Genomic DNA, 82,665 nt, shown 5'->3' on the forward strand with positions numbered 1-82,665 from the left:
CCTGGGTACCGGCATAGCGGCCTTTACGGCCCTGTTTTCTACCGACCAATCCGCGGCCGAAGCCCTCAGCGCCCTGACCACGCCGCCGGCGGTGGCGGCAGCGGCCAGTAATGACAATATCGGGATGGGCGACATTGTATCGGGGGCGGCCGCCATGATTAGCAGCATCTCCGATACGCTCAGCTCCTTCACCTTCTCGGGCATTATGACGCGGCTTTTCACGGCCACCACCGTGCTTATCGTCCGGGAAATAATGACGTTCCTGCAACAGTTCATTCTGGGCTTCCTCTACGTTTCCGGGCCTATCGCCATGACGCTCTCCGTCATTCCGGCCTTCGGTCAGTTGGCCATGAAGTGGCTGCAGAACTTCATCGCCGTCCAGATGTGGGGGCTCACGTTCGTGCTGCTGGATACCATGTACGGCTTTTTTGCCGATACCCAGCGGGTCGCGGGTGGCATCCTGGCCAGCGGCGGGCCGGCCCAATCGGTGGATGACACCAAGTTCATGCTCATGTCAGTGGCCTTCGTGATGCTCTACATCATCGTGCCCTACCTCACGTCCATGTTCATCGGCTCCTCGGCCGTGCAGGGCTTTGCCGGCCAGATGGCCGGTATGGCAATGGGCGCGGCGACGACCGTGGCCGGGGTTGCGGCTCCCGGCGGGGGCGGTCTGGCCTCGGCCGTGGGCCGGGCAATGGGCAACGCTGGCGGCGGTAGTAGCAGTGGCGGCAGCGGTGGCGGCAGCGCAGGCAGCTCCAGTGGCGGCGGAAGTAGCAGCAGCGGAGGTGGCGGCGAAGCAAGTAGTTCCGCCTCCTCGGGCTTGCCCTCCATTACCATGTCGGACGCGCTGAACCCTTCCTACCGGCAGCGGGCCTCGGGCCTCTGGACTACCTAAATCCCCTCTTCTGAAAGGGTCTTTTCTGCTGCTCACTCAAGGGGGCGGTAGGGCAGAAAATGCCCAAACGACCTGATTTCAACCTTCCCGCCTGACTTTCTAACCAGTTATACGATGGATTCCGCCAAAGATTTGAGTACCTCCTTCTCCACCATGCGCAACCTGGCGCTGGGGAGCGTTATAGCCCTGCTGCTGGTCGCCCTGGCCTCGGGCTTCCTGGTGTACCGGGCCTACGAGAACAGCGGTAAGCGCGTGTACGTCGTCTCGCAAACCGGCTCGGTGGCGGCCCTTTCGGCCGGCACGGATGCCCACACCGCCTACGAGGCCCGCAACCTGGTGCGCCAGTTCATGCAAACCATGTTCGGCCACGACCAATACACTTACAAGGCCAACCTGGACGCAGCCCTGCCGCTGATTGAGGGCCGCGGGGGCCGCCGGATTTACGAGGGCTTCACGCGGGGCCAAGTGCTGCAGAACTACGAGCGGTACGCCGCCCGCAACGTCGTGACGGTGGATAGTGTGCTCGTGGACATGAGCAAGCGCCCCTGGGCCGGTCAGGTCTACATCAAGCAGCGCATTTTCATCGGGGGCCAGCAGAAAGAGCCGCTGCCGCTGGCAGCCAAGTTCAACCTGGAAGAAACTAACCGCTCGGATGCCAACCCCTACGGGCTGCTGATTACCAACTTCGACTACATCCCCTACACGCCCACGCTGACGCGGGAAGAAACTGAGTTGCTGCAGTCGCAGGAAGCCGACCGGCAACGTCGCCTACAGGAAGCGCAAAGTGGCTTGGCCCCGGCCCCCGATGAGGCCCCGGCTCCGGCTGCTGCCACTCGCGCGCCGGCTGGCCCGGCTCCTCGCTAACCCCTAAACCTGATGTCAATCATGCCTAATTATATCCTGCCGGCCCTGCTGGGCCTACTTTTTTCCGCTGCCGGGGCCTCAGCCCAAACTGCCCGCCCGCAGCGCCCGCCTTCCTCGGTGGTAGTAGCCAATGAAACCCTGCTGGACGTGGCCGTTTCGGACAGCTCCACTACCTACCTCGTGTTCGGTGGCCCGGTGTCGCTCGTCGATGTGGGCATGGCCAATAACTACCTGGTCAAAATCGAAGCAAATGCCGTGTTCGTGCGCGCCAAACGCAAGAATGCGCCCCCTACGCCCATGCTCATTCGCTACGGCTCGAAGTATTGGATGGGGCGTCTCGTGTTTGTCAACCGGCCGGTTCTGCAACTCTATGACTTTCAGAAGGACGGGGCCCTGGGCATGAGCGGCACCGGCACGGCGGCCGGCTCGGCTCCGGAAAACGAGTTGGCGCTGGATAAGGAAGAGGAGAAGAAAAGCAGGGTCGAGGGCAAGCTCAGCCAGCTGCGCAAAGCCAAGGAAGAGCATCAGGCGGTAGCCGTGGTGGATAATGACCTGGTACTGTCGCTGGCCAACGTGCGCAACGACAAGGATTTCACCTACCTGCGCTTCAAGGTCATTAATAAGACCAACATCGACTACAACGTCGATTTCACCGACTTCCAGTTGGTGGAAAACGCCCAGAGGAAGTTTCTGGCCCGCAAAAAGAACGAAGCGCGCCGGCCGCTGGCTCCTTCGGGCGGGCTGGCCAACCAGATTATCACCGGCCGCACCACCGGCTACCTGACCTACGCCATTCCCCTGTACGCGGCCACGGAACGCGGCTACCTGGAAGTAACCCTGCGCGAACTCAACGGGGCGCGGGTGCTGGTGCTGCCGGTACCCTCGCGGGTGATTAACCGCGCCTCCACCATTTAAGGCCGCCGGCCCCTATCCCTATGGAACCCATCACCTCCCCAAATCAGCCGGCCGTTCGGCCGCCGAACCCCGATAATGAGCAGGAGCAGCGGTCAGCGGCCGCGGTTGAGAAACGTACGCCCACCGAAATTCTGCGCACCAACTGGATGGCTTTTGCCGGCCTGCTGCTGGTGCTCGTGGTCGGGGGCCTTTTCCTATGGCTTAAGTCCGCGAAGGAAGCCGCCCAACAGGAAAAGGAGCCGGTAGCGGCGGCCTCGGCCAATATTGAGCCGGAAATTGCTTCGCCCGAAACCTCGCCGGTTTCGCCCGTCGCCTCGCCTTCGGCCCAAATTGAGGCCCAGCGCCGCGCCGAGATGGACGCCAAATCGGCCCCGGCGACCCCAACCGATGAAGATGTGGTTGATGTGTTTGCCGTCGATACGACCGGGCAGGCGCTGCGTCGGCGGCGGCGCGCTCAGGCTTTCTCGCAGGCGGCAGCCCGTCGCGCCGAGGCCGCCCGCGTGGCCGCGGCCGACGTGGATACTATCGAGACGACTATTCAGGACCCAAGTACCGGCTCTTACCGCTCGGAAACGCTGGTGGTGCCTCGTCGCCGTAACACGGCCAGCGGCGGCGGTGGCCGGCGGCGCACCTCTTCGGCTGCTGCCCATAGCCTGGTGCCGGCGCGGGACGCGGACGGTACCCCGTTTGAAACCGACCCGGACGTGTTGGCGATGCTGGCCAGCTCCCCGCCCGAAACCCGCGCTGCCTACGAGCGCATGACGGGCAAACGCTACCGCGACCCCAACCAGACCGCGCAGCTGCTGGCCAACCGGATGAATGCCCCCGGCATGGATGGCTTCAATACCGTCAAGGTGGGCAACTCCTCGCGCATGATGGCGCAGGGCAACTACCAGCAGCAACAGCAGCTCACTCCCGACGTGTTTTTTAAGTGCGTCATCAACGGGGAGCAGAAAGTTCGCACCGGCTCGGTGGTCATTCTGCGCCTGCTGGAAGATGCCGTGGTCAGCGGCGTAACCTTCCCCCAAAAACATGGTCTTCGCGGCCGTGGCCACGGTGGGCAATAACAACGTGACGCTGGAAGTCAACCGCCTTGGGCCCACGCGAGTCGAGGCTGACATTTACGACTTCAACTACATGCCCGGCATCATGATTGACCCGGTGAAGCGCATTGCCAAAGATGCCTCCATGGCCGGCAGCGACCTGCAGCAGCAGACCACGCAGGAACTCAGTACCGCCATCGACCGCTCGGCCTCGGCCGCTAACTCGGTGGTGGGCGTCGGGGGCCGTGTCGCGGCGACGGTGCTCTCCCGGCCCAAAACGCGCACCAAGCTGCGCGACGTGCTGCTCCCCGATGGCTACCCCATCCTGATTACCACGGCGGCGGCCGGCCAGTTGGGGCCGGAAGCCGCGAGTGGCCGCTGATTCCTTTCCGTTCACCTAAAAGCTTATGACTATGAAAAAGCTCCTTTTGCCCGCTTTGCTGGCCGTTGCGCTGGTTTTCTCCACCAAGGAGGCCTCCGCGCAAGCCGTGGTAAATGACCCGCTGCACATGGGCATTCACATTGGTGACTTCGCCAAACGGCTGGCCCAGTGGACCGAAACCGTCAAGAACTACCAGGTAGTAAAAGATGCCCGGCAGATTGCCGGCGTCACCAAGGATATTACCGGTCAGGTAAAGGACATTACCGACCAGACGCTGCAGCTGCAGCGGCAGGTGCAGGCCGACTTACGGAAGGTACAAAGCATTCAGGATTTGCGCCTCTCTAACCCGCAGGAGCTGTTTGCGCGGGCGCTGTCCATGTCGGGCCGGGGCCAGAGCAACCAGTATATGCCGGTGTTTCAGAAAGCCGAACGCCTGCGGCAGGCCCTGCAGCTTAACAATCCCCAGCAGGACCTGAACACCGTGTACGACGTGTTTTCCCGCTTTGGCGCGGGGGCCACGGCCGGCAACAACCGCATGAGTTCCTCCCAGTATCAGGCCAAGCGCGAAGAAGCCGCCGTTTCGACCTTCGCCTACGAGGAGATGATGCAGAAGAAGAAGATTGCTACTGCCTTCGGCTACTACAAGATTGCCGACGAAATGACGCAGCAAAGCATTGAAATGAATGCCACGCTGAAGAATCCGGGCCGGTACGCCATGACGGAAGGCGAGCGGATGGCCGCCCTCAACTCGTCGAACGACAACATGATTAAGGCCATGCAGCTGCGCCAGGAAGCCGACCGGCTGTTGGCCGAATCCTCGCAGCCCGGTCCCTCGCGCCAGGCGGCGGAGCTGGTGTACGCCGACGTGTTGGTTCAACAGTCACTCATTAAAATGGACCGCGCCCGTCCCCGTCGCTAATCCCGCATGAAAAAGCTCCTGCTTGTGGCGCTTGCAATGGCTGGGGCCGGCACATCGCCGGCCCTGGCTCAACGCCACGTTAAACACATCTCCAGCTGGGGTGCCCACCTCGGGCGCTCTGAAAAGGGCGACTACTACGAGTTGAGCTACAACTCCATGCTCACCGATAAGCTGGCCCTGCGGGCCAGTGGCCTGCGGGATGCCGGCAACCTCCGCACCCAGGGTGAATACTCGACCTATCAGGGCCGGCTGTTCATCGCCCCACAACTGTTCCGCATTGGGGAGTTTGCCTACGTGCATCTGCTCATCGGGGCGGGGGCCGGCTACGAGCGCACCAACGAGAATCGCACGGGCGAGCTGGCTGCCGATGCCAGCGAGCCGCAACGCTTCACCTACGGCCCGCAAGCCGGGGCCGAAGTTGATTTCTTCCTGGGCAACCGCCTTTCCCTCGTGGCTACCGGCACGAAAGGCTACCTGTTCAACAACCCTCTCATCGACCAATTGCCCGGCAACGCGAGTGCCGGCCTGCGGTATCACTTCCGCTAATCACCCTTTCTGACCTATGAAACGACTTGCTTATTTACTGCTGAGCTGCGCGGCCCTGGCCACCAGCTGCTCGAAAGACAACGATGCTACGCCCTCGGGGCCAAAAGAGTATCAGGTAGAATACAAGGTTACCTCCAATGCCCCGGTATCGGATTACCTGAGCTACACCAACGAAAGCGGTGGCAGCACGACGCTCAGCAACACGCCCCTGCCAGCAAACTACAAGTTTAAGCGCACCATGAAGCAGGGCGACAACCTGACCATTCTGGCCAGCATCGACGGCGGCACGGCGGCCTCGGAAATCACCTGCTCCATCCTGCTGGATGGCAAAGAGGTCAAGAAGGAAACCGGCCGGGGAGTCGACGCGCAGGCCGTGCCGGTGTACGTCATCGGAGAATAGTTCTTTCAGTACGTCACCCTTAAAACAAGCGGCCCAACCAGTAACTGGTTGGGCCGCTTGTTTTAGGCCAGCCGGCAGAATTTACCGACTGGCATTTAAAGCATTTTGGCTGGTTCGCTTTACTTGGCCAGCTTCTCCAAAGCAGCTTTGAATTCGGGCGTATCGTACTCGGCCATGCCGTTGTGGCGAGCCGCTACCTGCCCATCCGGGCCGAGAATTACCGTGGACGGAATGGAGTTGGAGTCGAATGGTGGGGCCAAGGGGCCAGCGGGGAAATACACCGGGAAGGTGTAGCCCTGGCGCCTGAGCATCGCCTGCGCCTTGGCTGGGTTTTCATCCAGCGAGAGCATCACGAAAGCTACTTTCTTCGGGTCCATCTTTTTGTAGAGCGCGTGAATGCCGGGCATCTCGGCCACGCAGGGCGGGCACCAGCTGGCCCACAGATTCACGAACACCACCTTGCCTCTCAGGTCGCTCAGATTCGCGGGTTTCCCGTCGAGCGTAGTCAAGGGCAGATTGTGCGGATAAGCGGCGCTGCTGGTAAGCACAACCGGCGCTTTAGCAGGAACCAAGGCAGGTACTTCGGCTTTCCAAAGGCCGGTGGCCAACAAGCCGCGCTGCACGCCGCCCAGCACGATGGGCCGCAAGGGCGTGAACAGAACGAGTGCAAAAAGAGCTGGTGGCAGCCAGGAAATGATGGATTTACGAGTCATGGGAACTGAGTTGAGCGGAGGACAAATCTTATATGAACAAAGTTTCATTTGTTCAGCAATAACATAAACCCGCTATCCGGTCAGGAGCCGGGTAGTGGATACTTCTCAGGAAGGGGAGGAGCGGCAGCAGCAGGGCAGCGCCATGGGACTGGCAGGGACGCGAAAAAACCGGCTACTGGCCTTGAATCGAGCACAGCTAGCCGGAGACAGGCCCAGCTTGCGCTACACGCTTTCCTAAGAAAAACGGATGGGCGGCGCTTTGTTAGGATGGTTGGCCAGTGCCTGCGCGGGGCCAATGCTGGGCCCACGAACAGGAGTGGGCGCGGGCTGGCAAGCCGGGAACAGCAGACCAAAGTAGAGGGCCGCGAAGTCACCGCTCAGGCTCCCATCCAGCGGCAGTAGCTTGGCCTTGGCTTGACGGACAGATTCGACCGGCGGGGTGGCCTGCACCGTTTGCAGCTTCTTCCGGCAAAGAGTACCGCCGCGTTGCTCCTGCTGGTGGCTGCCGGCCGTGGCCGTCCCGTTCGCCCGCGTAGACAGCGGCTGACAATGCAGGTAAATACCGGCATAAAGCAGCAACAGCAAATGAGACAGCAGACGGGACATAGCTAGTGGTAACGACTGCAAAGGTGCGCTCTTTTGCCGGAAAGTGAGCCTTTGGTACCTCTCTCTGCCTACTGGCAGTCCCAGTTGCCTCTAGGGCGTCACATTGAAAAAAGTACCTACCACGGCTGACAAAGCCATGGCCAGCACTCCCCAGAAGGTTACCCGGGCGGCAGCTTTCAATACACTGGAGCCGCCCACGTACGCGGCCAACCCGCCCAGGGCAGCCAGAAACAACAGGGAGGTAATGGAAACCGTCCAGCTCAGATACGCAGCCGGGGCTACCAGGATGACCAGCAGCGGCAGCGCCGCGCCCACGGTAAAAGTAGCGGCCGACGCCAGCGCGGCCTGAATGGGGTTGGCACTCATGGTTTCGGAAATACCCAGTTCCTCCCGGGCGTGGGTGCCCAGCGCGTCATGGGCCATCAGTTGCTCGGCCACCTTCGCGGCCAGGTTCGGGTCCACTCCGCGCTCCACGTAGATGGCGGTGAGTTCTTGGTGCTCCGCGGCGGCATCCGTCTTCAACTCTTCCTGCTCCCGGGCAAGGTCCGCCGCTTCCGTATCGGCCTGCGAGCTGACGGAAACGTATTCGCCCGTCGCCATCGACATGGCTCCCGCCACCAGCCCGGCCACGCCGGCCACCAGCACACTTTCCTGCGTGGCGCTGGCCGCGGCTACCCCCACCACCAGGCTGGCCGTGGAAATAATGCCGTCGTTGGCCCCGAGCACGGCGGCCCGTAGCCAACCAATCCGATGCGTGCGATGCTGCTCCAGGTGTCTCATGAGATAAGGGTAACGGCGTGAGGCCTTCTGTACGCAGGTGCACAAACGGAGGGTATTGCCAACCGCCGCCGGGGTACATGAAGCCGACTCCCAGAAAGGTAGTAGCGCTGCCGGGGCTCACGGCGAAGGGCCGGTGCCGACCGTGAGCATCGTTGGCGCGCAGAACGGTGAACAAGTCGCTAGCCGAAGTCGCCTCCTAGCGGGTGGAAGAACCCGGGCATCTGCTTATTTCCCCGGCCGCCAGCAAGTAATAACCAACTTGTACCACGCAGCGCAAGGAGCGTAAAAACCGGATAGAGAGGCCGAATGGGTACTTATCCAGAGAAGAGCACACACTGAAATGAATTATTTGGGAACCAATAGACGAAGCAAGTTTGTATACATGAACAAATGAACATACATTTGTAGCACCTTATGAAAACGACCACTGCCACCGCTCCTGCTGACCTGAACCTGACCACTGAGAAGATGGAGAAGGTGGCGTTTATCCTCAAGACCACGGCTCATCCGACGCGCATCGCCATCGTGCAGCTGCTCGCCAACCAGGAGAGCCTGTCCGTGACCGAACTCAGCGAGGAATTGAATATCGAGCAGAGCTTAGTGTCCCACCACTTGACCGGCATGAAGCTTAAAGGCATCCTGAGCAGCCACCGTGACGGCAAGAATATCTTTTACGCGCTGAAGATGCGCGAAGTAGTGGACGTGATTCAGTGCCTGGCCGGCTGCACGTTCCTGTAACGAGAGCCGGCTTTTTTTTCACCGAATACATGAACAACCTTTCATAATTACATACGTTCACCCGTTCCCGCATGTTTCACTACCTCGGTTACTTCGCGGCTATCTTCATTGGCCTTTCGCTCGGCATTATGGGCGGGGGCGGCTCCATCCTCACCGTGCCGGTGCTGGTGTACCTGATGGGCGTGAGTCCGGTGCTGAGCACGGCCTACTCGCTGTTCGTGGTGGGCTCTACCTCCGTAGTAGGCGCCTGGGGCTACTTCCGCAAGGGGCTGGTGTCGCTGAAAACGGCCGTGGTCTTTCTGCTGCCCTCACTGCTGGCCGTGTTTGCGGTGCGCAAGCTGCTGATGCCCGCCATCCCGCACAAACTGTTCACGCTGGGCAGCATCGTGTTCACCAAGGACCTGCTGGTGCTGGTATCCTTTGCCGTGCTGATGGTCGTAGCCGCTGTCTCCATGATTCGCAGCAAGCAGGCCGAGGTCGTGCTCGACGAGGAGTTGCACCGGAAGCACGCCTTCAACTATCCGCTCGTGCTGGGAATTGGCCTGGTGGTGGGCACGCTCACGGGCTTTGTGGGCGCGGGTGGCGGCTTCCTGATTATTCCGGCCCTGGTGCTGGGGGCCCGCCTGCCCATGAAGCTGGCGGTGGGCACCTCGCTGGCCATCATTGCCCTGAACTCCCTAATAGGTTTCACCGGCGACCTGAGCGCGGGCACGCCCATTGCCTGGTCGTTTCTGGCGGGCTTCCTGGCCTTCGCCCTCGGCGGCATCGTTTTGGGAACCTACCTGGCCCGCTTCATTCCGGGGGCCAAATTGAAGCCCGCTTTCGGCTGGTTCACGCTGGCGATGGGCACGTTTATTCTCACCAAAGAGCTGCTGTTTCATCATCCCTAACTACTCTCCATTCCACTTTCTCTCACCCGTTTTTTCGTCCCAACCATGAAAATCGAACAGTTTGAAGACAAAGGCCTGGCTCACTTTTCCTACGCCATCCTGAGCGAGTGCGCCCGCGAAATCGTGCTCATCGACCCGGCCCGCAACCCGCAGCCCTACTACGACTACGCGAAGGCGAATGACGCCAAAATCGTCAGCATCATCGAAACGCACCCCCACGCCGACTTTGTGAGCAGCCACCTGGAAATTGCCCAGGCCACCGGCGCCGTCATCCGCGTGAGTAAGCTGCTGGGGGCCGATTACGCCCACGAAGCCTTTGATGAAGGCCAGGAGTTCACGGTGGGCAAGCTCACGTTCCGCGCCCTGAACACCCCCGGCCACTCGCCCGACTCTATCAGCATCGTGCTCAGCCGAGAAGGCAAGGACGAAGCCGTCTTCACCGGCGACACGCTCTTTATCGGCGACGTGGGCCGCCCCGACCTGCGCGAAAGCGCCGGCAACATGACCGCCAAGCGCGAAGAGCTGGCAGGGCAGATGTACCACTCGCTGCGCGACAAGCTCATGCCCCTGGCCGGCACGGTGCTGGTATACCCCGCCCACGGCGCGGGCAGCCTCTGCGGCAAGGCCCTGAGCGGGGCCAACAGCAGCACGATTGCTGACGAGAAGTTTGGCAACCCCATGCTGCGGGAGCTGAGCGAAGCGGAATTTGTACAAGAGCTGCTGGCCGACCAGCCCTTCATCCCCAAATACTTCGGCTACGACGTGGCCCTGAATAAGGCCGGCGCGCCCGACTACGCGCCCAGTGTGCAGCGGGTGCCGCGCCTGGCCGCCGGCACGACGCTGGAAACCGGTGCGGTTGTCATCGACACCCGTCCCGAAGCCGAGTTCAAAAAGGGGCACGCGGACGGAGCCATCAACATTCAGCAGGGCGGCAAATTTGAAACCTGGCTGGGCTCCATCGTGGGACCGGAAGAGTTGTTCTACCTCATTGCGGCCGACGAGGCCACGCTCGAAGACCTGATTCAGAAAACCGCCAAAATCGGCTACGAGCCGCTGATTAAGGGCGCGCTGGTAGGAACCCCCGCTACCGAGGCCACCATGCCCATGCTGGACGTGGCGCAGTTCCGCCAGCACCCGGAGCAGTACACCATCGTGGACATCCGCAACGCCACCGAGCACCGCGACGAGCCCATTTTTGCCGGCTCCCTCAACATTCCGCTGCCCGAGCTGCGCGAGCGGGCCAGCGAGATTCCGACCGATAAGCCGGTGGTGGTGCATTGCGCGGGTGGCTACCGCTCGGCGGCCGGCAGCAGCATTGTGGCTGACGCCCTGCCCGGCACCAAAGTGCTGGACTTGAGCGAGGCCGTGAAATCCTTTCAGCCCGCTTCGGCAACCCACTAATCCCTTTGACGGGTTGGCTCCGGCAGCCGTGCCGGGGCCCCTATCCGCTCATTCTCACACTTTCCGTTTCCCTCCCACTCAAATTCCTCCGCCATGTTCGGTTTCAATAAATCCGCCGCTCCTGCTTTTCAAAACCTGACGCCCGCGCAGTTTGCCGAGGGCCTGCGCCAGCCCGGTGCGGTGCTGCTGGACGTGCGCCGGCCCGACGAATTCGCCGCCGGCCACCTGCCCGGCGCGGTCAATATTGAAGTCACCGCGCCCGACTTCGGCCAGCGCGTGGCGGCCCTGGATAAAACCAAGCCCACCTACGTGTACTGCCGCAGCGGAGCCCGCTCGGCCAATGCCGCTGGTCAGCTTACCAGCGCCGGCTTCGCGCAGGTCAGTAACCTGCTCGGCGGCGTGCTCGACTGGCCGGGACAACTCACTACTAAATAAGTACGCTTCTTCATCTCGACTTCTGTTTTCATGCTTGAACTCCTGCAACAACCCTGGCCCTGGTACGTGGCTGGCCCTTTGATTGGCCTGACGGTGCCCGCGCTGCTGCTCGTAGGCAACAAGGCCCTGGGTATCAGCTCCTCGCTGCGTCATGTCTGCGCCGCCTGCGTGCCGGCCGGCATCCCTTTTCTGACCTATAACTGGCGGGCCGAAATCTGGAACCTGGTGTTCGTGCTCGGCATTGCGCTGGGCGGCTTCATCGGCTACCGCGTGCTGGGCCACCCCGACGTTATCGGCATCTCGGCCGCCACCGTGCGCGACCTGAAAGCCGAGATGCACCTGACCGACTTCTCCGGCCTGCTGCCCCGCGAGTTGTTCGCCCTGGAAAATCTGGCCAACTGGAAAGGCTGGGTGTTCCTAGTGCTGGGCGGCTTTCTGGTGGGCTTCGGCACGCGCTACGCCGGCGGCTGCACCTCGGGCCACGCCATTTCGGGCCTATCGAACCTGCAATGGGTGTCGCTGGTGGCCGTCATCGGGTTCTTTGCCGGTGGCCTACTGATGACCTGGATTATTTACCCGATGCTGTTCTAATCCTCCTCAATTCTCGTTCATGGAAGCTTTTGCGCCAAGTGCCGTCGATTTCTGGGATGCCCGCTACGCGGAGGAGGCCTATGCTTACGGCACCGAGCCGAACACCTACTTCCGCCAGCAGTTGGATGCGCTGCCGCCCGGCCGCCTGCTGCTGCTGGCCGAAGGCGAAGGCCGCAACGCGGTGTACGCCGCCAAGCGCGGCTGGGAAGTAACGGCCGTGGATTTCAGCGACGAAGGCCGCTCCAAAGCCCTGCGCCTGGCCGTAAGTCAGCGCGTGCGACTCCAGTACCGAGTAGCTGACCTCACCGCCCTCGCGTGGCAGCAGGCCGGCTACTATGATGCAGTGGGCCTCATTTACGCCCATTTTTCCCCGGTTGACCGCCAGGCGGTTCACGCCGCCGCCGCCAGCCTGGCCCCCGGCGGACACCTTTTACTCGAAGCCTTTAGCCCCCGGCAGCTTGGTCTGCCCTCGGGCGGCCCCAAGTCCGCCGAACTGCTTTACGAGCCGGCTACGCTGGCCACCGACTTTGCCGGGCTGACGCTACTCGAAAACCACGAGTTGGGCGTGGTGCTGCACGAAGGCAGCTTCCACGCCGGCCCCGCCAACGTGGTGCGCCTGCTGGCCACCCGCCCTTCCACCCCCGAATCCACCAACTCCCTATGAAATACCTCAAATACCTAGTGCTGGGCACACTGTTCGGCATTATTCTCACCAAAAGCGAAGTTGTCAGCTGGTTTCGGATTCAGGAAATGTTCCGCTTCCAGAGCTTCCACATGTACGGCGTCATCGGCTCGGCCATTCTGGTGGGCATGATTTCCATTCAACTCATCAAGCGCAACCGCCTCAAGTCGATTGACGGGGAGGAAATCAAGATTACCGACAAGAAATTCAACCACGGCATCTGGATTGGGGGCTTCATCTTCGGCCTCGGCTGGGCGCTCACCGGGGCCTGTCCTGGCCCGCTGTTCGCGCAGCTGGGCAGTGGCATTGGCTCGGCGGCTGTCCTGATTCTGGCCGCGCTGGCCGGCACCTGGACCTACAGCGCCCTGCGCGAAAAGCTTCCCTACTAACCCTTTCCGCCACGCCCGTCATGCTTCCCCGCTGGCTCCTGCCGGGCGTTGCGCTACTCATCGGCGCACGGCCCGCTCATGCCCAATCCGCTCCACCTGATACGCTGCTGCGGCACGCTGCCCCGGCGGCTATCGCTGCGCCTCCGGCCCCGTTGGCAGCCGATTCCACCGCCCCGCTTAGCTTACCCCAGGCCCTGCACCGGGGTACCTTCAGCGGCCACATCCGCACCGTGTTCATGGCCACGCTCAACCGCAGCACTGCCCCCGACTATTACGCCCACGGCGTGGGGGCCGGCCTACGCTACGAAACCCAAGCCTGGCACGGCTTGCAGGTGGGCCTAGAAGGCTTCTTTCTGAAAAAGCTGTATGCCAGTTCGCTGGCCGCCGAGCCGGGCCGCCCGGAAAGCCGCTACGAACTGAGCCTCTTCGACCAGGAGCACCCGCACAGCCGGGAGTTGCTGCACCAGGTGGAGGAACTGTGGGTACGCTGGCAGGCCCGACCGGGCTGGCAGCTCACCTACGGCCGGCAGCAACTAGACACGCCCCTGCTCAACTCCCAGGACTCGCGGCTGAGTCCCAACTTCGTGCAGGGCCTGTGGGTAGTAGGCCACCTCAACGCGGCCACTACCCTGCAGGGCGGCTGGCTGACGCACGTCGCGCCCCGTTCCACCGACCGCTGGTACCGGCTGGACGAGGCCGTGGGCCGCTACTCAATGGGAGTAGCCCCCGACAGCAGCCGGGCCAGCTACCTGGGCCGGGTCCGCACGCACGGGCTGGCCGTGCTGGGGCTGCGGCGCACACTGGGACCGCACACCACCGTGCAGGCCTGGCAGTATTTTGCCGACCACCTGCTGGCCACCAGTTGGCTGGAAGGCACCCGGACTCTGACGCGCCCCGCCGGCACCTGGACGGTCAGCGGCCAGGTGCTCTGGCAGCACAGCCTAACCAACGACGTGGAAAGCCCGCCCAGCCACCGTTACTCGGAGCCCAGCGAACAGGCCCGCGTCCTGAGCACCCGCCTGGCGTACCAGCGGCGGGCGTGGCAGGTGGCCGCCCAGTACACCCGCGTCTCGGCCCACGGCCGCTACCTGTTTCCGCGCGAGTGGGGCCGCGAGCCGTTTTACACCACCCTGCCCCGCGAGCGGATAGAAGGAGCCGGCGACGTGCACGCGCTGGGGGCCAGCCTGGCCTGGCAACGGCCGCACGCCCCCCGGCTGGAAGCGGGCTATGGCTACTACAACCTGTCGAAGCAGGCCCGCCTCAACAAGTACAGCCTGCCCGACTTTCATCAGCTGAACCTCACGCTCACCCACGCCTTTGCCAGCACGGCCGATGGGCTGCGCCTGCGCACGCTGTACGCGGCCAAGTGGGGGGGCTGACCAAGCGAGCTACCGGCCCGCCCGAGTCGTCAACAAAGTGGACCTGCACCACCTGACCGTGGCGCTGGATTACGTATTTTAACCGTTTCTCCCCCTATGTACCTCATGTTTTCGCTCCGCTCCCTGCTGGCGTTTCTGTTCCTAGTCAGCCTTACCCGGCCGGCCGCCGCGCAAGTGCCGGCCGCCCCGGACAAGCCCGCGTTTATGGGGGCCGTGGCGAAAAAAACCGCTACCGGGCCGTATATCAGCTCGACAGCGACGACCCCAAGCTTATCAAGCAAACCCTGCGCAATATGAAAAACGCGCTGGCCGACCCGCGCCTGCAAGGCAAGTTGCAGCTGGAACTGGTGGTGTTTGGCGGGGGCGTGGACGTGTTCCGCAAAAGCCAGCCCTACGAGGCCGAGCTACGGGCCTTGCAGCAACAGGGCGTCCTGCTGGCGCAAGGCCAGAACACGATGAAGGAACGCCAGATTAGCCCGGACGAGCTGTTTGCCTTCATTGCCTACGTGCCCACCGGCAACGGGGAATTGATTATCCGTCAGCAGCAGGGCTGGGCGCTGGTGCATCCATAGCTAACCTTTTTTCACTCCTTGCATGAAAGCACCCCAACTCGGTCTGCGTGAAAACTGGCACCAGTTTGCGCTGCTGGTGCTCATCAACGCCTTCGTGGGCGGCATGGTGGGATTGGAGCGTAGCATCCTGCCCCGGCTGGCCGAGCAGGAATTCCACCTAGTGGCCCGCTCGGCTATTCTTTCCTTTATCGTTGTCTTCGGCCTCACCAAGGCCGTGGCCAACTACTACGCCGGAGCCTGGGCCAATAAGATTGGACGCAAAAACCTGCTGCTCATCGGCTGGCTGTTTGGTCTGCCCGTGCCGCTGCTACTGCTCTGGGCGCCCTCGTGGGGTTGGGTGATTGCGGCCAACGTGCTGCTGGGGCTTAACCAGGGCCTGGCGTGGTCGAGTACGGTAGTGATGAAGATTGACCTCGTAGGGCCAAAGCAGCGTGGGCTGGCCATGGGCTTGAACGAGTCGGCCGGCTACCTGGCCGTGGCGGCTACGGCCTTCGCCTCGGGCTGGCTGGCCACCGAATACGGCCTGCGGCCCTACCCGTTCTACCTCGGCATCGTGCTGGCGGTGCTGGGTTTGCTGGGCTCGCTGCTGGTACGCGACACCCGCCACCACGTCGCGCTGGAAGCCGCGCAGGCCCCGACCACCCCCACTGGTCCGCCGCTGTCGTTCTGGGACGTGAGCTGGCGGCATCCCAACCTGGGCTCCGTCACGCAGGCCGGCTTGGTCAACAACCTCAACGACGGCATGGTGTGGGGTTTGCTGCCGCTGCTGCTGGCCAGCAAGGGCTTCACGCTCACGCAGATTGGTACCGTGGCCGCTGTGTACCCGGCCGTGTGGGGCCTGGGCCAGCTGGTCACCGGCCCGCTGGCCGACAAGCTGTGCAAGAAAGACCTGCTGTTCTGGGGTATGCTGCTGCAGGGCGCGGTGCTGCTGGTCATGCTGTTCACCGATGGGTACCCGGCGTTTCTGGGGCTGGCGGCGCTGCTCGGTGCGGGCACGGCGCTGGTATATCCCACGTTTCTGGCGGCGGTGGCTGAGTATTCGCCGCTACCGCAGCGGGCGCACAGCGTGGGCATCTTCCGCTTCTGGCGCGACGCGGGCTATGCCATTGGGGCGCTGCTGACGGGTGTACTCGCCGATGCGTTTGGCTTGGGGGCGGCGCTGGCCACAATCGGCGGGCTCACGGTACTTTCCGCCCTGGTTATCTGGCGGCGCATGTATTGCCTGCCCGTTGCGAGTAGCGGAGAGTCGCCCCGGCACTGCGGAACGCACCATTATGGACACTCTGTTTCCCCGCCGCTAGTCATCAGCTAAAAAATCACAAACGCCCGATTGCTCACTGAGCGGTCGGGCGTTTGTGTTTGGGTTCATACCGGAATGAAGTATTTATGGTTGCTACCACTATGGCAAGGGCGACAGTCAGTTGCACAGCTTTTAATAGCTAAACGCTTGGCCCAGACAATAGGACTTATCAGGTGAAGTATTGCAACCCTAGCATTGCACATTCCGTTAGTAAATCAAGCTATATTTTTTAGCTTTTCATCACCCAACATCCATAATCATGGACAGAAACGACAACCCAGGGAAGGGGCCCAACAACCCGGGCAATCCCAATCCGGGCAATCCCAATCCGGGTCAGCCCAATCCTCCGGGCAACCCTACACCTCCCGGTAATCCGACTGGTCCCGGACGCCCACCCGAAAAGCCTGAGCCTGGTCCTCACAACCCGCCCAAGCCCCCCAAAGACCGCCCCGTAGGATTGAATTAACAGCCATATGCCTACTGCCCCTTGGTTTGAAGCCGAACCTGACCGGCTTGAAAGGGAGCTTCAAGCCCTGATTGCGCACGGCGTTGCTCCACTGGTGGACGCAGCGGCTCGCAGTCAGGGCATTTTGAAGGTATCCTTTACGATTGACGGTTCCAATCCTGCTTTTAACTTGGCTGGGTTAGTAGAATCGGTGCAACTGGAAGCAACCTACCCGGACAACTACCCCTACTTCCGTCCGGAAGTGTTTGCGTTGAATATCGCTCTGCCCCGTCACCAGAACCCCATTGGCAAGAACCTGTGCTTGCTCCCCGGTCGGCTGCCCATTGGGAGCCCCGTTGGAAATTGGCCACCTATCTGGTTTCGCAACTGCCCAAAGTTCTACAGAAGGGCAACATTCTAGACCCCGCCGTTCTGGCCACCGACCAGGACGAGCAGGCGGAACCGGCCAGTGAGTTTTTTGCCCATTCCCATGCGCCGGTGATTTTTGATGAAGCAGGGTTCGAGCAAACCAGTGTGCCGACTGCTCCCATTACGATTCTGGGCCGCCTGCAAATTGGCGTGCCCCGGAAGGCCGGGCTGTTAACGCGGATGGCCGCGCTGGAAACCACCGATGTGGCGGGCGTCGTTCGTAAGCTGCCAAAGGCCTTGTGGGACGTTTTCCCTACCCAGTTTTCTGGCCACTGGTCCGTCTCAATCAAGCTCCGCCTTTTGCCCACGCGGGAGAAGGGCTGAACTGGCTCCTAGAACTAGCCAAGTCACAGGGCCTCACTACTACGTTTCAAAGCAAAGCTGTCCCTTTAGCCAAAGGCGGGATGCTTCGACGGGTAATTGGGCTGCAATTTCCGGAAGAGATTGCGCCTGGTCAGATGGGTATGGGATGGCTGTTTCTCATCGAGGGAACTATCAAAGAAACGGTAATGGGTCCCCGAGGCAAGCCCGTTGAAGTAGCCCAATCTCATTGCTTTTACGGCAAAGCATCCCGAATCAGCCCCACCGACGCTTTGCTTCGGGTTCCTGCCGTCCATGCACTTCATCAGCGGACCATTGCTGTGGTTGGGCTCGGCGCATTGGGGGCACCGATGGCGCTGGAATTTGCCCGCAATCAAGTTGGGAAGCTCCGGCTGTCAGATTACGACCACGTCGAGCCCGGGCCGACCGTGCGCTGGCCTCTGGGAATAGCCACTGCCGGCCAACTCAAGGCAGAAGCAATTCATGAATTTATCTCGGCGCACTATCCGGCAACGCAGGTTCTGCCCATCTACCATAAAGTAGGGGGGCTACGCGGGGAAGGAATGCCTTCCGAGCAGGAAGTCATGGATACGCTGCTCACCGACGCCTCCTTACTGATTGATGCCTCCGCCGATAAAGGCGTTAGTCATTTCTTAGCGGAAACCGCCCGAGCGCGGGGCATTCCCTTTATTTCAGTGTATGCCACGCCGGGGGGCTGGGGCGGCATGGTCATGCGAGTAGCCCCCGGCCACACCCGGGGATGCTGGATGTGCCTGCAGTACCATATGGATACGGGCGGCACCATTCCGGTACCAATCAGCGATGAAACGGCGGGGACCGTGCAAGCGCCGGGTTGTGGCGACATGACCTTCACCGGTGCCAGCTTTGATTTGCAAAACGTGGTATTAGCAGCGGTGCGCCTCGCGGTTTCAACCTTAAGCTCGGGGGTAGCGGGCGGCTATGCTACCACTCCGTGGGATGTGGGGGTTGTGCAACTCATGGATGCAGATGGCAGCTTAGTTGCGCCTGCCTGGAGTACGTTCCCGCTCGAAGTTCATCCGCTTTGCCCTTATTGCCACTGTGAATAGCCCAGCCCTCTCCATCACAGTGTGGTTGCCCCAATCTGCCTACGTGGCAATTTTGGCCTTGGTTAAAAGTTTGGTACAAAAGATACTGTGATGGCAAGCAAGCGATCAGCCGTCTTTATTTATCTTCGAGTCTCTGAAGGAGGACGTGCGCGTTCATCCTGCGTAGCCTCGGCCCAGCTTCGGTGGCCGGGGCTATTTCTTGCCCCACTAGGTGGGCAGTGGGGTAATCAGGATCATACACCCGGTCCGTTTTCCAGAGCGCGTAGCAGAGCACAAGCAGTTTGCGCATAACGGCAATGACGCCGGGCTTGCCGCTGGGGTGGCGGGTACGTAATCGGGCATAAAAGGCGATTTGCCGCGGGTTATGGCGCAGGCTGCTGAGCGCGGGCAAATAAAGCGCCGTACGTAGGCGCGTGTTGCCGCGCTTGGAGATGCGCGTCGCGTGCGCCGAGAGGCCGCTTTGCCGCTGCACCACGTCCAAGCCGGCATAGGAGGCGAGTTGACGCTCGTTCTCGACCAGAGCAAAGCCGCTGGTTTCGGCCACCACGATGACGGCCGTCGTCAGCCCAATTCCGGGAATGCTCGTCAGCTGCTGCAGCTTGCGCGCCAGCTCCGGCTCGGCCGCCTGAAGCTCGGCCAGATCTTGATCCAGGGCCGCTACCTGCTCCTGCACCAGTTGCTGTTGGGCGGCCAGACGTGCCAGCGTGCGGCTGTCAGGTTGGTAACTGTGCTGGTAGGCGTGCACGCGGGCCTTGAGCTGCGCCCCCTGTTTGGTCAACACCTGCCGCTCGCGGGCCAGCGCCCGCAGTTGCCGCAGCGCTGGCGTAGGCGGCTGCCAGGCCGGCAACGCCCGCTCCAGCCCCAGCCGGCACAGCAAGCGCGCGTCGAGTTGATCGGTCTTGCTCTTGAGTTCGGTGCTGCGGGCAAAATGCTTGACTTTGTTGGGCAACAGCACGCTGAGTAGCTGCTGCTGATCGGCCAAAAAGTACGCCAGCTCCTCGTAGTAGACGCCGGTGGCTTCGACCACAAACCAGAGCGGAGCGGCCACCTGTTGCTGCCGGGTCACCCAGTGCAGCAGGTCAGTAAAGCCGATTGGCGTGTTCTCAAAAGTAGTTTCCTTGCCGAAATGCAGACACTGGCGGCTGTCCACTGGCCCAGGCAGGCCACAAACGAACTCTTCGCGATGTCAATGCCGACGACGTACTTGAGCGGGGTAATCTCCTGTTTTGCTAGGGGCATGGGGCGAGCGGTAAGTGGGTAAAACCATCAGCCGGCCAGGGTTTTGCCACAACTTGTCTCGTGCAAATACGGGATGCCGGCGCGCGGCGTGGGCTCCCTCCATACTGTGCAGTCTTCAGGCAAAACGGAAGCAGGGCACGCTTTCTTTTGTGCAACGTCACGGCCGCCGCCGCGCGTTTAGTTAAACGTGGTGCCCCTGCTTCCTGCTCCAGCTACCCTTTGCGGAAAGGCAGCACAATCATACGAGTTAAACGGCCGAGCTTTGGACTGGTTCTCTCGTTTTCTTTCCTGGCTAGTTCGGTTGCTGCAGCCCAGCTTCCGTACTTCCTGATTGTTAAATGGCTGCTGGTAACCTTTACGTTGCGCTGTCCTTTCTTCCCGCCTTCCCCGTCGCTTCATGGCTCCCGGTTCCCCCGCCTCAACTTCCCTGCCCTTTCCCGACAGCCTCCTGCATGACCTGCTCGACGTCTCGCTCACCGGCGTCAACGTGCTGCGCCCGGTGTACGACCCGGCCGGGGAAATCGAAGATTTTGCCATCGAGTACCTCAACCCCGCCGGCCAGCGCATGACCGGCCTCTCGGCCCAGCCCGGCGGCACGCTGCTCACCCGCTTCCCCGCCTCCATGGCCGCTGGCATCCTAGTCTACTACCGGCGCGTCTACACCGACGGGTACACCGGCCTGCACGAAATCAACTACCAGGCTGACGGCCTCGACAACTACTTCCGCCTGGCGGCCCGGCGCAGCGGCGACTGGCTCGTCGTCAGCTTCACCGACACGTCTGACCAGGACCGCAGCGCCGTCGAGCTGGCCCTGCGCGACAGCCAGGCCCGCGAGCAAGCTCTGCGCTCCGAGGCCGAGGAGCAGCGCAACGCCCTGCGCAGCTTCGTAGAGCAGGCTCCCGTGGCGGTGGCCGTGTACCGCGGGCCGCAGCACCGCGTGGAGCTGGCCAACGCCGCCACGCTGGCCATTTGGGACCGCCCGCTCCCCGACGTGCTCGGCCGGCCGGTGTTCGAGGTGCTGCCCGAGGCCGCTACCCCCGAGGTGGTGGCCCTCTTCGACCGGGTCTACGCCACCGGCACCGCCCACACGGCCCACGAGCAGCCCACCACCCTCGTCCGGCACGGGCAGCGGCAGGAAGTGTACTGGAACTTCGTGTTCCAGCCCGAATTTCTGCCGGACGGCCGCGTCATCGGCATTCGGTCCGTGGGCACCGACGTCACCGAGCAAGTGCGGGCCCGCCAGCAGCTCGAGCAACTCAACCAAGACTTGGAGACCCGCGTGCAGGCGCGCACCCAGGAAGCCTTAATCCTGCAGGCTGACCTGCTCGCCGCCGCCCGGCGGCAGGCCGACCAGCAAACCCTGCTCCACGAGGTGTTCGCGCAAACCCCGGCCCCCATTGCCTTGCTGCGCGGCCCCGGCCACCGCTTTGAGTACGTCAACGCCGCCTACCAGGCCTTTTTTTCCGCGGGGCCACTGGCGGGCCGCGAGGTGGCGGACGCCGCGCCTGAATTGGCCGCGCAAGGCTTTGGGGCGCTGCTGGACCGCGTCTACCACACCGGCGAAACCTACTTCGGGGCCGAGGCGCCCTTTGCGCCCGTGCCGGTGAACGGTGAGCCCCCCGCACGCTGTACTTCAACTTTACCTACCAAGCCTACCGCGAAAACGAGCAGATAGCGGGCGTCAGCATCTTTGCCTTCGAGGTCACCGAGCAGGTGCTCGCCCGCCGGGAGCGCGAAATCCAGCGGCAGCTGCTCACGGACGTCTTTGCGCAGGCCCCCGCCGGCATTTGGGTGGTGCGCGGCCCGGACTACGTGTTTGAGGTCATCAACCCGACCATGACGCACGTTATTAAGCGCACCGCGGGCAGTGCCTGGGGCGGCCCTACTTCGAGGTGCTGCCGGAGTTGACCAGCCAGGGCGTGCCCGAACTGCTGCGGCGGGTGTGGGAACAAGGCGAGTCCATGTTCGTCGAAGAGTTTGCCGCGCAGCTGGACCCCCAGGCGCCGGACGAGGTGGGCTACTTCACCTTTGCCTTCCAGCCCCTGCGCGACGAGCACGGGCAGGTGACGCGCATCTCCTGTGTGGCCCTGGACGTCACCACCCAGGTCCGGGCCCGCCAGCAGGTCGACGTCCTCAACCAAGCGTTGCAGTCCACCAACGCGGAGTTGAGTGACAGCAACCAGCAGCTCACCCGCACCAACGTCGACCTCGACAACTTCATTTACACGGCCTCCCACGACCTCAAGGCCCCCATCTCCAACATCGAGGGGCTACTTTACCTGCTGCAGGAGGAGCTGCCCCCGGCCGTGGCCCAGGACCCGGAAGTCGGCCCCACGCTCACGCGCATGTCCGAGTCGGTGGAGCGCTTCAAGCGCACCATCGACCACCTCACCGAAGTCTCCAAGCTGCAAAAGGAGCACGCCCCCGCCACCACCCTGGTCGACCTGGCCGCCGTCGTCGAGGACGTGCGCCTGGACCTGGCGACGCTGCTGGAGGGTGCCGGGGCCAAGCTGTTCATTGACGTGAACGCGCTGCCGCCCGTGCAGTTTTCCGAAAAAAACCTGCGCAGCATCGTCTACAACCTGCTCAGCAACGCCGTCAAGTACCATTCGCCCGACCGCCCGCCGCGCGTCGACGTGCGGGGCCACGTGCGCCCGGGCCACACCGTGCTCGAAGTGCACGACAACGGCCTCGGCATCGCGGAGAGCCAGTTACCCCGGCTGTTCACCATGTTCCAGCGCTTCCACGACCACGTCGACGGCACGGGCATCGGCCTCTACATGGTCAAGCGCATGGTCGAGAACGCGGGCGGCCGCATCGAGGTGCACTCGCAGCTCGGCGCCGGCACCACCTTTTTCGTCTACCTGCCCCACACCACTGCCGAGGCCGGCGCGCCCCCGTTCCCTGCTTACGTCCCTTCCTAAAGTTCATGGCTGCCATCTCCTGCACCCTGCTCGTCGACGACGACGACACCACCAACTTTCTCAACCAAACCCTGCTTCGGCGCATGGCCATCAGCGACGCCGTCCTGGTGGCCCAAAACGGCCAGGAAGCCCTGGACCTGCTGCAAGCCCACTGCGAGCTGCCCACTTCGCCCACCTGTCCGGCCCTGATTCTGCTCGACATGAAAATGCCGCGCATGAACGGCTTCGAGTTCCTGCAGGCCTACGCCCAACGGCCCGAACGGGAAAACCCCTCGGTGGTCATCATCATGCTCACTACCTCCCTCAACCCCAACGACGTCGAGCAGATGCAGGGCCTGCCCATCGCCGGCTACCTCACCAAGCCCCTCACCCGCGACAAAGTCAACCAGGTGCTCCAGGAGCACTTCGGCCAAGCAAGCCCCGCCAGCTAATGAGCAGCCCCCAGCCAAACAAGTAAGAGACCATCTCTAAGCATGCAGCGGTTTCCCAATTCAGGATGAATAGCGCGCTCAATGATGCGCTGCACTTCGTGATAGAAGGACTCCAGTAGTGGCCTTCATCCAGGACGCTCGTTTAACCTTTGTACCAAACTTTTAACCAAGGCCAATTTTGGAGGAGACGGTACGAAAAATACCCTTTGAAACGGGCGGCATCCTAATGGGCTATTGGGGCTCGGCGACTGAGGCCGTTATCACGGCCGTCATTGGGCCGGGGCCCAAGGCCGTGCATAAGAAGCGGTCTTTCCGCCCGGATAGCGCCTACCACGAGCAGGAAATTGCACGACTGTATGCCCAGTCCGGACGCACCGAAACGTACCTGGGCGATTGGCACACGCATCCGGGGGCAGCTGCGTACATGAGCTTTCGGGATGAGGAAACCTTGAGCGCCATAGCCAATCACAAGGAAGCTCGTTTACAGACGCCCCTGATGATGATTTTGGGCACCCGTCCTTTGGAATTGCGTGCCTGGGCACATTCTTACAAGAAGTCTCTCTTCTCTTTTAAATCGGCTTTCACCAGATGTACCGTTTTAAAGTATTAATCAGTTAAGCTGGCTAACAGAGAAAGCAACAGATTTTAGTTGAGGGAGCGTATCCCACCACAGTTCTTTTTACCTTTCAGAACAAGTTATGATAATACTTAATTATCATAACTTGTTTTAGCTTAACTTAAAGGCAAATATTACTGGTAAAAGCTTCCATCACTATGCGACTCTCACCCGCAATTTATAACACCATGTCTGACTACGAAGATGGCTACGAGGTTGGCCGCAACGCGCCCAACATTCGACAGTCCTATCAAAACGGTAAGGCTATTGGCAACGGACTAGCCGTGGTGCTGGGCCTGGGCTTTCGCTTGGTAGTCGAAACGCTGGTGCTGGCTCCATTCCTAGTGCTGGGCCTGGTGCTGACAACCAACCTGGATTTTTCTCGGGCCGGGTTTCGGGTATGCCCGGCTGCTGAGCATCGGGGCGCTGGCCTACGGCTTCTACGCGCTGCTCTATTTACTTAAAGGAGTGGCTATCGGCCTGCGCCTGCGCGGCACCCGGCACTGGCTGCTGCCGTTCACGCTTTGCCTACTGGTGGCCTGCTTCATCCCGTCGCTGCTGCTGCACCTGTTCATCGTGCACACCGTCAAGGCCGCTCACCCGGTTTTGGTATGGGTGGTGCCGGGGCTGTTCGCCCTCTACACGTATTCCCGTTACCGCTTCACGGAAGACATTGCCCCCAACCTCGTGCTCTGGGCTTACCGGCGTGGCTACCACTGGACTGTTAAGTAATATGAGTCAACTGGACTTTGTTGAGCGCGTGACAACTCAGGCGCTGGCCTACCTGCAGCAAGCCCGCGCTTATAAGCCTACGCCGGAAGAATATATCAGGTGGGTGGATAGTCACCCCTCGGCCATTCGGGTGCTGCTGTTACGGCGGGGCATGGCTGCGTGCTGGGCGGGCGGCTCCCCCTCGTTTCAGGATTTTATTCTCACCCAACGGGGCCACTCCAGTACATGACTATATGGCTCACCAGCTCAGCGAAACAGATTACCTGCGCTGGGTGAACTTCATGGACGATACCACCTTCTAAGTATGGCCTTCTCCATGCGTTGCTCAACGTTGCCCTTCACCCCGAACCATGAGTAAATCCCCACGCAACGTGCCGGCCGTAACGACAGGGTCAGCAGTCGCTGCCAACCTGGCGCGGGCTTCATCCAAAGTAGCCGGCTTCCTGGAAACGGGCCTGCAGGGTGCCGCCAACACGGAGCGAGCCTACAAGTCTGACCTAAATACTTACGCCGAGTTTTGCGCGCTGCACGGCTTTACGGCAGTGCCGGCCGACGTCACCACCCTGACGGAATACGTTGCCCACCTGGCTTCTGAAAAGCCGACTCCAGATGCTGGGGGCGGTAGGGAGAAAAAGAAGGGACAACAACCCCTCACCGGGCCGCACGCGCTGGCCACTATCCGGCGGCACTTGGCCGCCATCCGCAAGGCGCATCAGCTCAGCGGCCACCCGATGCCGGCGACGGTGGATGCGCTCAACATCGTCATGGAAGGCATTGCCCGCACCCTGGGCAAGCGGCAGGACCAGGCGCTGGCCTTCACCGTCGAGGAGTTGAAACAAGCCATTCGTAGCATCGACCTGGAAACGACGGCGGGCCTGCGGGACCGGGCACTGCTGCTAGTCGGCTTCGCGGGGGCTTTCCGACGCTCCGAGTTGGTGGACCTCAACATCGAGCAGCTGGAATTTACGGAGCGGGCCTTGCTGGTGCATCTGGCCAAAAGCAAGACCAATCAGTATGGCGCGGTGGAAGACAAAGCCATTTTCTACGCCCCTAATGCGGATTTCTGCCCCGTGCGCTGCCTCCGGGCCTGGCTTAATCTGCTGGGCCGGACCACGGGTCCACTGTTCGTGAAGATTCCGCGGGCGACTCCGGGGCAGATGGCTGCTCCTTCGGACAAGCGGCTCTCGGACATTTCCATCAACAAGTTGGTGCAAAAGCGCCTCGGGCCGGCTTACTCAGCCCACTCACTGCGCGTGTCCTTTGTGACGGTAGCCGTGCTAAATGGGCAATCCCATAAGGCCATTAAGAACCAGACCAAGCAGAAAACGGATGCCATGATTGAGCGCTACACGCAGCTCAACAACGTGGTTTCTTATAATGCTGCTCAAGCGTTGGGGTTGTGATATTGACGAGTAGAGCTTGATATGGCGCCCCTCGTTTACTACAAACAAACGCCTATAGACAGCGGAATTGTATAGTGTTACTTGTAAGTGCCACTTTTTACAGATTCCCCTATTTACTGCCACTTTAAAAATCATCACATATAAAAGAAATTGTGCTATTATACGCCTTTGACTCTATCGACTTAGCTTGCATCTATTTCCTCGGCTATTCATGAAGAAGACGACATTCAAAGTCCACCCCAAGCTGGCGGCTCTGCTGGGCGAGAACTATCGTTCTTCTGAATTTGCGCTACGCGAGCTAGTTGACAACGCTTGGGATGCAGAAGCCAAGAACGTCTGGATTGTATTGCCCTCAATCTTAACTGAGGATGCCACTATTGAGTTTCGGGACGATGGGACAGGCATGACCCCGGAAGAGGTGCGCAACGAGTATCTTATCATTGCCAATAACCGACGGGACCGCAAAGGAAATACTACCCAAAACGGTCGCATGGTGAAAGGCAGGAAAGGCATAGGCAAGTTTGCGGGCTTATTTGTCGGCAGCCTGATGTTAGTGGAAACACGGGCGCGAGGAAAACGAACGACCGTCCACATTGAAAAGAAAGTGCTGGCGGCCGCCAAGCATGACATTGAGGACGTCGACTTGCCAGTTATTGAGGAGGAATGCAATCAGGAGGAACATGGCACTACCATCCGCATTCGGGATATCAACCAAAACTTGGTATTCCCCAACCCTGACCGTTTGCGGCTGGTACTCATTATGGAATACGGCCGGCAAGACCAATTCACTATTTATGTGAATGGCGATAAGCTGGATGTATCCGACGTGAAAGGCAAGGTTTTTACTTTCACCGATGTGTTAGAGGGCTTGGGCAGTGTGACACTACGTTTTGTCATTTCTGAAACTAATCAATCGCTACGCCAACCAGGACTTGCGGTGCGAGTAGGCGGAAAAACGGTCGGCAAACCCAGCTTTTTCGGCCTCGAAGATAATGGGGGCGAGATACCCGCCAAGCTACTCAAGCGGGTATATGGCGAAGTAGAAGCCGATGAGTTATTAGACTACGTAACAGCAGATTGGGGTGCGCTGATTGAAAACAGCAAGCCCGTGCAGATTCTGGAAGAGTACGTACGCCCCAAGTTGGAAGCGGCCCTGCGCGGGGTGTTTAAAAACGAAATCAGCCTGGCAAAAGCCCGGCTGCAAAAGCAGGTGGACCAGGAGTTACGGCGGCTACCCGCTTATAAGCGTGACTACGCCCGCAAAGCGCTTGACCGAGTGCTAACCACTTTTTATGCTCTGCCCGAACAGAAGCTGCAAACGCTCATTCGGGTGCTACTTGACACCATTGAAAAAGACGAGTACTGGGAAATCATCAAACGCCTAGATGAGGCTCAGTACGCCGACGTGGCCACATTTGCCGAAGCCTTGAACAAGTTTGGTCTGGTCGAGTTAGCTATGATTTCGCGCCAAGCATCCTTCCGGCTTCAGTTCCTGACTAAACTGCAAGAGTTAGTCAACAACCCCGAAACCCAAGAAAAAGACCTACACTTAGCGTTTGAGAAAAACCTTTGGCTGCTCGGTGCGGAGTATTCCTTAATGACATCCAACAGGACATTGGTATCAACCGTTGAAAAGATAACCGGTAAGCGCGAGTACAGTGGTGAAAATGCCCGTAACAGGCCGGATTTGCTGCTCAATCAAGACCGGTCGCGTCAGTACCTACTCATTGAGTTTAAGCGGCCTTCGCATACCGTTACCCGCGCCGATGTAGCTCAGGCCGAAGACTACCGGCAGGCATTATCGGCTTACCTACCGGGGGCGGCAATGCATATCATGCTTATTGGCGGTAAATCGAACGTAGCAGCTCAATACGGACTGGGGGAAAAAGTCGAAATTTTAACATTCAACGATGTTATCAGCTCGGCCTTCACGATGCTGAACTGGCTTTTGGAGGAGTTAAATCACCCAGTAAGGCATTCCTAACAGCCCCTGGCAGTCACATAAATTCAACGTTTATTCCATTGCGGAAGCGTGCTCAGTAGTCTCTAAAATGAAAATCTATGCCCACAATTAAACGCACAGTTTACTTCTACGATTTAGAGTTTCTCGACCGTAATGGTGATGCTATCAGCAATTGGCGGGAAATATTTCGATATGCCCGAGGTCTTGTTGGTCGCTCTCGTTGCCAGCAGCGTGTTGACCGATTAGCGTGCTTTCGCTTCCTGCAATTCAATCCGCAGAATGTAATTTCTGGTCATTTGGTTTTCATTCGTGAGAATGCACTTGCTCGAATCACTGACCTGGATAATGATACAGACAGAGATTTGCTGATGGCAGCGAATGAAGGCTTAATAGAAACAACCCAGCTCGCCATTGCTTTTGGCCGGGGTAACCATCCACCCCGATTAGCAATTGAGTATAACCATTTCGGTCCTAGGGTAGGCGATTTGGTTAAGATACTCAGGCATCATGCCCCAAATGCCGGTGTGGGTGATTTGGCTAAGATTGTAGCCTCTTTGGTAGTGCGAGATGGAAACCATGAAGCCATTCTCAACCAAATTGGGCGAGTCTCGTCGTTGAAAATGCGGGTGTATAGAGAGAATCTGAACCGAATCAATCAGTATGCTCCTACAGGTGTGGTTTCGGGTCTGAATGCTTCCAATGGTTTTGACCAAGCGGAATACATTGAAGTCAAATACAAATTCAATTACAGCCAGCAAACAACTTTGCAGCAGGCCAGAGGTGCGGTTCTGGATTTAGTCCATGCTTTTCAAGATGCCCCGGAGCGCATGACAGACTTTGATTTGTTGGAAGCCACAGCCGAAGACAGTGGCACGGGTGGAAGTATAAAGCCCTTCGATTTACTTTCTGCTGAGTTACGGCTCGATATACAAGCTGCCACTGTACCTGGATATAGCCGCGTCATTGATAGCACTGACGTGACAGCTCGCTTAGTGGACGCTGCTATTCAATATGCGACCAATGAGTAACTACGGCAAACCAACTCCGTTGCTCACGGTTTGGGCCGACCGCTATTTCCGTTTTCCCATGCGCCACGACTTAGTGATAGGCATAGTCGTGGCCATTGGGGGTTGGTTCATTCAAGACTACTTGCGCAAGCGTTCAGGGCTTGTTCTGACCAAAGATTCTCTGGCTTCGTTTGCCGACCAACTTTGCTCAGCAAGCATTTCTATGGCCGGTTTTGTCTTTACGGCTTTAGCACTACTCATCTCTGTTGGAGAAAACTATCGCGCTAAATTTCAGGAGTCACTTGCCCAAAAAAGTGCATCAACTGCCGAAAGCTCTAAAAACTACCATCCTGCAGATGGGTTCGAGGCTTTCTTTGTAACAGACCTGTACATCACAGTTGTGGGTGCCTTTTTGTGGGCCAGCATCGAGCTTTTCACGGCATTTTCCATGCTGGCTATTATTAAGTTCTTGTGGTCAGTGCTGCCTGATTGGCTTAGTAAAGCCTCTCTTATTTTAAGCTTCTTTCTGCTTATGGGGCCAATAATTCGTGCCGTTTATATGGTGAGTCGAGTTCTTACCATGCGTAAACCCATAAGCACAATGCAACGCTAGGAATAGAGGTACCCAACAATCTGTAGTTGTTTTGTGGGAGCTGGGTTAACTTGTCGCGTTTCTTAATAAACAGGTAGGACCTTGGTTAAAAGCGTGGACTACGCTTTCAACCAAGGTCCTATTTGTTTGACAAAACGAAAGAACGAATCCCACGCATCCCGCGCAGCAAGTACAATCAAATACAGTTCAATGCTTTGGAGCGGTTACCGAAAAGCCAACGAGACGAAAAGCGTCTCGTTGTTCTTTCCTGCCTTCTTAAATAAGCGGCAACCCCAACTCTTGCAGAAACTGATTGTGCCGGTTGGCGGCATCCGCTGCCTTCTCTTCAATAGCTACCAGCGTATCATGCACAGCCTGCAGGTCAATCGTCTCGGCTGACGTGGCGGTGCTCACGTAGCGCGAGATATTCAGATTGTAGCCGTTTTGCTCAATCTCCGCCATGGGCACTGGGCGGGAATAACGGTCTTCTTTGGTACGGTCCCGGTAGGTGGCTACTATTTTGTCGATGTCGCCCTGGCGCAGAAAGTTCTGGCGCTTGCCTTTCTCGTACTGCTCGCTGGCATTGATAAATAGGACATCGTTGGGCTTCTTGCACTTTTTCAGCACCAGGATGCAGACCGGGATGCCAGTGGAGAAGAACAGGTTGGCTGGCAGGCCGATGACCGTATCGATGTGACCGTCCTTGAGCAGCTTGGTACGGATGCGCTCCTCGGCCCCACCCCGGAACAGCACGCCGTGGGGCAGGATGATGGCCATCGTCCCTTCCTGACTTAGGAAGTGGAAGCCGTGCAGTAAAAAGGCAAAGTCGGCAGCCGACTTGGGCGCGAGGCCGTAGCCCTTGAAGCGGAAATCCTCGCCCAGGGACTCGGCGGGCTCCCAGCGGTAGCTGAACGGCGGATTGGCCACGATGGCATCGAACTCCATCTTTTTGGCGGGGTTCATCTCGTTCAGTACGTCCCAGTCGTTTTTGAGGGAGTCGCCGTGGTGAATTTCAAACTCGGTATCCTTCACGCCGTGGAGCAGCATGTTCATGCGCGCCAGGTTGTAGGTGGTAATGTTGAGTTCCTGACCGTAAATCTTGCCTATGCCGTGCGGGCCCATATGTTTCCGAACATTCAGCAGCAACGAGCCCGACCCACAAGTGATGTCCAGAACTCTTTCCAGCTTGGCGCGCTTGCCAGCGGCGGGGTTCTGGCCGTCGAGTACTACGATGTCGGACAGGATGGTTGAAATAGGCTGGGGCGTGTAGAACTCGCCGGCCTTCTTACCCGAACCTGATGCAAACTGGCCGATGAGGTACTCGTAGGCGTCGCCCAGCGTGTCGGCGTCAGTCGAGAAGCCGCCGATGCCTTCGGCGATTTTCTGGATGATGTTGCAGAGCTTGGCGTTGCGCTCGGCGTAGGTGCGGCCCAGCTTTTCGGAGTTGAGGTTGATTTCCGAAAACAGGCCCTGGAAAGTGCTGTCGAAGGATTGGGTTTCGATGAACTTGAAGCCCTTTTCGAGGGTGTCGAGCAGGTCGGTGCTGTGGGTACGGGCTAGCTCGGCAATGTGGCTCCACAGGTGTTGCGGCTCTATCACGTAGTGCACGCGGCGGCGCATGAGCTGCTCAAACGCGGGCACGTCGGCGCGGTTCTCACCGTACCAGATTTCGAGCGGGGTGAAGGCGCCCAACGTTTTCAGGACATCCGCCGGGGTGTCCGGGTAATCGGTGCCCAGCTCCTTTTTCGCGGCGGTTTCGTAGTTATCGGAGAGGTAGCGCAGGAACAGGAACGACAGCATGTAGTCGCGGAAGTCGTCGGCGTTCATCGCGCCCCGCAACTGGTCGGCAATGTTCCAGAGGGTTTTGCCCAGCTGTTGTTGTTGGTTTTGGGTACTCATGGTTAGGCAGTAACGGGGCTTACTTCCGGAAACAGGGCCGGATTGAAGCGGTAATTGGTCATGAAATCAGTGAGGATGCGCCGGAAATATTCTTTGTTTTCCGGCAGCATTTCCCGGGGCTCAAACAGCGAATAATTGCCGTGGCTGAGAATGTTGATGATGCGGGCGTGGACGTTGCCGTCCACGTCGTCGGGGGCTTGCCGGATGCAGGCCGAAAAATTGCCGAACCCGTGGAAGCTAGCCGTTTTTCTAGCACGCCGCGCAAGATGTTGAAGTGGTAGGTGTACAGCTTGCCGTCGGGTGCGGTGGCGGCCTGGTACAGGTCGCGGATAAGCGAAACGTGGTGGAAGAATGGCGTATCGGTGGTGTCCTGCACCGCGTAGGTGCCATCGGCGGTGTTCTTGCTCAGGAAATACTTCACGGCGTTGCCCAGCTCGTTGTGCATCACATTGAAGAAAAGCGAGTGGTGCGAGGATATAACCGTTTTGATGGTATTGCCCGGCCGTTTGAGCAGTTGGGCCAGGTGGCTGGCCACGGCAATGGCATTGTTGTCGTCGAGCGAAGAAATCGGGTCGTCGATGTAGAGGTACTTCACCCAGCTGTAGGCGCTGCCCTCTTCCGCATCCACGGCCAGCTGGGCCACGGCTAGAAAAAAGCACCAGACGAAGATGTTTTCTTCGCCCCGGCTCACTTTGATGAAGTCGGCGCGCTCCGTGGCGTCCGCTACCCGAATGTCGCGGTGAAACTGGACGAAGCCCGCCTCGTAGTCGATGGTGAAGTCGAAATCGGCGTAGCGCTGCAGGAGCGGGCGGATGCGGTTGTCCATCTCCAGCTCCCGCAGCCCGTTAAAAAAGCGCGACTCTGTGTTTAGGAGCAGGCGGCGCTCGGTGTCGTTCTCCAAATCGTTGTGCCAGGAAAACAGGTCTTCCGTAAACGCATTGAAGTAGAGGGTATCGGCCGCGTCGGCGGTTTTGCCCGCGTCTTTGAACGCCACCGATAGGCGCGTTTTGCCCGTGCCGTTGTAGGCGTAGAGCAGGATGTACTTCTTATTTGCCAGCGTGGCCCGGAAATGCGTGGCCAGCTCGGCTAAGGTGGGAAATGTCATACGGCGGCCTCAAGTAGCGCTGGAAACAGCCTCTGCATCAACCCTTTCTTATGAAGTTTGAGGGCTTCTATCTTTTGGCTTTGCGCCGTGATACTGTCATCGAGAGCGGAAAGGCACTCGGCAATTTTCTTTTGTTCCTCTAGTTCGGGAACATAAAATATGTATTTAAGTAGCTGGTTTCCATTTATGGAATTAATTGTTGCTCCTAAATCTTCAGAAACCTGCTTGTTGTATGAATCACTCTGAAGAAGTTGGAAAACGAAAGCTGGATTAGGTGACCTAAAAACAGTCATGAATGCGCCATGAGTACATAGCGGCATTCCGTCAGGAATAAGGGCATTTTTACCAATCAACGCTTTGGAGCCGTTTCGAACGCAAATCAGAATATCGTTTGGTTTTGACAGGTTTGCTCCCTTAACCGTTGGTGTAACATACACACAATCGTCAAGAGCAATTTTGCCGTTTTGAACGTTACTTGACCTCAACACAAGCAAACCATTTTCCCTAACATCTTTGGGACTATATGTTAGGCCAGAAACAAGGTTACCAAGTTGCCCGAACTTCTTCTCTTCCCACTCCCCCGCATCCTGAAACTCTGAAAACCTTAGCTTGGGCACCGTTTCTCCTTCGGCGGGAAAGAGTGCCTGCATTAGCCCCCTCTTGTGTGCTTGGAGCGCTGCCAGCTTAGCATTTTGCGCGGTGATGAGGTCGTCGAGGGAAGAAAAAGTAGCGGCTATCTTCTGTTGTTCTTTTACACTTGGTAGCCAGATAGCAGAACTGAGAAAGCCTTCCTTTGAAATTCGTTTCAGAGTCGTGCTAGTGCCAGTCCTTTCTAATGCAAGCGTTTTATAACTGGCGAGCATCCAGTTAAGAAAGAAGCCTGCGCTTTCTTGATTTTTAAAAGTCAGTGCAGGAATATCAGCCGAAGAAACAAATCCATTCAGTTTCTCTGGCACCAATCCGAAGGCACCATTCAACAAATCAATTTTAGAAAAAATAAATTGGCCCGTCTCGCGCTTGAAATAATTTGTGCCGCCAGTTAGCGCTGCGGCCCTATCATTTTCACAACGCCTAGGCCATGCAGTCGAACAGTGATAATTCTTTCATTGTCGAACAAACCACCTTTTTCTGCTTTATTCCCTGAGTCAAATAGGTCTTTTATTTGCTTCTCTTCCCACTCTCCTGCCTCCCGGAACTCCGGAAAGCGCAGTTTCGGCACCGCCGTATTTGTTGTCTCGTTACTCATAGGTTGTCGTTATCGGCCGGCAGTTAGCGGGTTAGAATTTCGTGCAGGCGGGCTTGCAACAGCTTTTTATCGGGCAGCTGCAAGGTGTATTGGGCAATGAGGGCGGGCGAAAGGTTGCGTGAAAGAGCGTACTCCACCAGCTCCTCGTCCTGGTCGCGGCACAGCAGCACCCCGATGCTGGGGTTCTCGTGGGGCTTTCTCACGTCGCGGTCAAGGGCTTCGAGGTAAAAGCCCAGCTGGCCCAGGTGTTCGGGCATAAACCGGCCAATCTTCAGCTCAAAAGCCACCAGTGCCGCTAGGCCCGGTGGAAGAACAGCAGGTCGATGTAAAAATCCTGGTTGCCTACCTGCAGCCGGTATTCCTCGCCCACAAAGATAAAGTCGCTGCCCAGCTCTAGGATAAAAGCTTTCATGTGCCGGAGCAGCGCTTTTTGCAGGTCGGCCTCGCTGTGCGCTTCGGGCAAGCCCAGAAACTCCAGCACGTAGCTGTCTTTAAACGCCTGGCCAGCAGTGGGGTGTAATTCTCTCAACACCGTTGAGAGTTTTGCCTCCCTAGCCGGCTGCGCTCAAACAAGCTCGCCGAAATCTGGCGGTCAAGCTCCCGGAAGCCGTATTTTTTCTCCCGGGCCAGGTGCAGGTAGAACGCTCGCTCGTCCGGGGTCTTGCACCGCGAAAAAATGGCCAGATTGTGCGACCAAGGCAGCTCCCGCACCAGCCGAACGAGGGCAGTGTCGGCCGCGTAGGTTTCGTAGAACTGCTTCATGCGCCACAGGTTTTTGTCGCTGAAGCCCTTTAGCTCCGGCGCGTGCCGGGCAATGTGGCGGGCCAGCTCAGCCACCACACCCTTGCCCCACGCCTCGCGCTGCACCTTCTGGCTGATAACCTGGCCTACCGACCAGTATAAGTCAATCAGCGCGGTATTCGCCTGCGCGAAGACGGCCTGCCGCGTCTGCCGGATGCGGCCCAGTAGCTCCTCAAACGCCGGCTGGTTATCGGTCGTCAGCTTACTCATATACTGCCAGCCCGGAAATTTCGCGGCCCTGAGCCAGTTTCTTCAACAGGGGAATGAGTTCGGTCATCAGCTCGCCTTCCTTGGCGGCGCGGGTTTTCCAGCCCAGGCCCAGCGGGGCCAGCAGGTCGCCCAGCGCCTCGCCATCGAAAATCATGCGCCGCAGAATGCCGTCCACGAAAGCCGTGAGGGCCTCCGGTGCCAGCCCGTGGCGGGCGGCAATAGTGGCCTGCTCAGCGGCGGTTTTCTGCTGCTTGAAGGCCTGGAAGCCCTCGCGGATTTCGGCCTCGCTGAAACCGCGGTTGGTGGGCAGGCCGGCAAAGTAGTCGGTCAGGTCGTCGGCCTCGTCCATGAGGTTGGCGCTGGAGCCCAGCAGGGCAATAATCTGCTCGCGGGTGAGCTTCTGCTTCTGCGGAGCCTGCCCGGTGCTGGCCGCCATCAGGCCCATGATGTAATCGTAGTCAATCACAGCCGAAGCGAAGAGCACGAACTCAAAGTCGAGCTGGTCCACCGCCGGATTGTCGGTGCCGCCTTTGCCCTGCTGGTCGCGCAGGCGCTTGGCCGTTTCCAGATATTGGCTGCGAAAGGCGCGCAGGTCGTCGGTGGGCAGCAGGGTTTCGAGCTGCTGCTGCTCGGGCGCGCCCAGGTCGGTGTACTGGTCGAGCTGGGTGCGCAACCGCTGCACTTCCTTGAACTTCTCCACGAACTGGCCCCGGGCGGCGTCGCCCTTCAGGTTGGCTACGTCCTGGGGGGCAGCGGTGAGGCCCTGGGCCTGCATAAAGGTTTCCAACTGCTGCACGGCGGCCTCGTAGCGTTTCAGCACCACGGGCGCGGGGTCCACCAGCCAGATTTCCTTAGCGCGGCTCTTATCCACGCCGGAAAACAGAGCAATGGCCGCGTCAACGGCCGGCTGCTGCTGCCGGAAGTCGAGCACGTTTCCGTAGGGCTTGGTATCGTTGAGCACGCGGTTGGTGCGCGAAAACGCCTGAATCAGGCCGTGGTGCCGCAGATTCTTATCCACGTACAGCGTGTTGAGGTACTTCGAGTCGAAGCCGGTGAGCAGCATATCCACCACAATGGTGAGGTCGATGCGTTTCGGGCGCGGGTAGTCGGCCACCGGCCACTTCTGGTCTTTGATGCGCTGCTGCACATCCTGGTAGTACCTATCGAACTCGCCGATGGTGTGGCTGGTGCTGTACTGGGCGTTATAGTCGGCAATAATGGTTTTGAGGGCCGCCTTCTTGCCTTCGGGGTCTTCCTGGTTGTCTTGCTTTTCCTGTTGCAGGTCTTCCTGCAGCTGCCGCACGTCGGGGTTGCCCTCGGCGGGGGCGAAAACACGCAGGCCACGTTCAGGGGCAGGAAATCGGGGTCGGCTTCCAGCCGGCGCTGCTGCGCTTCCCGGAAGAGGCGGTAGTAAGCAATGGCGTCGTTGATGCTCTGCGTAGCCAGCACCGCATTGAAGCGGCGGTGGTGGGTGGCGGCATCGTGCTTGTGCAAAATGGCTTCTACCACGGCCGCCTGCGCGGGGGCCGCTCCGGACCGGGCCGGCGTCTTGCCATCGGGCTTGAAGTAGTCGACGTGAAAGCGCAGCACGTTCTTGTCTTCAATGGCGTGGGTGATGGTGTAGGCGTGCAGGCGCTTCTGGAAAATGTCTTCCGTGGTCTTGAAAGACCCTTCCTGCCCGTCTACCTGAGTGTAGGTGGCGTTTTCCTCGAAAATGGGCGTGCCCGTGAAGCCAAAAAGCTGGGCCTTCGGGAAAAACTCCTTGATGGCCTGGTGGTTTTCGCCGAACTGCGAGCGGTGGCACTCATCGAAGATGAAGACCACGCGCTTATCGCGCAGCGGTTGCAACTGCCCCTTGTAGTCCTGGCGGTGGCTGGGGTCGAGGGCAATACCGAGCTTCTGGATAGTGGTCACGATGACCTTGTCGGCGTAGTCGGGAGAGAGCAGCCGGCGAACCAGGGCCCCGGTGTTGGTATTCTCCTCCACGCAGCCTTCCTGAAACCGGTTGAACTCCTCACGGGTCTGACGGTCCAGGTCTTTACGGTCCACCACAAAGAGGCATTTCTCGATGTCGGGGTTGTCCTTGAGCAGCGTCGAGGCCTTGAAGGACGTGAGCGTCTTGCCGCTGCCGGTGGTGTGCCAGATGTAGCCGTTGCCCCGGTTCTGGTGAATGCAGTCGACAATAGCCTTCACCGCGTAAATCTGGTAGGGGCGCATCACCAGTAGCCGCTGCTCGCTTTCCACCAGCACCATGTAGCGGCTGATGGTTTCGGCCAGCGTACACTTGGCCAGAAAAGTAGAGGCGAAGTCATGCAGGCCGCTGATGTTCCGATTGTCGATGTCCGCGTACTGGTACACGGGCAGGAACTGCTCGTCGGCCGAAAAGCTGAAGTGCTGGGCGCGGTTGTTGGCGAAATAGAAGGTAGTGGACCGGTTGGAGACGATGAACAGCTGAATGAAGCACAGCAGCGTATTGGTGTAGCCGTTGCCGGGGTCGGCCTTGTAGTCCACAATTTGCTGCATGGCGCGGCGCGGCGTCACTTCCAGCGTCTTCAGTTCCAGCTGCACCATCGGCAGGCCGTTGATGAGCAGGATGACATCGTAGCGGTGGTGGCTGCTGGCGGTGCTGATGCGTAGCTGGTTCACCACCTCAAAATCGTTCTTGCACCACTCCTTGATGTTGACGAGGGTATAATTCAGCGGCGTCCCGTCTTCCCGGATAAAGGTGTTCTTGCCCCGCAGCGTTTTGGAGGCCAGGAACACGTCGGGATTCACAATTTCATCCCGTAGGCGGCTGAACTCTGCATCAGAGAGCTGCACACAGTTCAGGGCCTCAAACTTTTGGCGAAAGTTGGCTTCCAACGCATCTTTGGTGCGGATATCGGGCCGGTGAATGTATTTCAGCCGGGTTAGCTCCCCGATAAAGCCGTATTCTATCTGCGCTTCGTTGACCATGGAGTATAGTTGCTGTTTGCCGGGGCTTGACACCGGCTTTTTTATCCGTAAAACTACCTAGCTGAAATTGGACTCGGAAGTGCCCCTCAGAACTGATTTCCCGCTTCCGCAGCCTAATGGCGCAATATCGTCAGAATAGCCGATGCGGCTGGGCCCTTTCAGTAGCACGAAGCATTGAGGTTGTCTTTTCTTTCAAAAAGCCGAATCTTTGCCTTGCCAAAAAAGTATCCGCCACATCGGCTTTGCCGGTGCTGTTTGGTTGGTACCGTATAATTCCTCGGTCATATGCTTCAACTTGCTGTTTGACCGGAAGCCCACCCTGTTGAGGGTGGGCTTTTTTGCTTGGTGCTCTACTCCAAGATGTTCCGGCACTCAAGAAACAACTGCAAAATCCGCTTTATTCCCCCCTGCTATCTTTGCCATCATGTTAGCACTGCCCCGGACTATATGACGTTTAATGATGATTCCGCCGAACGATTTGAGGCTGATTTCCCCTCGTTCGACGCCTCGTTTGCCGTAACGTATGAGGACGCACTACGCCTGGTGCGGGGGTATCTGCGCACCTACGAGCCGGCGGCCCTGCACAAGCTACTGGACCGCTGCGCAGACCTGAATCTGGCCGTTGATGCACAGCAGTTGCACCGGGTGTACTATGGTCCACTGGTTAAGCAGGAGCCTAAATTAATTCGGAACCTGCTGGGCGTGTTCGGCTATCAAGCCATGTTGCTGGGCTTCGATGTCGGGCCGATACGGGGCAAGACGTGCTACATGCTCTTCCTGAAGACGAAGGGCCGTCTGGACCGCTTTCAGCAGGAGCTAGCTGCCTTCGACGCGGAAGTATAGGGGCATACCCATCTTCCAATCGGGCGGATTTGCACGCCAAGCATAGTTTTGGCCTACTTACGGGCCGCTAGAGTTGGAACAGAATTTCTCGTGAGGAGCGAGGCATTCTACTTCTCTGTATTTTTAAGCTTTCCCCCTTCCCATCGGCCCCGCGTATGGACCAGCTCCGCATGATAGAGTACCAGCCGCGCCACTGGCGCGTGGTGTATCCAGCGGTTGTGTTGCAGCATGAGGCGCTGTTTCAGCAGGGCAAAGCTTTGCACACGGCCGCGCCGCTGGAAGCGGAGCAAATCTACCGGCGTATCATGGCCGCCTGCGGGGAGCTGCACCTGGATGCGGTGTCGCACCTGGGAATGCTGCTCAACAACCGGACGCCCGGCCTGGGCCTCACATACCTGATGCAGGCATTTATGCAGGCCCGGCTGCTGTTTCCCAAATCCTTCGAGGAAGGCCGGGATGTGCTGCTCTACGAATCCACGGGCAACGGCTTTGTACTAACTGCCTACTATGCCATGGGCGTGGAGCTGCAGAAAGCGAAGCGCTGGACCGAGGCGCTGGCCCTGTTCGAGTTCCTGGTGCTGATTAACCCAAAGGACAATCACGGGGCCGGGCGGTGGATTGCGGGCCTTAAGGAGCGGATAGCGGCGGCGGGAGGAAACCCGGACCCGGAAGCTATTTCACTGGTAAGGCCCTAAATAACTATCAAAGAAGTGGTGTAAAAAGAGGCCCGGCTACTTGTAGCCGGGCCTCTTTAGTTTGATTGAGTACGCTGGTGAGGCGGTGTCCAGTCCGTCCACGTCCGGGTGGTCTGGCAGCAGGTACACTGCATTCTCAACTCCGTGGCAACGGGCGACACGTCCAGTACCTCATCGTGGGCATGGAGCGTTTCCTCACCGCAAGTACTGCACATCAGTAGCTCGGTGCCGGCTATCATATCCTCCATAAAGCTTAGCTCGTCGTCTTGCATGGTCGGGTGGTTAGGTAGGGTTAGCGTTCAATTCCGCCACTGTCGCGGCCGACGTTAGGGCCACCGCGGTCAATCGTTTTGGGTGGTTTTTCCAGCACGCTAACTGAGTTGCGCAGTTCGTCGGTGTACTTGTTGCTGCTCAGGCTCGGGATGCTGCCGGCGGCCAGCATGGCCTTATGGGCGTTTTCCTGGTTCATGCCCGCAATAGCCGGGCTGCGCTCCACAAACCTGGCTACCTCCCGCAGGCGGGCGGCATCGAGTCCCTTGCCGTTTTCTTCCAAGCCCCTGGCTACCTCGCGGGCAGCTTTGATAAAGAGCGGCTGGGCCTCCTCGTGGGTTTTGGGCACAATGGCAGCCGGGTTAGCCGTGCGCTCAGCGGCTGCCGGTACTGAGGCTTGCGGCTGCCGCTGAGGTGTCACCAGTTCCTTGCCCTCGGCCAGCTGCGCCACCTGCACCGACGAAGCCCGTAGCCGCCTGGCGTCTTCCAAGTCCAACGTCATATCCTTCATGCCGGGATGCTTCAGAATCTTGTCAGCGGCCAGCTGCATTTCAATGATGCCGGGACCTTTGATGGCGACGGGGTCATGGGTAACCGCTGAAACCCGCTGGGCCAGCTTTACGCCCTGGTCATAATTGCCGGGGCCGGGCATATTGGCAATGACGTTCGCCGCCCGGTAGCCGGTCACCTCCAACTCCCGCCGGGCATCCATTGCCTTCATGGCCGGCGACAATTCCGGGGGCGCGGCAGCCAAGCTGGGGGTGCGCAGCTTTTCGGCCGCAACTCCCGGGGCCGGCGTCGTTATCTGCTGCAACATTTCCCGCAGGGGCTTGAGGTTTTTATCGGCCTCGGCCGGGGGTACAGCCGGACCATTGCCTCGTCGCGGCTGCGGTTCAGCACTTCGGGCGAGATTTTCCCAAAGTCCACCTGGTAGCCAGCTTCCTTGCCCAACTGGGTAACCATTGCCTGCAGGGTGCGGCCGTTGCCCTCGCGGAAAGCATGGGTGTGGTTGTACTGGTCCATGTAGTAGGCAGCCCGCTCGGTGAACTTGTCTTGGTCCAGGCCTTTCAAGCCGTTCTCCTTACCCAGCTGCTCCCCGATGGCCCCTAGCCGCTGCTCTATCTCCTTGTGCGGGGCATAGGTCATGGTTTCCTTGAAGCCGGTAACGTAGGTGGCCTTGTTACCCTGAAATCCCCGGTCAGCCCGCGTCTCGCCGGCCCACTGGTACACGTCCTCAAAAAGCTTTTTGTGTAGCTCTTTCAAGTGGGCATGGTCAAACTGCCCGCCCTGGATGCCGCCCGACTCATTGAGTTTGGCCAGCTTGGGCAAGGCGCTATCATTCTCCACCTGCCGTAGCACTTCGGCATCCTTGATACCGAATTTATTGAGTAGTACCCCGTTTTCGTCGCTGAACTTGTCGTTGGCTGCCATTCGCTGGGTGATTACGGGTTACTGCTCAGTTGCTGCCGGCGTGCCGTACTTGGCCTGCAGGCGGGCGCGATTCAGCTCGTCCACCTGGTCTAAGGTCAGTTCCCCATCGACGTAGCGCTGCATCAGGGCCATTACCTCCTCGCTGGGCGCGGGGCCGTTGCTCATCAGAATAGAAACCGAGTTGGAGGCGTGGCGCTCCCGCTCCTGGCGGGCGCTCAGCTGCTCGGGCGTTAAGCCGGCGGCGGCGGGGGCAAACGTAGGTACTTGCATAGAATTCTGGTAGAGAGAGTGGATATCACTTAAACGAAAAACAGGGCTTGAACGTCGCTTTTTGGCCCTTTTTCAGGTTATTCAGCAGCAATTTTTACACCTCATGCCAAGGTGTTTACGTGCAGGGCCAACGTATCCCGCACCTCCTGGCGCACCCGCATGAAATTTTCCTGCACCGCGTCGGCCAAGGCCTTCTCCGGGTCGTCGTCTGGCCCACCAAAGCTCACCATCGGGTGCAGGGAAACTGCTCCCCCGTCCACTCGGGCCGGGTGATAGTACCCTGGAAAAAGGTGCTCTCGGTTTCCACCGTCTGCCCGATGAACTCCCCCTGCTGCAAGCCGATGGTGTCCTGCACCCGAACGAGGTTGCGCTCCTGGTAGCTGGTGCTTTGGTTGGAACTGCTGTTGCGGCTGCCGGTACCGCCCTGGCTCGTGCCGGTGCTGGTGCTTATCATTTCCTTGTCTTCGCGGCCTACCAGCTCCGAAATGAACTTGGCCGTTTCCAGCGAGTTCACCTTGCCGAAAAACTGGTTGTTCAGGTTCGACACCATTACCTGCATCTTCTCCTTTCCGTAGGCATCCGTCATCTGGCTCAGGTCCTGCGTCATGTACACCATCGCCACCTTGTTGCTACGGGCCGTGGCCGGTATCACCTCCAGGCCGGGCACGTAGATGGTCGCGGCCTCGTCGAGGAACACGTAGCTGCGGTGCTTGCGCTGCTGGTTCATCAGCTTCAGCGCTACCGTTATTACGCACGACACCACCGGCGAAAACGTCTCCTTCAGGGTGGGGTCGTTGCCGATGCACAGCAGCTTAGGGGCCTTCGGGTCATTCAGATTGAGCGAGAAGCCTTCCCCCTCGGCTTCGTTGGGCGTCAGCACCCACACGATTTGCGGGCTGTTAATCCGGGTTAGAATCACCTGCAGCGTGCCCACGACGGCGGCTATCTGCTTTTCCGCTTTTTGCTTCACGGCAGTAATGATGGACCTAGCCAGGTCGCCACTCTCTAGGTCTGTATCGAGCATACTCAAAACGTGCTTGAAGTCGTCGTGCATCGCCGTAGCTACGACGTGGGGAATGGTGCACAGCGCCGGGTAGTGCTTGCGGTAAAACCAGATGATGCTGGTCAGATACGCCACGGCGCTGGTATCGAAGAACTCCATCTTGCGGATGCTGGATGGATTCAGGTTATTGATGATGGCCCGGCTGTACTCCTCGGCAAAGGCTACCACGGGCATATCATCGGGCCGCAGCGGGTTCACCCGCTCACTGCGCGTCAGGTCCCGGAAGTTGATGATGTGCAGCTGTACCGGCGGCTCGTCCTGCTCCTGCTCGGCAGTGGTCAGCTTGGCCGTGGCCTTGCCCATCATGCTATCGGCATACTTCGCTGCCTGCTGCTTCTCTTTCTCGCGCTGGCGCTCGGCCAAAACCAAGGCTTTCTGCGCGGTTTCCGCCAGCACCGGAAACTTAAAGTCGTAGATGAGGCCGGCGAAATTCTTGTAGGCAAACTGCTCTACCATCGGCTCCCCTATCGAGAAGGTCTTGCCCGCGCCGGCCCCGCCCAGTACCAGCGTGCCCCGGTAGGGGTTGGCAATGGTTATCCAACCACCATCTGCCGTGCGGAAATAGATGCCGTCCGGCGTTTCTATCTTCTTGCGCTCGGTGGTCAGCCCGAAGGCCGGGCGCTTGGTAGTGGCCCACAACAGCCCCACCAGCCCACAGCTGGCCAGTACGGCAGTAGCGGCACCCGGATACCCGAACGTGATAAAGCCGGGCGTGTAGTGGTGCATATTCAGCAGCACGTAGCCAGCAATCAGGAACACGGCCGCGCCTACTCCGGCCACCACACGGAATGCCTTTTGGTTGATGGGCTTGCGCTTCGGCTTGCCCGGCACCGTAGCCGGGGCCTTCTGCACGAACACCAGCACGAGGCCCGCCAGCAGCAGCAGTGCCCGCAGCCACACCCCGGCCGGGCCGTAGAACTTGGCCGCCTTCACCAGCAGCTTCGACTTGAACCCCTGGCCCGCCTTCGCTACAGCCTCGGCGCGGGCCACGCTTTTACTCAGCGCCTGGTCGGTGGCGTGAGTCGCGGATACGGCAGCCTGTGCTCCCCCCTCCCCTACTACCTGGCCAGCTTCGAGCTGCGCCTTGGCAATCCTGCGCTGCCGCTGGCGCTCATTGATGGCGGCAATCCGGGCGGCGAGTTTTTTCCTTGGGAGTAAGGGCCTTTATCTCGGGCTGGGTGAGCTGCACGGCCCGGGCCTGGGCTATCTCGTCACGATGCAGCAGCGTGTAATACTCGCCGCCGATGATGGCCAGCAGTAGCAGGGCGAAAATCAGACCGACGTTCTGGGTGTTGGGCGCGGCCCTGGGTGGTTGGCTAGACATAACTGTGTAGAGGGTTGTTGGAAAGGATAAGGGTGGTGGCGCTACATTTCAATATCAAGCTCCCCGGCTGTGCGGCCTCGCTTCTCGCCTATGCTCTCGGTCTGCTCGTCGCGGCCCCGGCCGGAACGGACGGCCTGTTGCAAGGCGCGGAGGGCACTGGTAGCCGCTTGCTGCTGCTGAGGCTGCTCCCGGCCGGTGGTCAACAGGTGGTACGCGTTATCAATGGGCTCCCCCGCCTTCGCCCGGCGTTCGACGGTGGCCAGTGAACGGTAAAAGGTCTTATCGTACTCGCGGCCCTGGGCTATCTTCTGCACCCGCGCTGGGTCAAGCTGCTGCGCCTTCGGCACCTGCTTGTTCAGTACCCCTACCCGCTCTCCAATCTTGGCGGCACGGCTGGCATCGCGGCTAGCATCCCGCTGCTTGACCTTCACCTTTTCGTGCTCCTGTGCGGTGTAGGTAAACTGCTTCTCGAACTGCTTGCCCGCCTGGGTCTGCCAGTTCATTAAGTCGAACCGCTGCCGGCGGCCGGCGGGGTTGAGGCTTATCTTCTGGCTCCGGTCGCGGGCACTCACGATGACGTGAATATGCGTTTGCAGACCAGACTTCTTCTCGCCCGTCTGAGCTTGGCCGGCGGCCACCTCGGGGTCAGTGCCACGGTAGCTTCTGTCTTGGTGGATGGTGGCCCCCAAACCAAATCCTCACTGCGCAGCTGCCGTCCTTCCTTTAGGTTAAAGTTGCCGGCGTACTGCTCCATCACTGCCCGCGTGTAGGCTTTCAGCTTCTGTTCGTCATTACCGATATGCTCCAACTCGTCGGCGCTGGGGCTAATCACCAACGAGTAAAACTTGGCATCATCCGCCCGCAATCCTTTCACGTTAGTGTCGATTTCCTGCATCAGTTCTGCCGCTTCAATCCCGTCGCGGTCAGCCCCGAAAAACGTTGCTGTCTGCCCATCTTTAGCCGCTTCCTGCTTCAGATAATTGAGCGTCTGCGCGCTGCTGCCGCTGTTATTGTAAGCGGCTTTACCGTGCGTCGCGGGGTTGATTAGCTTAACGTACATGCTGGCTTAGCTGCTCAGTTCGGTATCTTTTTTCCCCGACTGCCCCTCCCCTACTCTCTTTCCTGAACCAACGGGCTGAGTACCGGTTAGCGCCTCTTTTAGCTGCCGCTCTACGGCCTCGTCATTCTGCTGCCGTAGCTTCTTCAGCGTCTCCCGGTGTGCCGCCAACTGGCCTTCACTGAGTAGGCTCAACTGGCCATTCAGGTTGTTGACCAGGATTTCATTCATCCGTAAAACCCGCTCCAGCGTGATACGGGACCGAAGCATTTCTTCCAGCATCGGGAGCAGTAAGCTGCGCTCCTCCTCCTGCATATAGCTGAAAACCCGGTCGCCCAGCTTCTTCACCTGCTGCATTATTAGCTGGCCCTCGCGGGCCACATCGTCCGCTGGGTTGAGTTGCCGGCTTGTGAAGTAGTCCAACGCTGCCTCGGTGTATTCACCAAGACTCATTTTCAGCCGGGTGGCAGCTTTCGTGGCGGCCCCGTGGCTGCTTGCATTTACCCGAATCTGCGGCTTCTGCTCTTTGGCCATTTCTACAGCTGAAACAGTGGCTAGGACTACGATTCAACGATAATATGTGAGCAAATACACACTGTAAATCAGTATGTTATGATATATAATCACATATTTTCAGCTCTGCTGAAATACAAGTAACACAAATACAAAGCTTTAGCGCCGTATTTGTGTTACTCTTCTTGCTAAAAAGAAATGAACGAGTATCAGTACGGCTTTACCTGCCCGATGTTGTCTACGGCCGTGAAATTACCAGCTGCCACTATTGCTAAGACTACCGCTAAGCTACGAGTTAGAATTACTACCCCATGGCCTAGATTGGTGCTCTCTTTCTTTTCTGATGCGCCACCTTCTATTTGATGTGTTACACCAGTCAGGCCATTGGGAGAAAAAGCCTGCTTAACCTTCTACTAACCGCTTTCCACCTTTCTACCAGAAACCCCTTGGTATCGCTGTAATCCCTCTTTAATCATTTTCTCACTACTTCACCACTTCGCTACTTTAAAATACGCATCTCATTACACCTGCTGATCATTTATTCGCTACCTCGCTACTTGACTACTTCGCCACCTAAAAAAGTTAGACATCAGGTTAATGTTTAATTTCTTCACCACCTCGCTACTTAACCACATCGCTACCTAAAAAGCCCAAATGATTAGTACTACACTGTTCGATGCTTCACTACTTCACCACTTGGCTACTTCGCTACCTACACTATCAATGCACCATCTTTTCCTCACTACTTCGCTACCTGACTACTTCGCTACTGATGCCATATCAACACTCTCGTTTTTTCGCTACTTCACCACTTGACCACCTCGACACCTTTTACTATTATATTTAATTTGCTACTTCACCACTTCGCTACTTGACTACTTAGATTTATTGCTACGTCGCTACTTAACTACCTCACTTCGTCGCTACCTCGCTACTTCGCCACGTAACTACTTCGCCACTTTTTATGTATGTTTGCGCTATCCGCCTGACTGACCACCCGGCGTAAAGTTCTTTAACCCTAACCAGTAAACCCATGCCCAAAATTATCAGCTTTGCCACTCAAAAGGCGGCTCCGGTAAATCAACCCTACTACTCGTGCTCGCCGCTCCCCTGGCCACTGAGTATGGGCTAAAGATTGCCGTTCTGGATTGCGACTATCAGCAAAGCATCGTCAAAACCCGTGCTCAGCTGGACGCGCACAACCTGGCTAACCTTCAGAAAACCGACCCGGCGGCCAAGTACCCCTACGATGTATTCCCGCTGGCCCTGGATAAGATTTTCGAGTTCATCGACAATCCCGATAATCAGGACTACGACCTTATCATCATCGACGTACCCGGCCGGGCCGATGGCGACGATGTTTTCAACGCTCTCACGGCCTGCGACGCTGTAATTGTGCCCCTGGTATCGGATTACCTGGACCGGGCCTCTACGGCGGAGTTTATGGGCATTCTGGAAGCTATCAAGCAGTCTGCGGAGGAAGCTCAGTTGGATTTCCAATACTTCGGCCTTCCAACCAAGCGCGTCGCCGGCCGACGCGAAGAAAAGGACATGGATGAGTACATCGACGGGCTGGGCCTCTCGCGCCTCAACTCCTCCCTGGGCCTGCGCACCGCCTACAGCCGGGCCTCGACGCTCTATAGCTTGCTCAACCCTACCTACCGCACCTACGCGGGTGGCAACAAGGACACGGATGCCGAAATACGCCGCGTGTGTGAGGAACTGATAGAACGCCTGGGCTTGCCCCAGCGCAAAGCAGGGAACCAGCTCAGCGAGTCGGCCGATACGTCAACCACTAAAACCAACTAAGCAATGGGTATCGAGAAACCAAAAATCGAGCCTCGGCAGCGTATTCCCGTCTCTGCTGAGCGACGGAATCAGGCCCGGGCGGGCATGGATGGGGAGCTAGTCAAATCAACCAGTGCCACGGCTGCTGACGCTGCGCCGGCGGCTGTGGCCACCCCTGCAGTAGCCCCGCTGGCTCCGGTCGATGCTACGGTGCCTCCGGTGCCTCCGGAGCCAACGCCGGCCCCCGTAGCGGCTCCCGAGCCTGCAGCTGCATCGACCAGCCAGCCAGCACCGCCTGTTCAGGCGATGGCCACGGTGGCCCCCACGCTGCCGGCAGCCGCTCCAATGGCTAGCTCCGCTGCGCGGCCCCGGCGTGGGCGTAAGCCAGCCGCCCCGGATGCTGTGCTGATGGAAACCGAACGCTCGGTAAAAATTCCGGAAAGTGTCTGGAATGAGATTCGGCTGGCGCTGGTGCTGCTGCCCAAAGGGGAGGATAGCCCGGTTAGCATAAAGGCGTACTTGGTCGCCGCCCATCGGCACTATGAGGCGCAGCTGCGCAAGCAGGGCAAGCTACCGGCTAAGCCAGCGGAGAGTAAATAGCGTAATTTGCAGCACTGGTTAGGGGTAAGTCGTCGGTTTGGTCGCCGGCACTTGGCTTCTCCTTTCTGGCGCTGTAGCGCCAACCAAGGGCAGTTCCTACCAGGGCTGCCCTTGTTGTTACCTGCTTTCTGAGGTCAATGCACCTCCTGACATAGAAGAGCCCCGGCCTGAACAAGCCGGGGCTTTTTGTTGATGCACTTGAGTAGGGGAGGGGAGAGGTCAGCGCTCCTGCTGGTCCTGGCCACGCTCAGTTGCTTGGCTCTGCCCGGCCTCCCGCGCCTGGCCTGGGACCTGGCGGCACTGCTGGTCTTTAGCGCTTTCCATCACTTCACTACCAGACTGCCGGTGCACCGCGTCAAGCGTAGTGCTGATTCGCTCCAAGTCCGGGCTTTTCAAGCTGTACTGCACGTTCAGGTAGCTAACCCGCTGGCCCTGCTCTGATGCCGCGGCGGGCTGCACGTCGCTTACCTGTGCCCCACTCATGCGAACGGCCGCTTGTACCGCCTCGGCCTGGCCGCGGGCACCTGGCGCCCGCGCTGCTTCCGTAACCCGGATAGTTGCCTGCTGCATGTCCGCTGCCGATTGAGCTAACAACTGGTTAACCCGCTCCATCCGTTGGACGTGGGTCACGACACCCTTCACCCACTCCGGCGGCAGTGACTGCAAAGGAGCTATCAGGCCCTTTTCGATGAGCGCACCCGGCTGAAATGGCCGGCTGGTATTGTCTATCAGCTCGATGCGGTCAAATTCCTTATAGTTCTGCTTTAGCAGGGAAAGGGACTGGTGGTACCGCTGCTCGATGATGGCCGGGGGCACGTCGTGCCCGCCCTTGGCCACGCGGCTCAGTACCCGGTCCTGGCACTCGCGCACGGACTCCAAGCTGACGTACACCAACTCAATGCGGTAGCCGGCTGCTTTCGCGCCATGAATCAGCTTGTAGTCATTGGTCTGGGCCAAGTTGCTCTCAACCGAGAAAGAAACCCTGCTGTCACGTAGTTCCTTGATGCGCTGGGCGGTCATCGCCTCCACGTCAAAGCCGCTGAGCTGGGGGTTCTGCTGTTTCAGTACGTCGCCGTTCACCTGTTCCACCGATGGACTACGAGCCGCCATTGCGTTGAATAAGGTGCTTTTACCCGCGCCGTTTGGGCCGGCGAACACATAGAGTACTGGTTGCTGCTCCACCGGCCGCGCTTCGCTCACTAGGCTCCTACAGCGTCAAGCAGTAGCCGGCGCGTCTGTGGCTGGGTCAGCGAAACCTCGTACACCTCACCGGTGGCAGGGTATTCGTGCACGTAGCGGCCTTGCTCGTCCCGGTAGGAAAGGAAAGTATTCGCGGCAGCTGCCTCGAGCGCGCAGCTGCTCCCCAATGGATTTCTGAAACTCCGGCGTCGTCAGCTGGGCGAGAAAGTTGGTTACTGGGGAGTTCATGGTAGGAGGCAAAGGGTACACGAATATAACGCAAGCGCCGGTAAAGTAGTGGCATTGTGCCCAAGAAAATGAGCGCAGCAACCGGCCAGCAGGTACTGAAAGAGGGGAGGGGCAGTTGGGAAAAAAGGAAGGGATGCCCCCGCGACTTACCTACTGGTCGTGCTGCTCGTCGCCGGGATGCTCGGGGTACTCCTCGCTGTCTTGGTTATCATCCGGCTCCTCCTGGGGAGGGTATTCCGGTATCCAATCCTGCGCGGTGCCGGTGGCGACTTCCTCGGCCTGGCAGTTGGGCACGGGTTGCGCAAGCTGCTGCGGGGACTGGGGCCGGCGTGGCTCCAACTCGCGGCCAAAGAAATGGCCTAGCGTTACGCCGGGTGCCTGCTTTTGGTACCAGTCGGGCATTTCGTCCGGCTGGCAGATTACGCCTAAGTACCCGTCGGCGTGGAAATAGGCCCGCACGACGGCTGGACCAAAGCCGTTCATGTGAATATGAACGCGGGAGCCGATTTCAGGCACGGCCGAATCTCCCGACCAATCGAGGTTGATTGGCAGGCTCAGGCGGGTTGGATAGCCCAGCCACTGCGGGCAAGGGGTCACGGAATTCAGCCACTGGTAGGGGCTAATCTGGGGCTGCTTCGGCGCGGGGGTAGTATTCATAGCGGTATATTTCCTATTGAGAAAATCAGATTGGGAGCTATCCGGCTGCTGGTGCTAGGCTGCCTGGGCAAGCTGGCTGCCGAAAACGCAGTGGGCGCGGGGGTGCATCTTGTGGGCACGTCGGCTGCCGGGGTGGAAGGGCTGGGTCACGAGGCCGATAAAGCCGGCGGCGTGGCAGTAGCCCAACACCTTCACCGTTTCGACCTTCCCGCCTTGGTTAGCGCTCACGTACACCCCGACTGGGGGCACCGGCTGCTGGGCCGACCAATGCAGCCCGCCTGGCAAGGCTTTCAGGCTGGGCACGGCGGTAAACTCGGGCGTGGCCAGGCGCAGTTGGGCCGCTTCCTGGCGGGCCTGCTCAGTTGCGGCCTTCTTGGCGGCGTGGGTGGCGCGCATTTTAGCCAGACGAGCGGCGGGGATGCGGCGGGCGGGGCGGTACAGATTGGCACTTTTCATGGCTAGAAGGGCGTTTTTTACGTTGTTGCTTACACTCATTAAACGTAATAGACGCATCCTAAGTTGCAAAACATACATTTATAAATGTATGTTTTGCAAGTATTATTCAACCTTTTTCCCCCACTGCCCCTGAGTAGGCTAGTGCATGGTGGTATTGGTTTCATTGTGGCTTGGACCAAGAGCTGACGGACCGTGGCCAAGTGAGAGATTTTGCCCAATCCTTCATCCTGGTTGTCTGGCAACATTTCCCCCGTTCTGGAGGTCTTGGTAGCTATGAGCTACATCGTGAGAGACCAAGAGTTAGTGCTTCAGCACTGGCCGGGTAAAGGAGCCTGGACTTATCACCTTATCATCCCGAACTCGCGTGATATTCCCGGTACGTGGGGTCACATCAAGGTGTCGGGCACAATAGATGACTACACGGTTGAATCACGGAATTTGGCCCCGCGCAAAAATCAAGACAAAATGCTCTCTGTGAATGCTGCCATCCGCCAGCATTTGGGCAAGCAAGCTGGCGACACGGTGCGCGTCACGCTCTATCGCGAGCCTAACCCAGTATTGGTCCGCGAAGCCGCGGTACTAGCTTGCTTAGACGACGCCGGCGTGTTGACGTCATTTAACGCTCGGAACGCCAAAGACCGACGAGCTTTATTGCACGAGGTGTTTTCTCAGCCGGACGCCACGCGACAGGAAAAGAAAATCCTGGCCCTGATTGCTATGCTTGGCTTGCAGAGTACCACTGGGTGAATTCACGAGAAGTGCAGTTTCAGCAGGCAGTGTGGCCGCTCATTCAACTTTTGGACTAAAGTTTTAACTAAAATCCATAGGGTAGTGAATGCCGCACCCGTTCTTGGCTTCATCGGAGAATAGCTAAAACTTGCCCTGTGCGCGACTTGGCGGCTGGATGGTAGCAGCGCTACATGAACGGCTGCGGGTTGATTCTGCAGCCTCTTGAGGCACTAATTCAGCCCTTCCCGGCTCGGCTGGCCTCCATTGGTAGTGGGTTAGTAATTAGAGAAGTAATAAAGGAGTATAACAGGAAGTAGGTGATAGTAGAAAAAGGTAATTAAATCTTGAAAAAGTACAACGTGTTTTTATTCGCGTATATGCTTTTTTGGACTGTCCTGTTTTGTTGATTCTCGACTTGCCCACACAGTTTTATACCCTAAATGCTTCTCGTTCTCGCGTAACAAGGTTGTAGGTTATTTTAAGAAGATGGTAAGGTAAACCCTAATAGTAACTAGTAAGGAGTAAATCGAATAAACCTGCTTCTTTAAGGTAATAAACCTGCTTCTTTAAGGTGAGTCTGAGTGAATAAACCTGCTTCTTTAAGGTAATAAACCTGCTTCTTTAAGGTAATAAACCTGCGCACTTTTACACAAGCTGGTTTTTTCGCCGTATGTTTCGGCCTGATATCACTGGATGAGGCAAAAGTGTCTCTGGTGGCTGCAACCGTAACCTATCGGCTAGATGTTAGGAAACCGACTACCCCGCGTTACCCTGCCTGTTCCCATGCTGGAACTAGACCTTCAGTATGAGCCCGAAGCGCTGGCGCGGGTCAAGCAGCATTGGGCAGCCACCTTCGCCCACCAGCGCAGAATTTCCGTGTACGGCAAGCGCATTATGGCGCGGGTGATGGAACAAATCAAGGAAGATGACTTGCAGCTGCGCGACTACTATCAGCTGCGGGTTTCCTCCGTGGTTGAGGGCACTGACATTGATACCGACACGGCTTATTCTTTCCTGAAAAAAGCTATCTACGAACTGGCCCACGTCACCTGGGAGTTCGAGAGCCTGGACGGGAGCGAGTGGTACATCCGCCACCTGCTGGATACGACCAAGGAACGGCGCGTAGGCTTCAAGGATGGCATTATTACCATCATTCTGAACCCGCAGCTAGCGCCTTACTTCGTTCAGATTGCCGGTCAGTATTCGACCTACAAGCTGGATGGCTACATGGGTCTGCACAGCTGGTACAGCATGCGGTTCTTTGAGATATTATCCGCGTTTCGGGATACCGGCTGGTGGGAAGTGTCGCTGGAGGAATACCGTCTGCTCATGGACTGCGGCCAAGAGCTGGACAAGTACGGCTCCCCCAAAAAGGACCGGAAAGGCAACCCGGTCATGAAGCACGCCGACACCAACGAATTGATTAAAAAAACGGTGCTGGGGGCACAAAAGGAGTTGGAAAGAACGCCCTGCGCCTTCGTCTACAATCCTATCCTGGAGGCTAACCGGGCCGGTAGGGGACGGAAGAAGATAGTGGGCCTGCGCTTCGAGCTGCTGCACAAGCAGTCTACTGTTATCCCGGCCTCGTGGCTGGCCGACGAAATACTACGCCCGGTTATCGACCGGCTGCGGGAGTTCAAAGTTACTGAACGTAACATTGCACTTTACCTAAAAGTGATGGAGGTAGTCGAAGCCCGCAAGCTATTGCGGGAGTGGCAGCTCAAAGAGAACAGCCAGAAGAAGATTGACGACAAGCAGAAGTATTGCAACGCCGTTTTCGTGCGGGTCGGCAAGCAAATCAGCGAGGAGAAGAAGAAAGATGCTCTACTGGCCCGGCAGGTGGTGCAAGCCGCACTGGGGTTTGATAAAAAGTAGCTGGCCCGTAGAATCGCATACTCGTTCCCGATAAGGCCTGGCTCCTGAACCCAGTGGTGCTTATCAGCTTTCGATAATTGTATTCCCAACGCTACGAGAGGAAATACCTGTTAAAGGCCATTTCCGGTAGGCACTTCTATCGCTATTTACTCGACCACCTCAGGGCCCCATAGCTTCCGCACCCAGTTGCGCAAGGCATAAATACGGGAGTTGACGTAGCACTCCTGGCAGTGGCTGAAGTTCCACAAGCAATCCACCGTATCCGTGAATAGGTGGAACAGCAGACCTACGGCTACAATCTGCGTCGCCGGCAGCAGGAGCAACAGCACGTATGCCGGTATGGCGTAGAAGGAGTGCAGCGGGTGATACCCAACACTGCAGCGCAGCGGGTCGAAAATGGGTTTGGCCAGCAGGTGGTCCAGGTCAATGGCCATCGTGGCCAGCATAACTAGGTAGGCGGTTTGCCACATCAGAGGAAAAAACACCAGCGCCAACACGACCGGAAAAACGAAGTGCAGGCCGTAATGCACCAGCGTTTGGGCGCTGGATAGCTTGGGGAGGCGTAGTCGCGGGGGCTGTGCGGAGCCACCAAGTGGGTGGCATTGCACGCCGTATCCCCGGGCGTTACTTCGGCAAACCTTCTGCCCGGCTCACCGGCCGACTTTGTCTTCTGCTTACGCCCGCTGTTTCGCATGTTTGCTACCCGAGGCCGTGCGTCGGTATTGATTCGCTGCGGCAGGGTGGGGGGGATACTGGGCGGTGACGACCGTCGCTGTGTCAACGCGCTGGGCCGGCGGCGGATGGTGGTACCCGGGGCCAGTTGCAAAACGAGGGCCGATAGCCGATGAGCGGCAACCGGTCAGTAGCAGAACCAAGCCGGCAGCAACGGATAGAATGAGTCGAAAAACAGACAACGGAAGTACAATGAACATTTCCACGGAACAAGCCGGCTGGTGACCCACTTGGCCCCCATCGCTCGCTGAAAGCAAAAAGGCAGCTCCGCAAGAGCTGCCTTTTTTCACGGACTAAAATCAGGGCTAGCGGTTACGCGTCAGCCAGCTCTGCAAGGAGGCTATTTCCTGGCGCTGGTCGGCGATGATGGCCTGGGCCAGGGCGCGGGTGGTGGTGTTGCGGCCGTATTGCAGCAGGGCCTCCGAGTTGTCGATGGCCGCCTGGTGGTGGTCCACCATAAGTTGGGCAAAGTCATAATCCGGCCGGGCCGTCATCGTGCGGGCGTCGCTGGCGGTCATCATCTTGTCCATGTTGGTTTTCTGCACGGTGTTGAACTGCGGCACCAGGGGCTGCATGGGCTGGTGGCCGCTCGTGAAGGCGTTGAACTGCCCGATTTCGGCCCGCTGCTTGGTGATGATGTCCTGGGCAATGGTCTTCATTTCCTGGTTGCTGCCGGTGCGCAACTCTTCCTCGCTCATCTTGATGGCCGCGTCGTGGTGCAGCACCATCTGGGTGGCGTAGTCGTGGTCGGGGTCCTGGGTTTTGGCCTGCGCGTCCATCTGCGTCATCATATCCATCATGATTTTCATGTAGGCGCTATCGTGCTTCATGTCGTCCATGTCGTGGCCTTTGGAGCAGGAAGCTGCGAAAAGCCCTAACAGAACCAGCAGTAGCAAGTGTAAACGGAGACGGTGCATGGCGTTGATGAGGTTTTTATGAACCCCAATAACACCAAATACCGCCTATTGGATTTTACAAATTCCTACCATTTCCTTGCATAATTTCCGGCTTCGCTTACTACTCCGGCTCGTCGTCTGCGCCACGGTTGATAATGGGCAGAATCTGGTACAGCATCTCCTTGGGAATGCCCAGCATATCGCGCTTCTCTGCGTAGTTTTCCAAAAATAAGGCGAAGGGATGCACGCTCTGCATCTGCCGCTGCTCGTCCTCGGCGTCGCTGATACCGGCCCAGGCTGGGGTACGCAGGTAAGCCACGTACTCTTCCAGCACGTCTTCAAACACCAGCCGCCCATCGCGGAAGTCCTCGTGGTAGGCTAGAAGCGTATCGGCGTCAATGATAATCAGCGGGCGCACGTTGTGCACGAATAGCCCTTCCTGCTCCAGTTTGGCTAGCTCTTCCTGAAACCAGTCGTTGACAACTACGTTCAAGCCGGGCTGGTTGTAAAGCCGGTCGTGCACCACCAGCACCGGGTATAGTATCAGCTCGGCCGGGTCGAAATCGGTATCAAAAGCCAGCTGCTTGCGGAGCAGTCGTGCTACGTTGTTGGCCAGCTGCTTCGCCGCTTTGGGGTGCTGCTTATCGTCTTCGTGAAACTTCTTTTTACCTCGTCCAGGTACGTGGCAAAGTCGTGGCCCGCCTTGGCATCCTTATGCACCAGCACGTCTTTTGACTCGAAGAGCACGGCCCGGTTATCGTTACGGAAATAGTAGTCGGGCTCTGACTGCCCTTTCAGCTGCCAGCCATCGAAGATGGCCCGGCCGCTCAGAACCAACCCCCGGCCCTGAAAAATAGCATCCAGCAGCAGATAGAGCAGGTATTGTTCTGAAAACAGGTCGCAGTAAACGGAGCGCCAATCCGGCTCCCGCTGGCCTTTTGGCAGCGTCCTATTAGCGACATTGAACTGGAAATATAGTCCCTTGTGCAGTGCTTCCAGTACCAGTACTGGATAAACCAGTGCAAAAGTACCCGGCTCCTCTTCACACAGCGGCGTAGCTCGCAGACTAGTGAAATCGGCCTGGTCTAACGGTAAGTTCTCGGGAAGAGTGAAATGCCGTAAAAAGGCGCGATTAGCCTCAAAGTCAGCATCGGGAGCTAAATCAACCGCAATTCGGCCGCGTTTCGTGGCCTGAATGACGGGCCTGATTACCCCGCCAAGCTTGCGGAAGTATTCCGGCCAATCCTGGCAGCCGAAGCGCTGCAAAAAGGCTTGCAACAGAGGATTGAATCTAGCTTCTGCCTCCATAAACTCAAAAAATCGCACCGATTTCATGAGTTGCAGCATGGCAATATTGGGCAAGCGATGATTCACCAACTCAAAGTCAGAGAAAGTACCTGCCAGCGCTAGAGCCGCCAACCGTTTTGTTGGTAGCAACCGATTAGCATCCGCCATGGCCTGGTCCTGCTGCCGAATGTATGGGCCATTTAGCGCCAGGCAGGCCTTATAGAGGTTTCGCTCTACCTCTGGGTAGGACTGGGTGTCCGGACAATCGGGCAACTCAAAGCAGTAGCCATAAAGCTGAAGCACTACCTTGGGGTGCAAGAAATTAACCTTAGCCCCAGTGCGCTGAGCTAAGTCTCTCATTTTATGATACACGACCGTTGCAAAAGAGCGATTGTGCGGAGCAAAAATCTGCTCCATGTCCGTTTTATAGTCACGCTCCGAGGCGGGCACCTGACTTAGGTAACCTAGCAAATGTGCCACGCATTGCAAGCGTCGCAGCCGGCTGATACCCGCCAGATAAGTCTCAATGGGTAAGCTTGGGTCAGCAAATACGTCGGAAAAGTCAACGAGAAGTTGTCGGGTCATAACAGAGCAGGAGCCAGGAAAATAGGTGAATGGCTCCTGAATTGATGAACAGCGAAAAACTGCCCGGCGTTAATTATACTGCTGACTTTTCCCGCATATAGCCTGCTTACCCACTTACCGGCGGCTACAGCAGCGCGTCGAGGCTGCGCCGGGCGTGGCTGGCGGGCCCCAGCCGCTGAAACTCGGTAGGGGTGAGGCCCGTCACCTGCCGGAACTGCCGCGAGAGGTGGGCCGGGGAGCTGTAGCCCAGTTGCTCGGCCACCTGGGCCATGCTCAGTTCGCCGTAGCCAATGAGTTCCTTAGCCCGCTCCACCTTCTGACGGATAATGAACTTCTCGATGGTCAGCCCTTCCTCGGAAGAAAACAGGTGCGACAGATAGTGGTAGTCGCGCCCCAGGTGCTCCACCAGATAATCCGAGTAGTTCAGCAGGCGCGGGCCCGGTACCGGGTAGTGAATGAGCGTCACCAGCAGCGTCTTTATATGTTCCACCAACTGCGCCCGGGGGTCTTCGAGCAGGGCGAAGCCCGCATCGAGCAGGCTGCGGCGCACGGCCTCCAAGTCTGGCATCGCGCCAGCCGGAGCCGATACATCGGCCTCACCCAGCACCACGCGGTGCACCTGCAGGCCCAGGGCCGTCAGGTCTTCTTTCACCACCCGGATGCACTGGGGGCACACCATGTTCTTAATCAGCAGCCGGTGCGTACCGGGAGCGGGCAGCGTAAAGCCGGCGCGGAGTTCAGGGTTCATAGGGCGGGCTTATTTCACTACAAGGCTGCCCCGCAGCATACCCATGCCACAGGTAAATGTGAAGGTACCCGCCTGCTGGGGCAGCAGTTCCACCAGCGTCGTTTTGAAGGCCGGCAGGTCGCGGCGAATGCTGAAATCGGGCATGAGCAGTTCCTCGGAACAGCTGTTCTCCTCGTCGCGGTAAAAGCTCAACTGCACGGGCTTGCCGCGCTCCACCTCAATCACGTCGGGCGAGTAGCCGCCCTTCACGGTGATGTCTACCTCCTGCACCCCGCTGATAGTAGAAACCGCGCTAGCCGTCTGGCGGGCGGAAAGAAGAAGTACCAGATAACAAAGCCGCATAAGGCCAGGCCTGCCAGAGTCACGATGATTTCGGGAGTATCCATCACGTTAGTTTTTAACCGGGGAGAAGCTGCGCAGCCGCAGCGAGTTGGTGAGCACGGATACTGAGCTGAGGGCCATCGCTCCTGCCGCCAGCATGGGCGAAAGCAGGATTCCAAAGAAGGGGTACAGCAGCCCGGCCGCAATGGGAATACCCAGGGTGTTATAGATAAAGGCGAAAAACAGATTCTGCTTGATGGTGCGAATCGTCTGACGCGGAGTTCAATGGCTGTCACCACGCCCTGCAAATCCGAGCGCATGAGCGTGATGCCGGCGGCTTCCATCGCCACGTCGGTGCCGCCACCCATCGCCAAGCCGATATCGGCCTGGGCCAGGGCTGGCGCGTCGTTGATGCCGTCGCCGACCATCGCTACCGTGCGGCCTTCGGCCTGCAACTCCTTCACCTTGCCGGCCTTGCCGCTCGGCAATACCTCGGCGAAGTAGCGCGTGATGCCGACCTGACCGGCCACCTGGGCGGCGGTCTGGGGGTTGTCGCCGGTCATCATCACCACCTCAATGCCCATACTCTGCAGCCGCTTGATGGCGGCAGCCGAGGTTTCGCGCACGGTGTCGGCCACCCCAATTACGCCCGCCGCCTGGCCGGCTACGGCCACGTAGAGCACCGTTTTGGCCTGGGCCAACAGTTCGTCGGCCTGCTGGCGCACGGCCGGGGGCAGAGAGATGCCGGCTTCTTCAAGTAGACGGAAGTTGCCAATGAGCACGGGCTGGCTGTTTACCACGGCCTGCGCACCTTTTCCTTCCACGGCCTGGAAGTCGCTGGCCGAAACCATCACCGTTTGCCGGGAGTCGGCGTAGCGCACCACGGCTTCGGCCAATGGATGCTCACTCTGCCGCTCCACAGCGGCTACCGCTTGTAGTAGCAAACCTGCATCCTGCCCGGTCGCCGGCACGAAGTCTGTCACGGCGGGCTCGCCGCGGGTGATGGTACCGGTTTTATCGAGCAGCACAGTATTCACCTGGTGGGCTTTCTCCAACGCCTCGGCGTTGCGGATGAGCACGCCGTGCTCGGCGCCTTTGCCGGTGCTCACCATGATGGCCGTAGGTGTAGCCAGCCCCAGAGCACAAGGGCAGGCAATGATGAGCACAGCCACGAAGTTGACCAGCGCCAGCGGTAGCCGCGCTTCCACCGGAGCCAGGTCGAACCAGAGCACGAACGTTAGGATGGCAATGACCACCACGGTGGGCACGAAGATGGCGCTGACCTTATCGGCCAGCCGCTGGATGGGAGCACGGCTGCCCTGGGCATCCTCCACCAGCTTTACAATCTGTGAGAGCATGGTATCAGCCCCTACTTTGGTCACGCGGAAGCGGAAGGAGCCCGTTTTGTTGAGCGTGGCCCCAAATACCGGGTCGCCGGCTTTCTTCTCCACCGGCAGGCTTTCGCCGGTGAGCATGGCCTCGTCCACGGCGGAGCTGCCCTCCAGGATGAGGCCGTCGGTGGCCACCTTTTCACCTGGCCGCACGACTACCACATCCTCCAGCTTCACCTGCTCGATGGGCACGTCCAGCTCCTGACCGTCCGACCGCACCACCCGGGCCGTTTTGGCTTGCAGCCCCATCAGGGCCTTGATGGCGGCCGACGTCTGCGTTTTGGCCCGCAGTTCCAGTAGTTTGCCCAGCAGAATCAGGGCAATGATGGTGGCTGTCGTGTCGTAGTACACCTCGGGCATAATGCCCCGGCGCATAAACCAGCCCGGCACCACCGTGGCCGCGAGGCTATAGAGGAAGGCAGCCCCGGTGCCCACGGCAATCAGCGTATCCATGTTGGCGGCCCGATGCTTGAAGCCGTTCCAGGCCGAAGTGTAGAACTCGCGCCCACTGTAGAGCAGCACCGGCAAGGTCAGCGCGAGCAGGCCATAGTTCAGCCACTGCATATTTACGCGGGCCATCATCGCCGGCCAGAGCATGAGCATGCTCAGGGGCATAATGACGACGGCCAGCCCCGTGGCCACCCAGAAGCGACGCTTAAGCTTGACGTAGGCCAGGGCTTTCTGCTGGTCGATTTCCGCTTGCCGGTCGGCAGCGCTGGTGTCGGGGGCGCGCTCGGTTACGCCGTAGCCGGCCTGCACAACGGCCTCTTTCAGCGTGGCCGGGCTGGCCTGGGTGGGCAGGTAGTCAACCGTGGCCTTTTCAGTGGCGAAGTTGACCACGGCCCGCTGCACGCCCGGCGTGCGGGTCAGGGACTTCTCGACGAAGGACGCGCACGAGGCGCAGGTCATGCCTTCAATATCGAGGGTTTCGGTTTTGGTGGTTGGTTCCATAGAAGGTTGCAGCAGGACCGCTACGTGGGGCCGGGAAACGCGTAGTTCTCAGCGCTAGAAAGTACATTACAAAGGAACGGCCACCCCGCAGCAGGGTTAGTACGGAATCCCACCCGATACTTGCATAATTTGCACGTAGCCAAGCTGGCAATGGATTTACATAATCCGGCCGTGGACTTGCATAATTTTGCGGTCTTTTACCCAGGCCTCTTACCACGAGCCCAGCGGAAAGCAGCCTGATGCCTTTTTGAGGTCCCTTTTCCCAGGCGAAGTGCCCTCCCGACCAAACGACCCGGAAACTCTTTGCTTGGAAACGGGGTAAGTGAGCGGTACCGCCTTTTCGTAGAGAAGTCTACTTTTGCGGTTGCTTAGCGCCTGTCATGTTCCGTAGCCTGTTTCCTTTCCGCCGTTTGCTGGCGACGAGCTTCCTGCTCGTCTTCGTCAACGTGTTCGTGGGGCAGTGCTGGTGCGCGACGATAAATCCCGTGCAGGCCGCGCCCGCGCCGGTAGCCCAGACCGCTGCCTCGAAGAAGCCCACGCACCCCGGCTGCCACGGTCACGGCAAAGCGTTGACCCAGCAGCAACCGGTTAAGACCAAGCAAGGCCACGGCCATTCCAGCTCCAAGCCCATGGGCAAGGAGGACTGCTGCAAAGACAACTCGGCGACCATTCTTAAGTCGCTCGCGACACCCGGTGAAAAGCAGCTGCTCTCGCCCGCCCCGGCCCTGCTGCCGGTCAGCAATGAGTTCTTTTTCCGGCCCGCCGCTGGCGCGTGGGACCGCACGCACTCGGTCGTTCTGGTGCTCCGTGAGCACCTACCCCCCAAAATACCCGACATCCGAATCTTTATTCAGTCCCTGACGGTCTGATTGATTTGACGCACCCAAGGCTCGCCCTGGCATAGCTCCGCTATGTCCGGGGCGGGCCTTTGTTTTGGCGTGTCCGCCCGGCGTATCGAGCCGCTTATCTCCCTCATCTTACTGGTTTTACCTCACTCAACAATGAAGAGTTGTTGCCAGGAAGCGGGCGCTCCGCCCCCGAGAGGGCCAATTCGTCGCCTGCTTTCCTACCTGCTTTATGCCGCGGTGGCCGCCGTGTTGGGCTTCGTGCTCTGGCAGCAATGGCAGGCCTAACCCTTCGGCAGAAACACACCGGGGCTGCTGGATTCAGCGCCCTCCAACCAAACCCCATTCCTCTTTCTATGCACCGCTTACCCCTTTCCCTGCTGGCCGTTGCCAGCCTGCTCACCGCTGCCAGCTGCTCCTCCGACTCGGCCTCCAGCAGCGCCACCGACACCATTACGACGCCCACCAACGGCCCGGCTGAAGGCACCGCCGACCACGCCGGCGGCCACACCTATGCCTGCCCCATGCACCCCGAGGTGACCAGCACCCAGGACGGCGAGAAGTGCCCCAAATGCGGCATGAAGCTGGAGCACAACGACGCCGTTTCCAATGGCAAGACCTACGAAATGAAGCTCGTGCCCACGCCCACGCAGGTGACGGCCGGACAGCCCACCACGCTGGCTTTCACGCCTCGTGAAACCGGCAACGAATCGGCTCCCGTGCCCTTGGCCGTGGTGCATGAGAAGAAGATTCACCTCATCATTGTGAGCAAGGACCTGGGCCAGTTCTACCACGAACACCCCGAGTACACCGCCGCCGGCGACTACAAAGTGCAGTACACCTTCCCGAAGGGCGGCGACTACGTGCTGTTTCAGGACTATACACCCACCGGCTCGGGCCACCAGCTGGGCCGCCAGCCCCTCACGGTGAAAGGCACCGCCTACGCGCCGGTCAAGTTCAAAAACGACGATATGCAGTGGGAAAAGGATGGATACCAGGCCACGCTTTCCTTCGACAAAGACCTGAAAGTGGGCCAGCTGCTGGGCATGAAAATCAACATCAGCAAAGGGGGCAGCCAGTAACCGACCTGGACAATTACCTCGGGGCGCTGGGCCACGTGGTGGTCATCAGCGAGGACACGCAGAACTACCTGCACGTGCATCCCAACGACCAGGCCGACAAAGGCCCCAACATCGGCTTCAACACCAACTTCGAGAAGCCCGGCCTCTACCGCGTGTTTCTGCAGTTCAACCACGCGGGCAAAATCCACACTGGCGACTTCACCATCAACGTGAAGGCCTAGCCTGGCCCGGCTCCCTTTTCATTTCCCGCTTATCTCCGCCAAACCCATGAAAAAGTCTGCTTTTTTCCTTGCCACCCTCTGCTCGGGCTCCTTGCTGGTGGCCAGCTGCAATAGCGATAAGGCTGCCGATTCGACGGCTACGACCACAGAAACCACTACCGATGCCGCGGCTTCCGGCGATATGGCCGGCATGGACCACTCTGCGATGGGGCACGAGGGCGCGGCTGCGGCCGGCAGCTCGCCGCAGTTGGTAGCCATGAACGAGATGATGACCAAGATGCACGCCGCGCAACCTAAGGGCAACACCGACCACGACTTTGCCCACCACATGTTGGAGCATCACAAGGGCGCGGTAGTAATGGCTGACATCCAGCTGCGCGACGGCAAAGACGCCACCATGCGCCGCATGGCCGAGCAAATCAAAGCCGACCAGCTCAAGGAAATCACCGCGCTGGAAACCGCCGCCACCCGCCTGGATAATGCCCCGACCAACTACCAGCCCAATGACCCGGCAGACCCTTTCACCAGCAAGATGAAGGCTTCGATGGACGGGATGATGCAGAACATGCCCAAGGCAGTAGCCGACCCCGACATGAACTTCAACATGCTGATGACGGTGCACCACCAGAGTGCCGTGGACATGGCCAAAGCCGAACTGGCCCACGGCAAGGACACCAAGCTCAAAGAGATGGCCCAGCAGATGATTGATGCCCAAGAAAAGGAAATCGCCGGCTTCAAGGCCTGGCACCAGCAGAACGCCGACAAGATGTAATCCCTCGGGGGCAGGCCGCACCGCCGGTTGGCGGCCGTGGCCTGCCCCCATCATCACCCACCCCAATCATACCCGTTTCCCATGAAGATTCACCACGTTCTCGCTGCCGCCCTGTTGCTGGCCGCGCCGCTATCCGCTGCGGCCCAGCATAGCCACAAGCCCGGTACTGCCGCCCACGGCCATAAGGCCGCCGGTGAAACCCACGCCCATAAATCTCCCCACGGCGGCATCGTACGCACGGCGGGCAAGTACCATGTAGAGTTGGTGCAGCAGGCCGGCCAGGTCCACGTGTACCTGCTCGATGACAACGAAAAGGCGTTGCCCGTGGACCGCGCTACCGGCACCGCTATGCTGCTCAGTACGACGGGCAAAACCAGCAGCGTGAAGCTGACTCCTACCGGTGACCACCTGGTGGCCGCCGTGCCCGTCGGCACCACCCTGCGCACGGCCATCGTGAGCCTCAAGGCCAACGGCAGCTCGCTCAACGCCCGGTTTGAGAAGCTTGACGCGGCTGCAAAAGCCGGTAAGGCCGTTTCCAATGCGTATGCCTGCCCGATGAACTGCGAAGGCAGTGCCAGCCCAGAACCCGGCAGCTGCCCCAAGTGCGGCATGGCCCTCGTGAAAAAGTCGTAGGCGGGCGCCGTTTGGGCTGCCTGCTGCTGCAACAGCGGGTGGCCCACCGACTGGTTTTAACCTGATTGTATGAAGTTCTTGAACGTAAAAAGCGGGTATTGTTGGCTGCTGACGCTGTTGCTGCTGGCGCTTTGCTCCGGCGCGGCGCGGGCGCAAACCACCATCAGCCTGGACAGCGCCGAGGCCCAGACCCTGCGCCGGCACCCCCGGCTGCGGCAGTCAACCCAGGAGATTGAGGAGCAGCGCGCCCTCAAGCGGGGCTCCTTTGCGCCGGCCAACCCGGATTTTCTCTTTTCGGCACCCACGGGCGAGATGTGGGCCCCGGGCGTGGTGCAAACCATTGACCTGCCCAACGTATACCGACGGCAGCGGCAGGTGGCCGAGGCCGGTATCACGCTGGCCGAGCGCAACCGCGACGTGAGCCGGGCCAGCGTGCTGCGCGACACCCGCCTGGCCTACCTGAGCCTGCAGTTTGCTGAGGCTCAGGTGCGCCAGCTCACGTATCAGGACAGCCTGTTTCGGGTGCTGCGCCTGGCCACCGAGCGGCTGTTCACGGCCGGCGAAGTCACCTCGCTGCAGCGCATCAGCACCGACGCCGAAGCCCGGCAGGTGACCGTGCTGCTGCAACAAGCCACCGCCGACCAACAGGCCGCCCAGCGCCGGCTGGGGCTGCTGCTGGGCCGGCCCGCCGAGGCCCTGGCTACCAGCACCGACTTGAGCCGCACCGGCGCGGAGCTAGCCCAAACGGGTACTACCCTACTCAGCGGGCTGCCAGTTGAAGACAGTGCCGCCCTCGTGCGCAGCCCCACGCTGGCGGCCGCCACCCAGAACGTCGCCCTGAGCCAGTCGGGCATCAGCCTGGTGCGGGCGCGGCGCACGCCGGCTCTCACGGTGGGCTACCAAAATCAAGCATTTGAGAACTCGGCGCTCCGATACCGCTTTCAGTTTGGCGTGTCGGTGCCCGTGTGGTTCTGGACTTACCGCTCGCAGCTGCAGGCGGCCACGGCCCGCTCTCAGGCCGCCAGCTACCAGCTGCAGGCCCAGCGCCTGGAACTCAGCACCCAGTACGAGCAGGCCTTGGCGGATACGCGCAAGTTTTCGACATCGCTGGCTTACTACGAGCAAACCGGCCTGCCCCAGTCGCGGGCCATCATCAGCCAGTCGCAGCGCCTGTTCCGGGCCGGCGAAGTGAGCTACCTGCAGCTTATTCTGAGCCTGAATCAGGCCTTTGCCATTCAGAATACTTACCTGACCACCATCCGCGACTACCGCCAGGCTTTGGTCGAGCTTAACTACCTGCGGGGCGAATAACCGTCAACTATCATGAAACAACTCCTGATTTTGCTGCTGGGTTTGCTGCTGACCAGCCCGGCTTACGCCCACGGGGGCGAAGACCACGGCGACGGGACGAAGGCGGGTACGGCGGCGGGCGCTACCTCGTTTTCGGTCGCGGCCCTCTCGGAGCAGTTCGAGGTGCTGCTGCGCTACGAGCCCCTGGAAGGCGGCCAGCCGGCCGACCTGCGCCTGTTCTTATCCGACTACGCCACCAACGCCCCTATCAAGGGCGCGAAGCTCACGCTCACCAATCCGGAAGACGCCAACCTGAAATGGGCGGCAACCGAGCAGGAGCCGGGCATTTACCTGGTTGAGGGCCAGTTTCCGGCTAACAAGGCTTACAGCTTTGCGGTGAACATCGTGGCCGGCGAAACGGCCGATTTACTGCTGCTCGAAGGCATCAAGGTCGGGGAGAAGCTACCCGTGGCGGCTACGGCCCCCGCTGCGGCCCCGTCGCTTTTCTCATCCTGGAAAACCATTCTGGCCCTGATTGGGGCCTTTGCGCTCGGTATCGGCCTGACGGCCCTGCTGCTGCGTCGTCGTCGCCGCTCAGAATCCGTGCCGCAGACTTCGGAACAGGCGCTGACCGCCAGCCGCCGTGCCCCCTTCCCTTAATGCCACTTCTGATATGAAAACCAAGCATAAATTCCTAGCCGCCACGGCCGCCTTCGGACTGGTACTAACTGTGCTGCTGCCCCCACCCAGCCTAGTGCAGGCGCACAGCGGCGAAGACCACGGCGGCGAAGCCAAAGCCAGCACCGGCGTGGCCCTCACCGACGAGGTGCTGCTGCCCAAGGAAAGCCAGTTTCTGTTCGAGGTCCGCACCAATCTGGCTGCTTATTCCACCACCTACAGCCGGGCCACCCTCTACGGCACGGTATCGGCCGCGGCCGGGGGCGAGGGGCGCGTGGTAGTGCCCCAGACCGGGCGCATCGTGAGCCTCGCTGCGCAGGTGGGCAAAACCGTGCGGGCCGGCCAGACGCTGGCCGTGATTGAGCAAACCCTCGACGCCACCCAGCAAATTGGCCTCAGCACCGAGCGCGCCAACGCTCAGGCTGAGCTGCGCGCCGCACAGCAAGACTACTCCCGCCTGCAAACCATCGCCGACATTGCCGCCCGCAAAGACGTGGTGGCCGCTGAGCTGCGCCTGCGCCAGGCCCGCCAAAACGCGGCCATCTACAACGGGCAGGCCAGCCAGCGGCGCGTGAGCATCACCTCGCCGGTGAGCGGCACCGTGGACGTGTTTAACCTAGCCGTGGGCCAGCAGGTGAACCAGGGCGACGAGCTGTTTCGGGTCATCAACCCCGGCAAGCTGCGCGTGGAAGCCCAGGTGTTTGCTCAGGATTTAGCGAAGGTGACGCCCGGGGCTTTGTTTCGGGTAGAAGGCTTGCAGGGCCAAGCGGGCGTGCCGGCCCGGCTGGTGGTGTTCAGCAACGTGGTGAACCCCGTGAACCAGGCCCGGCAGCTGGTGCTGGAACTCGATGCCACCGAAGGCAGCGCCTACCGCGCCGGCCAGGCCGTGAACGTGCAGGTGGTGGGCCAGACCGGCGGCGGCAAACCCCAACTGGTAGTGCCGACCTCGGCCATTACGGACTTGAATGGCAAGCCCGTGGTCTTCGTGCACACCGAACCCGAACACTTCAAGATTCGCTATGTGCAGCCGGGGGCCATGAATGGCCAGCAGACCGTGCTCGTGCAGGGTCAGGTCAACGAAAATGACCGGGTGGTGACGGCTGGCACCTACCAGCTTAAATCCATTTATCTCAACCAATAGCTCCGCCTCACCCGCTGGTCTTCTCGCTTCCTGCTTCTAATTCCCATGAAAAACCTCCTTGCTCTCGCCACGCTGACGGCCACGCTTCCCCTCATCACCCCGACTGCGCAGGCCCAGACGGTTCCGCCCGGCGGCTCAGCTGCTGACGAAGCCGCCGTGAAAGCGGTGCTCACCAAGTACCAGCAGGCCGTGCAAAAACTCGACACCACGGGTACTAGTCGCCTGTTCGCGGCCAATTCGCAGGTATTCGAGTCGGGCAGCGTGGAAGGCACCTACCGGCACTACGCCGCGCACCACCTGGGCCCGGAGCTTAGGGAGTTCAGGGCCTTCACTTTCAGCGACTACAAGGCCGCCGTGCAGGTAGATGGTCCCTACGCTTTTGCGACGGAAACCTATATCTACACCATCAATCTCAAGAAAGACCCCAAGGAAAAGGAAGCCAAGGCCCCCATCGTGCGCCGTGGGGTGGCTACCTCGGTGCTGCGCAAAAACGCCTCCGGGCAGTGGCAAATCATGAGTACCCACAGTTCGGCCCGTACGCCTCGTTCTAAAAAATAGGCTACTCAACTGGCCTGGGCCACTGCCCGGAACACTCCCGAAGCCACGAGGGGAGGGGCCAACCGGCCGCTTCCGCTTCTTCCTCTTTGCGCTACTAACCGATGCTTGACAAGATAATTCGCTTCGCCCTGCAAAACCGACTGCTGATGCTGGCCTTCGCCCTGGGCCTCATCATAGCTGGCAGCTATACCGCCAGCCAGCTACCGGTGGACGTGCTACCCGACCTAGACCGCCCCCGCGTCACCGTATTTCTGGAAGCCCCCGGCATGGCCCCGGAGGAAGTGGAAGCCCTGGTGACGCTGCCCGTGGAGACGGCCCTGAATGGGGCCACCGGCGTATCGGCAGTGCGCTCCAACTCAGCCATTGGCCTGGGCATGGTGTTCGTGGAGTTCGACTACGGCACCGACATCTTCACGGCTCGCCAGATTGTGAGTGAGAAGCTGCAAACCACCGGCGAACAGCTGCCCGAAGGCATTACGCCGGTGTTGGGGCCGATTTCCTCAGTCATGGGCCAGATTATGCTGGTGGGCCTCTCGGGCGGGAAAGAAACCAACGCCGCCGATTTGCGCACCCTGGCCAACTACACCGTGCGGCAGCGCCTGCTCAGCATCCCGGGCGTGGCCCAGGTCATTCCTATCGGCGGCGACAACCTGCAGTACCAGGTACTGCTGGATATGCCCCGCCTGAATGCCACGGGCCTGACCGTAAACCAGGTGGAAGATGCTTTGCGCCAGTCCAACCTGAATACCACCGGCAACTTCTTCGACCGCAACGGCTCGGAGGTACTCATCCGCAACCTGGGCCGGCTGCGCTCGGTGCAGGACATTGAGAACATCATCGTGGGCTACCGCGAGCAGTCGCCCATCCGGGTAGCCGACGTGGCCAAGGTGGAGTTCGGGGCCCGCTTCAAGCGCGGCGACGGCAGCGTGAACGGCCAGCCCGCCGTGATTCTGAGCATCGAGAAGCAGCCGGGGGCGGCCACCGTGGGCCTCACGGAAGCCGTGGAAAAAGCGCTGGTGGAACTCAAGCCCTCGCTCCCCAAAGATGTACAGGTGAACACCCGGCTGTTCAAGCAGTCGGAGTTTATTGAGTCCTCCATTAGCAATGTAGAGGAAGCCCTGCGCGACGGGGCCATTCTGGTGGTCATCGTGCTGTTTGCCTTTTTGCTGAACGTACGCACCACGTTTATTTCGCTGGTGGCCATTCCGTTGTCGCTACTGGTTACGGCGCTGGTATTCCGCTTCGTCGGCATTTCTATCAACACCATGACGCTGGGCGGGCTGGCCATTGCTATCGGCGAGTTGGTGGATGACGCCATCGTGGACGTAGAAAACGTGTACCGCCGCCTACGCGAAAACAAGCAACGGCCTGACCCGCAACCGGTGCTGCGGGTAATTTATGCCGCTTCGTCAGAGGTACGCAACTCCATTGTGTACGCCACTATCATCGTGGTGCTGGTGTTCCTTCCGCTGTTCGCGCTGGAAGGTATGGAGGGCCGCATTTTCGCGCCGCTGGGCATTGCCTACATCACCAGCATTGTGGCCTCGCTGTTTGTATCGCTCACCGTGACGCCGGTGCTGTGCTACTACCTGCTACCCCGCATGAAGCAGATGGACCACCCCGAAACCGACGGCGGGCTGGTGCGCTGGCTCAAGAAGAAGGACACCCGACTGCTGGGCTGGGGACTTAATCACCCCAAGCTAGTGCTTACTTCTACCGCTCTGCTATTTGTCATGGCTGCGGCCATGGTGCCATTTTTCGGCACGGAGTTCCTGCCGCCCTTTAATGAAGGCTCTTTAACGGTTAACTTCTCCGCACCCGCCGGCACCTCACTCACCGAGTCTAACCGCCTGGGCACGTTAGGCGAGCAGCAGATGCTCAAGATTCCAGAGGTGGCTTACACGGCCCGCCGCACCGGCCGCGCCGAACTGGACGAGCATGCCGAGTCGGTGAACAACTCGGAAATCGAGGTGGCTTTCAAGACCAAGGAAGAGTTGAAGAAGGAAGGCAAAACCATGCGCAGCCGCGACGAAATCCTGGCCGATATGCGCCAGAAGCTCAGCCTCATTACGGGCGTGAACGTGAACATCGGCCAGCCCATTTCTCACCGCCTCGACCACCTGCTCTCGGGCGTGCGGGCCCAGGTGGCCATCAAGGTGTTCGGCAACGATTTGCTGGAGCTGCGCCGCTACGCCAACGAGGTGCGGGCCGCCGCGGGCACTGTGCCCGGCGTGGTGGACTTGCAGGTTGAAAAGCAGGTCCAGATTCCTCAGTTGCTCATCCGACCCAAGGATGACGCCCTGCGCGCCTATGGCATGGCACGGGGTGAAGTGGTGCGCGACCTGGAAACGCTGTTTCAGGGCGCTGTGGTCTCCCAGATGCTCGACGGGCAGAAGCGCTTCGACCTGGTAGTGAAGCTGCCCGAAGCCCAACGCAACGACATCGCGGCCATCAGCCAGACCCGCATCGAAACGCCCAGCGGCGAGATGATTCCGGTAAGTGAGGTGGCCGACGTGGTGTACGAGCCCGGCCCCAACACCGTCAACCACGAAAACACCCAGCGCCGCATCACCATTTCACTGAACGTGGCGGAGCGCGACTTGGGCTCCACCGTGAAGGAGATTCAGCAGAAAGTCAGCCAGCAGGTGAAGCTGCCGCCGGGCTACTATCTCACCTACGGCGGGCAGTTTGAGAGCCAGCAGTCGGCTTCGCAGAAGATTCTTTGGCTGAGCTTGTTTTCGCTGGCCGGCATCTTCCTGGTGCTGTTCTCGCACTTCAAGTCCTCGCTGATGGTGGGCCAGATTATGCTCAACATTCCGCTGGCGCTTATCGGCTCGGTGGTGGCGGTGCTGCTCACGGGCGGTACGTTCAGCATTGCCTCCCTCGTGGGTTTCATCACCCTCACCGGTATTGCCTCCCGCAACGGCATCATGATGATTTCGCACTACATCCACCTCGTGGAGCACGAAGGCGAGAAATTCGGCCTCCCGATGATTATCCGCGGCTCGCTGGAACGGCTGGTGCCGGTGCTGATGACAGCCCTGGTGGCTGCGCTGGCCCTGGTGCCGCTCACGCTGGCCAAGGACGCGCCCGGCAAGGAAATCCTGTATCCGGTGGCCACGGTCATCCTCGGCGGCCTGCTCTCGTCCACTTTCCTCGACATCATCGTGACGCCGGTGGTGTTCTGGCTGGTGGGCGAAAAAGCCCTAGCACAATACTTCGCCTCTCATCAGGAAACGGGCTTGGATGAGCACCCGCAGGAACTCGACGCGCAGCCGCTCACCCCGCCATCGGACCTGAATCCGGTGCTGCCCACACGTTAGGCCATGTCGCTTCGCCCCGCCTCTGCTTCGCCCACCACCGTGCTGTACATCAAGTATATGGTGTGCCCGCGTGGTATCCGGGTGGTCCGGCAGGAACTGCAGGGCATCGGGCTACAGGTGCTCGACGTGTGCCTGGGGGCGGCGACCGTCGCCGGCCGGCCGGAAGAACTCGACTGGCCCCGCCTGCGGGCCACACTAGAAGCGGCCAAGTTTGCACTGCTCGAAACCTTCCACCAGACCTTGGTGGAACGGGTAGGCGTAGCGGTAAACCACTTACTGCGTGAGCCGACCGAGAGTCTGCGCCACCGGGCCTTCGGGGCGGCGGTGGCCCGCGAGTTGGGGATGACATACAGACAGCTCTGCCCGGCTTTTACCCGCCTGATGGGAGGCAAGACGCTGGCAGACTACATTCTGAGCCAGCGGCTGGCCTATGCGCAGGAACTGCTGGCTTCAACTTCCCTGGGTGTTGGCCTCATTGCCCGGCGCTTGGGGTATGCCAGCCTGGCCCACTTTTCCGGGCAGTTCCGGCGCGTGACCCGCTGCTCTCCCTCCACCTATAGGAAGCTCCTGCGCAATGAAAAGCCGACCCTAGCGGCGGATTTTCCGCCAAATGATGCAAGCGAAAGGCGCTAGTTATGCAAAACTGCACGGCCGGGCCGGGGTATAAATAAAAGCTACCCTGATAAGGTCAGCTATCCGTTTCCACCTTACCCCATTTCCCATGCATACGCAAAACCAACCCCTGCTCGACGCCCTCAATGCCTGCATCGCCGCCTGCGAGCACTGTGCCACCGCCTGCCTGCACGAGGACAACGTGAAGATGATGGCCCGCTGCGTCCTGTTGGACCGGGACTGTGCAGACGTGTGTGCCCTTACTGCCCGTCTCGTGGCCCGCGGCTCGGAGCATGCTGCCCATCTGCTGAAAGAATGTGCCGAAATCTGCAAGGCCTGCGCCGACGAGTGCGAGAAGCACGGGGCCCACTCCGAACACTGCCGCGCATGCGCTGAAGCCTGCCGCCGTTGCGAGCAGGCCTGCCGTCAGGGTATCGCTGCCTAGGTATTTATTAAGTACAGTAACAGCCAGCTGGTAGGTATACCAGTTGGCTGTTACTGTGTTCCGGGTCAGGAAATCATGCAAGCCCCAGACGTAATTGTGTACCCCGGCCGGCGCACCCCGCGCTACTTTTGGGTGTTCTTATGTCGAACCCGCCCGACTTGGGCAACACCTTTTCAATCTCCATGAAAACGCTTCAATTCAACACCAATATCAACTGCGGCAGTTGCATCAAGGCCGTAACGCCCACGCTCAACAACGAGCAGGACATTGCATCGTGGCAGGTGGACACTGCCAATCCCAACAAGGTGCTTACCGTAACCGGCGACATTACCGAAGCACAGGTTTTGGCCCTGGTGGAAGACGCCGGCTTTAAGGCACAGGCAGTTTAGCGCTTCCCCCTAAACCAGCAGTGAGATGGCCACCCTTTCGGGTGGCCATTCTGTTTTTTAGGCAGCTTCAAGCGAAATGTTATTTCCCACAGCTATTAGGGGTAGCACAATAGTAGGAACGGTAAACAACGGTAGGGAAATTCAACGAGCTATTCTTAGGCTCTTTACATCAGCGGGGGCTAAAACTGCTTTAAGCCCTGTGCGGCCAGCTGTGTTAGAGCGTGTTTGGGAATTAGTCGGCTGTTGCTCGGCGCAAGGTTATGGTCAAGTTAGCAACCAGCAGCCAAGCCGCATGGCTGCTGGTTGTGCGCTCGTAATCCATGGCCAGCCGGCGAAAGCAGTTCAGCCAGGCAAAGGTGCGCTCCACGACCCAGCGCTGGGCCACCGGCACAAACCCGCGAGTGGCACTGGGTGGCCGACTGGCTACCTGGTGCTGCCAACCCAGCCCTTGCACCTGCTGGGCGAATTGTCCGCCGTATGCTTTGTCGGTCAATATCTTGCGTAGTCGGCTAGCCCAGGCCGGGCGCAGGTGCGTGGGGGCGGGCAGCAACGGCCGCGCCGCCCGGCTGTCATGGCCGTTAGCCGCGTGGACGTGCACGCGCCAAATGCGCCCGCCCGTGTCACAGAGCACTTGCCGTTTGCGTCCGTTGACGCGCTTGTGTGCATCAAGGCCCCGCTGCTGGCCCAGACGCGGGGCCAACTTGACGCTCTGCGCGTCAACCAGCGCCAGCGACGGGGTGGGCAAGCGCTGACTCGCCAGCCGGTCGGCGCGGTTCGCCGCCTCATTGAGCCGTTGCAGCAGGCCGGTGGCTTGCCAGCGGGCGAAATAGTAGTAGACCGCCGACCAGGGCGGAAAACACGCCGGCAAGCTGCGCCACTGGCAGCCCGTGCGGCACACGTAGCGCAGAGCGTCAACGACTTGACGCAAACACAAACGCCGCTTGCGTTGCAGGGGCAGCAATGGCACAATAACTTGCCACTGCGAGTCAGTGAGGGGATGATAGCACTCAACCATAAAGCGAACCGGAGCCTAGGAACTCCGACCGCAACTTACTGGCTCGTTTCTTTTTGCCCTACCTAATTCCCAAACACGTTCTAAGTTGAGCGGGTGCTCAGACGTGGTCTCTCGCCGTATTACACATTGTATTGACGAAGCGATGACCTTGCGCACTACCGCGGGTGCCGCGTCGTGGCCTAGTGTCAAGCCGCAGCCTGCTGGAAAACATTTTTTGCGGGCTGGTGTGATATAGCGACCGGGAGCGCGAACAATTAGGCAGAACACACCAACCTGCCTGCCCTGATGATGTCGCCCAAATTCGTCGCCACCTTGCTGCTAGGCCTGGGCCTTAGCACGGCTGCCCAGGCCCAGGATTTCCTGGCTTACTTCCACGGCAACCGTGACAGTCTGGTGGCCGCCGCCACCCGCATGGTGCACACCCCGCCCCCAGCGTTTACCGCCCCGCCGCCCCCCGCCGCCCTGGCACCGGCAGCCGCCGACCCAGGGTGTTGTTAAACAAATAGGGTAAAACCTCCGACTCGGCCCTACGCCGGTTTGCTTGGCGGCTGCCAGGTAGCAATCAGGTCCATGTCAAACGGGGCTTCGGCCAGCAGGGGGTGGTCGGAGAAGTCGTACTCGCCGTGCAGGTTCAGGTGGCGGTAGGAGAGCACGGCGAAGGGCGAGAGCGTGGCCAGCGTAGCCGCTTGCTGCTCGGGCGGCAGCCGGGCCAGGTGCTGGGAGAGGTGCAGGTAATTCCAGCAGATGATGGCGTTCATCAACAAGCGCTTGCAGGTCTCGGCCACCAGCTGCTCGGAGCGGGTGGCGGCGTGAAACTCCTGGTTGCGGCCGTGCCAGACGGCGTGGGCCAGCCGGTGGGCGCTCTCGCCCTTGTTGAGCTGCTTCTGGATGCGCTGGCGCAGTTCCACCTGGTCAACGTAGCGCAGCAGGAACTCGGTTTTAACCAGCCGGCCCAGCTCTTTCAGGGCCCGGTAGAGCGGGTGCTGGCGGGCGTAGGAGTTGAGGCGGCCGAACAGGCGGGAGGCCTCGCTGTGGCGCAGCTTCAGGGTGACGACCAGGCGCAGGACCTCGTCCCAGTGCCGGGCGATGCGCTCGGGGTCGAGGCGCGCGTCGGGCAGCAGGGTCTGCCCCAGTTGCCGGTGCGTGGCCACCGGCTCCCAGCTGTAGAGCTGCTGGTTGGTGAGCTGGCGGATGCGCGGCTCGTAGGCGATGCCCAGCATGCGAGTCACGGCGAAGATGACTTCGGTGTAGCCGTGCGTGTCGGTGCTGTGCACGTCGGTGGGCCGCACGGCGTGGCGCAGCAGCCCCTCCAGCAGGTGCGTGGCCTCGCGGTCGGCGGCGCTGAACACGGTCGAGTCGAAGACGAGCAGCGTTTCGTCCACGTAGGAGTAGGCCGTCAGGCCGCGGCGGTTGCCGAAATACTTGAACGAGGCACTGCCGCCGAGCGAGTCCACGGCCAGGTCATACTTCTGCCCGTCGCTGCTGCTGTGCAGCACGTCGGGGGAGCGCCGAAAGGCCTCGCGCAGGCGCAGCTGGCGGGTAAAGTTCAGAATCAGTTCATTGGCCTGGCGCAGGTTATCGAGCGAGAAATGCGTGCTAGCCAGGCGCTGCAGGGCCGCTTCGTCCACCTGGGGCGCGACTTGGGCCAAGCGGCGCAGGCCCAGGTTGCAGCCCAACCCGACCAGGGCGGCTAGCAGCTGCGACAAGGGCGGTGGCGTGCGGGCGTGTTTGCTGGGCAGCGAGCCGAAGGCCGTGTCAAACTGCGTCAGCCGGGCCACGCTGGTGAGTACCTCCCGCAAGGGTACGACCCGGTGGCGCGGAAACAGGTGGGCCGGCAGGCGCGGCTGCTCGGCCGGCAGCCGGGGCGTCGTGAGGCGGTAGCGCCCGGCCGGGGTGCGGTGCGCGTGCGGGTTGTCGGCCCCGCTCAGGTGGGCGTTCGTGGCGGCAAACTGGGCCTGCAGTTGCGCGTGTAGCGTGGCCTGCACCGTCGCAAAATCGCGCCAGGCACTCAGCCCCGCCTGCTCCAGCAAGGCCTCGTGCTGCTTGGCCCACTGCGCGGCCGGCAGCAGGTAGTGCTCAAACGCCCGGTACTGGTAACAGCACGTAAAGTTGAGTTGGCCGGACTTGATGGCCGTGGCCATCTCCATAAACAGCAGGGCTTTATAAAGGGAGGTGCGTAACCGACCTTGCGCATCGAGGACGTAGGCCCGTTGCGTGAGCGAGAGAAAGTCCAGCGGCACCTGCGCGCCCAGGTGCCCGTCGTGCTGCTGGTAGTAGTGCACGGCCCGCCACAGGTCGGCGCGGGTGGTCGCCTCGTCCACGACCAAGGCTTTGACCAACGCCCCGAGCTTGGCCTGCAGGCGCAACGAGGCAGCGGCCAGCGCCTCGTGAAACAGCGCCTCGCCCGCCTGCTGCTCGGTGGCCAGGCGCAGCTGCTCCAACTGCTGGTGGTCTTCGCTGAGCTGGGCGGCCGTGACCTGGTGGCGCTGTAGCAGGGTGTCGATGCGCGCCAGTTTCTGCTCGGCGGCCACGTCGGGCGCATCAACTAGGGCGCGAATCTGGGTAAGGGCCTGCAGGTGCCGGTAGCCCCGGCCCGTGACCTGACTCGTCAGTTGCTGGGTGGTGGTGCGCTGCTGGTAGAGCGTCTCCTTGACCTGCTCGCGGCACTGATTGGTCGTGCTGGTCACCGTTTGCAGCAACGTATCGACCAGGGCATCATCCAACTCGTAGTACTGGTGCACCACGAAGCTGAGTAGGTAGAGGTAGCGCCGCTCGTCACGGCGGTAGAGTTGCGCGGCCTGGGCCCGCAGCACGTACTCGGCGTAGTAGGTGATGGCCTGGTCCGAGAGGCGCAGGCGCTGCCAGAGCGGCTGCAGCTGCTCGAAGAGCTGCCGCAGGGACGCGAAATGGGTGACCCGTTCGCGGATTTCCCCGGGGCGCAGGCCCTGGCGAATGCGCTTGAGAAAGGTGAGCGGGTAGCGCCGGTCCGCCTCCGCTTCGCGGGCGTCGGGGTCGTCGGCGGCCAGCAGCCGGTCCAGCAAGCGCTGCTCGCCGGGCTGCAGGTGCTGCTGCAAGCGGTGGAGCAGCCGTTTCTCGAACGCGAGCAGGGCCCGCGTGATGAGGTCGGCCAGCGTGTTGTAGGTGGGCAGCTCCAGCCGGTGCTCGTGCAGAAACAGCACCAGGTAATCGAAGACCGACGCCGGCTTCAGGTGCTGGCTGCTTAGGCGGACCGCCTCCTGGTACAGCCGGTCCGCCGCGGCCGCCTCGAACCGCGCAATACCCAGTTGCTCGCACAAGAGCTGCTGGTGGGCATAATAGCGGGCATCGGCGTAGCGAAGCGGGTCAAAGTCGGCGGGCCCCAGGCCCAGCTGCTGGGCCACGTACGCCACATCGGCCGCGTGGTAGCGGGTGGCCACGTAGAAGCGCTGGCTAATCTGGAAGTAGCCCAGCTGCAAGACAAACCCGACGCGGTTGCCCGGCGCCAGCATCCGGGCCAAGTGAACATCCGCCCAATCCGGGACGGCAAAGACCCGCGCCTGCTCGGCCGCTGGTACCAGCGGGGGCTGCTCGTAGAGCTCACGTTCCTTGCCCAGGTGAATCCGCAGGTGCGTGGCCATAAGCTACCCAAAAGGCGATGGTGTAAACGACCGTTATTTCTACCCACCAATGATAGCGTTAACGTCCATGTAAAGGTATCGAAAACCGGTACCTTTACGAAGCGCATTTACCTTATCGCTAACCTGCCCGTTTTGCCCATGCTATTTGGCTACGTCCGCGTCTCCACGAGCGCCCAATCGGCCGAGAGCCAGAAGAGCCTCATCGCCCGCTATCTGGTCGAGCACCGCTGGACCCTCGACGAGTGGATTGAAGTAGAAATGTCTTCCCGCCGCACCGCCGGGCAGCGCCGCCTGCCCGAGCTGCTGGCCAAGGTTGCTGCCGGCGATACGGTCATCGTCTCCGAGCTCTCCCGGCTGGGCCGCTCGCTGCGCGAAGTGCTGGGCCTGATTGAAGAGTTGATTCACCAGAAGCGGTGCCGGCTGATTCTGGTCAAGCAGGGCCTGGACCTGGACCCGCAGAATCACCGCGACATGACCCACAAAATCCTGCTCACCATTTTCGCCATGCTGGCCGAGCTGGAGCGGGACTTCGTTTCCGAGCGCACGAAGGAAGGCTTGCGGGCGCGGCGCGAGCAGGGCATCGTGCTGGGCAAGCCCAAGGGTGTGGTGCAGCCCTCCATGTACGACGCCGACCGCGAGCGGATTCTGCACCTGCACGCGCTGGGCGTACCGCTCACCACCATCGTGGACGTGCACCTGAAGTACGGCAAGTACCTCTCCCTGAAAAACTACCTGGCCAAACTGCAGCGGTAACCGAGCCGAAATGCCGCCCCCTAACCGGACGACTCGGAGGTTTTACCCTATTTGTTTAACACCACCTAAATTACCTATATAATTATAATTTTTTATATACTATGCGCCGTATGGGGTCTCTTTGGGAGCCAGCAGCCTATAGAAGAAAGCCTGCGGTCTGGTTGAGAAAAACGATTTCTCCAGCCAAACGCTAGCAGCTCAACAGCGCTAGCTTTCTTCTGCTTTTGCGAACCCAACTGATTCACGAAAAAACTGCGGCGATACGGCCGTATTTTTCTTGAAGAAGCGGCTGAAATAGTATTCATCCCCGAAGCCCAGCGCGAAGGCGATAGCCTTGACGGATTGACTGGTTAGGTACAGTTCGCGCTTGGCCTCCATAATGATTCGCTCCGTGATGAGTTGGCTGAGCGTCTTCTGATAATGGGACTTGACTAGGCGCGTTAGGCTTCGGGCGGGAACTCGTAACAGGTCGGCATACTCCCCGGCCGTGTGCAGGTGGCGGTAGTGCGTATTGATGGCATCTTGAAGTTGCTGCAGAAGCCAGGGCTCCCGGCCAGACGGGTTCTGCTCGGTGCCTAACGCGGGCTGTGCAGTACGAATTCGGATAGCTTTCAGCAAAAAGAGCTTCAGATATAATACGATGGACTCTTGTTGTGCTACCTCTTGACGCCGTACTTCCTCTTGCATCACAGCTGCCAGGGCGGCAAATTCACGCACCGCCTCTGTTGTAACCGGGAAGAAGGGCGGCTCAAAAATTGTGTTGAACAAGATGCCATTGCTAGCTACCTCCTGCTGATGCCGGTAGATGCAGAAAAAGTCGGCATGAAAATCCAGGACCAGGCCCGCTACAGCGGTGCTGGCTTGGATAGTGTAAGGTTGGTAAGGGCCAAAACAACACAGCGTACTGCCAGCAAACAGGTAGGTGGCAAAGTTGGCGCGTAGCTCGCCGCTGCCCTGCGTAAGCAGAATGAGGGAGTAATAATTATTGCGTTGTAAGTAATTAAACGGGGTGTCGTCGCTAAAGGAGTAGCTTCGAAACGCTAATTCACCCGTGTGCGGATGAGTTAGCAGGAGACAGTCAATCGCCATCGCGTGAGAAGAATAGCAGCTAGCCAACCGGACTAACTGCCCGCCAGCCCCCTAAAGCGACCTATGCCCAGGCATAGGTCGCTTTAGGGGCTGGTAATTATTTGGCAGCCAAGATAGCTACTTGTTCAATGACAGGCGGCACGGCCAGCAAGTCGGCCGCATGGGCCATCAACGCAGCGGCAATAGGGCCGTTCAGATGCGCCTGCCGGCCTGCTTCATCCGGAAAGGTATCAAAGATACCGAAGGTGGCCGGCGCCAGCTGAATAGCATACCAGGTTATGGTAGCCGGCTCTTGCTGAGCCAGGGGCAGAGCGCCCGTCAAAAAATCGAGTACTGCCTGCTCTTTACCGGGCTTCGCTTCGAGCCGGACCAGCAATCCTACATTCTTCATGGAAGTTGGGGTTAGGTAAATTGATATAACAAAGGTGCTGCCTCTCTGAAAGGATTAACATGGACGGACGCAACTAGTGGCTGGACAAAAAGACCATGGCCGCTTCAAACCAGTATGTGAGCTCGTGTATCATGGTTTAACTGGCCCCGAATGGTGCAGTGGCTGTTGCAGAACTCGGCACGATGCAAAACGTGAAGGGCTTGAGGCTTCGAGCCAGGCTAGAAAAGAACATGAGCAGGCCGTTCATCTAGGCTCAGTAACTATTATACGTAGTTGCTGAGCTGCCTTGAGAATTCTGTAAGGGGTTCTTTTGCCAAAAGGGCGGATTTACACGCTAAGCCCGGTTATCAAAGAGGGTTATAGTACTGCCTGAGAAAGACTGATTCTACGCTGTAGAGCGGGTGCGTGCTGCCTATCAACAAGGAACTCCTTTTTGATAACCTCCGATGCCCGCCAACCCGACCGACCAGCCCACCCGCGTGGCGCTCTATGCCCGCGTCTCCACCCTCGACAAAGGGCAGGCCCCGGAGACGCAGCTGCGCCCCCTGCGCGAGTACGCCCAGCGCCGCGGCTTTGCCGTTGTCGATGAATACGTGGACTAGGCCTCGGGTACCAGCGAGGAATGAACTCAGTACAAACGGATGATGGCGGCGGCCAAGAACCGGTAGCTCGACGCGGTGCTGGTCCGGCGCTACGACCGCTTTGCCCGCTCGACCCAGGCGCTGGTCAACGCGCCGAAGGAATTCCAGAGCCTAGGGGTGGACTTCGTCTCCTACCAGGAAAATATCGACACCACCACGCCCACGGGCGAGTTGGTGTTCCACGTCATGGCTTCGCTGGCCCTGTTTGAGAGCACGCTCATCAGCCAGCGCGTGCGCGCCGGCATGGCCCGGGCCAAAGCCCAGGGCAAGCATGTGGCCCGGCCGCCACTGGCCCAGTCTAAGCAGGAGGCCATTGCGCAGCTTCTGCGCAATGGCTTATCTATGAATCAAGTCATCAAGCAGTTAGACCTGGCCTATGGCACCGTCTACAATTACGCCCAGAAGCTAAAAAGTGCTTAGCGTGTAAATCCGCCCTTTGGGAAGAAGAACCCCTTTTAGCCATGGACTCGGAGGTTTTACCCTATTTGTTTAACAACACCCACCCACTGCGGCACCGCTACTTCAAGGCCCGCGACGGGGGGGCGTCTGCACACCGCCCGGTACGGCCGCCGCTCTCCCCATACCATCCTGTTGCTGCACGGCGTGGGGGCCAGTGGTGCCGCGCTGCACGAGGCCGCCGGCCGACTGCAGCAAGCGACCGGTGCCGAAGTGTACGCCCTCGACCTGCGCGGGCATGGCCGCTCGGCCGGCCGGGCCGGCGATGTGGACTACATCGGGCAGTACGCCGATGACGTAGCCGACGTGGCGGCGGCCCTCCGGCGCGACAAGCCCCGGGGCAAGCTCGTGCTGGCCGGGCACAGCATGGGCGGGGGCATTGCCCTGCTCTACGGGCAGCAGGCCAGCCCCCGGGTAGACGGCCTGCTGCTGCTGGCCCCGCTGCTGGGCCACGACTCGCCGGCCTTGGCCGCCGCGCTCCCGCCGGCTGGCCCCGACAGCGCCAACGCCAGCGGCCCCGATTTGATGCACGTACATATCGGGCGTATCATTGGGCTGAAAATGCTGAACAGCGTGCAGTTGCACCAGCACGATAGCCTGCCCGTGCTCTTCCTGAATGTACCGCCCGCCGCGCCGCTGCGGCACTATTCGTACCGCGCCAACGCCAGCATGGCCCCCGAGCACTACGCCGCCGGCCTGCGGGCCGTGACCGGGCCCCTGCTGGTGCTGGTGGGCGGGCAGGACGAGGTGTTTGCCGCCGAGGCCCAGCACCGGGCCGTGCAGGCCCACAGCCGCGGACAGGTGGAAGTGGTGGCCGGGGCCAGCCACAACGGCCTTTGCCGCGAGGCCCGCACGTTCCAGGTGGTCCGGGAGTGGTTTGCCCGCCTGTAGCCCATGACCGCCGCCCCCACTCCGCAGCAGTTCCCGGCCTGGCTGGCGCAGCACCGCGGCATCTTGCACAAAGTAGCCCGCGCCTACTGCCGGGACGAAGACGACCGGCAGGACTTATTGCAGGAAATGCTGCTGCGGCTGTGGCAGGCGCTGCCGCGCTACAACCCGGCCCAAGCGGCCGCCTCCACCTGGGTGTACCGGGTGGCGCTGAACACGGCCATCTCGTTCTACCGTCAGCACGCCGCCCGCCGCGCCGCCCGCGCCCCCCTGCCCGCCGAGTTGCCGCAGCCCTCCGAGGCGGAGGCCCCCGAGCGGGAGCAGCAGCTGCGCCAGCTGGAGCAGTTCATCGACGAGTTGCGCGAGCTGGACAAGGCGCTGATGCTGCTGTACCTGGAAAGCAAGAGCCACGCCGATATTGCCGACATCCTGGGCATTTCGGTGAGCAACGTGGCCACCAAAGTGAGCCGAATCAAAGAGCACCTGCGCCAACGCTTCGCGCGCCAACCCGCCTGACGACCATGCAAAACGACGATTTTCAACACCTCTGGCAGCAAACTCAGGCCGCTGCCGATGCTCCGCTGCCCGCCCTGCCCCCGTCGGCAGCGGTCCTGCCGCCCCTGGCCCGCGTGCTGGGGCCGCTGCGACCGGCCAAGCTGGTGGGCGTGCTGCTGGGCCTGGTCTGGGTGGCCGCCGTTGACCTGCTGCTCTACCGCGTCTGGGCAGTCGCCAGCCCATTTTTCCTGACATCAGCCGCCGTGCAGGTGCTGCTGACCAAGCTGATGGTGGGCCTCTATCTGTACCAGCTGGTGCTGGTGCAGTGCGTCGACGCGGGGCAGTCGGTGGTGACGGCGCAGCGGCGGGTGGCCCGACTGCAAGCCTCCACGCTGTGGGTGGTGCGCCTGGGCTTTCTGCAGCTGCCCGCCTGGACGACGTTCTTCTGGACCGAGGGGCTGCTACGGGCGGCTGCCCCTGGCAACTGGCGCTGCTGCTGGGCACCACGCTGCTGTTCACCCTGGCCGCCGGCTGGCTGTTCGTCAACGTGCGCTACCAAAACCGTCACCGGCGCTGGTTCCGGCTGCTGTTCCGTGGCCCTGAGTGGGACCCACTCGTACGAGCCATGCACCTGCTCGAACAAACCGAAGATTACCCAGCGGCCCCTTCGGCCAACCCCAGCCGCCAGGGCTGACGGGCAGGGAGCGCCCCCGGAGCTGACATCGGAGGTCGGCGCGTTGGGACCGGGTAGTGCCCGTTGCCGCCGGATACGGGGTCGCACAATAATAGTAGGAACGGAAAACAACGTTAGGGAAATTCAACCAGCTGTTCCTGCCAGTTGGCCAGGTTGCGGAGCGGCCGCAGCTCACCGGCTGCCACGCGTTCGGGCAGGGTAAAATCGTAGCGACCCAGCATGTTGATGTGCTCGTGCAGCAAGGGCGAGAGCCGGGCCACGTCGCCCGGTTCTGGGGCTCCTTCCGTGGCCTGGTGCTCACTTCAAGGCTTATTGCAGGTGCAGGCGTTCCGGCGCAGGGCGTTGTGACCAGAGCCAGGGCGCCCAGCTGGTCTTCCATGCCCTCGCGGTAGCTAAAAGCAGTTCGCCCTTCTTGCCGTGGAAGGCGGCCCGGGCTGACGTGCCGCCCCTCACTTCGATTGAGCTGCACCAGGATGCGCCGGCGGTAGGCCTCGTCCTGCACGTACGCCAGGTACAGCGTTTTTTTTTCTCCACCACGACCCAGCTCCGCGACGGCCCGTCCGGGCGAGAGGGCACCGCCCGTTGCAGCGTGCGCATGACGGCTGTTGCTTTGACTGCTGCCGGTTGAGCGAGCCGGCCAAGCGGAACATGTCGTCCCAGTGGTCGTAGATCAGCCGGGCGTTGACGAGGTGGCGACCCAACTCGTTGAGGGGATCGTAGTCGTCCTCTTTCAACAACCGCCAAAGCCTTTGGTCGGCCAGATCCCGCCAGGCGGGGGCTTCAAGCAGTAGCCCAGTAGGGTAAGCAGGCGAACACCAGCTCGCTAAGAGCCCGTGCGTGTCGGTCATGATTTCGCGCGGGTCCAGGCTGGTTTGCTGTTC

General features: G+C 59.9%; 91 protein-coding genes and 5 pseudogenes (1 of these 96 running past the window's edge). 57 read left to right on the forward strand and 39 right to left on the reverse strand.

Features of this window, described 5'->3' with window-relative positions:
* From LRS06_RS24215 to LRS06_RS24250, 8 genes are all read left to right on the forward strand, one after another.
* Positions 1-895, forward strand: partial view of a hypothetical protein gene (locus LRS06_RS24215; RefSeq protein ID WP_257873755.1) — the 3' portion only. 245 nt of this gene lie to the left of the window's left edge; only the last 895 of its 1,140 coding nucleotides appear in the window; its start codon lies beyond the left edge, outside the window; the stop codon is at positions 893-895.
* A 114-nt stretch (positions 896-1,009) separates the two neighbouring features.
* Positions 1,010-1,759: a conjugal transfer protein TraK gene (locus LRS06_RS24220; protein ID WP_257873756.1), complete on the forward strand. Its 750-nt coding sequence runs from the start codon at positions 1,010-1,012 to the stop codon at positions 1,757-1,759.
* A 21-nt stretch (positions 1,760-1,780) separates the two neighbouring features.
* A complete protein-coding gene (locus LRS06_RS24225) occupies positions 1,781-2,674 on the forward strand; it encodes a conjugative transposon protein TraN (protein WP_257873848.1) in 894 nt (297 codons plus the stop codon).
* Between the two features lie 20 nt (positions 2,675-2,694).
* Positions 2,695-3,741 (forward strand): conjugative transposon protein TraM, encoded by a 1,047-nt coding sequence (locus LRS06_RS24230; protein WP_257873849.1) that lies wholly within the window; start codon positions 2,695-2,697, stop codon positions 3,739-3,741.
* Positions 3,707-4,099, forward strand: coding sequence for a hypothetical protein (locus tag LRS06_RS24235; RefSeq protein ID WP_257873850.1), 393 nt, complete (start codon positions 3,707-3,709; stop codon positions 4,097-4,099). Before LRS06_RS24230 ends, LRS06_RS24235 begins: the two co-directional genes overlap by 35 nt.
* 31 nt (positions 4,100-4,130) lie before the next feature.
* Positions 4,131-5,018, forward strand: coding sequence for a hypothetical protein (locus LRS06_RS24240; RefSeq protein WP_257873759.1), 888 nt, complete (start codon positions 4,131-4,133; stop codon positions 5,016-5,018).
* A gap of 6 nt (positions 5,019-5,024) precedes the next feature.
* A complete protein-coding gene (locus LRS06_RS24245; protein WP_257873851.1) occupies positions 5,025-5,564 on the forward strand; it encodes a hypothetical protein in 540 nt (179 codons plus the stop codon).
* Positions 5,565-5,580: 16 nt separating this feature from the next.
* Positions 5,581-5,964 (forward strand): hypothetical protein, encoded by a 384-nt coding sequence (locus LRS06_RS24250; protein WP_257873761.1) that lies wholly within the window; start codon positions 5,581-5,583, stop codon positions 5,962-5,964.
* A 119-nt stretch (positions 5,965-6,083) separates the two neighbouring features.
* Here LRS06_RS24250 and LRS06_RS24255 read toward each other — a convergent pair whose 3' ends face one another.
* The 3 genes from LRS06_RS24255 to LRS06_RS24265 form a co-directional block, all read right to left on the reverse strand.
* Positions 6,084-6,677: a TlpA disulfide reductase family protein gene (locus LRS06_RS24255; protein WP_257873762.1), complete on the reverse strand. Its 594-nt coding sequence runs from the start codon at positions 6,675-6,677 to the stop codon at positions 6,084-6,086.
* Positions 6,678-6,911: 234 nt separating this feature from the next.
* On the reverse strand, positions 6,912-7,283 hold the full coding sequence (locus tag LRS06_RS24260) for a hypothetical protein (RefSeq protein ID WP_257873763.1): 372 nt from the start codon (positions 7,281-7,283) through the stop codon (positions 6,912-6,914).
* A gap of 90 nt (positions 7,284-7,373) precedes the next feature.
* Positions 7,374-8,063, reverse strand: coding sequence for a VIT family protein (locus tag LRS06_RS24265; protein WP_257873764.1), 690 nt, complete (start codon positions 8,061-8,063; stop codon positions 7,374-7,376).
* Positions 8,064-8,477: 414 nt separating this feature from the next.
* Between LRS06_RS24265 and LRS06_RS24270 the strand changes: the two genes are divergently transcribed.
* The 12 genes from LRS06_RS24270 to LRS06_RS24325 all read left to right on the forward strand — a co-directional run bounded on the left by LRS06_RS24270 (position 8,478) and on the right by LRS06_RS24325 (position 18,723).
* Positions 8,478-8,801, forward strand: coding sequence for a helix-turn-helix transcriptional regulator (locus tag LRS06_RS24270; RefSeq protein ID WP_257873765.1), 324 nt, complete (start codon positions 8,478-8,480; stop codon positions 8,799-8,801).
* 71 nt (positions 8,802-8,872) lie between these two features.
* Positions 8,873-9,691: a sulfite exporter TauE/SafE family protein gene (locus LRS06_RS24275; protein WP_257873766.1), complete on the forward strand. Its 819-nt coding sequence runs from the start codon at positions 8,873-8,875 to the stop codon at positions 9,689-9,691.
* A gap of 45 nt (positions 9,692-9,736) precedes the next feature.
* Entirely contained in the window at positions 9,737-11,092 is a 1,356-nt protein-coding gene (locus tag LRS06_RS24280; protein WP_257873767.1) for a rhodanese-like domain-containing protein, read from the forward strand.
* Between the two features lie 93 nt (positions 11,093-11,185).
* Entirely contained in the window at positions 11,186-11,527 is a 342-nt protein-coding gene (locus tag LRS06_RS24285) for a rhodanese-like domain-containing protein (RefSeq protein ID WP_257873768.1), read from the forward strand.
* 30 nt (positions 11,528-11,557) lie between these two features.
* Positions 11,558-12,118: a YeeE/YedE family protein gene (locus LRS06_RS24290; RefSeq protein ID WP_257873769.1), complete on the forward strand. Its 561-nt coding sequence runs from the start codon at positions 11,558-11,560 to the stop codon at positions 12,116-12,118.
* 19 nt (positions 12,119-12,137) lie between these two features.
* Entirely contained in the window at positions 12,138-12,782 is a 645-nt protein-coding gene (locus LRS06_RS24295; protein WP_257873770.1) for a bifunctional 2-polyprenyl-6-hydroxyphenol methylase/3-demethylubiquinol 3-O-methyltransferase UbiG, read from the forward strand.
* Complete coding sequence (locus tag LRS06_RS24300) at positions 12,779-13,189, forward strand: YeeE/YedE family protein (protein ID WP_257873771.1); 411 nt, start codon at positions 12,779-12,781, stop codon at positions 13,187-13,189. Before LRS06_RS24295 ends, LRS06_RS24300 begins: the two co-directional genes overlap by 4 nt.
* Positions 13,190-13,209: 20 nt before the next feature.
* On the forward strand, positions 13,210-14,568 hold the full coding sequence (locus tag LRS06_RS24305; RefSeq protein ID WP_257873852.1) for an OprD family porin: 1,359 nt from the start codon (positions 13,210-13,212) through the stop codon (positions 14,566-14,568).
* A 293-nt stretch (positions 14,569-14,861) separates the two neighbouring features.
* Positions 14,862-15,140 (forward strand): DsrE family protein, encoded by a 279-nt coding sequence (locus tag LRS06_RS24310; protein WP_257873853.1) that lies wholly within the window; start codon positions 14,862-14,864, stop codon positions 15,138-15,140.
* Positions 15,141-15,162: 22 nt separating this feature from the next.
* Positions 15,163-16,452, forward strand: a complete 1,290-nt coding sequence (locus LRS06_RS24315; protein WP_257873854.1) for an MFS transporter — start codon at positions 15,163-15,165, stop codon at positions 16,450-16,452.
* A 796-nt stretch (positions 16,453-17,248) separates the two neighbouring features.
* Positions 17,249-17,638 carry a hypothetical protein gene (locus LRS06_RS24320; RefSeq protein WP_257873855.1) on the forward strand — a complete coding sequence of 130 codons (390 nt, stop codon included), beginning with the start codon at positions 17,249-17,251 and terminating at the stop codon, positions 17,636-17,638.
* Between the two features lie 80 nt (positions 17,639-17,718).
* The gene (locus LRS06_RS24325) at positions 17,719-18,723 is read left to right on the forward strand and encodes a ThiF family adenylyltransferase (RefSeq protein WP_257873856.1); all 1,005 of its coding nucleotides are present in this window, start codon (positions 17,719-17,721) and stop codon (positions 18,721-18,723) included.
* A 115-nt stretch (positions 18,724-18,838) separates the two neighbouring features.
* Here LRS06_RS24325 and LRS06_RS24330 read toward each other — a convergent pair whose 3' ends face one another.
* Positions 18,839-19,873, reverse strand: a complete 1,035-nt coding sequence (locus LRS06_RS24330) for an IS110 family transposase (RefSeq protein WP_257873857.1) — start codon at positions 19,871-19,873, stop codon at positions 18,839-18,841.
* A gap of 486 nt (positions 19,874-20,359) precedes the next feature.
* Between LRS06_RS24330 and LRS06_RS24335 the strand changes: the two genes are divergently transcribed.
* The 12 genes from LRS06_RS24335 (at position 20,360) to LRS06_RS24390 (ending at position 29,651) form a co-directional block, all read left to right on the forward strand.
* Positions 20,360-21,637 (forward strand): PAS domain-containing protein, encoded by a 1,278-nt coding sequence (locus tag LRS06_RS24335; RefSeq protein WP_257873776.1) that lies wholly within the window; start codon positions 20,360-20,362, stop codon positions 21,635-21,637.
* 38 nt (positions 21,638-21,675) lie between these two features.
* Positions 21,676-21,870, forward strand: coding sequence for a hypothetical protein (locus LRS06_RS24340; RefSeq protein WP_257873858.1), 195 nt, complete (start codon positions 21,676-21,678; stop codon positions 21,868-21,870).
* Positions 21,871-21,881: 11 nt separating this feature from the next.
* Positions 21,882-22,886, forward strand: a complete 1,005-nt coding sequence (locus tag LRS06_RS24345; protein ID WP_257873859.1) for a HAMP domain-containing sensor histidine kinase — start codon at positions 21,882-21,884, stop codon at positions 22,884-22,886.
* A 5-nt stretch (positions 22,887-22,891) separates the two neighbouring features.
* Positions 22,892-23,317 carry a response regulator gene (locus LRS06_RS24350; RefSeq protein WP_257873778.1) on the forward strand — a complete coding sequence of 142 codons (426 nt, stop codon included), beginning with the start codon at positions 22,892-22,894 and terminating at the stop codon, positions 23,315-23,317.
* Between the two features lie 178 nt (positions 23,318-23,495).
* Entirely contained in the window at positions 23,496-23,927 is a 432-nt protein-coding gene (locus LRS06_RS24355) for a Mov34/MPN/PAD-1 family protein (RefSeq protein ID WP_257873779.1), read from the forward strand.
* A gap of 194 nt (positions 23,928-24,121) precedes the next feature.
* Positions 24,122-24,397, forward strand: coding sequence for a hypothetical protein (locus LRS06_RS24360; RefSeq protein WP_257873860.1), 276 nt, complete (start codon positions 24,122-24,124; stop codon positions 24,395-24,397).
* Positions 24,398-24,401: 4 nt separating this feature from the next.
* Entirely contained in the window at positions 24,402-24,665 is a 264-nt protein-coding gene (locus LRS06_RS24365; RefSeq protein WP_257873861.1) for a hypothetical protein, read from the forward strand.
* A gap of 1 nt (position 24,666) precedes the next feature.
* The gene (locus LRS06_RS24370) at positions 24,667-24,894 is read left to right on the forward strand and encodes a hypothetical protein (RefSeq protein WP_257873862.1); all 228 of its coding nucleotides are present in this window, start codon (positions 24,667-24,669) and stop codon (positions 24,892-24,894) included.
* A 121-nt stretch (positions 24,895-25,015) separates the two neighbouring features.
* On the forward strand, positions 25,016-26,068 hold the full coding sequence (locus tag LRS06_RS24375) for a tyrosine-type recombinase/integrase (RefSeq protein ID WP_257873863.1): 1,053 nt from the start codon (positions 25,016-25,018) through the stop codon (positions 26,066-26,068).
* A 211-nt stretch (positions 26,069-26,279) separates the two neighbouring features.
* On the forward strand, positions 26,280-28,052 hold the full coding sequence (locus LRS06_RS24380; protein WP_257873783.1) for an ATP-binding protein: 1,773 nt from the start codon (positions 26,280-26,282) through the stop codon (positions 28,050-28,052).
* A 77-nt stretch (positions 28,053-28,129) separates the two neighbouring features.
* Positions 28,130-29,059, forward strand: a complete 930-nt coding sequence (locus tag LRS06_RS24385; protein ID WP_257873864.1) for a hypothetical protein — start codon at positions 28,130-28,132, stop codon at positions 29,057-29,059.
* A 58-nt stretch (positions 29,060-29,117) separates the two neighbouring features.
* A complete protein-coding gene (locus LRS06_RS24390) occupies positions 29,118-29,651 on the forward strand; it encodes a hypothetical protein (RefSeq protein ID WP_257873785.1) in 534 nt (177 codons plus the stop codon).
* A gap of 255 nt (positions 29,652-29,906) precedes the next feature.
* Here the strand turns inward: LRS06_RS24390 and LRS06_RS24395 are convergent, their stop codons facing one another.
* From LRS06_RS24395 to LRS06_RS24435, 9 genes and pseudogenes are all read right to left on the reverse strand, one after another.
* Positions 29,907-31,529 (reverse strand): type I restriction-modification system subunit M, encoded by a 1,623-nt coding sequence (locus tag LRS06_RS24395; protein ID WP_257873865.1) that lies wholly within the window; start codon positions 31,527-31,529, stop codon positions 29,907-29,909.
* A 58-nt stretch (positions 31,530-31,587) separates the two neighbouring features.
* Positions 31,588-32,634, reverse strand: a complete 1,047-nt coding sequence (locus LRS06_RS24400; protein WP_257873866.1) for an AAA family ATPase — start codon at positions 32,632-32,634, stop codon at positions 31,588-31,590.
* Positions 32,631-33,614 carry a restriction endonuclease subunit S gene (locus tag LRS06_RS24405; protein WP_257873867.1) on the reverse strand — a complete coding sequence of 328 codons (984 nt, stop codon included), beginning with the start codon at positions 33,612-33,614 and terminating at the stop codon, positions 32,631-32,633. Before LRS06_RS24405 ends, LRS06_RS24400 begins: the two co-directional genes overlap by 4 nt.
* Positions 33,615-33,673: 59 nt before the next feature.
* Positions 33,674-33,880 carry a hypothetical protein gene (locus tag LRS06_RS24410; protein WP_257873868.1) on the reverse strand — a complete coding sequence of 69 codons (207 nt, stop codon included), beginning with the start codon at positions 33,878-33,880 and terminating at the stop codon, positions 33,674-33,676.
* A gap of 23 nt (positions 33,881-33,903) precedes the next feature.
* The gene (locus LRS06_RS24415; RefSeq protein ID WP_257873869.1) at positions 33,904-34,167 is read right to left on the reverse strand and encodes a DUF1016 domain-containing protein; all 264 of its coding nucleotides are present in this window, start codon (positions 34,165-34,167) and stop codon (positions 33,904-33,906) included.
* Positions 34,168-34,175: 8 nt separating this feature from the next.
* On the reverse strand, positions 34,176-34,409 hold the full coding sequence (locus LRS06_RS24420) for a DUF1016 domain-containing protein (RefSeq protein ID WP_257873870.1): 234 nt from the start codon (positions 34,407-34,409) through the stop codon (positions 34,176-34,178).
* Entirely contained in the window at positions 34,406-34,891 is a 486-nt protein-coding gene (locus LRS06_RS24425; protein WP_257873871.1) for a DUF1016 N-terminal domain-containing protein, read from the reverse strand. Before LRS06_RS24425 ends, LRS06_RS24420 begins: the two co-directional genes overlap by 4 nt.
* Complete coding sequence (locus LRS06_RS24430) at positions 34,884-36,194, reverse strand: hypothetical protein (RefSeq protein WP_374679470.1); 1,311 nt, start codon at positions 36,192-36,194, stop codon at positions 34,884-34,886. The genes LRS06_RS24425 and LRS06_RS24430 overlap by 8 nt, the downstream gene beginning before the upstream one ends.
* A 68-nt stretch (positions 36,195-36,262) precedes the next feature.
* Positions 36,263-37,846: pseudogene (locus tag LRS06_RS24435) on the reverse strand (type I restriction endonuclease subunit R); the annotation flags it as partial.
* 447 nt (positions 37,847-38,293) lie between these two features.
* Between LRS06_RS24435 and LRS06_RS24440 the strand changes: the two are divergent.
* On the forward strand, positions 38,294-38,689 hold the full coding sequence (locus tag LRS06_RS24440; protein WP_257873791.1) for a hypothetical protein: 396 nt from the start codon (positions 38,294-38,296) through the stop codon (positions 38,687-38,689).
* 155 nt (positions 38,690-38,844) lie between these two features.
* Positions 38,845-39,384 carry a hypothetical protein gene (locus LRS06_RS24445; protein ID WP_257873792.1) on the forward strand — a complete coding sequence of 180 codons (540 nt, stop codon included), beginning with the start codon at positions 38,845-38,847 and terminating at the stop codon, positions 39,382-39,384.
* Between the two features lie 56 nt (positions 39,385-39,440).
* Here LRS06_RS24445 and LRS06_RS24450 read toward each other — a convergent pair whose 3' ends face one another.
* The 10 genes from LRS06_RS24450 to LRS06_RS24490 form a co-directional block, all read right to left on the reverse strand.
* On the reverse strand, positions 39,441-39,656 hold the full coding sequence (locus tag LRS06_RS24450) for a hypothetical protein (protein WP_257873793.1): 216 nt from the start codon (positions 39,654-39,656) through the stop codon (positions 39,441-39,443).
* A gap of 20 nt (positions 39,657-39,676) precedes the next feature.
* On the reverse strand, positions 39,677-40,471 hold the full coding sequence (locus LRS06_RS24455; protein ID WP_257873873.1) for a hypothetical protein: 795 nt from the start codon (positions 40,469-40,471) through the stop codon (positions 39,677-39,679).
* On the reverse strand, positions 40,456-41,085 hold the full coding sequence (locus LRS06_RS24460) for a Fic family protein (protein WP_257873874.1): 630 nt from the start codon (positions 41,083-41,085) through the stop codon (positions 40,456-40,458). Before LRS06_RS24460 ends, LRS06_RS24455 begins: the two co-directional genes overlap by 16 nt.
* 18 nt (positions 41,086-41,103) lie before the next feature.
* On the reverse strand, positions 41,104-41,355 hold the full coding sequence (locus tag LRS06_RS24465) for a hypothetical protein (protein WP_073112438.1): 252 nt from the start codon (positions 41,353-41,355) through the stop codon (positions 41,104-41,106).
* A 101-nt stretch (positions 41,356-41,456) separates the two neighbouring features.
* Positions 41,457-41,585, reverse strand: a complete 129-nt coding sequence (locus LRS06_RS24470; protein ID WP_257873795.1) for a hypothetical protein — start codon at positions 41,583-41,585, stop codon at positions 41,457-41,459.
* Entirely contained in the window at positions 41,579-43,408 is a 1,830-nt protein-coding gene (locus LRS06_RS24475) for a type IV secretory system conjugative DNA transfer family protein (RefSeq protein WP_257873875.1), read from the reverse strand. Before LRS06_RS24475 ends, LRS06_RS24470 begins: the two co-directional genes overlap by 7 nt.
* Positions 43,409-43,529: 121 nt before the next feature.
* Entirely contained in the window at positions 43,530-43,742 is a 213-nt protein-coding gene (locus LRS06_RS24480; RefSeq protein WP_257873876.1) for a hypothetical protein, read from the reverse strand.
* A gap of 41 nt (positions 43,743-43,783) precedes the next feature.
* The gene (locus LRS06_RS25690) at positions 43,784-44,380 is read right to left on the reverse strand and encodes a DUF5712 family protein (RefSeq protein ID WP_374679471.1); all 597 of its coding nucleotides are present in this window, start codon (positions 44,378-44,380) and stop codon (positions 43,784-43,786) included.
* Positions 44,311-44,802: a DUF5712 family protein gene (locus LRS06_RS25695; protein ID WP_374679472.1), complete on the reverse strand. Its 492-nt coding sequence runs from the start codon at positions 44,800-44,802 to the stop codon at positions 44,311-44,313. The genes LRS06_RS25690 and LRS06_RS25695 overlap by 70 nt, the downstream gene beginning before the upstream one ends.
* Positions 44,803-44,808: 6 nt before the next feature.
* Positions 44,809-45,333, reverse strand: coding sequence for a BfmA/BtgA family mobilization protein (locus tag LRS06_RS24490; RefSeq protein ID WP_257873800.1), 525 nt, complete (start codon positions 45,331-45,333; stop codon positions 44,809-44,811).
* Positions 45,334-46,380: 1,047 nt separating this feature from the next.
* On the opposite strand from LRS06_RS24490, the pseudogene LRS06_RS24495 reads away from it, so the two are divergent.
* Both LRS06_RS24495 and LRS06_RS24500 read left to right on the forward strand, forming a co-directional pair.
* Positions 46,381-47,121 (forward strand): annotated as a pseudogene (locus LRS06_RS24495) (ParA family protein); the annotation flags it as partial.
* A 3-nt stretch (positions 47,122-47,124) separates the two neighbouring features.
* The gene (locus tag LRS06_RS24500) at positions 47,125-47,700 is read left to right on the forward strand and encodes a hypothetical protein (RefSeq protein WP_257873802.1); all 576 of its coding nucleotides are present in this window, start codon (positions 47,125-47,127) and stop codon (positions 47,698-47,700) included.
* A gap of 219 nt (positions 47,701-47,919) precedes the next feature.
* On the opposite strand, the gene LRS06_RS24505 is transcribed toward LRS06_RS24500, so the two are convergent.
* The 3 genes from LRS06_RS24505 to LRS06_RS24515 all read right to left on the reverse strand — a co-directional run bounded on the left by LRS06_RS24505 (position 47,920) and on the right by LRS06_RS24515 (position 50,241).
* The gene (locus tag LRS06_RS24505) at positions 47,920-48,900 is read right to left on the reverse strand and encodes a zeta toxin family protein (protein WP_308239933.1); all 981 of its coding nucleotides are present in this window, start codon (positions 48,898-48,900) and stop codon (positions 47,920-47,922) included.
* Between the two features lie 378 nt (positions 48,901-49,278).
* Positions 49,279-49,785 carry a hypothetical protein gene (locus tag LRS06_RS24510; protein ID WP_257873803.1) on the reverse strand — a complete coding sequence of 169 codons (507 nt, stop codon included), beginning with the start codon at positions 49,783-49,785 and terminating at the stop codon, positions 49,279-49,281.
* Between the two features lie 54 nt (positions 49,786-49,839).
* Positions 49,840-50,241: a hypothetical protein gene (locus tag LRS06_RS24515; protein ID WP_257873804.1), complete on the reverse strand. Its 402-nt coding sequence runs from the start codon at positions 50,239-50,241 to the stop codon at positions 49,840-49,842.
* 273 nt (positions 50,242-50,514) lie between these two features.
* On the opposite strand from LRS06_RS24515, the gene LRS06_RS24520 reads away from it, so the two are divergent.
* Together LRS06_RS24520 and LRS06_RS24525 are read left to right on the forward strand one after the other, a co-directional pair.
* On the forward strand, positions 50,515-50,988 hold the full coding sequence (locus tag LRS06_RS24520) for a DUF1905 domain-containing protein (RefSeq protein ID WP_135533143.1): 474 nt from the start codon (positions 50,515-50,517) through the stop codon (positions 50,986-50,988).
* Between the two features lie 765 nt (positions 50,989-51,753).
* Positions 51,754-52,845, forward strand: a complete 1,092-nt coding sequence (locus LRS06_RS24525) for a replication initiation protein (RefSeq protein WP_257873877.1) — start codon at positions 51,754-51,756, stop codon at positions 52,843-52,845.
* Positions 52,846-52,991: 146 nt separating this feature from the next.
* Here LRS06_RS24525 and LRS06_RS24530 read toward each other — a convergent pair whose 3' ends face one another.
* The 7 genes from LRS06_RS24530 to LRS06_RS24560 form a co-directional block, all read right to left on the reverse strand.
* Positions 52,992-53,453 carry a DUF6122 family protein gene (locus LRS06_RS24530; protein ID WP_374679473.1) on the reverse strand — a complete coding sequence of 154 codons (462 nt, stop codon included), beginning with the start codon at positions 53,451-53,453 and terminating at the stop codon, positions 52,992-52,994.
* 429 nt (positions 53,454-53,882) lie between these two features.
* Positions 53,883-54,494 carry a DUF305 domain-containing protein gene (locus LRS06_RS24535; protein WP_257873808.1) on the reverse strand — a complete coding sequence of 204 codons (612 nt, stop codon included), beginning with the start codon at positions 54,492-54,494 and terminating at the stop codon, positions 53,883-53,885.
* A 100-nt stretch (positions 54,495-54,594) separates the two neighbouring features.
* Entirely contained in the window at positions 54,595-54,996 is a 402-nt protein-coding gene (locus tag LRS06_RS24540; protein WP_257873809.1) for a hypothetical protein, read from the reverse strand.
* 77 nt (positions 54,997-55,073) lie between these two features.
* Complete coding sequence (locus tag LRS06_RS24545; protein ID WP_257873879.1) at positions 55,074-56,345, reverse strand: hypothetical protein; 1,272 nt, start codon at positions 56,343-56,345, stop codon at positions 55,074-55,076.
* 124 nt (positions 56,346-56,469) lie between these two features.
* Positions 56,470-57,093, reverse strand: a complete 624-nt coding sequence (locus LRS06_RS24550; protein WP_257873811.1) for an AraC family transcriptional regulator — start codon at positions 57,091-57,093, stop codon at positions 56,470-56,472.
* 9 nt (positions 57,094-57,102) lie between these two features.
* The gene (locus LRS06_RS24555) at positions 57,103-57,363 is read right to left on the reverse strand and encodes a cupredoxin domain-containing protein (RefSeq protein WP_257873888.1); all 261 of its coding nucleotides are present in this window, start codon (positions 57,361-57,363) and stop codon (positions 57,103-57,105) included.
* Positions 57,351-59,756, reverse strand: coding sequence for a heavy metal translocating P-type ATPase (locus tag LRS06_RS24560; protein WP_308239935.1), 2,406 nt, complete (start codon positions 59,754-59,756; stop codon positions 57,351-57,353). The genes LRS06_RS24555 and LRS06_RS24560 overlap by 13 nt, the downstream gene beginning before the upstream one ends.
* Positions 59,757-60,136: 380 nt before the next feature.
* Between LRS06_RS24560 and LRS06_RS24565 the strand changes: the two genes are divergently transcribed.
* From LRS06_RS24565 to LRS06_RS24625, 13 genes are all read left to right on the forward strand, one after another.
* Positions 60,137-60,625, forward strand: a complete 489-nt coding sequence (locus LRS06_RS24565) for a hypothetical protein (RefSeq protein WP_257873814.1) — start codon at positions 60,137-60,139, stop codon at positions 60,623-60,625.
* A gap of 332 nt (positions 60,626-60,957) precedes the next feature.
* Positions 60,958-61,683 (forward strand): heavy metal-binding domain-containing protein, encoded by a 726-nt coding sequence (locus tag LRS06_RS24570; RefSeq protein WP_257873880.1) that lies wholly within the window; start codon positions 60,958-60,960, stop codon positions 61,681-61,683.
* 35 nt (positions 61,684-61,718) lie between these two features.
* A complete protein-coding gene (locus tag LRS06_RS24575) occupies positions 61,719-61,904 on the forward strand; it encodes a hypothetical protein (RefSeq protein ID WP_257873881.1) in 186 nt (61 codons plus the stop codon).
* Between the two features lie 46 nt (positions 61,905-61,950).
* On the forward strand, positions 61,951-62,676 hold the full coding sequence (locus LRS06_RS24580; protein WP_257873816.1) for a DUF305 domain-containing protein: 726 nt from the start codon (positions 61,951-61,953) through the stop codon (positions 62,674-62,676).
* An 81-nt stretch (positions 62,677-62,757) separates the two neighbouring features.
* Positions 62,758-63,309, forward strand: a complete 552-nt coding sequence (locus tag LRS06_RS24585) for a heavy metal-binding domain-containing protein (RefSeq protein ID WP_257873817.1) — start codon at positions 62,758-62,760, stop codon at positions 63,307-63,309.
* Between the two features lie 69 nt (positions 63,310-63,378).
* Positions 63,379-64,620, forward strand: coding sequence for a TolC family protein (locus LRS06_RS24590; RefSeq protein ID WP_257873818.1), 1,242 nt, complete (start codon positions 63,379-63,381; stop codon positions 64,618-64,620).
* 12 nt (positions 64,621-64,632) lie between these two features.
* Positions 64,633-65,259 (forward strand): hypothetical protein, encoded by a 627-nt coding sequence (locus tag LRS06_RS24595; protein WP_257873819.1) that lies wholly within the window; start codon positions 64,633-64,635, stop codon positions 65,257-65,259.
* 13 nt (positions 65,260-65,272) lie between these two features.
* Entirely contained in the window at positions 65,273-66,418 is a 1,146-nt protein-coding gene (locus LRS06_RS24600) for an efflux RND transporter periplasmic adaptor subunit (RefSeq protein ID WP_257873820.1), read from the forward strand.
* 45 nt (positions 66,419-66,463) lie between these two features.
* Complete coding sequence (locus LRS06_RS24605) at positions 66,464-66,976, forward strand: nuclear transport factor 2 family protein (protein ID WP_257873821.1); 513 nt, start codon at positions 66,464-66,466, stop codon at positions 66,974-66,976.
* 101 nt (positions 66,977-67,077) lie between these two features.
* Positions 67,078-70,299 (forward strand): efflux RND transporter permease subunit, encoded by a 3,222-nt coding sequence (locus LRS06_RS24610; RefSeq protein WP_257873822.1) that lies wholly within the window; start codon positions 67,078-67,080, stop codon positions 70,297-70,299.
* Between the two features lie 3 nt (positions 70,300-70,302).
* The gene (locus LRS06_RS24615; protein WP_257873823.1) at positions 70,303-70,932 is read left to right on the forward strand and encodes a helix-turn-helix transcriptional regulator; all 630 of its coding nucleotides are present in this window, start codon (positions 70,303-70,305) and stop codon (positions 70,930-70,932) included.
* Positions 70,933-71,020: 88 nt separating this feature from the next.
* Positions 71,021-71,356, forward strand: coding sequence for a four-helix bundle copper-binding protein (locus LRS06_RS24620; protein WP_257873824.1), 336 nt, complete (start codon positions 71,021-71,023; stop codon positions 71,354-71,356).
* A gap of 182 nt (positions 71,357-71,538) precedes the next feature.
* Positions 71,539-71,745: a heavy-metal-associated domain-containing protein gene (locus LRS06_RS24625; RefSeq protein WP_257873825.1), complete on the forward strand. Its 207-nt coding sequence runs from the start codon at positions 71,539-71,541 to the stop codon at positions 71,743-71,745.
* A gap of 232 nt (positions 71,746-71,977) precedes the next feature.
* On the opposite strand, the gene LRS06_RS24630 is transcribed toward LRS06_RS24625, so the two are convergent.
* The gene (locus LRS06_RS24630; protein WP_257873882.1) at positions 71,978-72,760 is read right to left on the reverse strand and encodes an IS5 family transposase; all 783 of its coding nucleotides are present in this window, start codon (positions 72,758-72,760) and stop codon (positions 71,978-71,980) included.
* Positions 72,761-73,045: 285 nt separating this feature from the next.
* Here LRS06_RS24630 and LRS06_RS24635 point away from each other — a divergent pair, with 285 nt between their 5' ends.
* Entirely contained in the window at positions 73,046-73,258 is a 213-nt protein-coding gene (locus LRS06_RS24635) for a hypothetical protein (RefSeq protein ID WP_257873828.1), read from the forward strand.
* A gap of 29 nt (positions 73,259-73,287) precedes the next feature.
* Here the strand turns inward: LRS06_RS24635 and LRS06_RS24640 are convergent, their stop codons facing one another.
* Positions 73,288-76,377, reverse strand: coding sequence for a Tn3 family transposase (locus LRS06_RS24640; protein WP_257873829.1), 3,090 nt, complete (start codon positions 76,375-76,377; stop codon positions 73,288-73,290).
* A 138-nt stretch (positions 76,378-76,515) separates the two neighbouring features.
* Between LRS06_RS24640 and LRS06_RS24645 the strand changes: the two genes are divergently transcribed.
* Complete coding sequence (locus tag LRS06_RS24645; protein WP_019949548.1) at positions 76,516-77,130, forward strand: recombinase family protein; 615 nt, start codon at positions 76,516-76,518, stop codon at positions 77,128-77,130.
* Positions 77,131-77,337: 207 nt separating this feature from the next.
* Here LRS06_RS24645 and LRS06_RS24650 read toward each other — a convergent pair whose 3' ends face one another.
* Positions 77,338-78,219: an AraC family transcriptional regulator gene (locus tag LRS06_RS24650; protein WP_019949547.1), complete on the reverse strand. Its 882-nt coding sequence runs from the start codon at positions 78,217-78,219 to the stop codon at positions 77,338-77,340.
* Positions 78,220-78,316: 97 nt separating this feature from the next.
* The gene (locus LRS06_RS24655) at positions 78,317-78,610 is read right to left on the reverse strand and encodes a putative quinol monooxygenase (RefSeq protein WP_019949546.1); all 294 of its coding nucleotides are present in this window, start codon (positions 78,608-78,610) and stop codon (positions 78,317-78,319) included.
* Between the two features lie 446 nt (positions 78,611-79,056).
* Here LRS06_RS24655 and LRS06_RS24660 point away from each other — a divergent pair.
* The 4 genes and pseudogenes from LRS06_RS24660 (at position 79,057) to LRS06_RS24675 (ending at position 81,986) form a co-directional block, all read left to right on the forward strand.
* A pseudogene (locus LRS06_RS24660) lies at positions 79,057-79,671 on the forward strand (recombinase family protein).
* 171 nt (positions 79,672-79,842) lie between these two features.
* The gene (locus tag LRS06_RS24665) at positions 79,843-80,598 is read left to right on the forward strand and encodes an alpha/beta hydrolase (protein WP_257873883.1); all 756 of its coding nucleotides are present in this window, start codon (positions 79,843-79,845) and stop codon (positions 80,596-80,598) included.
* Positions 80,599-80,601: 3 nt separating this feature from the next.
* On the forward strand, positions 80,602-81,111 hold the full coding sequence (locus tag LRS06_RS24670; protein ID WP_257873831.1) for an RNA polymerase sigma factor: 510 nt from the start codon (positions 80,602-80,604) through the stop codon (positions 81,109-81,111).
* Between the two features lie 5 nt (positions 81,112-81,116).
* The gene (locus LRS06_RS24675; protein ID WP_257873884.1) at positions 81,117-81,986 is read left to right on the forward strand and encodes a hypothetical protein; all 870 of its coding nucleotides are present in this window, start codon (positions 81,117-81,119) and stop codon (positions 81,984-81,986) included.
* Between the two features lie 153 nt (positions 81,987-82,139).
* On the opposite strand, the pseudogene LRS06_RS25700 reads toward LRS06_RS24675, so the two are convergent.
* A pseudogene (locus LRS06_RS25700) lies at positions 82,140-82,331 on the reverse strand (Tn3 family transposase); the annotation flags it as partial.
* Between the two features lie 70 nt (positions 82,332-82,401).
* Positions 82,402-82,665, reverse strand: a pseudogene (locus tag LRS06_RS25705) (Tn3 family transposase); the annotation flags it as partial.

The sequence above is a fragment of the Hymenobacter sp. J193 genome (assembly GCF_024700075.1).
GTDB lineage: Bacteria > Bacteroidota > Bacteroidia > Cytophagales > Hymenobacteraceae > Hymenobacter.

Excerpts from the sequence above, each read along its gene's own strand:
- LRS06_RS24220 (WP_257873756.1), top strand. The coding sequence starts at position 1,010 with ATGGATTCCGCCAAAGATTTGAGTACCTCCTTCTCCACCATGCGCAAC.
- LRS06_RS24225 (WP_257873848.1), top strand. The coding sequence starts at position 1,781 with ATGCCTAATTATATCCTGCCGGCCCTGCTGGGCCTACTTTTTTCCGCT.
- LRS06_RS24230 (WP_257873849.1), top strand. The coding sequence starts at position 2,695 with ATGGAACCCATCACCTCCCCAAATCAGCCGGCCGTTCGGCCGCCGAAC.
- LRS06_RS24235 (WP_257873850.1), top strand. The coding sequence starts at position 3,707 with ATGGTCTTCGCGGCCGTGGCCACGGTGGGCAATAACAACGTGACGCTG.
- LRS06_RS24240 (WP_257873759.1), top strand. The coding sequence starts at position 4,131 with ATGAAAAAGCTCCTTTTGCCCGCTTTGCTGGCCGTTGCGCTGGTTTTC.
- LRS06_RS24245 (WP_257873851.1), top strand. The coding sequence starts at position 5,025 with ATGAAAAAGCTCCTGCTTGTGGCGCTTGCAATGGCTGGGGCCGGCACA.
- LRS06_RS24250 (WP_257873761.1), top strand. The coding sequence starts at position 5,581 with ATGAAACGACTTGCTTATTTACTGCTGAGCTGCGCGGCCCTGGCCACC.
- LRS06_RS24255 (WP_257873762.1), bottom strand. The coding sequence starts at position 6,677 with ATGACTCGTAAATCCATCATTTCCTGGCTGCCACCAGCTCTTTTTGCA.
- LRS06_RS24260 (WP_257873763.1), bottom strand. The coding sequence starts at position 7,283 with ATGTCCCGTCTGCTGTCTCATTTGCTGTTGCTGCTTTATGCCGGTATT.
- LRS06_RS24265 (WP_257873764.1), bottom strand. The coding sequence starts at position 8,063 with ATGAGACACCTGGAGCAGCATCGCACGCATCGGATTGGTTGGCTACGG.
- LRS06_RS24270 (WP_257873765.1), top strand. The coding sequence starts at position 8,478 with ATGAAAACGACCACTGCCACCGCTCCTGCTGACCTGAACCTGACCACT.
- LRS06_RS24275 (WP_257873766.1), top strand. The coding sequence starts at position 8,873 with ATGTTTCACTACCTCGGTTACTTCGCGGCTATCTTCATTGGCCTTTCG.
- LRS06_RS24280 (WP_257873767.1), top strand. The coding sequence starts at position 9,737 with ATGAAAATCGAACAGTTTGAAGACAAAGGCCTGGCTCACTTTTCCTAC.
- LRS06_RS24285 (WP_257873768.1), top strand. The coding sequence starts at position 11,186 with ATGTTCGGTTTCAATAAATCCGCCGCTCCTGCTTTTCAAAACCTGACG.
- LRS06_RS24290 (WP_257873769.1), top strand. The coding sequence starts at position 11,558 with ATGCTTGAACTCCTGCAACAACCCTGGCCCTGGTACGTGGCTGGCCCT.
- LRS06_RS24295 (WP_257873770.1), top strand. The coding sequence starts at position 12,138 with ATGGAAGCTTTTGCGCCAAGTGCCGTCGATTTCTGGGATGCCCGCTAC.
- LRS06_RS24300 (WP_257873771.1), top strand. The coding sequence starts at position 12,779 with ATGAAATACCTCAAATACCTAGTGCTGGGCACACTGTTCGGCATTATT.
- LRS06_RS24305 (WP_257873852.1), top strand. The coding sequence starts at position 13,210 with ATGCTTCCCCGCTGGCTCCTGCCGGGCGTTGCGCTACTCATCGGCGCA.
- LRS06_RS24310 (WP_257873853.1), top strand. The coding sequence starts at position 14,862 with ATGAAAAACGCGCTGGCCGACCCGCGCCTGCAAGGCAAGTTGCAGCTG.
- LRS06_RS24315 (WP_257873854.1), top strand. The coding sequence starts at position 15,163 with ATGAAAGCACCCCAACTCGGTCTGCGTGAAAACTGGCACCAGTTTGCG.
- LRS06_RS24325 (WP_257873856.1), top strand. The coding sequence starts at position 17,719 with ATGCTTCGACGGGTAATTGGGCTGCAATTTCCGGAAGAGATTGCGCCT.
- LRS06_RS24335 (WP_257873776.1), top strand. The coding sequence starts at position 20,360 with ATGGCTCCCGGTTCCCCCGCCTCAACTTCCCTGCCCTTTCCCGACAGC.
- LRS06_RS24350 (WP_257873778.1), top strand. The coding sequence starts at position 22,892 with ATGGCTGCCATCTCCTGCACCCTGCTCGTCGACGACGACGACACCACC.
- LRS06_RS24360 (WP_257873860.1), top strand. The coding sequence starts at position 24,122 with ATGTCTGACTACGAAGATGGCTACGAGGTTGGCCGCAACGCGCCCAAC.
- LRS06_RS24370 (WP_257873862.1), top strand. The coding sequence starts at position 24,667 with ATGAGTCAACTGGACTTTGTTGAGCGCGTGACAACTCAGGCGCTGGCC.
- LRS06_RS24375 (WP_257873863.1), top strand. The coding sequence starts at position 25,016 with ATGAGTAAATCCCCACGCAACGTGCCGGCCGTAACGACAGGGTCAGCA.
- LRS06_RS24380 (WP_257873783.1), top strand. The coding sequence starts at position 26,280 with ATGAAGAAGACGACATTCAAAGTCCACCCCAAGCTGGCGGCTCTGCTG.
- LRS06_RS24385 (WP_257873864.1), top strand. The coding sequence starts at position 28,130 with ATGCCCACAATTAAACGCACAGTTTACTTCTACGATTTAGAGTTTCTC.
- LRS06_RS24390 (WP_257873785.1), top strand. The coding sequence starts at position 29,118 with ATGCGCCACGACTTAGTGATAGGCATAGTCGTGGCCATTGGGGGTTGG.
- LRS06_RS24395 (WP_257873865.1), bottom strand. The coding sequence starts at position 31,529 with ATGAGTACCCAAAACCAACAACAACAGCTGGGCAAAACCCTCTGGAAC.
- LRS06_RS24400 (WP_257873866.1), bottom strand. The coding sequence starts at position 32,634 with ATGACATTTCCCACCTTAGCCGAGCTGGCCACGCATTTCCGGGCCACG.
- LRS06_RS24410 (WP_257873868.1), bottom strand. The coding sequence starts at position 33,880 with ATGAGTAACGAGACAACAAATACGGCGGTGCCGAAACTGCGCTTTCCG.
- LRS06_RS24425 (WP_257873871.1), bottom strand. The coding sequence starts at position 34,891 with ATGAGTAAGCTGACGACCGATAACCAGCCGGCGTTTGAGGAGCTACTG.
- LRS06_RS24440 (WP_257873791.1), top strand. The coding sequence starts at position 38,294 with ATGACGTTTAATGATGATTCCGCCGAACGATTTGAGGCTGATTTCCCC.
- LRS06_RS24445 (WP_257873792.1), top strand. The coding sequence starts at position 38,845 with ATGGACCAGCTCCGCATGATAGAGTACCAGCCGCGCCACTGGCGCGTG.
- LRS06_RS24450 (WP_257873793.1), bottom strand. The coding sequence starts at position 39,656 with ATGCAAGACGACGAGCTAAGCTTTATGGAGGATATGATAGCCGGCACC.
- LRS06_RS24455 (WP_257873873.1), bottom strand. The coding sequence starts at position 40,471 with ATGTTGCAGCAGATAACGACGCCGGCCCCGGGAGTTGCGGCCGAAAAG.
- LRS06_RS24460 (WP_257873874.1), bottom strand. The coding sequence starts at position 41,085 with ATGGCAGCCAACGACAAGTTCAGCGACGAAAACGGGGTACTACTCAAT.
- LRS06_RS24465 (WP_073112438.1), bottom strand. The coding sequence starts at position 41,355 with ATGCAAGTACCTACGTTTGCCCCCGCCGCCGCCGGCTTAACGCCCGAG.
- LRS06_RS24470 (WP_257873795.1), bottom strand. The coding sequence starts at position 41,585 with ATGGTGAGCTTTGGTGGGCCAGACGACGACCCGGAGAAGGCCTTGGCC.
- LRS06_RS24480 (WP_257873876.1), bottom strand. The coding sequence starts at position 43,742 with ATGTCTAGCCAACCACCCAGGGCCGCGCCCAACACCCAGAACGTCGGT.
- LRS06_RS25695 (WP_374679472.1), bottom strand. The coding sequence starts at position 44,802 with ATGTACGTTAAGCTAATCAACCCCGCGACGCACGGTAAAGCCGCTTAC.
- LRS06_RS24490 (WP_257873800.1), bottom strand. The coding sequence starts at position 45,333 with ATGGCCAAAGAGCAGAAGCCGCAGATTCGGGTAAATGCAAGCAGCCAC.
- LRS06_RS24500 (WP_257873802.1), top strand. The coding sequence starts at position 47,125 with ATGGGTATCGAGAAACCAAAAATCGAGCCTCGGCAGCGTATTCCCGTC.
- LRS06_RS24510 (WP_257873803.1), bottom strand. The coding sequence starts at position 49,785 with ATGAATACTACCCCCGCGCCGAAGCAGCCCCAGATTAGCCCCTACCAG.
- LRS06_RS24515 (WP_257873804.1), bottom strand. The coding sequence starts at position 50,241 with ATGAAAAGTGCCAATCTGTACCGCCCCGCCCGCCGCATCCCCGCCGCT.
- LRS06_RS24520 (WP_135533143.1), top strand. The coding sequence starts at position 50,515 with ATGAGCTACATCGTGAGAGACCAAGAGTTAGTGCTTCAGCACTGGCCG.
- LRS06_RS24525 (WP_257873877.1), top strand. The coding sequence starts at position 51,754 with ATGCTGGAACTAGACCTTCAGTATGAGCCCGAAGCGCTGGCGCGGGTC.
- LRS06_RS24535 (WP_257873808.1), bottom strand. The coding sequence starts at position 54,494 with ATGCACCGTCTCCGTTTACACTTGCTACTGCTGGTTCTGTTAGGGCTT.
- LRS06_RS24545 (WP_257873879.1), bottom strand. The coding sequence starts at position 56,345 with ATGACCCGACAACTTCTCGTTGACTTTTCCGACGTATTTGCTGACCCA.
- LRS06_RS24550 (WP_257873811.1), bottom strand. The coding sequence starts at position 57,093 with ATGAACCCTGAACTCCGCGCCGGCTTTACGCTGCCCGCTCCCGGTACG.
- LRS06_RS24560 (WP_308239935.1), bottom strand. The coding sequence starts at position 59,756 with ATGGAACCAACCACCAAAACCGAAACCCTCGATATTGAAGGCATGACC.
- LRS06_RS24565 (WP_257873814.1), top strand. The coding sequence starts at position 60,137 with ATGTTCCGTAGCCTGTTTCCTTTCCGCCGTTTGCTGGCGACGAGCTTC.
- LRS06_RS24570 (WP_257873880.1), top strand. The coding sequence starts at position 60,958 with ATGCACCGCTTACCCCTTTCCCTGCTGGCCGTTGCCAGCCTGCTCACC.
- LRS06_RS24580 (WP_257873816.1), top strand. The coding sequence starts at position 61,951 with ATGAAAAAGTCTGCTTTTTTCCTTGCCACCCTCTGCTCGGGCTCCTTG.
- LRS06_RS24585 (WP_257873817.1), top strand. The coding sequence starts at position 62,758 with ATGAAGATTCACCACGTTCTCGCTGCCGCCCTGTTGCTGGCCGCGCCG.
- LRS06_RS24590 (WP_257873818.1), top strand. The coding sequence starts at position 63,379 with ATGAAGTTCTTGAACGTAAAAAGCGGGTATTGTTGGCTGCTGACGCTG.
- LRS06_RS24595 (WP_257873819.1), top strand. The coding sequence starts at position 64,633 with ATGAAACAACTCCTGATTTTGCTGCTGGGTTTGCTGCTGACCAGCCCG.
- LRS06_RS24600 (WP_257873820.1), top strand. The coding sequence starts at position 65,273 with ATGAAAACCAAGCATAAATTCCTAGCCGCCACGGCCGCCTTCGGACTG.
- LRS06_RS24605 (WP_257873821.1), top strand. The coding sequence starts at position 66,464 with ATGAAAAACCTCCTTGCTCTCGCCACGCTGACGGCCACGCTTCCCCTC.
- LRS06_RS24610 (WP_257873822.1), top strand. The coding sequence starts at position 67,078 with ATGCTTGACAAGATAATTCGCTTCGCCCTGCAAAACCGACTGCTGATG.
- LRS06_RS24615 (WP_257873823.1), top strand. The coding sequence starts at position 70,303 with ATGTCGCTTCGCCCCGCCTCTGCTTCGCCCACCACCGTGCTGTACATC.
- LRS06_RS24620 (WP_257873824.1), top strand. The coding sequence starts at position 71,021 with ATGCATACGCAAAACCAACCCCTGCTCGACGCCCTCAATGCCTGCATC.
- LRS06_RS24625 (WP_257873825.1), top strand. The coding sequence starts at position 71,539 with ATGAAAACGCTTCAATTCAACACCAATATCAACTGCGGCAGTTGCATC.
- LRS06_RS24630 (WP_257873882.1), bottom strand. The coding sequence starts at position 72,760 with ATGGTTGAGTGCTATCATCCCCTCACTGACTCGCAGTGGCAAGTTATT.
- LRS06_RS24635 (WP_257873828.1), top strand. The coding sequence starts at position 73,046 with ATGATGTCGCCCAAATTCGTCGCCACCTTGCTGCTAGGCCTGGGCCTT.
- LRS06_RS24640 (WP_257873829.1), bottom strand. The coding sequence starts at position 76,377 with ATGGCCACGCACCTGCGGATTCACCTGGGCAAGGAACGTGAGCTCTAC.
- LRS06_RS24645 (WP_019949548.1), top strand. The coding sequence starts at position 76,516 with ATGCTATTTGGCTACGTCCGCGTCTCCACGAGCGCCCAATCGGCCGAG.
- LRS06_RS24650 (WP_019949547.1), bottom strand. The coding sequence starts at position 78,219 with ATGGCGATTGACTGTCTCCTGCTAACTCATCCGCACACGGGTGAATTA.
- LRS06_RS24655 (WP_019949546.1), bottom strand. The coding sequence starts at position 78,610 with ATGAAGAATGTAGGATTGCTGGTCCGGCTCGAAGCGAAGCCCGGTAAA.
- LRS06_RS24670 (WP_257873831.1), top strand. The coding sequence starts at position 80,602 with ATGACCGCCGCCCCCACTCCGCAGCAGTTCCCGGCCTGGCTGGCGCAG.
- LRS06_RS24675 (WP_257873884.1), top strand. The coding sequence starts at position 81,117 with ATGCAAAACGACGATTTTCAACACCTCTGGCAGCAAACTCAGGCCGCT.